The sequence below is a fragment of the Paenarthrobacter sp. NCHU4564 genome (assembly GCF_052156435.1).
In the GTDB taxonomy this organism is placed as follows: Bacteria; Actinomycetota; Actinomycetes; order Actinomycetales; family Micrococcaceae; genus Arthrobacter.
Map to the genome: position 1 here is coordinate 1 of NZ_JBQLIS010000015.1, position 93449 is coordinate 93449.

87 protein-coding genes are annotated in these 93449 nt (G+C 64.0%); 35 read left to right on the forward strand and 52 right to left on the reverse strand.

All coding sequences use genetic code 11. The features are described from left to right. The coding region (locus ACSVIE_RS14985; RefSeq protein WP_442424365.1) for a hypothetical protein at nt 1–413 on the reverse strand (413 nt) is incomplete at its 3' end. A 277-nt stretch (nt 414–690) separates the two neighbouring features. Next, a complete protein-coding gene (locus ACSVIE_RS14990; protein WP_442424366.1) occupies nt 691–1146 on the reverse strand; it encodes a hypothetical protein in 456 nt (151 codons plus the stop codon). A gap of 233 nt (nt 1147–1379) precedes the next feature. On the opposite strand from ACSVIE_RS14990, the gene ACSVIE_RS14995 reads away from it, so the two are divergent. Continuing rightward, nucleotides 1380–2453 (forward strand): DNA polymerase IV, encoded by a 1074-nt coding sequence (locus tag ACSVIE_RS14995; protein WP_442424367.1) that lies wholly within the window; start codon nt 1380–1382, stop codon nt 2451–2453. Nucleotides 2454–2542: 89 nt separating this feature from the next. Here the strand turns inward: ACSVIE_RS14995 and ACSVIE_RS15000 are convergent, their stop codons facing one another. The 3 genes from ACSVIE_RS15000 to ACSVIE_RS15010 form a co-directional block, all read right to left on the reverse strand. Continuing rightward, nucleotides 2543–3526: an aldo/keto reductase gene (locus ACSVIE_RS15000; RefSeq protein ID WP_442424368.1), complete on the reverse strand. Its 984-nt coding sequence runs from the start codon at nt 3524–3526 to the stop codon at nt 2543–2545. 68 nt (nt 3527–3594) lie between these two features. Further along, entirely contained in the window at nt 3595–4410 is an 816-nt protein-coding gene (locus ACSVIE_RS15005; protein WP_426004347.1) for a methyltransferase domain-containing protein, read from the reverse strand. A 69-nt stretch (nt 4411–4479) separates the two neighbouring features. Continuing rightward, complete coding sequence (locus ACSVIE_RS15010) at nt 4480–5016, reverse strand: MarR family winged helix-turn-helix transcriptional regulator (RefSeq protein ID WP_442424369.1); 537 nt, start codon at nt 5014–5016, stop codon at nt 4480–4482. Between the two features lie 157 nt (nt 5017–5173). Between ACSVIE_RS15010 and ACSVIE_RS15015 the strand changes: the two genes are divergently transcribed. Continuing rightward, the gene (locus tag ACSVIE_RS15015; protein WP_442424370.1) at nt 5174–7339 is read left to right on the forward strand and encodes an MMPL family transporter; all 2166 of its coding nucleotides are present in this window, start codon (nt 5174–5176) and stop codon (nt 7337–7339) included. Nucleotides 7340–7403: 64 nt separating this feature from the next. Further along, entirely contained in the window at nt 7404–8381 is a 978-nt protein-coding gene (trxB, locus tag ACSVIE_RS15020; RefSeq protein WP_442424371.1) for a thioredoxin-disulfide reductase, read from the forward strand. A 23-nt stretch (nt 8382–8404) separates the two neighbouring features. On the opposite strand, the gene ACSVIE_RS15025 is transcribed toward trxB, so the two are convergent. Together ACSVIE_RS15025 and ACSVIE_RS15030 are read right to left on the reverse strand one after the other, a co-directional pair. Further along, on the reverse strand, nt 8405–9352 hold the full coding sequence (locus ACSVIE_RS15025) for a prephenate dehydratase (RefSeq protein ID WP_442424372.1): 948 nt from the start codon (nt 9350–9352) through the stop codon (nt 8405–8407). Between the two features lie 144 nt (nt 9353–9496). Beyond that, a complete protein-coding gene (locus ACSVIE_RS15030; RefSeq protein ID WP_442424373.1) occupies nt 9497–10909 on the reverse strand; it encodes an aldehyde dehydrogenase family protein in 1413 nt (470 codons plus the stop codon). Between the two features lie 178 nt (nt 10910–11087). On the opposite strand from ACSVIE_RS15030, the gene ACSVIE_RS15035 reads away from it, so the two are divergent. Then, complete coding sequence (locus ACSVIE_RS15035; protein WP_442424374.1) at nt 11088–11729, forward strand: LysE family translocator; 642 nt, start codon at nt 11088–11090, stop codon at nt 11727–11729. 3 nt (nt 11730–11732) lie between these two features. Here ACSVIE_RS15035 and ACSVIE_RS15040 read toward each other — a convergent pair whose 3' ends face one another. From ACSVIE_RS15040 to ACSVIE_RS15050, 3 genes are all read right to left on the reverse strand, one after another. Then, on the reverse strand, nt 11733–12071 hold the full coding sequence (locus ACSVIE_RS15040) for a hypothetical protein (RefSeq protein WP_442424375.1): 339 nt from the start codon (nt 12069–12071) through the stop codon (nt 11733–11735). Nucleotides 12072–12436: 365 nt separating this feature from the next. Beyond that, complete coding sequence (locus ACSVIE_RS15045; RefSeq protein WP_442424376.1) at nt 12437–13123, reverse strand: helix-turn-helix domain-containing protein; 687 nt, start codon at nt 13121–13123, stop codon at nt 12437–12439. A 110-nt stretch (nt 13124–13233) separates the two neighbouring features. Next, a complete protein-coding gene (locus ACSVIE_RS15050; protein ID WP_442424377.1) occupies nt 13234–13824 on the reverse strand; it encodes a TetR/AcrR family transcriptional regulator in 591 nt (196 codons plus the stop codon). Nucleotides 13825–13945: 121 nt separating this feature from the next. Here ACSVIE_RS15050 and ACSVIE_RS15055 point away from each other — a divergent pair, with 121 nt between their 5' ends. The 4 genes from ACSVIE_RS15055 to ACSVIE_RS15070 all read left to right on the forward strand — a co-directional run bounded on the left by ACSVIE_RS15055 (nt 13946) and on the right by ACSVIE_RS15070 (nt 18606). Continuing rightward, nucleotides 13946–15910: a primary-amine oxidase gene (locus tag ACSVIE_RS15055; RefSeq protein ID WP_442424378.1), complete on the forward strand. Its 1965-nt coding sequence runs from the start codon at nt 13946–13948 to the stop codon at nt 15908–15910. Nucleotides 15911–15912: 2 nt separating this feature from the next. Continuing rightward, entirely contained in the window at nt 15913–16350 is a 438-nt protein-coding gene (locus tag ACSVIE_RS15060) for a hypothetical protein (protein WP_442424379.1), read from the forward strand. 173 nt (nt 16351–16523) lie between these two features. After that, nucleotides 16524–17819 (forward strand): APC family permease, encoded by a 1296-nt coding sequence (locus ACSVIE_RS15065; RefSeq protein WP_426004333.1) that lies wholly within the window; start codon nt 16524–16526, stop codon nt 17817–17819. Continuing rightward, nucleotides 17794–18606, forward strand: a complete 813-nt coding sequence (locus ACSVIE_RS15070; protein ID WP_442424380.1) for a hypothetical protein — start codon at nt 17794–17796, stop codon at nt 18604–18606. The genes ACSVIE_RS15065 and ACSVIE_RS15070 overlap by 26 nt, the downstream gene beginning before the upstream one ends. A gap of 97 nt (nt 18607–18703) precedes the next feature. On the opposite strand, the gene ACSVIE_RS15075 is transcribed toward ACSVIE_RS15070, so the two are convergent. The 5 genes from ACSVIE_RS15075 to ACSVIE_RS15095 all read right to left on the reverse strand — a co-directional run bounded on the left by ACSVIE_RS15075 (nt 18704) and on the right by ACSVIE_RS15095 (nt 23248). After that, nucleotides 18704–19588, reverse strand: a complete 885-nt coding sequence (locus ACSVIE_RS15075; RefSeq protein ID WP_426004331.1) for a sigma-70 family RNA polymerase sigma factor — start codon at nt 19586–19588, stop codon at nt 18704–18706. A 17-nt stretch (nt 19589–19605) separates the two neighbouring features. Then, the gene (locus ACSVIE_RS15080) at nt 19606–20064 is read right to left on the reverse strand and encodes a carboxymuconolactone decarboxylase family protein (protein ID WP_426004329.1); all 459 of its coding nucleotides are present in this window, start codon (nt 20062–20064) and stop codon (nt 19606–19608) included. A 125-nt stretch (nt 20065–20189) separates the two neighbouring features. Next, the gene (locus tag ACSVIE_RS15085; RefSeq protein ID WP_442424381.1) at nt 20190–21425 is read right to left on the reverse strand and encodes a pyridoxal phosphate-dependent aminotransferase; all 1236 of its coding nucleotides are present in this window, start codon (nt 21423–21425) and stop codon (nt 20190–20192) included. Between the two features lie 67 nt (nt 21426–21492). After that, entirely contained in the window at nt 21493–22155 is a 663-nt protein-coding gene (locus tag ACSVIE_RS15090; protein ID WP_426004327.1) for a hypothetical protein, read from the reverse strand. 115 nt (nt 22156–22270) lie between these two features. After that, complete coding sequence (locus tag ACSVIE_RS15095) at nt 22271–23248, reverse strand: helix-turn-helix domain-containing protein (RefSeq protein WP_442424382.1); 978 nt, start codon at nt 23246–23248, stop codon at nt 22271–22273. Nucleotides 23249–23445: 197 nt separating this feature from the next. Here ACSVIE_RS15095 and ACSVIE_RS15100 point away from each other — a divergent pair, with 197 nt between their 5' ends. Further along, a complete protein-coding gene (locus tag ACSVIE_RS15100) occupies nt 23446–24966 on the forward strand; it encodes a GMC family oxidoreductase (RefSeq protein WP_442424383.1) in 1521 nt (506 codons plus the stop codon). Nucleotides 24967–24969: 3 nt separating this feature from the next. Here ACSVIE_RS15100 and ACSVIE_RS15105 read toward each other — a convergent pair whose 3' ends face one another. After that, nucleotides 24970–26550 (reverse strand): alkaline phosphatase D family protein, encoded by a 1581-nt coding sequence (locus ACSVIE_RS15105; protein ID WP_442424384.1) that lies wholly within the window; start codon nt 26548–26550, stop codon nt 24970–24972. 226 nt (nt 26551–26776) lie between these two features. On the opposite strand from ACSVIE_RS15105, the gene ACSVIE_RS15110 reads away from it, so the two are divergent. Next, entirely contained in the window at nt 26777–27796 is a 1020-nt protein-coding gene (locus ACSVIE_RS15110) for an Abi family protein (RefSeq protein ID WP_442424385.1), read from the forward strand. 30 nt (nt 27797–27826) lie between these two features. On the opposite strand, the gene ACSVIE_RS15115 is transcribed toward ACSVIE_RS15110, so the two are convergent. Next, nucleotides 27827–28759: an NAD-dependent epimerase/dehydratase family protein gene (locus ACSVIE_RS15115; RefSeq protein ID WP_426004320.1), complete on the reverse strand. Its 933-nt coding sequence runs from the start codon at nt 28757–28759 to the stop codon at nt 27827–27829. A gap of 136 nt (nt 28760–28895) precedes the next feature. Between ACSVIE_RS15115 and ACSVIE_RS15120 the strand changes: the two genes are divergently transcribed. From ACSVIE_RS15120 to ACSVIE_RS15130, 3 genes are read left to right on the forward strand one after another with little or no spacing between them, the layout of a single operon-like run. Then, entirely contained in the window at nt 28896–29609 is a 714-nt protein-coding gene (locus ACSVIE_RS15120) for a TetR/AcrR family transcriptional regulator (RefSeq protein ID WP_426004319.1), read from the forward strand. A gap of 22 nt (nt 29610–29631) precedes the next feature. Further along, nucleotides 29632–30438 (forward strand): oxygenase MpaB family protein, encoded by an 807-nt coding sequence (locus ACSVIE_RS15125; protein ID WP_442424386.1) that lies wholly within the window; start codon nt 29632–29634, stop codon nt 30436–30438. Beyond that, nucleotides 30431–31342 (forward strand): DUF817 domain-containing protein, encoded by a 912-nt coding sequence (locus ACSVIE_RS15130; RefSeq protein ID WP_442424387.1) that lies wholly within the window; start codon nt 30431–30433, stop codon nt 31340–31342. Before ACSVIE_RS15125 ends, ACSVIE_RS15130 begins: the two co-directional genes overlap by 8 nt. Before the next feature lie 357 nt (nt 31343–31699). On the opposite strand, the gene ACSVIE_RS15135 is transcribed toward ACSVIE_RS15130, so the two are convergent. Then, nucleotides 31700–32263 carry a hypothetical protein gene (locus tag ACSVIE_RS15135; RefSeq protein WP_442424388.1) on the reverse strand — a complete coding sequence of 188 codons (564 nt, stop codon included), beginning with the start codon at nt 32261–32263 and terminating at the stop codon, nt 31700–31702. A 257-nt stretch (nt 32264–32520) separates the two neighbouring features. On the opposite strand from ACSVIE_RS15135, the gene dnaK reads away from it, so the two are divergent. The 5 genes from dnaK (at nt 32521) to ACSVIE_RS15160 (ending at nt 37258) form a co-directional block, all read left to right on the forward strand. Next, entirely contained in the window at nt 32521–34389 is a 1869-nt protein-coding gene (gene dnaK, locus ACSVIE_RS15140) for a molecular chaperone DnaK (protein ID WP_426004314.1), read from the forward strand. 2 nt (nt 34390–34391) lie between these two features. Continuing rightward, nucleotides 34392–35051: a nucleotide exchange factor GrpE gene (locus ACSVIE_RS15145; protein ID WP_426004313.1), complete on the forward strand. Its 660-nt coding sequence runs from the start codon at nt 34392–34394 to the stop codon at nt 35049–35051. An 89-nt stretch (nt 35052–35140) separates the two neighbouring features. Beyond that, nucleotides 35141–36109 carry a DnaJ C-terminal domain-containing protein gene (locus ACSVIE_RS15150; RefSeq protein WP_442424389.1) on the forward strand — a complete coding sequence of 323 codons (969 nt, stop codon included), beginning with the start codon at nt 35141–35143 and terminating at the stop codon, nt 36107–36109. Nucleotides 36110–36119: 10 nt separating this feature from the next. Beyond that, complete coding sequence (locus tag ACSVIE_RS15155; protein ID WP_426004311.1) at nt 36120–36551, forward strand: heat shock protein transcriptional repressor HspR; 432 nt, start codon at nt 36120–36122, stop codon at nt 36549–36551. Between the two features lie 14 nt (nt 36552–36565). Continuing rightward, nucleotides 36566–37258: an HAD family hydrolase gene (locus ACSVIE_RS15160; RefSeq protein ID WP_442424390.1), complete on the forward strand. Its 693-nt coding sequence runs from the start codon at nt 36566–36568 to the stop codon at nt 37256–37258. Between the two features lie 12 nt (nt 37259–37270). Here the strand turns inward: ACSVIE_RS15160 and ACSVIE_RS15165 are convergent, their stop codons facing one another. From ACSVIE_RS15165 to ACSVIE_RS15225, 13 genes are read right to left on the reverse strand one after another with little or no spacing between them, the layout of a single operon-like run. After that, a complete protein-coding gene (locus tag ACSVIE_RS15165) occupies nt 37271–38176 on the reverse strand; it encodes a MurR/RpiR family transcriptional regulator (protein ID WP_426004309.1) in 906 nt (301 codons plus the stop codon). Between the two features lie 15 nt (nt 38177–38191). Next, nucleotides 38192–39148, reverse strand: a complete 957-nt coding sequence (locus ACSVIE_RS15170) for a phosphoglycerate dehydrogenase (protein ID WP_442424391.1) — start codon at nt 39146–39148, stop codon at nt 38192–38194. Nucleotides 39149–39153: 5 nt separating this feature from the next. Further along, on the reverse strand, nt 39154–39762 hold the full coding sequence (locus tag ACSVIE_RS15175) for a glucose-6-phosphate isomerase (protein WP_442424392.1): 609 nt from the start codon (nt 39760–39762) through the stop codon (nt 39154–39156). Then, nucleotides 39759–40718 carry a shikimate dehydrogenase family protein gene (locus ACSVIE_RS15180; RefSeq protein ID WP_426004304.1) on the reverse strand — a complete coding sequence of 320 codons (960 nt, stop codon included), beginning with the start codon at nt 40716–40718 and terminating at the stop codon, nt 39759–39761. The genes ACSVIE_RS15175 and ACSVIE_RS15180 overlap by 4 nt, the downstream gene beginning before the upstream one ends. 35 nt (nt 40719–40753) lie before the next feature. After that, nucleotides 40754–42253 (reverse strand): glycerol kinase GlpK, encoded by a 1500-nt coding sequence (gene glpK / locus ACSVIE_RS15185; RefSeq protein WP_426004303.1) that lies wholly within the window; start codon nt 42251–42253, stop codon nt 40754–40756. Nucleotides 42254–42296: 43 nt separating this feature from the next. Next, nucleotides 42297–43346, reverse strand: coding sequence for a zinc-dependent dehydrogenase (locus tag ACSVIE_RS15190; RefSeq protein ID WP_426004302.1), 1050 nt, complete (start codon nt 43344–43346; stop codon nt 42297–42299). Then, entirely contained in the window at nt 43343–44410 is a 1068-nt protein-coding gene (locus ACSVIE_RS15195) for a galactitol-1-phosphate 5-dehydrogenase (protein WP_442424393.1), read from the reverse strand. Before ACSVIE_RS15195 ends, ACSVIE_RS15190 begins: the two co-directional genes overlap by 4 nt. Before the next feature lie 6 nt (nt 44411–44416). After that, entirely contained in the window at nt 44417–45256 is an 840-nt protein-coding gene (locus tag ACSVIE_RS15200; RefSeq protein WP_426004300.1) for an SDR family oxidoreductase, read from the reverse strand. A gap of 45 nt (nt 45257–45301) precedes the next feature. Continuing rightward, nucleotides 45302–45943, reverse strand: coding sequence for a bifunctional 4-hydroxy-2-oxoglutarate aldolase/2-dehydro-3-deoxy-phosphogluconate aldolase (gene eda, locus ACSVIE_RS15205; protein ID WP_426004299.1), 642 nt, complete (start codon nt 45941–45943; stop codon nt 45302–45304). Between the two features lies 1 nt (nt 45944). Next, complete coding sequence (locus ACSVIE_RS15210; RefSeq protein WP_426004297.1) at nt 45945–46841, reverse strand: MBL fold metallo-hydrolase; 897 nt, start codon at nt 46839–46841, stop codon at nt 45945–45947. After that, on the reverse strand, nt 46838–47665 hold the full coding sequence (locus ACSVIE_RS15215; RefSeq protein WP_426004296.1) for an ATP-binding cassette domain-containing protein: 828 nt from the start codon (nt 47663–47665) through the stop codon (nt 46838–46840). The genes ACSVIE_RS15210 and ACSVIE_RS15215 overlap by 4 nt, the downstream gene beginning before the upstream one ends. Then, nucleotides 47662–48741 carry an ABC transporter permease gene (locus ACSVIE_RS15220; RefSeq protein WP_442424394.1) on the reverse strand — a complete coding sequence of 360 codons (1080 nt, stop codon included), beginning with the start codon at nt 48739–48741 and terminating at the stop codon, nt 47662–47664. The genes ACSVIE_RS15215 and ACSVIE_RS15220 overlap by 4 nt, the downstream gene beginning before the upstream one ends. 48 nt (nt 48742–48789) lie before the next feature. Then, nucleotides 48790–49842, reverse strand: a complete 1053-nt coding sequence (locus tag ACSVIE_RS15225) for a substrate-binding domain-containing protein (protein ID WP_426004295.1) — start codon at nt 49840–49842, stop codon at nt 48790–48792. Between the two features lie 134 nt (nt 49843–49976). On the opposite strand from ACSVIE_RS15225, the gene glmS reads away from it, so the two are divergent. Next, nucleotides 49977–51887 (forward strand): glutamine--fructose-6-phosphate transaminase (isomerizing), encoded by a 1911-nt coding sequence (gene glmS / locus ACSVIE_RS15230; protein WP_442424395.1) that lies wholly within the window; start codon nt 49977–49979, stop codon nt 51885–51887. 58 nt (nt 51888–51945) lie between these two features. Here glmS and ACSVIE_RS15235 read toward each other — a convergent pair whose 3' ends face one another. Next, the gene (locus ACSVIE_RS15235; protein WP_442424396.1) at nt 51946–52722 is read right to left on the reverse strand and encodes an SDR family oxidoreductase; all 777 of its coding nucleotides are present in this window, start codon (nt 52720–52722) and stop codon (nt 51946–51948) included. Nucleotides 52723–52971: 249 nt separating this feature from the next. Between ACSVIE_RS15235 and ACSVIE_RS15240 the strand changes: the two genes are divergently transcribed. Further along, complete coding sequence (locus ACSVIE_RS15240) at nt 52972–54276, forward strand: MFS transporter (protein ID WP_442424397.1); 1305 nt, start codon at nt 52972–52974, stop codon at nt 54274–54276. 78 nt (nt 54277–54354) lie between these two features. Further along, the gene (locus ACSVIE_RS15245) at nt 54355–55359 is read left to right on the forward strand and encodes an alcohol dehydrogenase catalytic domain-containing protein (protein WP_426004291.1); all 1005 of its coding nucleotides are present in this window, start codon (nt 54355–54357) and stop codon (nt 55357–55359) included. A gap of 80 nt (nt 55360–55439) precedes the next feature. Here the strand turns inward: ACSVIE_RS15245 and ACSVIE_RS15250 are convergent, their stop codons facing one another. From ACSVIE_RS15250 to ACSVIE_RS15270, 5 genes are all read right to left on the reverse strand, one after another. Continuing rightward, nucleotides 55440–56204 (reverse strand): SDR family NAD(P)-dependent oxidoreductase, encoded by a 765-nt coding sequence (locus ACSVIE_RS15250; RefSeq protein ID WP_426004290.1) that lies wholly within the window; start codon nt 56202–56204, stop codon nt 55440–55442. A gap of 30 nt (nt 56205–56234) precedes the next feature. After that, the gene (locus ACSVIE_RS15255; protein WP_426004288.1) at nt 56235–57323 is read right to left on the reverse strand and encodes a 1-phosphofructokinase family hexose kinase; all 1089 of its coding nucleotides are present in this window, start codon (nt 57321–57323) and stop codon (nt 56235–56237) included. A 17-nt stretch (nt 57324–57340) separates the two neighbouring features. Next, nucleotides 57341–58273 (reverse strand): transketolase family protein, encoded by a 933-nt coding sequence (locus ACSVIE_RS15260; RefSeq protein WP_442424398.1) that lies wholly within the window; start codon nt 58271–58273, stop codon nt 57341–57343. Continuing rightward, nucleotides 58270–59163: a transketolase gene (locus ACSVIE_RS15265; protein WP_426004286.1), complete on the reverse strand. Its 894-nt coding sequence runs from the start codon at nt 59161–59163 to the stop codon at nt 58270–58272. The genes ACSVIE_RS15260 and ACSVIE_RS15265 overlap by 4 nt, the downstream gene beginning before the upstream one ends. A gap of 82 nt (nt 59164–59245) precedes the next feature. Next, nucleotides 59246–60277 carry a zinc-dependent alcohol dehydrogenase gene (locus ACSVIE_RS15270; protein ID WP_442424399.1) on the reverse strand — a complete coding sequence of 344 codons (1032 nt, stop codon included), beginning with the start codon at nt 60275–60277 and terminating at the stop codon, nt 59246–59248. Nucleotides 60278–60445: 168 nt separating this feature from the next. On the opposite strand from ACSVIE_RS15270, the gene ACSVIE_RS15275 reads away from it, so the two are divergent. Further along, nucleotides 60446–61255 carry an IclR family transcriptional regulator gene (locus ACSVIE_RS15275; protein ID WP_426004284.1) on the forward strand — a complete coding sequence of 270 codons (810 nt, stop codon included), beginning with the start codon at nt 60446–60448 and terminating at the stop codon, nt 61253–61255. Next, nucleotides 61255–61995 carry an IclR family transcriptional regulator gene (locus ACSVIE_RS15280; protein ID WP_442424400.1) on the forward strand — a complete coding sequence of 247 codons (741 nt, stop codon included), beginning with the start codon at nt 61255–61257 and terminating at the stop codon, nt 61993–61995. Before ACSVIE_RS15275 ends, ACSVIE_RS15280 begins: the two co-directional genes overlap by 1 nt. Here ACSVIE_RS15280 and ACSVIE_RS15285 read toward each other — a convergent pair. After that, nucleotides 61992–62450 carry a hypothetical protein gene (locus ACSVIE_RS15285; RefSeq protein ID WP_442424401.1) on the reverse strand — a complete coding sequence of 153 codons (459 nt, stop codon included), beginning with the start codon at nt 62448–62450 and terminating at the stop codon, nt 61992–61994. The two genes, ACSVIE_RS15280 and ACSVIE_RS15285, sit on opposite strands and share 4 nt — an antisense overlap. A gap of 238 nt (nt 62451–62688) precedes the next feature. Here ACSVIE_RS15285 and ACSVIE_RS15290 point away from each other — a divergent pair, with 238 nt between their 5' ends. Beyond that, complete coding sequence (locus tag ACSVIE_RS15290; protein ID WP_426004280.1) at nt 62689–63018, forward strand: DUF3040 domain-containing protein; 330 nt, start codon at nt 62689–62691, stop codon at nt 63016–63018. A 6-nt stretch (nt 63019–63024) separates the two neighbouring features. Here ACSVIE_RS15290 and ACSVIE_RS15295 read toward each other — a convergent pair whose 3' ends face one another. After that, nucleotides 63025–63498, reverse strand: coding sequence for a hypothetical protein (locus ACSVIE_RS15295; protein WP_426004279.1), 474 nt, complete (start codon nt 63496–63498; stop codon nt 63025–63027). 75 nt (nt 63499–63573) lie between these two features. Then, on the reverse strand, nt 63574–64230 hold the full coding sequence (locus tag ACSVIE_RS15300; protein ID WP_442424402.1) for a CG0192-related protein: 657 nt from the start codon (nt 64228–64230) through the stop codon (nt 63574–63576). Between the two features lie 104 nt (nt 64231–64334). On the opposite strand from ACSVIE_RS15300, the gene ACSVIE_RS15305 reads away from it, so the two are divergent. Continuing rightward, a complete protein-coding gene (locus ACSVIE_RS15305) occupies nt 64335–64679 on the forward strand; it encodes a hypothetical protein (protein ID WP_442424403.1) in 345 nt (114 codons plus the stop codon). 103 nt (nt 64680–64782) lie between these two features. On the opposite strand, the gene ACSVIE_RS15310 is transcribed toward ACSVIE_RS15305, so the two are convergent. The 6 genes from ACSVIE_RS15310 to ACSVIE_RS15335 form a co-directional block, all read right to left on the reverse strand. Beyond that, complete coding sequence (locus ACSVIE_RS15310) at nt 64783–66516, reverse strand: glycoside hydrolase family 35 protein (protein WP_426004275.1); 1734 nt, start codon at nt 66514–66516, stop codon at nt 64783–64785. A gap of 16 nt (nt 66517–66532) precedes the next feature. Continuing rightward, nucleotides 66533–67231, reverse strand: a complete 699-nt coding sequence (locus ACSVIE_RS15315; RefSeq protein WP_426004274.1) for a DUF624 domain-containing protein — start codon at nt 67229–67231, stop codon at nt 66533–66535. Next, nucleotides 67228–68163 (reverse strand): carbohydrate ABC transporter permease, encoded by a 936-nt coding sequence (locus tag ACSVIE_RS15320; RefSeq protein ID WP_426004273.1) that lies wholly within the window; start codon nt 68161–68163, stop codon nt 67228–67230. Before ACSVIE_RS15320 ends, ACSVIE_RS15315 begins: the two co-directional genes overlap by 4 nt. Then, nucleotides 68163–69092 carry a carbohydrate ABC transporter permease gene (locus ACSVIE_RS15325; protein WP_442424404.1) on the reverse strand — a complete coding sequence of 310 codons (930 nt, stop codon included), beginning with the start codon at nt 69090–69092 and terminating at the stop codon, nt 68163–68165. Before ACSVIE_RS15325 ends, ACSVIE_RS15320 begins: the two co-directional genes overlap by 1 nt. An 8-nt stretch (nt 69093–69100) precedes the next feature. Continuing rightward, on the reverse strand, nt 69101–70384 hold the full coding sequence (locus tag ACSVIE_RS15330; protein WP_426004271.1) for an ABC transporter substrate-binding protein: 1284 nt from the start codon (nt 70382–70384) through the stop codon (nt 69101–69103). 63 nt (nt 70385–70447) lie between these two features. Next, a complete protein-coding gene (locus ACSVIE_RS15335; protein ID WP_442424405.1) occupies nt 70448–71461 on the reverse strand; it encodes a hydroxyacid dehydrogenase in 1014 nt (337 codons plus the stop codon). Nucleotides 71462–71624: 163 nt separating this feature from the next. Between ACSVIE_RS15335 and ACSVIE_RS15340 the strand changes: the two genes are divergently transcribed. Genes ACSVIE_RS15340 through ACSVIE_RS15350 form a run of 3 tightly spaced genes read left to right on the forward strand, consistent with a single transcriptional unit; the run spans nt 71625 to nt 76604 of the window. Further along, nucleotides 71625–73583, forward strand: coding sequence for a heparinase (locus ACSVIE_RS15340; RefSeq protein WP_442424406.1), 1959 nt, complete (start codon nt 71625–71627; stop codon nt 73581–73583). Further along, nucleotides 73573–74709: a LacI family DNA-binding transcriptional regulator gene (locus tag ACSVIE_RS15345; RefSeq protein WP_442424407.1), complete on the forward strand. Its 1137-nt coding sequence runs from the start codon at nt 73573–73575 to the stop codon at nt 74707–74709. Before ACSVIE_RS15340 ends, ACSVIE_RS15345 begins: the two co-directional genes overlap by 11 nt. Beyond that, nucleotides 74709–76604: a DUF2264 domain-containing protein gene (locus ACSVIE_RS15350; RefSeq protein WP_442424408.1), complete on the forward strand. Its 1896-nt coding sequence runs from the start codon at nt 74709–74711 to the stop codon at nt 76602–76604. Before ACSVIE_RS15345 ends, ACSVIE_RS15350 begins: the two co-directional genes overlap by 1 nt. Before the next feature lie 300 nt (nt 76605–76904). Here the strand turns inward: ACSVIE_RS15350 and ACSVIE_RS15355 are convergent, their stop codons facing one another. Beyond that, a complete protein-coding gene (locus ACSVIE_RS15355) occupies nt 76905–80411 on the reverse strand; it encodes a discoidin domain-containing protein (RefSeq protein ID WP_442424409.1) in 3507 nt (1168 codons plus the stop codon). 269 nt (nt 80412–80680) lie between these two features. On the opposite strand from ACSVIE_RS15355, the gene ACSVIE_RS15360 reads away from it, so the two are divergent. Continuing rightward, nucleotides 80681–81346 carry a GntR family transcriptional regulator gene (locus ACSVIE_RS15360; RefSeq protein ID WP_426004264.1) on the forward strand — a complete coding sequence of 222 codons (666 nt, stop codon included), beginning with the start codon at nt 80681–80683 and terminating at the stop codon, nt 81344–81346. After that, complete coding sequence (locus tag ACSVIE_RS15365) at nt 81343–82521, forward strand: MFS transporter (RefSeq protein WP_442424410.1); 1179 nt, start codon at nt 81343–81345, stop codon at nt 82519–82521. Before ACSVIE_RS15360 ends, ACSVIE_RS15365 begins: the two co-directional genes overlap by 4 nt. A gap of 74 nt (nt 82522–82595) precedes the next feature. Here ACSVIE_RS15365 and ACSVIE_RS15370 read toward each other — a convergent pair whose 3' ends face one another. Continuing rightward, nucleotides 82596–86009: a DEAD/DEAH box helicase gene (locus ACSVIE_RS15370; protein WP_442424411.1), complete on the reverse strand. Its 3414-nt coding sequence runs from the start codon at nt 86007–86009 to the stop codon at nt 82596–82598. Between the two features lie 165 nt (nt 86010–86174). Between ACSVIE_RS15370 and ACSVIE_RS15375 the strand changes: the two genes are divergently transcribed. Together ACSVIE_RS15375 and ACSVIE_RS15380 are read left to right on the forward strand one after the other, a co-directional pair. Next, nucleotides 86175–87023, forward strand: a complete 849-nt coding sequence (locus ACSVIE_RS15375) for a DMP19 family protein (protein WP_442424412.1) — start codon at nt 86175–86177, stop codon at nt 87021–87023. Nucleotides 87024–87345: 322 nt separating this feature from the next. After that, complete coding sequence (locus ACSVIE_RS15380; protein ID WP_442424413.1) at nt 87346–88230, forward strand: type IV toxin-antitoxin system AbiEi family antitoxin domain-containing protein; 885 nt, start codon at nt 87346–87348, stop codon at nt 88228–88230. A gap of 136 nt (nt 88231–88366) precedes the next feature. On the opposite strand, the gene ACSVIE_RS15385 is transcribed toward ACSVIE_RS15380, so the two are convergent. After that, nucleotides 88367–88873 (reverse strand): COG4315 family predicted lipoprotein, encoded by a 507-nt coding sequence (locus ACSVIE_RS15385; RefSeq protein WP_442424414.1) that lies wholly within the window; start codon nt 88871–88873, stop codon nt 88367–88369. A gap of 139 nt (nt 88874–89012) precedes the next feature. Here ACSVIE_RS15385 and ACSVIE_RS15390 point away from each other — a divergent pair, with 139 nt between their 5' ends. Together ACSVIE_RS15390 and ACSVIE_RS15395 are read left to right on the forward strand one after the other, a co-directional pair. Continuing rightward, nucleotides 89013–89510, forward strand: a complete 498-nt coding sequence (locus tag ACSVIE_RS15390) for a sigma-70 family RNA polymerase sigma factor (RefSeq protein ID WP_426004258.1) — start codon at nt 89013–89015, stop codon at nt 89508–89510. After that, nucleotides 89507–90175: an anti-sigma factor family protein gene (locus ACSVIE_RS15395; protein ID WP_442424415.1), complete on the forward strand. Its 669-nt coding sequence runs from the start codon at nt 89507–89509 to the stop codon at nt 90173–90175. Before ACSVIE_RS15390 ends, ACSVIE_RS15395 begins: the two co-directional genes overlap by 4 nt. On the opposite strand, the gene ACSVIE_RS15400 is transcribed toward ACSVIE_RS15395, so the two are convergent. From ACSVIE_RS15400 to trmB, 3 genes are read right to left on the reverse strand one after another with little or no spacing between them, the layout of a single operon-like run. Then, nucleotides 90164–90646: an SRPBCC family protein gene (locus ACSVIE_RS15400; protein WP_426004256.1), complete on the reverse strand. Its 483-nt coding sequence runs from the start codon at nt 90644–90646 to the stop codon at nt 90164–90166. The genes ACSVIE_RS15395 and ACSVIE_RS15400 overlap by 12 nt on opposite strands. 1 nt (nt 90647) lies before the next feature. Beyond that, complete coding sequence (locus tag ACSVIE_RS15405; RefSeq protein WP_442424416.1) at nt 90648–91040, reverse strand: hypothetical protein; 393 nt, start codon at nt 91038–91040, stop codon at nt 90648–90650. Between the two features lie 21 nt (nt 91041–91061). Continuing rightward, nucleotides 91062–91967: a tRNA (guanosine(46)-N7)-methyltransferase TrmB gene (gene trmB / locus ACSVIE_RS15410; protein ID WP_426004253.1), complete on the reverse strand. Its 906-nt coding sequence runs from the start codon at nt 91965–91967 to the stop codon at nt 91062–91064. Nucleotides 91968–92065: 98 nt separating this feature from the next. On the opposite strand from trmB, the gene ACSVIE_RS15415 reads away from it, so the two are divergent. Further along, complete coding sequence (locus tag ACSVIE_RS15415; RefSeq protein WP_442424417.1) at nt 92066–93367, forward strand: CynX/NimT family MFS transporter; 1302 nt, start codon at nt 92066–92068, stop codon at nt 93365–93367. Nucleotides 93368–93449: the final 82 nt, after the last annotated feature.

Genomic DNA, 93449 nt, shown 5'->3' on the forward strand with positions numbered 1-93449 from the left:
GTGACCTTGACCGTTGCAGGTCCGGTGCTGAGGTTGAAGGTCTTGGGCGTGACAGTGGAGCTCACAAGCACCGGGGCGGATGTGTCGGTTGGTGTTCCGCTGAGGGTGATTGTGCTGAGGGTTTGGAATGATCCGGAGTTTCCGAGGCTGTCTCGGAGTGGGAAGAGTGTGACGTTCCATTGTCCGAGGGCTGAGCCTTGGGGGATGGTCATGGTTCGTTCCCAGGTTCCGTCTTTGGTGGTGCCTGAGATGAGTGTTGCGGTCCCGAAACCGTGGCTTTGGCTGGTTGTTGTGTGGCCGAGGGACAGGGTTGGTGCCGTGGTTCCGGTCGTGTCGGTTATGCGGACGGTGACCTTGACCGTTGCAGGTCCGGTGCTGAGGTTGAAGGTCTTGGGCGTGACAGTGGAGCTCACAAGCACCGGGGCCGAGACGTCAGACGCGGCAGTCGCAGCAGTCAGCGGCGAAAACGCGAAAGATAGACAGACTGCCAGTAGTAACCCGAGCATTCTCATTGGCCCGGTAGATTTGGTCAACGACACGCGTTATTCCCCATAATTCTCCGCCCCCATGGCGGTCAGCTATTGCCTGCAGGAGCGCGGGCAGAGTAACTCTAATGTCATTGACTTTCTCAAGATTTCACGTGACGGATTATGACCTGCCATTCGGCACCTAAACCACTCGCTGGCTATCTCAACAGCATTTTCCCAGCGGTGAGTGGCTCCAATGGACCTGGGTTTCCGGCAGGAGGTTGTAGTAGGTGTCGAAGTACGAATGAGGACCAGAGCACGTGTAGCCAATTTCGTCTATGCCGAAATGACAGATCATCTGCAAGTCAAGCTCGGCTTCAGCCAGTGCTTTGAGTATCGCTGCTTCGGCTAGGACTGGCTCAGAGCCATCACAATTCTCCGACCAGCGCCCGGAGTGCGCGATTGCGAAATACTTGGTGTCTTGGTGCCGTAACGCATCAAGAATTTCTTTAAAGTACGGCGTTAGGCATCCTGCGTAGTCATCCGTGATGACGGTGACGATATCCAAGCACATGTCGGCGTCCAGCCCAATGAGCACAATCCGCGGAAGTACGGTTCGGCCCTGAAGGATGTACGGACACGCGAGTATTTCAAAGTCGAAGCCAGCTTGAATGATCATGCCTCGACGCTATTGACCTAAAAGGATTCTTCGAAGTCCGCAAATAACCTGTGTGTACAGCCGAACCGGCGTGGCGCCGGCGTTCTCGGCTCGGGCCACGCACCGCCACCACCCACTTTGCCGCCGCCCGCCGTCGAACTCGCCCAAAATCAGATGGATTTTCGACGACGGGGAGCCCAAAGTCGGTGGCGAAGGTACAGACAGCGCCGCCCAAGACCGGGCAGACTGGTCCCGTGAGCGGAATCCCGTGGGTCCTGCACGTAGATCTCGACCAGTTCATCGCTGCCGTCGAGATCTTGCGGCGGCCTGAACTCGCTGGGAAGCCCCTCATTGTGGGCGGCCGAGGCGATCCCACGGAACGGGCGGTAGTGTCCACGGCGTCCTATGAGGCGAGGGCCTTCGGCGTTGGCTCAGGGATGCCCCTCCGCATTGCCGCACGGAAAGTGCCCGAGGCCATCATCCTCCCCGTCGACCAGGAGGCGTACCTCGCGGCATCGGAGGTTGTGATGGCCACGCTCAGGGAGCAACCGGGCGCCACAGTGCAGGTCCTTGGCTGGGACGAGGCCTTTGTTGGCGTCACAACGGATGACCCCGAGGCCTACGCCAAGCAGATCCAGGTTGCGGTGCTGGAAAGTACCCGATTGCATTGCAGCGTGGGCATCGGCGACAACTTGGTTCGTGCTAAGAACGCGACCGACTTCGGCAAGCCAGCGGGCATCTTCCGGCTCACCCAGGACAACTGGCTCGACGTCATGGGTGCACGGCCCACGAAGGATCTTTGGGGTGTTGGTCCCAAGATCTCCAAAAGACTCGCGGCCCACGGCATCACCATAGTCAATGAACTCGCAGCCATTGACCCAAACAGCCTGGTCCAGGAGTTCGGCCCCAAGATGGGTCCTTGGTACGCCCAGCTCGGTCGCGGCGAAGGAGCCAGGGAAGTAGACGATACGCCCTGGGTTGCCCGGGCCCACGGTCGCGAAACAACCTTCCAACAGGACCTGACCGAACCCGAACAAATCAGTGATGCCGTCAAGGAACTCACTGCCCGGGTCCTTGAGGACGTCGCAGCCGAAGGCCGCCCGGTGGTCGGGCTAACGCTGAAGGTCCGCTACAAACCGTTCTTCACCAAGACCTACGCCAGGAAGATTCCGGAGACCTTCGACCGGGACGAGGTCCTTGGCCAAGCACTCAACCTGACGGCCAAGATCGAACCCGACCGCCCGATCCGGCTGTTGGGACTCCGCGCCGAAATGGCCATGCCCGACGACGCACGCAAAGGCCACACGCCTACGCGCAGCGGCTGGTAAAGCGGCCGGGAAAGCACGACGCCGGCCTGCCGCCTGACGTGCCGGGTGGAGCACGACGCCGGCCTGCCGCCACGCGTGTTTGGCGACGCCTACCAGCGCGGGTGGATCGCCGCCCGGAAGTAACGGTCGTAAATGTCCCGGACGCCGGCAGCCAGCCCGGTTCCAACATCCTCCAAACCGCCAGCTTCGGCATTCGCCCGTGCCTGCGCCGCGGATCGGGCACCCGGAATGACCGAGGTGACGCCATCCTGGGCGATGACCCAGGCGAGGGCCGCCTGCGAGGTGGTAACGCCGTCGGGAACCAGCTCGCTGAACTCCCGGGCGGCCGTAACGCCGGTGGCGAAGTTGACGCCGGAGAAGGTCTCCCCGACGTCGAAGGCGGCGCCGGAGCGGTTGTAGTTCCTGTGGTCGTTCTCGGCGAACGTCGTCTCAGTGGTGTATTTGCCGGACAACAAGCCAGATGCCAAGGGAACCCGGGCGATGATGCCAACCCCGGCTTCCCTGGCCGCGGGCAGTACCTCGTCGAGGGGCTTCAGGCGGAAGGCGTTGAGAATGATCTGGATGGTCGATGTGTTGCCGCGCTTGATGGCCTCGAGGGCTTCATCGGTCCGTTCGACGCTGACGCCGTAGTTCCGGATGGTGCCTTCGCTGACCAGGGTGTCCAAGGCGTCGTAGACGTCGGTATTGCTGTAGACCGAGGTGGGCGGGCAGTGGAGCTGTACCAGGTCCAGGGTGTCCTGCTGGAGGTTCCGCCGCGAACGGTCGGTCCACTCGCGGAAATTTTTGAGCGTGTAGTGCTCCGGGAGTTGGTCTACGCGGCGCCCCATCTTGGTGGCCACCGTGACGTCCAGTTCCGGGTGTTTCCTCAGGAAGCGCCCGATGATCTGCTCGCTGCGGCCATCACCATAAACGTCGGCGGTGTCGAAGAAGTTGACGCCGGCTTCCACCGAGGCTTCCAGGACGGCTGACGCGTCCGCTTCACTCACGGCGCCCCAGTCGGCGCCAAGCTGCCAGGTGCCCAATCCTACGACCGACACCAAGCGGCCGGTCCTGCCAAGTAAGCGCTGTTCCATGGGTTCGACTATATGCCGCTTGTGAGCGCTATCACCAAGGACGTCCGGATTGAAAGACGGGACAGCGCTTATGCGCGGGCAATGACTTCGCCGTTGGGAATGAGGAAGTATCCGTCCTCCGTGGCGCCCCAGCGATGCCAGCCGGCAGCGATCCGGGCAAGGTCGGCCTCCTTGGCGAAGCCGTACTCGAGGGCTTGCTCCGCAAAGGCAGAGTGCAGGACGCGTTCGCTCCATACCCGCGACTGCCAGGCCCGCTGCTGTGCCGTGGCGTACAGCCAGTTGCTGCTGCTCGGTGCTACCTGTGCAAAACCTGCCTTTTGCGCCCATGACACCAGGCGGCGGCCCGCATCGGGCTCTGCCCCGTTGCGTCGGGCGATCTTTTGGTACAGCTGCATCCAGTCGTCCAGCTCCGGAACCTCCGGGTACCAGCTCATGCCATGGAAATCGGCATCCCGGACTGCCACAATCGCCCCGGGCTTGGCGACCCGGCGCATCTCGCGCAGAGCTGCCACCGGGTCCGTGAGGTGCTGAAGGACCTGGTGGGCGTGGACGAGGTCGAAGGTCTCGTCGTCGAACTCAAGGTCGTAGATGTTGCCGGTGCGGAACTCCACGTTCTCCACGCCCCTGTCCTTGGCCAGTTCGGTGGCCTGGGCGATGATGTCAGGGGCGCGGTCCAGCCCTACGACGTGGCCGGGCGCAACCAGCCCCGCGAAGTCGCACGTGATGCTGCCCGGTCCGCAGCCGACGTCGAGCACTGACGTCCCGGGGGTGAGATGGGGGAGGACGAACGCCGCCGAATTTTCGGCTGTCCGTGAGGCGTGGGCCCGGACAACCGACTCGTGGTGCCCGTGGGTGTAGACATCTTCAGGTTGCTCCGCGTTCATACGGAAACGCTACCCAACTAGGTCGCATTTGTGCGCGTTTTGAGTGCTCAAAACGCGCACAAATGCGACCTAGTTGGGTTTGGGTTGGGAGGCTTCCTGGCGGGCAGCAACAGTGGCGTCCACCATGTCCGACATGAATCGGCGCACGACCTCAAGCTCAGTGTCGCTGTAGGAGCTCATCGCTTGACCCATGCGCAGGGCGAGCGGCATGAACATGGCGCTGCCGTCGCTGTAGGCCTTGGGTGTCATGTGGAGCTGGACCTGCCGGCGGTCTGTCCCCAGACGTTCCCTGGTGACATGTCCCGACGCGTGCAGCCGGTCCACGAGTGCTGTGGTGGCCGGGGAGCTCAGGCGGAGTTCGCTGCGCAGGACTCCGGGCGTGACCACCCGCCCTGCTGCTGTATGCCGCATGATGACGGCGAGGGCGTTGAGGTCCGTCCGGTGCATATCGTTCTTGCCGCCCGCGGCGTCAACATAGTGGTTCGCTTCCAGGGTGAAGTCCTGGAGCAAGCGGATCAGGTCCTGCGGAGCGCCGGCCGGAGGTCCGCCAGGCATGCCGGCCGGAGCGGCGCCAGGCACGCCGGGTGCGTCCGCCGTTGAAGCCATCTCACCCTCCCGCACTGTCTCCGTGAATGCTGCCTTCCGGATATTACTCCCAGCGGCGGGGGAACCCGGCATTGGGAAACTCTTGGAATAGTTCCATGATAGAGATAATCTATGGTGGAAACAATCGCTCCGCCCCAAAACCCTGGAAGAAGGACCCATGAAATCCCAGAAGGTACCGTTCTGGCTCAGATGGCTGGTGCCCGTGGTGCTGATCATCGTCTGGTTCGGAATCGCCGGCGTCGGCGGCCCCACGTTCGGCAGGCTGGAGGAGGTCTCATCCAACGACCAGGCCTCCTTCCTGCCTGCCGGTGCTGAAGCGACGGAAGCCGGTGACTGGCAGGCCAAGTTCCGCGACTCCGAAGAGATCCCGGCCGTCGTGGTGATCGAGGGAGATGCCGCCTTCACGCCCGCCCAATTGGGCGAAGCAGGCCAGATCAAAGCGGACATTGAGGCACTCAAGCTGGGTAGCGCCGTCGTCGGACCCATTCCCTCGGAAGACGCCAAAGCGGTCCAGTACATTGTCCCGATCGCCGAATCGGACGAACTGCGCGACGTCGTCAAGGAACTGCGGGATACCGTCCAACCCGGCGCACCGGACGGCATGCGCGCCTACGTGACGGGACCGGCGGGACTCACCGCAGACCTCGTCAACGCTTTTGGCGGGATCGACGGCATCCTGCTGCTTGTGGCGCTCGGTGCCGTGTTCATCATCCTGTTGTTGGTGTACCGCTCGCTCGTGCTGCCGATTGCCGTGCTCCTGACGTCTGTGTTCGCTCTCTGCGCCGCGATCCTCCTGGTCTTCGGCATGGCAAAGCTCGGCTGGATCCAGTTGAACGGCCAAAGCCAGGGCATCCTCTCCATCCTGGTCATCGGTGCCGCTACCGACTACGCCTTGCTCTACGTGGCAAGGTTCCGTGAGGCGCTGACACACACTGCCAACCGCACCGAGGCCGTCCTCACCGCGTGGAAAGCATCATTCGAGCCGATCCTCGCCTCCGGTGCGACAGTCATCATCGCGTTGCTCTGCCTGCTCTTCTCCGACCTGAACTCCAACAAAGCGCTCGGCCCCGTGGCTGCGGCCGGTATCGTCTGCTCACTGTTCGCAGCGCTCACCCTGCTGCCGGCCTTCATGGGTCTGCTGGGCCGCGCAGCTTTCTGGCCCTTCCGCCCCAAGCTGGTGCCCGACGGCGAACGCGAACCTGAGTTGGTCACCGGCCTTGAGGGGCAAAAGGGCTTGTGGCGCGCCACCGGACGGCTGGTTTCCCGTCGGCCGCGGACAGTGTGGGTGGCCTCCGTGCTGCTCCTGCTCGTGGCGTCCACGGGCATCCTTCAACTCAAGGCAAACGGCGTCCCGCAGACCGATGTCATCCTGTCCCAGTCGGACGCCGTTGACGGCCAGGCCGCGCTGGCGCGCCATTTCGACGCCGGCAGCGGCAGCCCCGCCGTCGTGGTCGCCTCAGAGGACGCTGCAGAAAAGGTGCTGGATACCGTGAAAGCAGCCGACGGAGTGGGCGATGCGTACCTGCTGGCCGAAGGCAACGTCCCCATCACGGGTGCCCCCGGGGCTCCGGCTGATCCCGCGGTGCGTGACGGCAAGGTGCTCATCAACGCGACGTTGAACTCCGCGGCGGACTCGATCGAAGCTGAAGAAGCGGTGAAATCACTGCGGACAGCCGTGAAGGACGTGGACGCTGAAGCCCTGGTTGGTGGGGTGACCGCAACAGCCCTGGATACCAACACCACTGCGCAGCGGGACCTGGTGGTCATCATCCCGATTGTGCTGGTAGTCATTCTGTTCATCCTGATGCTTTTGCTCCGCTCCGTGGTGGCGCCGGTCCTGTTGATCCTGTCCGTGGTGCTGTCCTATGGGGCCGCGATGGGAGTCTCGGCGTGGGTGTTCAATGGGATCTTTGCCTTTTCAGGAGCCGACGCGACTGTTCCGCTGTTCGGGTTCGTGTTCCTGGTGGCGTTGGGCGTGGACTACAACATCTTCCTCATGAGCCGCGTCCGCGAAGAATCACTCAAGCACGGAACACGTCCGGGAATCCTGCGTGGGCTGGGCGTGACCGGTGGCGTGATCACCTCGGCCGGTATTGTCCTTGCCGCTACGTTTGCGGCCCTGGGTGTCATTCCCATCATGTTCCTGGTGCAGCTGGCGTTCATTGTGGCGTTCGGGGTGTTGCTTGATACCGTCCTGGTCCGGTCACTCCTGGTGCCCGCGCTCGCCTACGACATCGGAGACAAGATCTGGTGGCCCGGCAAGCTGGCACGCCGCAGGCAGAAGGGTCAGGTGCAGGAGCGGGAGGCATCAGTTGTGCCTTAGCCCTTGATTGCCCGGCGGGTACTTGTTGCACTTGATGGGTACCCGCCGAGCCAAGGGAGATGCTGTGAGCCAGGAACAACTGATCATCATCGGGTCCGGTCCGGCCGGGTATACGGCCGCGATTTACGCCGCCCGGGCCGGCCTCAGCCCACTGGTCCTGGCAGGTTCGGTCACTGCAGGCGGGGCGCTGATGAACACCACTGAGGTGGAGAACTTCCCTGGCTTTCCAGAGGGCATCCAAGGCCCCGAGCTCATGGATGGACTGCAGGCGCAAGCGGAAAAATTCGGCGCCCGGATAGTGTTCGACGACGTCACGTCAGTTTCGTTGGCGGGTCACGTTAAGTCCGTGGTCACCGGGGCGGGGGACACCCACCAGGCTACGGCCGTTATCCTCGCGACCGGCTCGGCGTACAAGGAGCTCGGGTTGCCGGAGGAGAAGAAGCTTAGCGGCCATGGAGTCTCCTGGTGCGCCACGTGCGACGGTTTCTTCTTCCGCGAGCAGGACATCGTCGTGGTGGGCGGCGGTGACTCCGCCATGGAGGAAGCGACCTTCCTGACACGGTTCGGAAAGTCCGTGACCGTCGTCGTCCGCAAGGGCGAACTGCGCGCCTCACGCATCATGGCCCAGCGCGCCAAGGACAACCCCAAGATCAGCTTTGCGTGGAACTCCGCCGTGACTGCCATCCATGGCGACACTAAAGTCACCGGTGTGACGCTCACTGACACCCGCACTGGTGAAACCCGCGAGCAGGCAGCCACGGGCATTTTTGTGGCCATTGGACACCTGCCGCGGACGGAGTTGGTGGCCGGGCAAGTGGACCTCGACGCGGAGGGCTACATCAAGGTGGACTCACCCACCACGTGTACCAACCTGTCCGGCGTCTTCGCCTGCGGGGATGCCGTGGACCACCGTTACCGCCAGGCCATCACAGCCGCAGGCACCGGGTGTGCTGCCGCCTTGGATGCCGAGCGCTACCTTGCAGCTTTGGAAGACGCTGACAGCATCGCAACGGCGTTGGTAGAGGAGCCGACGCACTTCTAAGGTGGACGAGTTGGACCGTGAGTTCAGAGCGGGGGAAGGCCGAACTCTCGCCGGAGGTCATCGCCGTTGACCGTGTTGCCTTCATCGATGTCCCTTTGGGCCTGTTCGAGGTCGTTTTTGAGTTCCTCGGCATGTTCCCGGTAGCCGTCGGCCGCGTACACGCCGAGGACGCGTACCTCAGTGGTGAAGAACTCCAGTTCCTCCAAAGCCCTGCGGAGGCGTGCGTCTTCGGGGTGGCCTTCGACGTCGGAAATGAACATGGTGGCGGCAAACTCGTTGCCCACCATGTAGCTTTCCAAACGGGTCATGTTCAGGCCGTTCGTCGCGAAACCGCCCAGTGCCTTGTAGAGGGCCGAGGGTACGTTGCGGACCCGGAACACGAATGTGGTGATGGCCGGGCCGGGTAACTCTTCTTTGGTTGGCAGTGCCCGTTCCCGCGCCAGGACCACGAAGCGCGTGGTGTTGGTGGGATCGTCTTCGACGCCGGACGCCAGCACCTCGAGTCCGTACAGTCCCGCTGCCAACGGGGGAGCCAGGGAGAGTTTCCGGGGATCGTTCCAGTCCCGGACCTCGCGGGCTGAACCGGCAGTGTCCCCGGCGATGACGGGCTTCAATCCGGCGTCGCGGATGATGCGCCGGCACTGGCCAAGGGCGTGGATGTGGCTGTGGACTTCCGTGGCACCCTCGATGGTGCTGCCCGGAATGCCCAGCAGGTCAAAGCGGATCGGCAGGAAGTATTCGCCAACGATCTGCAGGTTCGACTGCGGGAGCAGGACGTGGATGTCCGCCACACGGCCTGCGATGGAGTTCTCGATGGGGATCATCGCAAGGTCCACAGCCCCGGTGGAGACCAGTTCAAAGGCGTCCTCGAAGCTGGCGCAGGGCACGCTTTCGAGTTCCGGGAACATTTCCTTGCATGCGAGGTCCGAGTTGGCTCCGGGCTCGCCTTGGTACGCGATCTTTTGGGACATGCTGCTCATGGTTTCACGTGGGGCATATGGCCGCGCAAAAGCGTCCACCGTATGGCCAGCCCTACCCAACTGGGTCGCAGTTGTGCGCGTTTAGAGCCGTGAAAACGCGCACAAATGCGACCCAGTTGGGCCCGCACGCGGAGCTTAGCCGTTGATGATCTGGGGGACGCCGAGGTGCTTGAGGCCTTCGGCGCCGAACTCGAGGCCGTAGCCGGACTGCTTCGCGCCACCGAAGGGCACGCGGGGGTCCACGGCGCCGTGCTTGTTGATCCAGACCGTTCCGGCCTGGATGCGGGCGGCGACTTCGCGGGCGGCGGCCGGGTCGGAGGACCAGACCGAGGCGCCGAGTCCGACGTCGAGGGCGTTCGCTTTGGCGACGGCCTCATCAACGGTGCTGTACTTGATGATCGGAAGGGCCGGGCCGAACTGTTCTTCCGCGACGAGTGGGTTGTCGTTGTCGATGTCTGCCACCAGGGTGGTGGGGTAGAAGTTGCCGGGCTGGTCGGCGTCGGGGTTGCCGCCGAGCAGGATGCGGGCGCCGGAAGCCTTCGCGGCGTCCACCAGGCGGGCGACGATGTCGTACTGCTGGCGGTTCTGCAGTGGGCCCAGGACGTTGTTCTCGTCGAGCCCGTTACCCATGGGCATTGCCGCCGCCACAGCGGCCAGTTCGGTGCAGACGGCCTCGTACTGGGATTCATGGACGTACAGGCGCTTGAGTGCGGCGCAGGTCTGGCCGGTGTTGATGAACGCGCCCCAGAACAGGCCTTCGGCGATGGCCTTGGGGTCGGAATCGGGGAGGACGATGCCGGCGTCGTTGCCGCCGAGCTCCAGGGTGAGGCGCTTGACCGTGTCCGCGGAGGAACGGATGATCGCCTTTCCGGTGGCGGTGGAGCCGGTGAACATGACCTTGCCGATCGCCTCGTGTTCTGCCAGCCGGGCGCCGACGTCGCGTCCGCCGGAGACTACGGATACCAGGCCCTCGGGCAGTTCCTGGTTGATGATCGAGATCAGGGCCAGCACGGAGAGCGGCGTGTATTCGGAGGGCTTGACCACCACGGAGTTGCCCATGCGCAGGGCGGGGGCGATCTGCCAGACGGTGATCATCATGGGCCAGTTCCACGGGCCGATCGCGCCGACGACGCCGATGGGCCGGTAGTGCAGCTCGGCGCGGGTTTCGCCGTCGTCCACCACGACTTCGGGTTCCAGCGGGGTGCCGGCGGTGGCGCGGAGCCAGGCGGCGCAGGCGCCGACTTCGAAGCGGGCGTTCGGGCCGTTCAGCGGCTTGCCCTGCTCGCGGGAAAGAAGCTGGGCGAGTTCCTCGGCGGAGCGTTCGACGGCGTCGGCTGCTTTCAGGAGCGCGGCGGACCTGGCGTCGTGGCCCAGCGCAGCCCACGCCGGTTGCGCTGCAGCGGCAGCAGCGATGGCGGCTTCGAGGTCCTCGACGGTGTGGACCGGTGCCTCGCCAACGGTTTCGCCCGTGGCCGGATCGAAGATGGTGCGGCTGTTCTGGCCTGGTGCTGCGGTGATCGAGGCCAGCAGGGCGTCGTAAGTCTCCATTGGTACTCCGCTCAGGTAGTAAGTCGTGGCGGCCGGTAAGGGCGCGTTGCAATGTCTCCAGTGTGGTTGGCGTCACGTCCCGGTACCTTGTCTATGCACGAACGGCCCTTGACGGGAAGCGAACGCTTTAGGCTCACGTGGCTTTCGCTACCTGTCGGTATGCTCCACAATCGACTGTGTGACTCTCGCTTCCCTGGCTGCTTTCGCCGGTCTTTGCCTTGTCCTGTCCGTGACTCCCGGCCCCGACACGTTCCTGGTGCTGCGCATTGCGTTGAACAGGCCTTCAGCTGGAATTGCTGCCGCGGCGGGTTCGGCGGGTGCAGCGATTGTCTGGGCGGCGCTGGTGGGCGTAGGCCTCGCGGCGATCCTGGAGCAATCCGCCGAGCTCTTCCGGTGGATCAAGATCGCCGGTGGCTTGTACCTGCTGTACCTGGGCATCTCGTCGTTCATCAAATCACGCCGCGCTGCGAAGGCGGGCGCTGACGGGTCTGCCGCGGAAGCGGCACTGCCCTACAGCAGGCTTTCTGCGCTGGGTGCCGGCGCGCTCTCCACGCTGCTCAACCCCAAGGTGGGCCTCTTCTACCTTGCCGTGGTCCCGCAGTTCATCCCACACGGCGGCGACACCATGGGCACGTCCCTGGTCCTGGGTGTCGTGGTGGCTGTCATCGCCTTCGCGTACTTGTCGATGATCGCCGTGGTGGCGTTCAAGGCAATGAGGTGGCTCAAGAAGCCCAAGGTGAGCACCGTCGTCGAACGTGCCTCGAGCGGGATTATCGCGGGGCTTGGTGTCGGCGTGGTGGCGTCGGGAGCGACGAGCTAGCCGCTAGTTCAGCGAGATACGCAGACGTTCCACGCCCTCGGCACCCTCCGGCACTTGGTCCATCAGCGATGGTTCGTTGGCCAGGCGACCAAGCATGTTTGCCAAATGGTCCCGTTCGGCAGGCTTGTAAGTGACACCGCGAAGGTCCGAAGCCCGGACGACAGAGGCCAAGGTGAGGAAGTCGTCGATGTGTCGTCTACCCAAGGGATCGTTGATGATGGTCAGCGCTCCTGCTTTGCCGATGAGGCTGCCAAGTATCGTGGGTCGGATTACGCGGCCGGAGGCTGACCCGGCTTGAACGGCAACGGTCTCCGAACGGTCGAGCGCTTGCTGGTGCAGCAATTGTGGTTCCACCCGTAACGCCGCGTCGCTTCTCGGCGCGTTCTCCCAGATGGCGCGGGATCATGACGTCTATCACGGCTTCTCCGCGTGTCCATCTATGTTGATAGCCCTCCAGCGATTCCCCTGCTGACTCGAATCCGAGCCGCACGAGGAGCTCGGTGAAGTCGTGGAGCATCGTGGGGAACGCCCGGATATCGAGGGCCATATCCGCGTCCTTCGTTGCCCGCACGTACGGCGCTTCCCGCTCGACAGCGTGGAGGAAGACGGCTTGGCCTCCCACCAGAACCCAACCCTCCGGCATCGCTCTGTAGATTTCGAAGACCGCCTGCCATGCTTCCTGCTGTTCGGAGAGCATCGCGGGAAGTTCAATCGGCACGGACGCTCCTGACGATTTCGCGAGCCGCTTGCTGTTCCCGGACGCCGGGCCTTTCGGCCAAGTCTGCTGCGACGACCAGTGGTGGAAGGTCGTCTGGGACCTGCTCGGCGGCCCGCAGGACGACATTGGGCCTCTTGCCGGGCTGGGGCTCAACCAGGAACCAGTCCCTTACGACGTCCTTGAGTTCGTCGCGTCGCACGTAAGCCTCCACTTCTGAGTTGGCCAGTAGTCCGGACCGTGGGTGAGAGACTCCGGAGAGATGGAGGCGTTTGTCTTGGCGAAGTTCCGCTATATCTGCAGGGCTGGAAGAGAACTCGAACCTTTCGGCACGGTTGGCCAGCCAGGCTGCAAGAAGCTCCAGCGAGCCGGGGGAGTCCTCCAAGCGGCTGATGCGTGCCTTGAGGCGATGTCTCTCGACGGGCGACGGTTCCAAGTACCCAGGTCGGGATTGCCGCGGACTGTCGTCCCAGAAGGATGACATAAGCTGCCAGGCGCTTCGTTCGGAAAGCGGACGCCCGGCAGGCTTGCCGGGGCGATATTGGGCGGCGTCGGCTTCCTCAACGATCCAGCGTCCACCGATCCGCTGTCCGCGTATGCGACCGGAGTGGACGAGATGCCGTGCCCGGCTCTCGTTGACATGGAGGCGATTCGCCAACTCGGGGATACTCAGCGCCATTTCATAATCCTAGCGGTGTCGCCACGAATATGTAATGCCTCAGCCTTTTAGGGATTACACATTCGTGGCGATCCCGCTATGAATGTGTAATCGAAGGCAGCCGCAGCTGCCTAGGCAGCCAGTAGCGCCAGGTAGTTGTCCAACTGCCTCGCGAGGTCGATGGAGAAATGCTCGGCTGGCGACAGCGCTGCCACAATTTGGGCGCCCAGCATCATGTTGAGCAAGTGATCGGCGACGGCGGCATCGGCGATGGGGTTGGCGATCTCACCTGCGGCCCGGGCTGCCGCTGTGTGGGTGGTGATGGTGGTGTGCCACTGGCTCATGGATTCGCTGTGGAGTGCTGCCATGTCCGGGTCATTGAGGGCTTTCTGCCAGAACGGTATGACGATCCGGGCTTCATTCACCCGCTCCTCGTCCAAGGGGAGCACCTCGGCACAGAAGGCCCGGAGTGCGGGCAGTCCTGACAGCCCTTCGGTGACCAAGGTGATCCGCTGGTTGGTCCGGTTGAACACGTGTCCGAATGCGGACGTAAGCAGCAAGTCCTTGGTAGGGAAGTAGGGCTTCAAGGCCCCGTTGGCGAAGCCTGCCTCTTCGGCGATTTCCCGCATGGTGGCGCCTTCAATGCCCAGTCTGGCGATGATCCGCCAGGTGGCATCAACGAGTTCAAGGCGTCGTTGATCGTGGTCAACAATCTTTGGCACTGAGGGGGCTCCCGGGAAATTTTTAGCGGAAAGGTCTTGTGACCCATCTTACGTTTTGGTTATTCTCTACAACTATAGAAAATAAATCCCGACCTTCCAGGGTCCCGGACCAGAGGCAGCCATGACGCCCACAGCAACTGAAACTTCCACCCAATACGGCCTGGCCACCGGTGAAGAGATCACCACGGTGCGGGGCATCCTGCAGGCTGCCGGGCACCTGGGCGACGGTCACCGGATCGCCTATCTGGGGCTCGTGGATCCCTCGCGCGATGCTTCCCCGGAGGTGGACCGCCGGTTCCGCGTCTTCATCCACGACATCTCCGGCGGCGCTCCCACGGATGTTCTCGTTTCCGCCACCCGCGGAGAGATCCTGTCCGCGGTCGAGCTTGATACCAAAGTCTCCGGCGAACTTCCGGTCCTTGAAGAGGAGTTCGAGGTTGTCGAGACGCTCCTGGCCACCGATGAGCGTTGGCTCGCCGCGCTCGCAGCCCGCGACCTGGACGTGGAAAAGGTCCGCGTGGCTCCGCTGTCCGCCGGTGTCTTCGAATACGAAGAGGAGCGTGGCCGGCGCATCCTCCGTGGGCTGGCGTTCGTCCAGGACTTCCCCGAAGACAGCGCCTGGGCACACCCCGTCGACGGCCTGGTTGCCTACGTGGACGTGGTCAACAAGGAGGTCACCCAGGTGATCGACCTTGGCGTCATGCCGATCCCCGCTGAGCACGGAAACTACACCGACCCCGAGCTGACCGGGCCGCTCCGCGAGACGCAGAAGCCCATCAGCATCACCCAGCCGGAGGGCCCCAGCTTCACGGTCACGGGTGGCAACCACGTGGAGTGGGAAAAGTGGAGCGTGGACGTCGGTTTCGATGTCCGCGAAGGAGTTGTCCTCCACAACCTTGCCTTCCAGGACGGGGACCGCAAACGGCAAATCATCAACCGCGCCTCGATCGCCGAAATGGTGGTCCCTTACGGTGATCCTTCGCCCATCCGGTCCTGGCAAAACTACTTCGACACCGGCGAATACCTCGTGGGCCAGTACGCCAACTCCCTGGAACTGGGCTGCGACTGCCTGGGCGACATCACCTACCTCAGCCCCGTGATCAGCGACGCCTTCGGCAACCCCCGCGAGATCCGCAACGGCATCTGCATGCACGAGGAAGATTGGGGCATCCTCTCCAAGCACTCGGACCTGTGGACCGGCATCAACTACACCCGCCGCAACCGCCGGCTGGTGATCTCCTTCTTCACCACCATCGGCAATTACGACTACGGCTTCTACTGGTACCTCTACCTGGACGGCACCATCGAGTTCGAAGCCAAGGCCACCGGAATCGTGTTCACGTCTGCCTTCCCGGAGGGTGGCTCGGACAACATCTCCCAGCTCGCCCCCGGCTTGGGAGCACCGTTCCACCAGCATCTGTTCAGCGCCCGCCTGGACATGGCGATCGACGGTTTCACCAACAGGGTTGAAGAAGAGGACGTCGTCCGCCAGGCCATGGGCGAAGGGAACGAGCGCGGCAACGCCTTCTCCCGGAAGCGCACGCTCCTGACAAAGGAGTCCGAGGGCGTCCGCGAAGCCGACGCCCGCGCCGGACGGACCTGGATCATCTCCAACCCGGAGTCGAAGAACCGCCTGGGCGAACCCGTCGGCTACAAGCTCCACGCAGAGAACCAGCCCACGCTCCTGGCTGATCCGAGTTCCTCCATCGCGAAGCGCGCAGCCTTCGCCACCAAGGACCTCTGGGTCACCCGCTATGCCGACGAGGAACGCTACCCCACCGGCGACTTCGTGAACCAGCACGCCGGGGGCGCCGGCCTGCCCGCCTACGTGGCCCAGGACCGTGACATCGAGGGCCAGGACATCGTGGTGTGGCACACCTTCGGCCTGACCCACTTCCCGCGCGTGGAGGACTGGCCCATCATGCCTGTAGACACCGTCGGCTTCAAGCTGCGCCCCGAGGGGTTCTTCGACCGCAGCCCGGTCCTCGACGTCCCGGCCAACACCTCCGGATCGAGCTGCCACACGGCTCCCGGGGAGGCAAGCGCCAGCGAAGCACACGGCGAAGCCGCCGGGCACTGCCACTAGCCATGACCATCTTTGCTGGACGGGTCCGCACCAGCGGACCCGTCCTCCACCCCCGGATCTGCGCGGCACTGACGGCCATTTCCTGCGCCGTGCACCTCTGGCTCGCGGCCTCCGGGCACCACGAGGCGTGGGTCGGCGTCCTCATGATCGCCCTGGCAGCCGTGTGCGTTCCGTGCACCATCCACATCTGGCGCCACAGCCGCGTAGGAGCCCTCCACCAGGTCACGGGGTCAGCCCTTGCCATGGTTGCCCTGCACGCTGTGCTGCTGCTCGGCGCTGGCGGTGCCGGCCACGCACATGGCGGCAGGCCGTCGTCGGGCGCTATCGATACGAACGGGGCGGCGCAACTCTTGCTGGTGATCGGACTGGAAATCACGACGGCGTTGCTCGCCGCGACGCTGGTAGCCCGGCTACGGCGTCGGGCAGCTGTGCGGTATTGACCCACTTTGCCGCCGGAAGGGCATGAAGACACCCGAAATTGGTTGCAGAAACAGCCCGGGCGGTCGAAAGAAGGTCGTGGAGGTACGCCCACCCGGAAGTTCGGCAGGATATTGCTCCTGGCAGGCAGTTTCCCCGCTTGTTGGACACACCCCGAAGAGTGTTCAGTGGTTGGGTGAATAAAGCTGTCAGTAGTTCGGGCCTCGGCCTGTTCCGGGCAACCGGAATCTATGTAGGTGCCATCCTCGGCTCGGGTGTGCTGGTCCTTCCCGCTATCGCCGCCCAGGTGGCAGGTCCGGCGTCGTTGCTGGCGTGGGCGCTTTTGCTGGTTTTCTGCACGCCGGTAGCGTTCAGCTTCGCCGAAATGTCCAGGCAGCAGCCCGACGCCGGCGGGATCGCGACGTTCGTGACCCGCGCTTTCGGGCGGCGCGCCTCCGTGGTGGCCGGCTACCTCTTCTACTTCGCCATCCCGTTCGGCGCGCCTGCCACGGCGGTGATCGGAGGCGACTACATCGCGCATGCCGTGGGCGGCGGGAGGGAGACGGCCTTGATTGCCGCCGGCGTCATCCTCGCGGCCGGTTTCCTGAGCAACGCCGTGGGCATCCGGGTCTCAAGCAAGTTGCAACTTGGGTTGATGGCCTTGCTGGTGGCGCTCCTTGCCTTGGCCGTCGGGGTTGCGGCGCCCTATGTCAAGGCGGAGAACTTCGTGCCCTTCGCCCCGCACGGCTATTGGGCCGTGGGTGGTGCGGCAAGCCTGCTGTTTTTCTGCTTCGCGGGGTGGGAAGCAGTGACGCATTTGGCGGGCGAATTCCGCAACCCGGAGCGCGACCTGAAACGGGCAACCTGGCTGACCCTCGTCGTCGTGGGCGTAATCTACATCGGCCTGGTGGCGGCGTGCGTCGCTGTCCTTGGTTCGGGTCTGGGAGGCAGCAGCGTCCCTGTTGCGGAACTGCTCGCCAAAGGACTGGGGCCTGCCGCTGCCCCTGTAACTGCTGTGGCCGCCGCGGTGCTGACGTTCGGGCCGCTCAACACTTTTGTTGCCGGCGCCAGCAAACTGGGCGCCCGCCTGGCGTCCGACGGCGTGCTGCCGCGGGCATTGGCGCGTGGCGCTGGGCCGGGTGAGGTCCCCACGGCGAGCCTCGGCGCGCTCGCTGTCATGGCATCTATCTCCTTTGCGCTCGCCGCCGCCGGGTTGTTGAGCATGGAATTCCAGATCGGCGCTGCCTCGGCCTGTTTCACCGCGGTGACGGCGTTTGGATTGGCCGCCGGTGTGGTCCTCCTGCGCCGGGGAACCGCAGCTTGGTACGGGGTAATCGTTGCTGCCGTGGTGATGCTTGTGGTGCTGGTGTTCAGCGGGTGGGCACTCCTGGTCCCGGCCGGGCTGGGGGTGGCGGCGTTGCTCGCTGGGCGCTTGTATTTGAAACCCCCGGTGCCACAATTGACGCATGGCCGCAGCGTGGTCAATTCGTGAAGGGTTCCGCAGCGGGCCGGATCCCGATGCCCTGCGTCGTCCCTTCTTCGTAGCGGCGGTCGCCGCCTTCGCCCTGGTAGTCCTGGCCGAGGTGGGCATGTCGCTGCTCCTGGGCCAGACCGCCGTCGAGCCTGTGTCCGCCGGAGATGCCAACAAACTGGGCGTTCCGCTTGACGTATTCCTCAAGACGCAGAAAGCCGATGCCGATCCTCCGGGTGCGGGCATCGGCTTTCTGGCGTTCCTGGATGGATTGTTGCTGTTCACGGTGGTGATGCTGGGTCTCAGCCTCATGATGGACCTGCGGACGTACGGGCGGGTGCAAGGGATTGCGACGCTGATCGTGACCCTGTTGTGGGTGATCGCGGCGTTCCTGACGGCGATGCTCGCGTTGGCCAAACTCTTCCTGATGATCGGACTGTTCGTGGCCACGCCGTTCGGGACCATTGCGTATCTGGCTCTCTGGGGGAGCTTTCCGAAAGGGCAGGCTGCGGCGATCCTGGGGCTGTTGCTGCTGCTGAAAATCGTGTTCGCCGTGCTGTTGGTGTTGAGCCAGCCGAAGTTCCTGAAGGTCACGGGCTTGGTGGTGCTGCTGGTGATCTCAGTGCTTTTGCAGGTGATCCTCGGGCTGATTCAGGGGTTCCTGCCTGGTCCACTGGTGTCCATAGGGGACCAGTTTTGGGCGTTGGTGACCGTGGTGGTGGCGCTGGTGTGGGCTCTAATCATGCTGATCGGGTCCATTCCCGCGATCATCAATGCGCTGCGGGTCAGTGGGTCTGCGGGGGACTGATCTCCGGGGATTCGCGCGCCGGGTTCGCGGGAAGCCTGCCGGTTCGTGCGGAAGTTTCCTCACGAATGCGCAGCTTTCCCGCGGTTTCGCGGCAGAGCTAGAGCGAAACCCGGGTCAGCTTGTCCGGATTCGAGACCTGCCGCAACCCGCAGATGCTGCCGTCAGGGCCGTCGTCGAGCACTAAAACGTCGGCACGCCCCTGGTGCCTGAGCACCAGCGCCGGTTCGCCGTTGATGTCGATGACGTCCGCGGAAACCGGCCGCAAGGGGTCGACGGCGGCTGCCTTGCCTAGGATTCCGACGAAGAACCGTGCGATCCTTGCTGCACCAAACAGCGGGTTCATGGCACTCTTGACCTTGCCTCCGCCGTCTGCCCACAGCACAGCATCCCGGTCCAGCATGGCCACGACCGTTTCGATCTCGCCGTTCTCAATGGCAAGCACCAACTTCTCCAAGGCGGCGCGGTCCTTGGTCCTGGGGGCAGGCGCGTCGGGGTCGATGTCCAGGCGGCGTTCGGAGCGCGAAATCATCTGGCGCACCGCGGCTGGGGTCTTCTGGAGGATCTCCCCGATTTCCGGGGCGGACATCCCGAAAGCGCGGTGCAGCACCAGGGCCGCCCGCGCCTCGGGCGCTAATTGCTCGGCAAGGTGTAGCAAGGTCAAGGACAACAGCTCACGGTTGGCCAGTGCTTCCTCCGGAAGCGCCGCCGTGTCAACCGGTTCGGGCAGCCAGGGCCCGGTGTAGTCCTCCCGGATGGCAGCAAGTTGCCGCACCCGGTCCACGGAGCGCCGAACGCACACCGTGGTCAGCCAGGCCGGCCAGGAGTCAACGCTGGAACGCCGTTCCTGCCGGACAGCGTCCATCGCGACTTCCGACACCACATCTTCGGCATGCCCGAAATCGCCCAGCATCCGGTAAGCGATGCCCAGGAGGCGGTTCCGTTCGCTTTGCCACGCCGCCGTGGCCGAGACTGCAAGCGTCATGCTGCCCACGTTACCGTTCAGACCAGCGGGTTCTTCTCGTCCAGTGGTGGCTCCATCTGCGTGCTGATGGCGATCCGGTTCCACACATTGATGGTGGAGATGGCCAGGATCAGGGCGCCCATCTGGCCGTCGTCGAAGTGCGTGGCTGCGGCGTTCCAGATCTCGTCGGTGACGGTATCCGGACCGAGCTGGGTGACGGCGTCCGTGAGAGCCAGCACGGCTTGTTCCCGCGCGTCGAAGAACACTTTGGAGTGCTGCCAGGCTGCGACGGCATGCAGCTTCCGGGATGGGATTCCGCGTTTCCGGCCGTCCGTGGCGTGCATGTCCACGCAGAAACCGCAGCCGTTCAGGATGGACGCGCGGAGCTTGATGAGCTCGTACAGTTCGGGGTCAACCGACTTGCGGGCGTAGCCTTCCAGCCCAATGACGGCTGCGTAGCCGAGCTTGTTGCTGCGGCCCATGTTGATGCGTGGCATCGTGTCTCCTCTTCCGATGGTTCCTTACATCAGGGATGTCGGAACGGACGCGGGAAGTGTGACAGCCGCCCAACTGGGTCGCAGTTAAGCGCGTTTTGAGCCGCGAAAACGCGCACAAATGCGACCTAGTTGGGCAGGTCAGTGGGGCGGTTCCGGTACGCAGCGAGGAAATGCGAGATACGGCGCACGGCTTCCTCGATGTCCCGGACATTCGGCAGGATCACAAAGCGGAAATGGTCCGGGGTGGGCCAGTTGAAGGCCGTGCCGTGGGAGATGAGGATCTTCTGTTCCTGGAGGAGTTGAAGGACGAACTTCTCATCCGACTCGATGGGGTAGATCTCAGGATCCAGCCGCGGGAACAAGTACATGGCACCGGCAGCCGGTACACAGCTGACGCCGGGGATGTTGGTCAGCAGTTTCCACGCCAGATCCCTCTGCTCACGCAGCCGCCCGCCCGGGGCAATCAGTGCCTCGATGCTCTGGTAGCCACCCAGGCAAGTCTGGATCGCGTGCTGTGCCGGGACGTTGGAACACAGGCGCAGCGATGCCAGGAGCTCCAGCGATTCCCGGTATTCCGCAGTGGCAGCCAGCGGACCGGTCACGGCAACCCAGCCTGCACGGTAGCCGGGCATGCGGTAGGCCTTGGACAGCCCGCTGAAAGTCAACACGCAGATATCGTCCGCAACGGAGGCGGTGTGGATGTGCGGGGCGTCCACGTAGCGGATCTTCTCGTAGATCTCGTCGGAGAACAGCACGAGGTCGTGCTTGCGGGCGAGGTCGGCGAACTGCTCCAGGACGTGGCGCGGGTACACGGCACCGGTGGGATTGTTGGGGTTGATGATGACGATGCCGCGGGTACGTGGAGTGATTCTCGCTTCAACGTCGGCCATGTTCGGCCACCAGTTCTCGTCCTCGTCGCAGAGGTAGTGCACGGCCTTGCCGCCGGTCAGGGTGACGGCTGCGGTCCAGAGCGGATAATCCGGGGCGGGGACCAGGATCTCGTCGCCGTTCTCCATGAAGGCCTGCAAGGTCATGGAGATGAGCTCGCTGACGCCGTTCCCGATGAAAACGTCCTCGACGCCGATGTTCATGAGTCCGCGCGTCTGGTAGTACTGCGAAATGGCGGTCCGAGCCGAGAAGATCCCCTTGGAATCGCTGTACCCCTGTGCGCCGCGGATGTGGTGGATCATGTCCACCACCACGGACTCCGGCGCCTCCAGTCCGAACGGGGCGGTGTCCCCGAGGTTCATCTTGAGGATCCTATGCCCCTCGGCTTCCATGGCCTTGGCGGCCTGGAGGATGGGGCCACGGAGTTCGTAGCGGACGTTCTGGAGCTTGCTGGAGGACTGCATCGGACGCATGGTTGATCTTTTCATGAGTGATGCCGCTGCGGACACTGCCGGACGCAGTGCTACGCCGATTGGGAGGCTAGGTCCAGCGGATGATGACCGGCAAACTGCTGGTGCTGGCGGAAACTTCGCGCTCTGTTCCGCGCACAGCTACGGCGAAATGCTGGAGTTCATCAGGGGATGCCATCACCTCAAAGTGCCCTGTTGCGTCGCTCCGCACGGCCGTGGCCGAGGAGTGCGCGTGGATGTAGGCGTCCGGAATTCCCTTGTTGTGGCTGTCCACCAAGCGGCCGTGGATGCGGCGTGCGGCGCCATTGCTCGCCACCAGTGTCTCCAACGCCGGAGGACCGGACGGCTCGTCGAAGTGCAGGGACACCGGGATTCTCACCAGGAATCCCAGTCCGTCGCGGATGCTTTTCTCGTACTCACCCGGCCGGTATTCACCGCTGGACACGATCGAGTACTGGCTGTGCCGCTCCACAGACAGGAGGAGTTGCTCCATGTTGTCCAGTTGCTCGGGACCGTGGCATTCCACGGCCACCCGGAGTTCCAGGTCAAGGACGGGACCGTCCAACCGGGACCTTCCCACCCGGCTGAGCGTTACCGCGTGCACGGTGACCGGCGCCTCCGGTGGAGGAACGACGGCGGTGGGGGACCCGTCGTCGAACCTGACCCGCTGGGGAGCCACGGCGTCGGAAAGTATCCCCAAAAGGTCGGTCAACGACGAACGGACGAAGCTCACGGCAGAACCCCAGCTGGACAAAATCCACACTTGCAACTGGAAACAGACTACTCCCGGTTGTGCCGGTAGTCACTGGAAAACGTGGGTAACTCCAGTCGTTGGGATGACCACTGGCCTATCCTGGCCGGTACGAATAACGGTACTCGGACGGTGAGTATCCGAACGCTGATTTGAAGGCCCGGGAGAAGCTCGAGGCATCGGTGAAACCCCAGTGCATGCCCACGACGGACACCGGCCTGGTCTGCAATCGTGGATCCAGCAGGTCCGTGCGGCACTTCTCCAGGCGTTGGCGTCGCAGCCACGCGCTGACAGTGTCGTCCCGCTCTTCGAAAAGTTTCTGGAGGTACCGGACCGAGACGTTGTGGGCGGCAGCGATGTCGCGGACGGACAGCTCCGGGTCGCTGAGCCGGGAGGCGACGAATGCTTCGATCCGCTCCATCAGCGCGAGCCGCTCGTGCGACAACGGCGACGACGGCGGCACGCGCTCAGCGAAGACCGCCGAGATGAGGTTCAACAAGGCATCCGAAACCGAGGCCGCGTCAGTCACGGAACCCTCGTGGAGTTGCTTGGCCACTGCGCCCAGGAGCGCCGACGTTAACGAACCAAGGCCTTGGCGTCCCGAGACGCGGGATGCGGTCAGCGTTGCGATGCTCTTGCGGTTCAGGTGCAGAGCCTCAGGCGGAAACATCACCACCATCATGCGGAAAGCGTCGTCAAAGTAGAGGTCGTAAGGACGGGTGGTGTCGTAAATTGCGAAATCCCCGGGCGTCAGGGCAGCTTCGCGGCCATCCTGCGCCACCACCGAGTAGCCCCGCAGTTGGAGGCCGAGCTTCACCAGGCCGGGATCATTGGCGCTGATTTCGCGGGGTCCCCGGCTGACGTGGCTTGCCGTTCCGGATACTGCGCTGAGGAAGACCGGTCCGACTGTTTGGTTGATGAGGCCGCCGTCGAATTCCTTCACGTCTGCGGCGGCCACTGAAAGCGGGACGAATGCGTCATTGACGGCTTGGTTCCATGCCTCAAAGCGATCGGTCCTGGCGAGGGCCTTGGTGCTGAACTCTTCGCGGGTTTGTTTGGCGATGGCTCCGGACACGTCGAGTCTCCTTCGAATGACGCACGGGGGTCCGAACCAGTGTCCCACGGAATCGCCGGTAGGCGTGATCGGCATCACAAGTGTGCAGATGGTGTGCAGGGCTGTGCGTTCCCGGCCAAGGTCTTCCCGGGACGACAGCGAAAGACTCGTGGAGACGAACTCTCTTTCGCAAGCCAACCCTGTTCAAGGAGGAACCCATGGCTGAAACCCAAACCCATGACTACGTGGTGGTCGGCGCAGGCTCGGCCGGCAGCGTGATTGTCCGCCGTTTGCTGGACGCAGGACACAGCGTGCACGTTGTGGAAGCAGGATCAACCGATACCGACCCCAACATCCACAGCCCCCAGGGTTGGCCTGCACTGCTAACCGGCGCCAATGACTGGGCCGTCATGACCACCCCGCAGAAGCATGCCAACAACCGCAGCCTGTACTGGCCCCGCGGCAGGGTCCTGGGCGGCAGCAGCTCGCTCAACGGCATGATCTACATTCGCGGACACAAGAGCGATTACGACTCCTGGGCGGCCAACGGCGCCGAAGGCTGGTCCTGGAATGACGTCCTTCCGCTGTTCAAGAAGTCCGAGGACCACGCCGACGGTGCCAGTGAGTTACATGGCAAGGGCGGGCCGCTGCACGTGGAACGGATTGCTGAACGCCACCCCGCCGCCCAGGCCTTCGTGGAGGCCGCGAAGGCTGTTGGCCATACGGAAACCGACGACTTCAACGGTATGCAGATGACCGGCGTCGGGTTCAACCACACCACCACCAAGGAAGGGAAACGTGCCAGCGCCTGGCAGAGTTTCGTCGCTCCGGTGCTGGACCACCCGAACCTCAAGGTCACCACGGACGCCCTGGTCACCCGGGTGACGGTCGACGGCGGACGCGCGACCGGCGTCGAATACCGGCTTGGTGATGAGGTGCTTCGTGCTGAGGCCGGCGCGGAAGTGATCATCAGCGCAGGAGCCATCGGTTCGCCAAAGATCCTCCTGCTGTCCGGGATCGGGCCGTCCGCCCACCTGCGCGAGGTGGGCCTTGACGCCGTCGTGGATCTGCCCGGCGTTGGCGAAAACCTGCACGACCACCTGCTGGCGGGCAACATCTACGAGGCGAACGGTCCGCTGGTGGCCGGCCGGCACAACCTTCTGGAGAGCCAGCTGTACGCCCACAGTGACCAGACCGACGAGGAAGCGCCGGATCTTCAGCCGCTCTTCCTGCACTTGCCGTATCCCACCGATGGAGGGCCGGCACCCGAACACGGCTACACGATTGCGCCGGGCATCGTGCGCCCTAGGTCGCGGGGAACCCTGCGCCTCGCCTCAGCCGATCCTGCCGCCGCACCCTTGGTGGATCCCAATATCCTGGCCGAGGAGTACGACCTCGAAGCCCTCGTTGACGCCATCATCCTGTGCCGGGAAATCGGGCAGCAGGACGCTTTTGAGCCATTCCGCAAACGCGAGTTCACGCCGTCGGACGCTCTAGTTTCCCGGGATCAGGTTCGCGGGTTCGCCCGGCAGGCCGCAGGGACTTATCACCACCAGGTGGGCACCTGCAAAATGGGCATCGATGATCTGTCCGTCGTTGATCCGCAGCTGCGCGTTCGGGGTGTCGAGGGCTTGCGGGTGGCGGACGCGTCCATCATTCCGTTCGTTCCGAGCGGAAATACGAACGCGCCCGCCATCATGATCGGCGAGAAGGCAGCGGAGCTGATCCTCGGCTCTTAGCCGCTACGCCAGGCCGGGCACTCCGTCATTGATCACGAACGATTTCTTGGTGGAAACCGGGGCGCCCGGCCTGGTCACGTAGTCCAGAACACGGAAGTCCGCAGTCAGCTGGTCTTTGGTGATGCGGGTGTTCACGTACCCGCGGTTGTCGTTGTAGAACTTCAGGTGCGGGTTCCAGGCCATGACGGGATCCGTGGTGGAGCCCGAGCCGTCACCGTTGGACGTGATGGACGAGCACACCAGTTCCGAACCCACCACGGGAGAGGACGGGTCCTTGTAGTCCACCTTCAGGTCGGTGGCCCAGTGGCGGTGCACGTCGCCGGTCAGTACGACGGCGTTGCGCACCTTCGCGTCAATCCAGCCCTGGGTGATGCGGCGGCGGGAAGCGGCATAACCGTCCCAGCCGTCCATGGACACATCGTCGATCTCGGGGGCCTTGTCACGGTCACGCTCCGCGAAAAACACCTGCTGGCCCAGGATGTCCCAGCGCTGGGTGGAGTTCCGGAAACCATCCAGGAGCCACTTTTCCTGTTCGGCTCCGGTGATGGTGCGGTTCTCGTCCAGGCGTCCGGCCACGTTCTTCCGCCAGCCGTCTCCGGCGAGCTGGTCGTCGCGGTACTGCCGGGTGTCCATCATGTGGAAGTTGGCCAGCTGACCCCACTGGATGGTGCGGTAGATCTTCATGTCGAAGCCGGCCGGGAGGGACGATGGGCGCAGCGGCATGTTCTCGTAGTAGGCCTGGAAGGCCGCGGCGCGGCGTTGCCGGAAGCGTTCGGTGGTGTCGTTGAGCTGGGTTGGATCGTTGTTCTCCGGGATGTCGTCAGCCCAGTTATTGTCCACTTCGTGGTCATCCCAGACAACCAACCAGGGCGCGATTGCGTGTGCGGCCTGCAGGTCGGTATCAGCCTTGTACTGGGCGTGACGCTGGCGGTACCCCGCCAGGTTGGTGGTCTCGGGGCCTTCGTGGTCGCGGGGATTGCCGCCGCCGATCACATAGCTGTCCTTCTTGTACTCATAGACGTAGTCGCCCAAGTGGAGCACCAGGTCGGGGTGGTCCTCGGCAAGCCTTGAATACGCGGTGAAGTAGCCGTGTTCGTATTGGGCGCAGCTGGCGAAGGCCATGGCCAGAGCGGCGGGCGTTTCACCGGGGGCGGGGCTGGTGAGCGTACGGCCTACCGCACTGAAATGGCGGCCCGTGCGGAAGCGGTAGAAGTACTCGCGTCCGGGCTTGAGACCCTTGAGCTCCACGTGCACTGAGTGGGCGGATTCGATCCGGGCCGTCTCGACGCCGCGGGCTACTACCCGGCGCATGGCCTGGTCTTCGGCTACCTCCCAGGCGACGGCGACGTTGCGGGAGGGCATGCCGCCCAGACCATCTTCCGCCACTGGGTTCAGGGCCAAACGGGTCCAGATCACGAAGCCGTCGGGCCACGGCTCGCCGGAGGCGACACCGAGCGTGAAGGGATCGGTGCGGAGACCGGCGTCGTCCGCTGTTGAAACGGCCACGGCGCTGACGGGGACAGCGGCAACCAAACCGGCGCCGAGGCCAGCTGAGATGAGGGATCTGCGGGTGATGTTTTCCATGGAGCTGACGCTAAGGAACCTGTCTTGACACGGCGCGAGGGAGGTGTGAATGCTGGGTGAACTGTGTGACACAGGTTGTTAACTCGTGCCCGCACGGCAGGAGAATGTTGCCGCGCGCTGGCGGGTTACCCTACGTGCGGGCAAATGTGTTAGCTTCAAACCATCAGACATTGCCCCCCTCTGAGCCGCGGCTCAAGGGGGCAATTTTCGTTGTCAAGGACTTGTGGTGGGTTTGGAGTACACGAAGGAATTCAAAGAGCGCGAAGATCTACTTCAGCAGCTTGAAGACCGTGGTCTTGCGGTTCCTGATCGAGCGGCCGCGCATACTTTCCTCACTCGTGTTGGCTACTTTCGCTCCGGCGCGTACCGGTATGTCTTCCGAGAGTTCCTGCCACCACAGGAGGTCGATTCGAAGCTGCACCAGTACCGCTCGGATGACTATGTGAGTGGTGCGGGCATTGGTGATGTCATGGCTCTGGAGGCGTTCGACTCCCGGCTGATACGGGTCTGTCAGGACGGCCTTTTGGACTTCGAAGTCCGTCTGCGGGCGGCGATCGCCCATACTCTTGCTGCGAAGGATATCGCCGCCCATGCGTCGAGAGAGTTCTTGGACGAACATAGCTGCGATCAACCAAGAGGGCAGCACACGAAGTTCGATGCATGGACCATGACGTGGCAGGATGCGGTGCGGGCGGCTGCGGAAGACGAGGATTTCATCAAGCACCATGTGTTGAAGTACCCGCGTCAGCCTGTGCCGATCTGGGCCGTCACTGAGGTACTAAGCTTCGGAAGCTTGCCCTATCTTTTCGAGTTGATGCAGACGCCGGACGCCCGTGCCGTGGCTCGCATGTTTGGGTTTGCCCACCCCCGGCGGTTCGGAGCGGTGATCCGCACGATGGTCGATTTCCGAAACGTTTGTGCGCATGGTGCCAGGTTATTCAACCGTTCCTTCAAGAGAGCAATCTCCATCGGCGCTCACGACACTGACGGAGTCCTCTTGGCGCATCTCAATGAGCCGGGCTTTACGACTACACCCAAAGGGCACCAGAGACTCTATATCTACGCAGCCGTCCTGGCGTTCATGCTCCGATCCCACACAGCTGGGACCAATTGGCATCTAAGCTTCAAGACGCAAGTCAAGAAGTTCGATACCACCGTCCGAGCTCCGGATGGCTCCGCGCTCCTCTCTCCGGAGGCAAGCATGGGATTCCCTGGGGATTGGCTGAAGCTGGACCTATGGCAATAGTTGCATGGCGTGTGGCGGTCAGTATGTAATTCACGCCACGGTCGGGCGGGTGGAGCCCCACCACGCCATCGTTGCTTCGGCCGCCTCCGGAAGTGGCGTCGGTTTCAGGCCCAGCAACCGCTGGCTTTCCGATGAATCCATGACGAATGGCTTCTCGAACTGGTACAGCATTTCCGCGAGCTCACGCATGGCGGTGGAGAACAGTCCGGCGGACCGCAGGATCCACCCCGGCACTGCGCCCACTTTTGGTGCCTTCACGCCCGCCGCCGCGGCAAAAGCTGCTGCCAGTTCACGCTGGGTCAGGGCAGGTCCAGTGGGCGCGTGAAGCACGCGGTTCCACAGTCCAGGGTTTTGCGCCGCGGCGATCATGGCATCGGCCAGGTCGGGAACATAAGTGAAGGAGTGGAGCTGCCCTGCGCTCCCGATCACTTGGAGGGGCTTTCCTTCAAGAATGGGCGTTACCACCCGTTCACCGCCGTGGGCCATCTTTACCCGTGGCCCGAAGAAGTCGCCGGCAACCACGCTCACGGTGTCAGCCGGGTGCGCCTCACGGGCCTTGAGCAGTTGGGTCCGGACGCCGCGCTTGCCGCCCGTCGCCTCCCGGGGCCCGGCCTCGGTCATGGTGCGATCGGGCTCGCTGTACGAGTACAGGCTTTCAGGAAATACGACGACGGCGCCCGCGACCGCCGCTGCGTCCATCACCACTTGCTCGGCCTGGGGGAGTTCGGCCTGCCACTCCTTTGCCCGATATTTGGACCCGTGGATGCAGTGGAAGACTGCCTCGGCACCGCGCACTGCCTGGCGCAGTTGGGCCGAGTCGGAGGCGTCTGCCCGCATCCGCTCAACCCGCGGGTGCTCCGGTCCGCTGCCCGACCTCGTCAACACGCGAACCTCTCTGCCTTGCGCGGCGAGCTTCTCGGCAATGGTCCAGCCAACGGGTCCTGCTCCTGTGACGACGTACATAGGGTGCTCATTTCGTTTCCGGGAAGATATTCGAGAGCGGTGCTCTCTCAAATCCAGAATGACCCTCGAGTAACGCAAAGTCAAGAGCACTGCTCTCTTTTGTTGCTGTTGCTCTCAAATGTGGCAAGCTGTTCGTATGCCAGACAATCCCAAGCCGCAGACTCCCCGGGAACGCGCCCGCGCCCGGACCATCGCCGACATTGTGCGGTTGGGTCGTGAGCACTTGGCGATCCACGGAGCGGCAGCGCTCTCGCTCAGGGCCGTGGCGCGGGATCTCGGCGTCGTCTCCTCCGCCGTATACCGGTACGTCGAGAACCGCGATGAGCTCCTGACCCTCCTCCTTATCGACGCCTACAACGAGTTGGGGGACGAGGTGGATGAGGCGGTCGATGCCGTTGCGCCAAGCGACTTCGCAGCCCGGTTCCACGCCCTCGGCACGGCCGTCCGCTCCTGGGCTCTTCGCGAGCCGGCGAGTTACGCATTGCTTTTCGGCAGTCCCGTGCCCGGCTACCAGGCGCCAGGGGAGCGGACCACCATTCCCGGCACGCGCGTCATCGTCCGCCTCGTCGGGATTTTCGATGCCGCCTACCGTGCCGGTGCCCTGACCGCGGAGGTGGGTCCCGCCGTCGTGATTCCACCGGCGCTGGCAAAAGACCTGGCGGGTATACGCGCAGAGATGGGGCTTGCAGCACCCGATGCGTCGCTCGCGCGGGGCGTGCTGGCCTGGACCTCGCTGTTCGGGGCCGTGAGCTTCGAGGTGTTTGGGCAATACGGCCCGGACACCTTTGCCGCCCGCGATGACCTCTTTGCGCATCAGATGTCTGTGCTGCAGGCAGTCGCGGGCTTGTAAGGGGCGGAAGTAAAGTATTCGGATGGCTCGTGGACTGGCTGACATTGGCGCGGAGGGCGTTTTGCTCGCCGGAGCCGGACGCGCCATCCTCCTGCAAATCGCCGATCCCCGGGTGGGTCACGGGGTGGCCGAGCACAGTGACTTTGCTAAACGTCCACAAGACCGGTTGCGGGCCACTCTGACGTATGTCTACGCGATCGTGTACGGCACCGAGGAACAGATCGCGGCTGTCCGCCGCGCAGTCAACCGGGCGCACGCCCCGGTGCGCAGGACCGCCGGGGCAGGGTCAAGGGGATACAACGCTTTCGACGCCGGGTCGCAGCTTTGGGTGGTGGCCACCCTGTACGACACGGCCGTCACCGTTTGCGAACAAGTCCTGGGCCCGCTCGACGACGACACTGCCGAGCGTATGTACCAGGACTATGCGCGGATCGGGACTGCCCTCCAGCTACCGCCGGACATGTGGCCCGAGAACCGCGCTGCTTTTGCCGAATACTGGAACACACAGCTGGGGTGCCTGCGGCCGGACGACCAGGCCCGCAAGGTGGCCCGCGACCTGCTGTACCCCGCCGGAGGGCCGGCTCTCATGCGCCTCCTGATGCCCCTGGCCCGGTTCCTCACAGCCGGGCTCTTGCCGGACCATCTGCGTGAGGGATTCGGACTCGAGTGGGGGCCGGCGCATTCGCGCCGTTACGCACGGACCATGCAACTGCTTGGACGCCTGTACCCGCGTCTCCCTCGAAAGATAAGGCATTGGCCGAAAGACTATTGCCTCAGCACCCTCGCAGGGGTGCCTGTCCGGGCCCGGAGTGAGGTCCACCATGCGTAATTCGACATCGGTGGAAGAGTCCATTGACCGGCTGGCCCACCGTTTCCTGGACCGTTCGCCCGGCGGCCGCCTGCGGAGCCGGCTTACGGAATTTCTCGTCTTTGGACTCAAGCAGGCCTGGGCGTGTGTTTTCGGCGCGCTGTTGCTGGCCGTCATCATGGGGGCGCGGCTTTGGTACCCCTCGGACGCAGGGCTGGCCCGGAACGATTTCCTGACCCTCGCCGCCGTCCTGATTCAGGTACTCATGGTGGTGTTCCGGCTGGAAACCCTGAGGGAGCTCCGGGTGATCGTGCTGTTCCACGTGGTGGGTACGGTGATGGAACTGTTCAAGACGGACGTCGGTTCGTGGGCCTATGAAGCTGAGGGAGTTCTCCGGATCGGGGCGGTTCCGCTGTTCAGCGGTTTCATGTATGCGGCCGTGGGGTCTTACATGGTGCGCGTGTTCCGCCTGTTCGACCTCCGTTTCAACAGGTACCCGCGGCGCTGGGTCACCGCCCTGGTCGCTGCCGCAATCTACGTCAATTTCTTCTCGCACCACTACATCCTCGACTTCCGCTGGGTGCTGCTTGCCGCCGTCGTGATCGTGTACGGACGGTGCGTGATGCATTACCGCGTATTCCGCAAGCGGTTCCGGATGCCCATCCTGGTCGCGTTTCTGTTGGTGGCGCTGTTCATCTGGTTCGCGGAGAACATTGGCACCTGGTCCCGCGCATGGCTGTACCCGAATCAGCTGGATGGCTGGCAAGCGGTCTCGATCGACAAGCTGCTGGCGTGGTTCCTGCTGATGATCATTTCCGTGGTGCTCGTTGCGTGGGTGTACAAGCCGGAGGGGCCCGAAGACGAGGCGCAAGGCCGCCCCGGCCGCGCTGATCTGACCACCGTTAGTCCGTCCGAGGGGTCGTAAGCCGTTTCCGCAACGTCACGACGGTCACGCCAGCGACGAGCCCGGCCAGTGGGAAGGTTCCCAGGACTATCTGCGGATATCTGGGATGGAATGAGCGTTGGCTTGAACCGTCGATCATGGTGAAAGAGCAGTCGAGGCCCAAAGGGAAGAAGCTGTAATCGCCGGCAGGATTGGAACTCCCTACGTCGTGGATGGTCCCCTTCGGCAGGTATTCAGTATGGCAGGGCATCGAAATGGATGATCGCCAGACCAGCAATCCCCGATCAGCGGCCCCAACGAGGAAGTACCATGCGACGGCCAAGGCCACCGCAACTACGACGAATGGATGCTGCGACAGCAAGCCTTGCCGCCCTCGGCTCACGTCCCGCCCCGGATGGCTCGGAGGGCTGCCCCGCGGGCTTGAAGCAGGGGCTCGACGTCGGGCACCCGCCTCAGGTGGATGCCATCAGGTCCCGGACGCCCTCCTTGGCAGAGGATAACGACGCCGGGCTTGGTGAGCGCCGACCACGCGACCCAAAACGTCGGCCCTTCACAGACGTTGAAATTCGTGGGAACGCCATCGACGGTCGCGTCGTACTGCCGCGGATTAAGCGAATCGGACCTCTCAAATGGCCTCGCCGCCCACGACGGTGGTGGCCCGCTGACTTCCCGCCACTTGTGGAGGGCCGTCTCGGAGGCGGGCCGGGTCGTGGTGATCACCTCAAGGTGAAACGGAGCTTCACCTTCCTTGAGCGGGGGCCGGTGCCCGTGCAGCACGCTGCCTTCGCTCGCGTCCATTTGCCACGAGCCCAGCATGAGAGGCCCCTTCCAGTCCTCGACTTGATAGAGCGGAAGGCTCGCTGCGCGCTCCCGTACTTCCTGGTCGTGCCGGCTTTGCATGGCCCAGAACTCGTCCGGTGGCATGAATCCAGTGAGGTCCATCGCGCCAGTCTGCCAGTTCACGCTGAGCGAAACCAGCCCCGGATTACGCGCCATTCCGCGTCTCAGACCGCAAAAGAAAGCAGACTTGAGCGTACTTGACTCAACTTTGGATTGACATCTTTCCGAGGCTGAGTACAGTTGAGTGCAGAACGCTCAACTAGCCGATTGTTGAGTGGGCTCCCGACCAGCAGGACCGCTCCGGCGGAGAGTGTTGCCGGGTGCAATCTTCAACATCGGCCATTGAAAGGAAACAAGATATGTCACGTGCAGTAGGTATCGACCTCGGAACCACCAACTCCGTGGTCTCTGTTCTTGAAGGTGGCGAGCCCACCGTCATCGCCAACGCAGAAGGCGGCCGCACCACGCCGTCCGTCGTCGCGTTCTCCAAGTCCGGCGAAGTCCTGGTCGGCGAGATCGCCAAGCGCCAGGCCGTCAACAACATCGACCGCACCATCGCCTCCGTTAAGCGCCACATGGGCACTGACTGGACCGTCGCCATCGATGACAAGAAGTACACGCCGCAGGAAATCTCCGCGCGTATCCTCATGAAGCTTAAGAACGACGCCGAGAGCTACTTGGGCGAAAAGGTCACCGACGCTGTGATCACCGTTCCGGCCTACTTCAACGACGCCGAGCGCCAGTCCACCAAGGAAGCCGGCGAAATCGCAGGCCTCAACGTCCTCCGCATCGTCAACGAGCCCACCGCGGCCGCTCTGGCCTACGGCTTGGACAAGGGCAAGGAAGACGAACTCATCCTGGTCTTCGACCTCGGTGGCGGTACCTTCGACGTCTCCCTCCTCGAGGTCGGCAAGGACGAAGACAACTTCTCCACCATCCAGGTCCGCGCGACCGCCGGTGATAACCGCCTGGGCGGCGACGACTGGGACAACCGCGTTGTCGAGTGGCTCCTGGGCCAGCTCAAGGTCAAGGGCATCGACCTCTCCAAGGACAAGATCGCCCTCCAGCGCCTCCGTGAAGCTGCTGAGCAGGCCAAGAAGGAACTGTCCTCCTCCACCAGCACCAACATCTCCCTCCAGTACCTGTCCGTCACCCCCGACGGCCCGGTCCACCTGGACGAGCAGTTGACCCGTGCCAAGTTCCAGGACCTCACCAAGGACCTCCTGGACCGCACCAAGAAGCCGTTCCACGACGTCATTGCTGAGGCCGGAATCAAGGTCTCCGACATCGACCACATCGTCCTCGTCGGTGGTTCCACCCGTATGCCTGCCGTCTCCGAGCTCGTCAAGGAACTCGCCGGCGGCAAGGAACCCAACAAGGGCGTCAACCCGGATGAAGTTGTGGCCGTTGGTGCCGCACTCCAGGCCGGTGTCCTGAAGGGCGAGCGCAAGGACGTCCTGCTCATCGACGTCACGCCGCTGTCCCTCGGCATCGAAACCAAGGGTGGCGTCATGACCCACCTGATCGAGCGCAACACCGCCATCCCCACCAAGCGTTCGGAAACCTTCACCACCGCTGACGACAACCAGCCGTCCGTGGCCATCCAGGTCTTCCAGGGCGAGCGTGAATTCACCCGCGACAACAAGCCGCTGGGCACGTTCGAGTTGACCGGTATTGCTCCCGCCCCGCGTGGCGTGCCGCAGATCGAGGTCACCTTCGACATCGACGCCAACGGCATCGTCCACGTATCCGCCAAGGACAAGGGCACCGGCAAGGAACAGTCCATGACCATCACCGGTGGCACGGCACTGTCCAAGGAAGACATCGACCGCATGGTCCGCGAAGCCGAAGAGCACGCCGCCGAGGACAAGGCCCGCCGCGAAGCTACGGATACCCGCAACTCCGCAGAGCAGCTCGCCTACTCGGTGGAGAAGCTGATCTCCGAGAACGAGGACAAGCTGCCGGAAGAGGTCAAGACCGAGGTGAAGGCCGACGTCGACGCCCTCAAGTCCGCCCTGGAGGGCACCGACGACGCCGCCGTGAAGACTGCGTTTGAGAAGCTGCAGGCTTCCCAGACCAAGCTCGGCGAAGCCATCTACGCCCAGGCGTCCGCTGCGGACGCTCCGGGTGCCGGTGCTGAAGGCGCTCCCGCAGGTGGCGCTGGTGACAAGGCCGACGAGGACATCGTCGACGCCGAAATCATCGACGAAGACGAAGCGAAGAAGTAGCCATGCCTCATCACGGCAACGAAGAAGAGCACTCCGAAGGCAACGAGCAGCGCAAGCCCGTCATCCGGGACAACCGCAAGGTTGACCCGGAGACCGGGGCCGCGCGGCACCCTCATGGTGAATCCGCGGATGCAGCTGAAAGCGACGCCGCTCCCACCGAGGGCGACGCCCTTTCCCAGGCTGAGGAAATCCTCAACGGGGTGGAGGTTCCGGCTGAAGAGTCGGTAGCGTCCGGTGCAGCGGCCGAGGCCCAGGCAACGGAGCTCCGCAACGATCTCCTCCGCCTGCAGGCTGAGTACGTCAACTACCGCAAGCGCGTGGAACGGGACCGTGCCGTAGCAGGAGAAATGGCCGTCATCGGCGTCCTGAACTCGCTGCTCCCGGTGCTGGACGACGTCGACGCTGCACGCCAGCACGGTGACCTCGAGGACGGACCCTTCGCCGCCATCGCCACCAAGCTGGAGAACGCGCTGAAGACGTACGGACTCGAGCGCATCTCGGAAACGGGTGTCGAATTCGACCCCACCATTCACGAGGCACTCATCCAGCAGCCCGGCGAGGACATCGAGGTAGACACCGTCAGCCAGGTGCTGCGCTCCGGATACCGCTCAGGCGAGCGTGTCCTCCGTGCAGCCCAGGTGATTGTGGCTGTACCCGCGTAACAACTCATCGAGATGGCAGTTCGTGACAGTGTTTGAAGAGAACATTGGGACGAACTGCCATCTCGTTACCACAACGAAAGGAAACGCTCTTGGCCAGCCAGGACTGGGTTGAAAAGGATTTTTACGCGATCCTTGGTATCGCCAAGGACGCCTCCGACGCTGATATCAAAAAGGCTTACCGCAAGCTTGCCCGGCAGTACCACCCGGATACGAATGCCGGTGATGCTGCTGCGGAGAAGCGGTTCAAAGACATTTCCGAGGCCTACTCGGTGCTGTCGAGTCCTGAGGACCGGCAGCAGTACGACGCCATCCGCGCCATGGGTGGCGCCCGGTTCGCCCCTGGCGCGGGTGGACGCAGCGGTGCCGGCGCCAACGGAGGCTTCGAAGACCTGTTCGGTGGCTTGTTTGGCGGCGCGCGCCAGCCGGCCGGCGGCGGCGGTATCCCGCCCGAGTTCGCCGACCTGTTCGGCGGTGGCTTCGGAGGAGGGCCGGCCGGGTTCCAGCGTGCACCCCAGAAGGGCTCCGACCGGACCGCCACCACCTCCATCTCGTTCGCCGGTTCCATCAAGGGCACCACGGTCAGCCTGCGCGAGAGCAACGGCAATGTCATCGACGTCAAGATTCCGGCGGGCATCAAGGACGGCCAGAAGGTCCGCCAGCGCGGCAAGGGCAACGCCGGTCCCGCCGGAAACGGCGACCTCATCATCACGGTGAGCGTGAAGCCCCATGACTTCTTCCAGCGCGAAGGCGACAACATCCGCATCCATGTGCCGGTGACGTTTGCGGAGGCGGCGCTTGGCGCCACTATCGAGGCTCCAACGCTCGACGGCGACACCGTCAAGTTGCGTGTCCCGGCGGGCACACCCGCTGGCCGCACCCTGAGGGTCAAAGGCCGTGGCGTGAAGACATCGAAGGCGACCGGTGACCTTCTCGTGACGATCGACGTCGCCGTTCCCCAGAACCTGAGCAAGGAAGCGGAAGAGGCCGTCAAGGCGTTCGCTGCCGCCACCTCGGACGCGAACCCGCGTCAGGATCTGGCCGCGAAGGCCCGGCTGTAAGGAGGCGGTCATGGCAATCGACGTCAACCAGCCGATCTTTGTCATCTCCGTCGCCGCGGAGCTTGCCGACATGCATCCGCAGACGTTGCGCCAGTACGACCGCCTGGGCATCGTCTCGCCCAGCCGCGCCCCCGGCAAGTCCCGCCGCTATTCCCAGCATGACGTGGACAAACTGCGGGAGGTCCAGCGCCTCTCGCAGTCGGGGGTGTCCCTGGAGGGCATCAAACGCATTATGGAGCTCGAGAACCAAGTGGCGGCCCTGCAGTTCAAGGTTGCCGAACTGACTGAGGAGCTTTCACGGCGCAGGACCCCCTTGGATGCACGGATCTTCGCAGCTGGTGCTGCCGGTGACGTGGTCAGCCTTGCCCGCGGGCAGCGGCCGCGCCCCCGCTCGCAGGCCGTGGTGGTGTGGCGTCCGCGGTCGGGGGAGGGCCAACGATGAATCCCTATGCCGGGATGCCAACTCACCGTGACCAATTCTTTTCCACCTTCCTTGAGACATTCGGTTCCTGGCGTCCGGATGCCGTGATCTTCGATTGCGACGGCCTCCTGATGGACACCGAATCGCTGTGGACCCGCACACAGGAAATGGTGTGTGACCAACTCGGTATAGCCTTGGACAGGGAGCTGCGCCATCAATTGGTTGGTCTCCCTGCCAGCCGCATTGGGCCCCTCATGGCCCAGCGGGCGGGTGCCGAGCCGGCCTCTGTCATCAAGCAGCTGTTGGATGTCAATGAGCTCCTGGTGCTGGAATCGGGTCGCCCCATGCCCGGGGCCCGCGAAATCGTGGAGGCGATGGGGGCGAAGGTACCGCTGGCAGTCGCGAGCAACTCGGCCCGTCGCATCCTGGACGTGGCCATCTCCCGCAGTGGCTTCGAATCACAGTTCACGGCCACTGTTTCGGCTGAAGAGGTGGCGCAACCCAAGCCGGCCCCGGATGTCTACCTGGCCGCTGCGGAGGCGTTGGGTGCAGTCCCGGGGAAATGCGTCGCCTTCGAGGATTCCGAGGCCGGCGCCAAGGCCGCGGTGGCCGCAGGCATGAAAGTCATCGCCGTCCCACACATGGCAAGCCAGGAGCCGCTGGCCCATGCCTTTTGCGGATCCCTGGAATCGCGGGATCTGCTGGCTTGGGTAGCGGCTTGGAAGTAGGTGCCGAGGGAGCTACGAACTCCGGCGCGATTGCCGGATGCTGCTCTGGTAGGTGTCCTTAAGGTTCTTGACGGTCGCGTCATAGTGCCTTGTGGCGTAGGCGGCGTAGAGGATGTCGATGACCAGCAGCTGCCCCCATTTACTGGTGACCGACTCCCCGTAGAGTTCTCCGCCGCTCGGGGCCGTAGCCGTGAACAGTGCGATATCGGCGTGCTCCAACAGGGGAGAGCCTTCGGCGCCAGTGATGGCCAGGGTTGCCGCCCCACGTTGTTGGGCCAGATGGAGCGCTTCGATGATGGGCGTGCTTTGCCCCGAATCGCTGATACCAATCAAGAGATCACCCGGGGCAAGGATGGTCGCGAGCATGACCTGGATAGTGGTGTCCCGGTAGAGCATGCATTTCTTGCCTGCGCGGGTGAAGCGCATCACGGCCTCTTCGGCGGCGATGCTGGAGGACCCCATGCAGCAGAACACCAAGGTGTTGGCGGCGTCGATCATGTCTACGGCGCGCTGGATGGCTTCCACGTCCTGGCGCTGTCCCGTACGCCTCAGTGACTGGATGCTGCTGCGTTCAACCTTGCCGACGATGTCCTCGGGGGTGTCACCGCGGTTGACGCCCTCGTACACAACGTCCGACGCCGCAGGCTGCTCCTGGGTGGCAGCCTTGGATATGAAGGCCGCTTCGGCCAAACCCAGCAGCAGGGACTTGTAACCGTCCACGCCCAGCTCGCGCACGAAGCGCGAGACGGTCGATTCGCCAACGCCGGCGGCCAGCGCCAGTTCGGTGATGGTCATGGCCTGCGCGCGTTCGGGTGATTTCAGGACAGCTTCCGCCACAAGACGGAGCGACGGCGGAAGGTAAGGCAGCCGCGCCGAAATCCGGTGCAGCAGTCCGCCGTCGGTAAAGGTCTCCGTCATGTGGCAGTCTCCGGTCTAGTGCTGGTTGGCCAGGGCCTGAAGCAGGTTGTCCACGGCAGCCCAGGTGGCCCGGTCAACGCTTTCCCCAGTGTATCCACCGATGTGCGGGGTCGCGATGACATTCGGGTGCCCCACCAGGGGAGTGCGGCCGGGAGGCTCGGTTTCGAAAACATCGGTGGCGAGGAACGCCACGGCTCCCGATTCCAGGGCGGCCAGAACTGAATCATCATCCACCAGGGAAGCCCGGGCTGTGTTGATGATCCCTGCCCCGCGTTTGAGCAAGCCGATAGTGGCCTTCCCTATAACCGGCTCCGCCGACGGCGGCATGTGGAGGGAAACTACGTCGGAGGTTCGCAGGACGTCGTCCAGCGAACCCCAGGCGAAGTCCTCCGAAGGTCGGAAGGACTCCAACGGGTAGGCGTCGAAAGCCAGCACTTTCATTCCAAGCCCCAGCGCCATCAGGGCCACCCGCCGTCCGATCTGGCCGCAGCCGAGCAGGCCGAGCGTTTGCCCCGACACTTCCCGGCCAGGGCGTCGCGCCCACTGCCCGGACTTCAGTTGACCGTCATGCCACGGGATGCCTCGCACCGCAGACATCATGAGGGCGATGGTCAGTTCCGCGACACCCTGGGAATTGGCACCGGGCGCGGTGAGAACGCTGATGCCTTGCCGTTTGGCGGCGTCGACGTCGATCGAATCGATCCCCACTCCGTTGCGGGAGATTGCCTTCAGCTCAGGGAATTCGGACAGGAATGAGCCGCTCAGGCGTTCCGTCCCGGCGATATAGCCCACGCAACCGCGCAACGCGCTGCGCAGCTGCTGTTCGTTGGGGACGGCACCCGGGGCGGGATACACGACGTCGTATCCCGCCTTTTCGAGCTGCCGCAAGGCGGGGTGCCCCCCGTCCGAAATGGAACGGGGGGTCACCGCAATCCGGCGAGGGCCGCCGTCGTGCGTTACGTTCGGCGACATGGCACTCAGGCCTGCCAGCGCAGGTTGTCGATGAACTCAGGCTTGCCGTCCCGCTCGACGCACAATTTGCGGAAGCCTTTGGTCTCGATGGTCCCGTAGTCGTGGCCGGCGTGGCCCGGGAAGGCGAAGAAGGTCACCAGCGGCTCCGTGGCCGAAACGTTGATGCTCCGATGGGCGTAGCGGCGCGGAACGTAGACTGCCTGTCCTGGCGTGAATTCCGCGGCCTGCCAGTCGCCCTCGGGGTTCTCCATCAGCATGTAGCCATGGCCGCTCAGGCAGTAGTAGATCTCCGCGGTGTCCAAAACCTCGTGGAAGTGGCCCTTGGTCATGTAGTACTCATCACCCACCTTGCCCGGGTAGGTGATGCTGGTTCCGTAGGCCACGTCACCGGACGTGGACGGAACGCCCATGTCGAAGAATTCATAGACCAGGACGTCGTCCTCGGCCACCTGTGCGGCAGCGGCGGCTTGGTCCGCGTACATGTTGGCCATGGCTGAGAGCCGGCGTTGCAGCGGTGCCTTCGCGGCGGACAGCCCGGTCTTGACGTCGAAGTCTGTCAATACTGCCTGGACGGTCGTCTCAGCTGCAGTTGTCTTGGCGGCGGTGGTGCTCATGAGGAAATCTCCTTCTTGGAAACGTTCAGTGCGATGTCGGACAAGCGGTCGAAGACCGGTCCGCGGGTTGGAATGTCGATGGCGAAGACGTCGGCGATCACGCGCGTCCACCCGTGGAGGAAGTAGACCCAGCCGTCTTCTACCCGGACGTTCAGGCTGGGTTGTTGGGCGTTGGCCTGGTCCAGGAACACGAGCTCGCCCCGGTAGTTGAAGTCCCAGGCAACGGCGTCCTGGGGGAAGACCACTTTGTCCGTGAGCGGTGAGCCCGGCCGGTCTTTCCCCAAGCCAGTGGCATTGATGATCACTGAGCCGGGTGGAGCGGCGGAAACCACGGCGTCGTTCTCCGCAGCGTCTGCCACCTGGACGTAGCTGATGGGCAGGTTGCTGCCGAGCTTGGCATGCATCGACCGCATTTCCTCCAATCGGCTGGCCCGGCGGTTGGTCACCGTGATCTTGGCCGGTGCCGGGAATCCTGCGCCTGCGCGTTTGTGCAGGTAGTACGTCAGGGCCAGGGATGAACCACCGGCCCCCAGCAACACCAGCTCGGCCCCGCTGTCCTGCCAGTAGTCATCAGGAACAATCGCTTCCAGGGACAGCCCGCTGGTGACGGCGTCCATGGCGTTGCCCCACAGCTTCCCGTCCTTCTTGGAGATGCTGCTGATCTCGTGCAGCACCTGTGCATCCTCACCGAAGCCGTCGAAGTGTTCCTTTGCTGCGCTGACGATGTCCAGCTTGTGGGTGGTGACCAGCGCGCCGAGCGACAGGGGATCAGTTTTGAGGAACCGGACAACGTCCTGGTAGTCGGGCGCCGGTGCGCCCGGAGGGAGGTCGATTCCCTTCAGGACTGCGGACAGTCCCAGTTCCTCGGCCCATGCCGGGAAGACGCGCATGATGGATGATTGCTTGGTGGTGACCCCCACGAAGTACATGGTGGGTTCAGTGGCGGGCAACAACATAGTGGTGCTCTCCTCGATGTGCAGTGGTCAATGGTCTAGTGCTCTTCCCAGTCGGAGGCACGGGCTACGGCGCGCTGCCAGCCGGAGTACAACTTCTGCCGCTTCTCCTCCGCCATGTCCGGAATGAATTCCCGGTCCAGCGCAAAGGTCTCGCGGAGTTGGTCCTGGCTGTGCCATATTCCGCACGCCAACCCGGCCAGGAGGGCGGCGCCCCGCGCGGTGGATTCCACCTGCCGGGGGCGGAGCACACGGACGTTGAGCATGTCCGCCTGGAACTGCATCAGGAAGTTGTTGCGGACGGCCCCTCCGTCCACCCGGATTTCGGAGACCGGGATGCCCGCATCCGTCTCCATGCAGTTGATGACGTCCTTGATCTGGAACGCGATGGACTCCAGGGTTGCCCGGATGATGTGGTTCCGGCTGGATCCCCTCGTGAGGCCCAGGATCGCGCCGCGGGCATAGGGATCCCAATACGGCGCGGCCATTCCCGTGAACGCCGGAACAACGTAGACCCCGCCGGAGTCCTCCACGCGCATGGCGGCATACTCGCTGTCCGCCGAGTCATAGATGACGCGCAGCTCATCACGCAACCACTGGATGGAGGCAGCAGCCACAAAGATCAGGCCTTCCAGGGCGTACTCAACCTTCCCGTTCAAACCCCAGGCGATGGTGGTGAGCATCCCGTTGGTTGAGCTGACGGGCGCGTCCCCGGTGTGCATCACCAGGCTGGCTCCTGTCCCGTAGGTGGCTTTGACCATGCCACGGTCAAAGCAGGCCTGGCCGAACAGGGCTGCCTGCTGGTCCCCCACGGCCGAAGCCACGGGAATGCGGGCCCCCGCGAAGATCGCATCGCAGGTGTGGCCGTAGACTTCGCTGCTGGGCCGGACCTGGGGGAGCAGCATCCGTGGAACCCCCAGTTCGTCCAACAGTTTGTCGTCCCAGTCCAGGGTGTTGATGTTGAAGAGCATGGTCCGTGCGGCGTTGGAGTAGTCCGTCACGTGGGCCTTGCCCCCGGTGAGGTTCCAGATCAGCCAGCTGTCCACGGTGCCGAAGCACAGTTCTCCGGCCTCGGCGCGCGCCCGGGCGCCGGGAACGTTGTCCAGGATCCAGGCGATCTTGGTTCCGGAGAAGTAGGCGTCCACCACCAGGCCGGTGGTGGTCCGGACGTACTCTTCAAAGCCTTTCTCCTTCAGCTCATCGCACAGCCCAGCCGTGCGCCGGTCTTGCCACACGATGGCGTTCATGATGGGCTTGCCGGTGCTTCGGTCCCAGATCACGGTGGTTTCGCGTTGGTTGGTGACACCGATTGCGCCGATGTCCCGCGGATCGATGCCCGCTGCCTCCGTCGCCCGCCGGGCTACGGCCAATTGGGTGTTCCAGATCTCGATGGGATCGTGCTCCACCCAGCCGGGCTTGGGATAGATCTGGGTGAACTCCTGGCTGGCTTCACCCACGATTTCAAGGTCCTGGCTGTAGAGGATTGACCTGATTCCGGTGGTGCCGGAGTCCAGTGCCATGATGTACTTCGTCGTCATCAGATGTCCGTTTCTGCGTGCGCGGTAACTGTGGGCCCGCGCTTCACTTCGAGTCGAAAAGGATCATGGCTTTCATGCCCGCGCCCGATCCTGCGTAGTCCATGGCCTTCTCGATGTCATCCAGTGTGAAGGTCTCCGTGACCAGTGGCGAGAGGTTCAACCGGCCTTCTCCGACGAGCCGCAGCGAGGCGGCGTAATCGGAGTTGCTGGAGCCGGTGGTTCCCGTCAAAGTGAGGCCTTGGTAGTGGACGCGGTTGGTATCCACGGGAACCCGCTGGGCCTTGCCGAGGCCGGCGAAGAAGTTCACCCGCCCGTGCATGGCCAGCAGGTCCACCGCTTCAGCCTGGACTTCCGGTTTGGAAACGCACGTCAGTGCGACGTCCACGCCCCGGCCGGACGTTTCTTCCGCCACCACGGACGCCAGCTCGCGCTCGCCCAGGTTGACCAGGACGTCAGCCCCAACGGAGCCTGCGAAGTCGAGCCGTGCCTGGCGGTTGTTAGAGACGATGACCTTGGCGGCGCCGTAGAGCTTGGACAGCATCACGTGGCACGCCCCGATCGGCCCGGCTCCCATGACCAGCACGGTGGTTTCGGGTCCGACGTCCAGCTTGCTGATGGCGTTGTAGCAGCAGGACAGCGGTTCCACCAGGGCTGCCTCGGCATAATCCACGGTATCCGGAAGATGGAAGACGTTGCCGCGTTCAATGGCGAACCGCGGAATCAGGACGTATTCCTGGAAACCACCGTCCATGGTGATGCCGAATGCCTCGTAGGACGGGCACATGTTGTTGAGTCCCACCAGGCAGCTCGCGCAGCGTCCGCAACCTACGTTGGGGGTGACACTGACCCTGTCGCCCACGGCATAACCGGCAACTTCATCCCCGGCCGAGACGATGTCGCCGGCAAACTCGTGGCCGAGGACCCTCGGCGTTCCTTCCGGAAGCTTGAAGTGGCCGTTGGTGGCGATGCGGCGGTCCGTACCGCAAATGGATGCCGCGCGGACCTTGATGACAATGTCACCGGGTCCGGCCACCGGACGGTCAACCTCGTCCACAGTGATGGTGCCGGCGGAGTGGAGCCTTGCAGCCTTCACTGTGACCGCACCTCCTCCTGCGCTTCTTCGGAGACCGCGAACAGCACCTTGTTGTACCAAATGGAGCGGTCGGTGAGTTGCCGGAAAAGTCCCGGGGCCTCTTTCAAGGGACGGACGTGGCTGATGAGCTCCTCCACTTTCAGGTCTTTGCCCAGATGCGCGATAACCATGTCCCACTCACTGTGGCCCTTGGGGGTCACCTTGGCGTTCCACGTCCCGTAAAGGCGCAGTTCCCGGCGCAGCAGGGAGGATACCTCCGCCTTGGCCAAGTGGAGGTCCCCGCTCAAGTCACCGAGCAGCACTACCTGCCCCTGGACGGAAGCGGCGTCGATGGCCTGGACCAGTGCCTTCGGGTTCCCGGTGGCTTCCACGGTGATCTGCGGTCCCCAGCCGTCGGTGGCAGCCCGTGCGAGGTCGGCGGTGTCGCCGGTCCTCGCGTCGAGGACATCGAACCCCAGCCCGGACATGATCTCCAGTTTCCGGTCATCGATATCGGCCACAAGCACCCGTGAACACCCCAGGATCCTGAGCCACTGGGCCGTCAAGGCACCAATGGGACCTGCTCCGATCACCAAGGCCGTGGCGTGGGTAGGGATGTCCAGTTTGAGCATGGCGTGCAGGGCTACGCCTGCCGGCTCCACCATGGCTGCGTGCGTCAAGGGAGTATTTTCCGGGACACGGAAGATGCTCTTGGCCGGTACCCACATCCGTTCGGACATGGCACCGTGCCGTCGGGAGCCGAAGTAGTCGTACCCGGTGCCCAGGGCGTGTTCACCGATTTCGGACATCGGGTCCCCGTGCTGGTGCAGCAGGGGAAAGACTGCAGCGCGGTCACCGGGCCTGAGCCCGGAGTCCGTGGGGGCTTCCTCCACGATCGCGGAGAACTCGTGGCCGAGCACCAGCGGATAGTGGTACGCCTTGCCGTGGCCGTAGCGCAGCACGTCGGAACCACAAACCCCGACGGCGCCGACGCGCACCAGGACGGGGTCCTCGCCTACAGGCTCGGGCTCAGGGATGTCCTGGTACTCCAGGTCATTGAGTCCATTGAGAATGGCAGCCTTCATGACAGGCTAGACCTCCATGCCGTAGCGGTGTGCCTTGTGGGTGGGGTACAGGGCGATCTGCGGAATGGTGACGTCCGGTGTCCGGGTTGCCACGTAAAGGGTGATCTCGGCGACGTTGTCCACCTCGATGCAGCTGGCGTGGATGCCTTCCTCGATTTCCTTCTTGTCCAGCCAGCCGTCGATGTAGGCGGGAACATCGCCGTCGTAAAGGCCCTTGTCGATGATTTCGGTCATGGGGGTCTTCACATGGGACGGGTTGATGACCGTGACGCCGATCTTCTTGTCCTTGCCTTCCAGCAGGATGTTCTTGCTGAAACCCATGAGGCCGTGCTTGGACGCACGGTAGGGGCTGTGGCCCGGGCCGGAAGCGACGCGGGCCGACGAGGAACCCATGTTGATGATGCGTCCACCGTTCTCCTGCTTCTCCATGATGCGGAACGCTTCGCGGCACATCAGGAACACGGCGGTCAGGTTCGGGTTCAGGGTCTTGTTCCACTCGTCCAGGCTGACGTCCGTGACGGGCGGGGCGAGGGAGTCGCGGCCGGCGCTGTTCACCAGGAGGTCCACGCTGCCCCAGTTGGTTTTGGCCCAGGCGAAGAGGTCGATCACGGACTGCTCGTCGGTGACGTCGGCCAGGATGGAGTGGACTTCGCCGCGGCCGTAGCCGCGGATGCTGGCGGTGACCTTGTCCAGGCGTTCCTCGTCGATGTCCACCAACAGGACGTTGCTTTCGTTGGCGGCGAAGATGCGGGCCACGGCCTCGCCGATGCCGGATGCCGCGCCGCTGACGATTGCGACCTTGCCGCTCAGCGCCACGCCGTTCTGGGGGACGTATGTTTCACTCATTGTGGTTCTCCTTGTAATAGGTGGTTTTGATGGGATCGGTGGCCGTCAGGAGGACGCCACTGAAGGGGATGCCAGGCGCACGGCCTGGCTGGCTTTGCTGCGGATGTCGTCCCAGCGCCGGCCGGAGATGTCGGCCTTCGTGGCGATCCAGGAACCGCCGCAGGCGGCCACATTCGGGGCTTGCAGCCAGGCCTCCACGGTGGAGGCGGTGATGCCGCCGGTTGGCATGAACGCGACATCCGGATATGGCGCCGCAAACGCTTTGACGAGCGGCAGCCCGCCCACGGCTTCGGCAGGGAAAAGCTTGAGCAAACGGAGGCCGAGGGCCCGTGCGGCTTCAATTTCCGTGGGTGAGGTGACCCCGGGAATGATCGGCACACCTGCCGCCTGTGCCCTGCCAACCACCGCGGGATTCATCCCCGGCGAGACCAGGAAATGGGCACCGGCGTCGATGGCTGCGTCCACATCCGCTTCGGAAAGGACCGTGCCGGCACCTGCCAGCAATCCGGGCACGTCACGCACCATGCGTGCGATGGCCTCGGCCGCGGCCGGTGTCCTGAAGGTCACTTCAGCTACCGGCAGCCCGGCCTCCACCAGCGTGTGCCCCAAGGGCACAGCATCGTCGGCGTCGGCGATTTCGATGACGGGTACGATCCGAAGTCCACGGAGCGATTTTTCGAGGTCCATGTCAGCGTCCTTCCAGCTGTGCGGCGTGGTGGGCGGACTCGATGACGTGGCATAGGCCCACATCGGGGAGGGTCCATTGCAGGTCACCGGCCACCTCGCCAAGTTCGCGGGCGGCTTCCTCGCGGGACACCGTATTGAAGTCGAACAAGCCGAAGTGGTGGCCAACGACGGCGGGAATCGCCGCCTGCTTGCAGAGGGCCGCTGCTTCGTGAACTGTGAAATTGCCGGGAACGCCGTTCTGCAGCCTGTGCTTGTCGCGTCCGTTGATGGGCAGCAGGGCAAGGTCCACGGCGTGGCTACGGAGTAGTTCCGCTTGACCCTCATAAGGGACGCAGTCGCCGGAGTGGTAGATCCGCAGGCCGGCGATGTCCAGGATGTAGCCGAGGAAGACCGAATCGCCGTTGGCGTCGACTTCGAGCTCTTCATGGGCTGCCGGTACGGCCGTGACGGTCACGCCGTCGCCGAGGTCCACTACGTCCCCGGCGGTGACGGCACGCAGCCGGTCCTCGGGAACGTGCCGGGCCAAGGCCACCTCGCGCCGTGCCCTGGGCGCCACGAACACGGGGGAGTTGTGCGCCAGCAGGCCGGCGACCGTGTCCGGGTCCAAATGGTCCGTGTGGGCGTGGCTGTGCAGCACGGCTTCCACACCGCGCACCTCCGCCGGGTCCACGGGCACTGGCTGGAGCCGCGTGTGCGGGAACAGGGTTCCGGCGTACTTCTTTGCAAGGCTGTCCGAAAGGTACGGGTCCAGCAGGATTCGCCGCCCGGCATATTCAAAGGCGAAGCCTGCCTGGCCAAGCCACCAGAAGCGGAGGCGTCCGTCGTCGCCGGCTGCTTGGGTGAGATGCCCGACGTCGGGCCCGTCACTTTCGGCACGAACAGTGAAGTAAGCGTTCATCGGACGGCCAGCCGGGCTGGGAGTGCTTCGGGATCGTGCCCCTCGGGCGGTGTTTGCGCACCGGTCATCAGCGACACAGCGTCGTTCATGGTGATGTCCGTTTTCTGGACGCAGGCGATGCGGCGGCCCAGCCGTTGGACATGGATCCTGTCCGCTACTTCGAAGACGTGGGGCATGTCGTGGCTGATAAGGATGACGGGGATGCCGCGGTCCCGGATGCCCGCGATCAGGTCCAGAACTTTGCCTGATTCCTTGACGCCCAAGGCGGCTGTGGGCTCGTCCATAATGATCACGCGGCTGCCGAATGCTGCCGCGCGGGCAACGGCCACCCCTTGGCGTTGGCCTCCGGAGAGCGTCTCGACCGCTTGGCCGATGTTCTGGATGGTCAGCAGCCCCAGGTCGCCCATGATCCGGGCGGTTTCACTGCGCATTTTCTTGTGGTCCAGCATCCGCAGTCCCCATCCCAGCGGGCCGGGCTTCCGGATTTCGCGGCCAAGGAAGAGGTTCGCGGCGATGTCACGTGCCGGGGCCAGGGCGAGGTGTTGATAGACCGTTTCGATGCCAGCGCTGCGGGCGTCCAAGGGCGAACGGAACTTCTGCGTGGTGCCATCAACCTGGATTTCGCCTTCGTCCGGGATCAGCGCACCGGAGAGCGCCTTGATGAGGGAGGATTTACCGGCACCGTTATCGCCGATCACTGCCAGGACTTCGCCGGGGTAGAGGGTCAGGTCGGCGCCTGCCAGGGCGGTGACGTGACCGTACCGCTTCACGAGGTTCCGTGCCTGGAGGATAGGCTGCGTGGTGAGGGTTGGGTTCGAAGTCATCCTGCGACCTTTCGGGTCCACTGGTCCAGCCCGACGGCGACGATGACCAGCACTCCTGTAGTGAATACCTGCCAAAGGACGTCGACGCCTGCCAGGGTCAGGCCGTTACTGAAGACCCCGATGATGAGGGCGCCCAGGAGGGTGCCAAGGACGTTCCCGCGGCCACCGAAGAGGCTGGTTCCTCCGATGACCACCGCGGTGATGCTGGCGAGGTTGACGCCTTCTCCGGAGAACGGGCTGACGGATCCGACGCGGCCGATCAGCAACCAGCCTGCAATGGCGCAAATGATGCCCGCCACGACGTAGACGCTGAGCAGTACCCGGGTGGTGCGGATGCCGCTGAGCCGGGCTCCTTCGGCGTTGTCGCCTACTGCGTAGATGTGCTCGCCCCACGCGGTGCGCTTGAGGATGAACGCAACAGCGACGAAGCTCAGCAACACCAGGATGGACCCGTATGTGACCGGTGCTCCGAGGACCCGGAACGTTTCGCCCGGCCACAGCAGCAAGCCCGGCAGGACGTTGGCCTTGATGGTCTGGCTGCCTGAAGCCAGCAGGTTCAAGGCCGTGAAGATGCTGAGCGTTCCCAAGGTGGAGATGAACGGCGGGACACGGAAACGCGTCACCAGGATGCCGTTGAGGAAACCGCAGGCAGCACCCGTCGCCAACGCAATAACCAGCGCGACGACGGCGGGAAGCCCGGCTTCGGCGGCCAGCTTGCCGGAGATGACGGTGGTGAAGACCATAACGGCGGCGACGGAAAGGTCGATGCCGGCTGTCAGGATGATGAGCGTTTGTGCGATGCCCACCATGCCGATGATCTGGACCTGCTGGAGGATGAGCGAGACGTTGAGGGGATCGATGAACCGTGGGCCCACCATCGCGGTGAAGACGACGCAAGCGAGGATCAGGACGGCCGTCGGCCCCAGGAGGGGGTGGGCGTGCAGTTGGCGCTGGATCTTCCCGAGCAACGGGACGGGTGGCTGGTCATCAAGGCGCTCGCCGACCCTGCGTTGGGCCGGTGCCTCGGCGTTCTTGACAGGCGCCGGGCTGCCGGGGGTCGCGGATACTGACTTCATTGTTGTACCTTCGCTGTTCAATGAACGGTGTGGTCTGGCTGCCTGGCTTTAGCCCCAGCAGTTCTCCAGGCCCCAGGAAGTGGGTTCGGAAGTGACACCGGGTGCGGCTTTGTCCGTGATGAGCGTGACGCCCGTATTGGTGAAATCGAGGCCATCCGTGGTGGCGGGCTTGGTGCCGTCCTCCAGGTAACCGCTGATGGCTTGGAGCGCGTCGCTGGCCATCTTGATGGGGAACTGCATGGACGTGGCGCCGATTGCCCCGGCCTTGACGTCATTGACGCCCGGGCAGCCGCCGTCGATGGAAACCACCGTGACCTGCCCTTCCAAGCCGGCGGCCTTGATGGAGGAGTAGGCGCCTGCCGCGGCAGGCTCGTTGATGGTGTAGACGAGGTTGATGGTGCGGTCCCTTTGGAGGAGCTTCTCCATGGCAGCCCGGCCGCCGGCCTCGTTTGCGTTGGTGACTTCATGCCCCACGATCCGGGGGTCCTTTTCGTCGCCTATCTTGTTCTTGTCCGCGACATCCACGCCGAACCCCTGCAGGAATCCCTGGTTTCGCTGGACATCCACGGCAACCTGCGCCGGGCTGAGGTCCAGCATGGCGATCCTTGCGGGTTTGTTGGCAAACTGCGCTGCGGCCCATTGCCCGATCAATACGCCGGCCTGGAAATTGTCGGTCGCGAACGTCGCGTCGGCAGCATCTGTCGGGTTGGTGGGGGAGTCGAGGACTGCCACGAAGACTCCTGCGTCCCGGGCCTTCTTGATGGCGGGGAGGATCGCTTCAGAGTCTGAGGGGGCAATCATGATGCCCTTGGCGCCACGGGCTACAAGATTCTCGATCGCCTTGACCTGCGAGTCGTTGTCGCTCTGGCCCTGGCCGGAGAGGGACTGAAGGTCGAAGCCCAATTCCGCTGCCTTCTTCTCGGCACCCTCACGCATCTTCACGTAGTAGGGGTTGTCATCGGTCTTGGTGATGAGCCCTACGAGTGGCTTGGACTCGGCTGCGGAGGAGGAGCAAGCGGCCAGGCTTGCCGTGAGGCCGGCCGCGGCGATGAAGGCGGCTGCCTTGGCTGTCATTCCACGCCGTTGTGTACGAGCGGTCATTTCGAGGCCTTTCTGTCGAGAGAACTCTCTGCTGGGTGTTGGGGAGGGGGTGGTGTTGATCACAACCTTAGCAGGAATTTTCTACCAATCAATATAGCTTGGAAGAAATTTCCAAGCTCGGCTAGGCTGGGCCCATGTGTGGAATCGTTGGTTACGTCGGCAGGTCCGACTCAGTTCAAGCTCACCGGCAACGTGCCCTGGATGTGGTCATGGGCGGCTTGCGCCGCCTTGAGTACAGGGGGTACGACTCGTCGGGCATCGCCGTTCAATCGGCAGGCGGGGTCCATATCCGCAAGAAGGCCGGGAAGATCGGCAACCTCGCTGCGTTAATCGATGAATCGCCGGTTCCGGGCGGTGAGGTTGCAATTGGGCACACCCGTTGGGCGACCCATGGCGCCCCGACGGACGCCAATGCCCACCCCCACCTTGCTGATCGGGGACGGCTGGCAGTGATTCACAACGGGATCATCGAGAACGCTGCAGCCTTGAGGCTGTCGCTCTCCGGCGAGGGGCATGTCTTTTCCTCTGAGACGGATACCGAGGTGGCTGCCGCCCTGCTCGCGCAGGCGTACCGGTCCGCAGTCGATGACCGCGGGCCGGTCGCCGTCGATGACAGTGATGACCTGCTCGTTGGCGCCATGCGCAGCGCGTGCCGGCAGTTGGAAGGTTCCTTCACGCTCCTGGCAGTCCATGCGGGGCATCCCGGGCTGGTGGTGGCCGCACGGCGCAACTCGCCGCTCGTCGTCGGAATTGGGGACGGCGAAAACTTCCTGGGCTCCGACGTCGCGGCCTTTGGTGAATTTACCAGGCGTGCCGTTGAGCTGGGCCAGGACCAGGTTGTCGCCGTCACCGCGGACACCGTGGCGGCGACCGACTTCGACGGCGTACCGGTGCAGGTCACCGAAGTGGCAGTGGACTGGGACCCCGTGGCAGCATCCAAGGGCGGCCATGCTTCCTTTATGGCCAAGGAAATGCTGGAGCAGCCCGAAGCTGTCCGCCGGACCATCCAGGACCGCATCGGCATTGACGGATCTGTCCGACTGGATGGGTTGGGCATCGAGGAGTCCACGTTCGCCGGGATCAACAGGGTGGTGGTGGTTGCCTGCGGTACGGCATCCTACGGCGGGCAGATCGCCAAATACGCAATCGAGCGCTGGTGCCGGATACCGGTCGAAGTCGATCTCGCCCACGAATTCCGATACCGCACGCCCATGCTCGATGCGCGGACGCTGGTGGTGGCCATATCGCAGTCCGGAGAAACCATGGACACCTTGATGGCGGTCCGTTACGCCCGGGAGCAGGGCGCCGTGGTGCTGTCCATCTGCAACACGCAAGGATCGACGATTGCCCGTGAATCGAACGGCGTCCTCCATACGCTCGCCGGACCCGAAATTGCCGTTGCTTCCACCAAGGCCTTCCTTGCCCAGGTCACCGCCAACCTCCTCCTGGCGCTGTACCTGGCCCAACTTCGGGGCGGCGCATTGCGGGAGGAAACCTTTGCCGTGGCCAAGGAGTTGCGGAGAATCCCGGACCTGATCCAGCGCACGCTCGACCGTGCGGGCCGGATCAATGCCTTGGCCGCAGACTTGCGGGAGGCAACATCCGTACTCTTCATTGGGCGGCATGTTGGATTCCCGGTGGCTTTGGAGGGCGCCCTCAAGCTCAAGGAGCTCGCGTACATCCATGCCGAGGGGTTCGCGGCGGGCGAGCTGAAGCATGGCGCGATCGCCCTGATCGATGAGGGTCAGCCGGTCATCGTCATTGTTCCCTCGCTGAGGCACAGCAGCCTTCTTCACGCGAAGGTCATGTCCACCATCCAGGAGGTCAAAGCACGCGGTGGATGGGTGATTGCCGTGGCGGAGGAAGAGGACGGGGTTGTTGCGGAATGGGCGGACGAGGTAATTGCTGTGCCGGGGTCGTCACCGCTGCTGGCGCCCTTGCTGACCACGGTTCCGCTTCAGCTCTTTGCTGCAGGCCTTGCCGCTGAAAAGGGACTCGACGTTGACCAGCCACGCAACCTCGCCAAATCGGTCACGGTGGAGTAGTAGCGGCCTGCCGCCCGCTGGCCGCCCACCGGCCGGAGCGGCGGGCGGCCGTGGTCCTTCAGCTTCGCATGCCGGCCGGAAGTTCCGGGGTGGCTGCCTGGGTGTTGCTGAGCGACTGCAGCCTGGTGGCGACGACGCTGATTTCGGCGATGTTGGTCCGGGGTGGCAGGCTCACGGCGCAGTGGACGGCCTCGGCGATGTCGTCCGGGTGGATGGCCCAGTCCCGGACTTCCCGCGGCGGCGGGCTCGGACGGAGGTCAAGGATGGGGGTGTCCACGATGCCCGGCAGTATGCTGCACACGCGGATGCCATTGCCGTGTTCGTCCCTGGAAGCTCCTCGTGCCAGGCCCAGCAGCGCGGCTTTGGACGCGCCGTAAGCGGCGCCGCTGTGGTCCGGCCAGCTCGCGGCGATGCTGGAAATGATGACCACGTCCCCTTGACGTTCGCGCAACTGGTCAAGCGTTGCCGAGAGCAGCGTGAAGACACCATAGACGTTGGTTTTCATGATCTGGTCGAAGCTCTCATCCGTGAGCTCTGCTACCCGCCGGCGCGGAACGTTGGTCCCTGCGGCGCAGACAAGGATGTCGATGGGGTCGGATTCCGCCAAATGTGCTGCGAGGCTCCGGGCGCCAGCAGTGTCGGAGACGTCCAAGGCGTGTGCCACAAAGCGGCCGTCGGCGAGGTGTCCAGGACTGACTTCGTTGAGGGCTTCCTGTCGACGTGCCACCCCGTGCACCCGGGCGCCGGCCGTGAGGAGCCGGCGGACCACGCTGGCGCCGATACCGCTGCTTGCTCCGGTAACAAGGGCTACTCTGCCCTCAAGATTCGTGTCCATGGGTCCTCCTTGCGCCTGGTTTGGCGTTTTCTTGTTCGGGAATTGGGCTGGGAGGCGGGGCCTTCCTGCCATTTTTCTAAATTATCACTTGACAGACATTTTGTCCGCATGGTGATGTTGATTGCAGAAAGTGAGCCTTCCGGCCCACATCCCGGCCGATTCTGCCTCGCCCAGAGGGGCAGCACATCGTGGCCGGGTCACGTCCGAGTCCAAGCCACCTAACGTGGCTTCCCAACGCGGGAGCATTCAATGACGATTGTTGAGCAGAACGCAGCCCAGCAGGGGATCAGCCCCGAGCGGCTGCGTCTACAGCGCAAATCCTTGCTCGCCACCGGAGTAGGCAACCTGCTGGAATGGTTCGACTGGACCATCTACACCGTTGCCTCGGTCTACATCGCCGGCAGCCTCTTCGACTCCGGAAATCCCATGTCGGCGCTGCTGAGCACCCTGGCCGTTTTCGCCGTCGGCTTCCTCATGCGGCCCATTGGCGGGCTGGTCTTCGGCCCGTTGGCCGACAAATTGGGCAGGCGCAAGGTCCTGCTGACCACCATGTTCCTGATGGCAGGGGCCAGTCTCGGCATCGCCCTGATCCCGTCCTACGCCGCGATCGGGAGCTGGGCATCCCTGCTCCTTTTGCTGGCCCGTCTTATCCAAGGCTTTGCCCACGGTGGCGAGTCGACGACGTCCTATGCCTACATCGCGGAGATCGCGCCGCCGAAGCGGCGCGGCCTGTGGTCGAGCTCGGTCTTTATCGCCGTGGGGTCGGGTTCCCTGCTCGCCACCTTCTTCATGGCCATGCTGACGGGTGTGTTCAGCAAGCCGGAGATGATGGAGTGGGGATGGAGAATTCCGTTCGCAGCAGGCGCCCTGTTGGCTGTCGCAGCGCTATGGCTGCGCCGGGGCATGATGGAAAGCGAACACGTAGCGGGTGCTCCCGAAGCCGATGCAGCGCCAGCGTGGAGCAAGAAGCAAGTGGTTGCCGCCGGCGTTAAGCTGTTCCTGTATGAGGCCGGGGCAACCTTGACCTACTACACCTGGGTTACCTCGGCAGCCATTTACGCAATCGGAGTCAAGGGCATGGACCCAGGCCAGGCCTTTGTGATGAGTGCCGTCGCCCAGGTGGTCTACATCCTGTTCCTCCCTGTCTCGGGTTGGATTTCCGACCACTGGGGCCGCAAGGTCACTACGCTGATCTCGCTCGTGGGCATCGCGGCCACCGTTTTCCCGCTGTGGGGTTTGATGAGCAGCGAGCCGTGGACGTTGCTTGTCGCACAGACCGCAGGGCTCTTGTTGGTCGCCTTTATCACTGGTTCCAAGCCGGCTGCTATCTCGGAACAGATCCCCACCCGATACCGCACCCGCATCTTCGGAGTGTCCATCTCCCTGGGCGTCGCCATTTGCGGCGGCACCGCGTCCTACCTCAGCACCTGGCTCAACTCGATCGATATCGGCTGGGTCTTCAATCTCTACGTCATCGCCGTAGCAGCCATTTCCACCGTTGTGGTCCTGAAGTGGAAGAACAACTCCGGCAAGCCCTTGGACCAGATCCAATAACTCCGCTCATCAGATACACGGACAGTTCCCGGCGGTGCCCCAGGCCCCCGGGAACTGCCGCATTCCGGAAGGAAAACAGTGAACTTACCGGCATCAGCGCCTGCCGCCGTCCGATCATCGACAGCCCCTCACAGCGTCACCGTTGGCATGAAGGACCTGCTCGCGCCCGGTGCGGGCGAGGTTCTTGTCCGCACCCAATACTGCGGATTGTGCGGGTCCGATCTTCACATCTGGAATGGCGACGACGGCTATGACTGGGTGCCCTGCGGCACCACTTTGGGCCACGAGATTGTGGGAACCGTGGTCCGCGATGGGCAAGGTTTTGCGGCGGGGGACAGGGTCACCGCGATCGCCCAGTCGGGGTGTGGGGACTGCCCTTCGTGCTTGGAGGACTACGCGAACGGCTGCGACGGAAAGGTCACCTTGGGCTTAACGCGCGACGGCGGTGCCGCGGCCTACGTCCGGATCCCGGCTTCCCAGTTGCTGGCCGTGCCCCCAGGAGTCCCGTCCAAAACGGCAGTTCTCACCGAGCCACTGTCCGTTGCCGCTCGCGCCGTCGCCAGCAGAGGCAGGATCACCTCAGAAGACGCCGTGGTGGTCAGCGGGCCAGGAACGATCGGCATTCTGGCAGCTCTGGTGTGCGGATATCTTGGGGCCCGCGTCCTCCTGAAGGGTACGGCGCGTGACGTCGCTGATCGTGCGCGCCTCGCGGCCCGGCTCGGGTTGGACTTGGTGGAATCAGTGCCCGGAAGTTTCAGGCCCACGGTCTGGATTGAGGCCGCCGGCGCGTCTGCCGCCCTGGATGATGCCGTAAGGGAACTGCCTGTGCGAGGCCGCTTGGTGATGGTGGCCCTCTATGGAGAGCCGCCCGTGCTCGCAGCCAACGATGCCGTGCGGAAGGAACTGGACATCATCACGAGCTACAGCTCACACCGGCCTGACTATGAACTGGCGCTGGCAGTTCTGCAAGCGCACCCGGACTTAGGGGAGCTGATGGTTGAGACCGTCCCGCTCGCCGATATTGCTGGTGCCTTCGAAAAGGTGGGCAGGGGCGCCTCCCCCAAGGTCGCCGTCGTGCCTTGAAGTAGTCTGGACCGCGCCGCAAACGTAAAAGGCCGCAGCTCCCGGGAAGCCCGGTGGCTGCGGCCCTCTTGTATGGTCAGTCAGTCGAATGTCCCGTCGATGGTAAGCCCGCCGTCTACCTTGACCACTTCGCCGTGAATGAACGATGCGTCCGGGGACAGCAGGAAAGCAATCACGGAGGCGATTTCCGATGGTTCCGCCAACCGGCCCAGCGGCGTGCGTCCCAGGAGGGTCTGCTCGCTGAGTGTGCCGTTCCGTAAGCCGCTGCGGACCATTTCGGTGTTCACATAGCCTGGAGCCACCGCATTGACGCGGATTCCATGCTTACCCCATTCAACGGCGAGGGTCCGGGTCAGGCCCAGCATTCCGGTCTTCGCCGTGGAATAGGCAGAGCGGCCCGGGAGCCCGAACGAGGAGCCCACTGAGGCGATGTTCACGATCGAACCGCGGCTGGCTTTCAGCAGTGTAAAGCCGGTCTTCGCCATCAGCATGGAACCCGTCAGATGGATGTCCAAAAGACGCCGCCACTGGGCGATGTCCAGCTCTTCAGCGGGTTGCCGGAGGATGTTGCCGGCGCAGTTGACCAGGCCGTCCAAACCGGCGGTCTCCTGGGCCACAGAGGCAAAGAGGCCTTCCACGCTGGTCTCGTCCGCTACATCCACGCCGAAACCGAGATGGGGTGCGTACGTTGGTGCTATGCGGTTGAGTTCCTCGGCGAGATCTTTGGCGGCCCCCTCGTTGAGGTCGGCTAACAGTACGCGCCAGCCCCTTTCGGCCAGGGTATGCGCTGCACGGGCGCCTATTCCTTGGGCGCCACCGGTGATCAGGGCAGTACGTGGTTTCATAATGTGCTCCTTTGTGACATCGGTTGCGCCTTAGGCCACGCCAAGGCGGAAGTCTTCTTCAGGGTCTTGGACTGGCACCGCCGGCGCGCCGGAGAGGCTGCCGAGTGCCGTCGTTGTACGTGCCACGGCCAGGGCGCCCCAGGCAGCGGACCTGGCCAGCGCTTTCGAGAAAGACCACGCACGGTTGCGCGGCCCGTTCGGGCCTTCGGGTTCCGAGCAGGCCTCGCTCAGGAATCCGGCCAGGGCGGCGTCTCCGGCGCCTGTTGTATTGACCACCGGGGTCCTTGGCGCCCGGGCCCAGAGAACACCGTCGGGTCCAGATCCAATGAGCCCGTCCGCCCCCATGCTGGCCAGGACCGCCCCGACGCCGGCCCGCCGGAGCGCTTCGGCCGCACGGACTACGTCGCCGACTGTTGTCAGTTTCCTTCCGGAAAACGCTTCAAGCTCGGGAACGTTGGGTTTGACCAGATCAACGAGGCCTGTGGCGGCCCAGCGGCTCAGATCGGGGCCGTTGACGTCCAAACAAATCTTGGTGCCGACAGCCCGCGCCTCACGAAGGAGCCAATCAAGATCGGCCGGTTGGCCGTCCTCCGTGACCGGCAGGGCACCTGCAACCACAAGCCAGTCGGCTTCCAATGCCAGGACCTCCCGCAGCGTCGCTTCGCAGATGGACCGCCATTCCCCCAGGGGCAGCATTCCGGGGCGCTGGTTCGCATTGGTTGTGGTGCCTCGGGAGTCCACCAGCACCGTGTTGACCCGGAAGGACGTGGAAACGGGAACGGTTGAAACCGGCGCCGACACCGACTGCAGAAGTGCAGCCTTGGTCCTGTCCGCTTCGCTGGCAGGGATCACGGCTATGGTGGGGTTGCCTGCCAGATTGAGGGTGCGCGCAACGTTGATGCCGTTGCCGCCCAAGCCCTCCTCGACGGCGGTCGCACGGTTGACCTTACCGGGAACCAGGTCCCTGAAAAAGTACACGCGGTCAACAACGGGCGACGGCGTCAGCGTCACCACCCGCTGCTGGCGCAACCTGGGTGGGGCGGTCGTGACGGGGTGGTCGCCACCACGGGACCGGTAGACCAGACCGCCGCGGGTGGTTCTGTGCGTGAGGCTGCTCATGCTGTTTGCACCTGCGGCTAGTCGTCAGCCAAGGCGTGCCGGACCTGCTCGGCCACCCTCTGGGCTGATAGGCCGTACTTGTCCAGCAGGTAGGCATTGGGGGCCGACTCGGACCAGGAATCCGCCAAACCCAATCGGGTGACGGTTTTTCCCAAGGTGGTGCTGGTTACCAACTCGCTTACCAAGCCACCAAGGCCTCCTATGATGCTGTGCTCTTCGATCGTGAAGATCGGTGCCGGTCCGGAGAGTGCGGACAGGAGAGCGGCTTCGTCGACGGGTTTTAGACAGGGAACGTGGACGACGCGGACTTCGAGTCCTTGTTCGGTCAAGAGCCCTGCGGCATCCATCACCCGCGAAGTCTGAACACCCGTGGACACCAGAATGGCGTCGCTTCCTTCGCGCAGTACATGAACTTCTCCGGGGGTAAAGGCGTGGCCGGGATCGAAGACGTCGGCCACCGCGTCGCGGGCGAGACGGAGATAGACCGGACCGTCGTAGTCCGCCGCCCACCGGATCGCTGCCTCCGCTTCCGCCGCGTCGGCAGGGGCGATGACCGTCATGCCGGGCATGGCCCGCATGATCGCGAGATCTTCGATGTCCTGGTGCGTTTTGCCGCTGCTGCCGTTGAGGAGGCCCGCATAGGAAGCCGCAATCTTCACGGGTGCACCGGTTTGGGACACGAGCATACGGATAGGGTCCAGGGCGCGGTGGGTCAGGAAGACTCCGAAAGTGGACAGCCAGGGCCTGTAACCAAGCGTTGATAGGCCAAAGGCCACACCTACCATGTTCTGCTCGGCGATGCCGATCTCAAAAAAGCGGTCCGGGAATGCGTCTGCGAACAGGTCGGCCTTGGTGGAGGTGGCCAGGTCGCCGTCAACCAGGGCCACCCGGTTGTCGCTGCGGGCAAGGTCCACCAGGGTCTGGCCCCAGACATCGCGTTGTGCTTTCACTTTGCTTCTCCTTCGAATGACTGGCCGAGTTCTGCAGCGGCAATGGCCAGCTGTTCCGGGGTGGCAACCCCGTTGTGCCACTTGTAGGTTCCCTCCGTAAAGGAGATGCCCTTGCCCTTGATGGTCTTTGCAAGGATCACGGTCGGCTTGCCCGAACCACGGGCCGCGCGGACCTGGTCGAAGGCTCCCTGGATCTCATTGAAATCGTGTCCGTTGATGCTGACCACATTCCACCCGAAACCATTGAAGACGCCCTCAAGGTCCACCCCTGCCCACGGGTTTGAGCGGTCGAAGCGGTCGCCGTCTTCGGTCACCGGCCACCCGTATTGTTGGAGGCCGTTCAAGTCGATGATTGCGGTGAGGTTATCCAGCTTGAAGCGCCGGGCTGTGTGGACTGCCTCCCATACCATTCCCTCTTCCAGCTCTCCGTCGCCCAGCATCACCCAAGTGTGGAATCCGGCCCCGAGCTGCTTGGCCGCCATAGCCATCCCTGCCCCCGCCGAAAGGCCCTGGCCCAGCGACCCGCTGGACGAGTCGACCCCCGGTGTGAGTTTCATGTCCGGGTGCCCTTGGAGTCGGGAACCGCCCTGATCGAATGTAGCCAGTTCCTCGAGGGGAAAGTAGCCGCGGAGTGCCAGCACGGCGTAGAGCCCGATCGCGCAGTGACCTTTGGACAGGATGAAACGGTCCCTCGTTGGATCGTCTGGTTGTTGGGGGTCGATGGCGAGCTCATTGAAGTAGAGCGACACCAGCAGGTCCATGGCCGAGAGCGGGCCGCCGATGTGACCCGCCTTGGCTTTGGCGACGGTTTCGACAACGTGCCAGCGGCCGGCGGCCGCCAGTTGCTGGAGTTCGGCCGTGCTGGTCCGGGTTGCGTTCGTATTCGACATGACTTGTCCTCGTTGATCGTGTCAGCAATCTGTACCCAATTATTATCGTAGAACGGACTTTAAGTCCATCCCACGATAAAAGCTAATTGCTCCTGATGAGGACTTTGACGGCACCAGTGCCGGAACGAGCCTCCGCGAAAGCTTTCGCTACGTCGGCAAGCGCATACTCCGAGACGGGAATGTCGGCCAAGGGCAGGACGCCGCGGCTGATCAGCTGGACGGCTCCGGCGAAATCGTCGGGCTCATAGACGCGCACCCCGATGATTTCGTGCTCGGCGAAAGCCAGTTCCCGGAGGTCCACCCCCGTCGGGCCGTGATGGACGGCCACAATGACTATCCGACCCCGGACGGGTGCCACTTCGGTGAGGCGCGGGGTGACGCTGTGGTGGCCCGCGCAGTCAAAAACGACGTCGGCGCTTCCGTCGTGATGCAGGCGGGCCACGGGCGCTTGGTCGGGGGTGAGGGCGGTGAGCCCGAGAGACTCGACCACCTGCCGGCGTCGTTCGCTCGGTTCGACTATGCCAACCACCACGGCGCCCGCGTGCCGCGCGACCAGCGCGACCAGAATCCCGATCGGTCCCGCGCCGAAGATGAGTACGCGATCCTGGGTGGCAACCCGTGCCCGATGCACGGCGTGCACGGCCACCGCGAGCGGCTCCGCGAGGGCGGCCTCCCCGGCGGGAACCGGGCCCGCAAAGGGGGTAATGTTCGAGATCGGCACTGCCATGAGTTCTGTCATCGATCCCGGAGCGTCAATGCCGAGTAGCCTCAGGTTTCGGCATACGTGGGGAAGTTCCATTGCGCAGGCTCCGCAGTTGCCGCATGGCAGGAGGGGGTTGACTGCCACCATGGTGCCTGTCGGCAGGCCGCTACGGCCCGGCCGCTCGATGATCCCGGTCATCTCGTGTCCCATGACCAAGGGAAGTACAGCGCGGGGGTGCGCGCCATCGACAATGGGAAAGTCCGATCCGCAGATGCCTGTGTAGGTGATGCGGATCAAGGCCTCATCGGGTCCTGGTTCAGGTGGCGATACAGGCTGAATGGCAAACTGACCCGGTCCTGTGAGAACTGCCGCGCGGCTCTTTGTGGCTGCGGGACTGGTGATGGTGGACATTGCGACTCCTTTGCTTCGGGTGTTTAGGGCGGTTGATGACTAAAATTATCAATGAGCAGACATTTGGTCCACAATGCGAGAGGATGAGCAGGTCGCCATGCTTGCGTCTCGGGGCGCGCCTTCCGTATCGTGAGTCATGGTCTTTGTCCGCTACGTGAGAGGTTTCCAATGTCGGAAGCAACAGACCCAACCGGCGGAATGAACCTCGTCACCAAGTCGGCCGCTGTGCTCCAAGCAGTCGCCGACGCCGGTGAACTTACGGTGGGCGAGTTAGCGGAACGCACCGGCGAACCGGCGAGTTCGTTGTACAGGCTGCTATCGACGCTCCAAGGAATCGGTTGGGTGGAGGATGGTTCGCGTCGCGGAAAAACGCGGCTGGGCATCGATTTCATTCGCCTGGGGGCCAAACTCGAAGCCCAACTGGATTTGCGGGAGTTGGCACGTCCCGAGCTGGAAAGGCTGCACACGGCGACGGGCCAGACGGCATTCCTCTGCATACGCCGGGATCTTCGGGCAGTGTGCATCGACAGGATCGACGGCCTTGACGTGCAGATCCACAATCTCAGGTTGGGTGAGTCCATGCCCCTGGGGCAGGGCGCCGCGCCCAGGGCCATCTTGGCGTTTGAATCGGATGAAGTGGTGGAGCGTTACCTGCATGAGCTTCCCGAAGACGAATTCTTCGGACCCGTGGCGAAGAACGCCGATGATCTCCGCCGTCGTCTTAAAGAAACAGCGGCCGACGGCGTCGCCGTTGCCCACAGCGACTGGGGCCAGGGAATCGGCGGCGTTGGAGCTCCGATCTTCAACCACGCCGATGTGGTTGTCGGGGCCTTATCCATCAGCGGCCAGACCCACAGGCTCTTTCACAGCGGATATGACCCGGTGGAAATGGTCATGTCAGCCGCCGCGGCGGTCAGCCGCGCACTGGGAGCTACGAGCACGGCACTCGTCCCCGCCAAAGAAAGCGTGCGCCTCTGATGTCTCCCAAGCCTATTAAAGTCATGGCCAACAGTGCCGATCTGCTGAACGCACTGGCAGATCAAGGACCCCTGGGCGTCGCGGACATTGCCGATGCCATCTCCATGCCGCGGCCCAGCGTCTACCGTCTGCTGGACGCGCTGGCCCACGTAGGCCTGGTCACGGTGCGGGAAGACGGGCGCGCCCAGCTTGGCACCGGGATCCTTCACCTCGCCTCTGCGGCCCTCAACGGAATTCCGGAGGTCGGGGCGGCGCGCACCGTGATGCAACGGCTCAACGACCTGACCGGCCAAACCGTTTACCTCTGTGCCCTCCGGGACAGGCGAATAGTCTGCCTGGACTGGGTCGAGGGCACCAAGGTCACGCTGATGTTGCTCAAACCCGGAGGAAGCCTCCCGCCCCACGCCGGCGCGACTTCCAGGGTGATTTTGGCTTACGACGATTCCTTGAGGAGCCAGGTCCTGGACACGGTGCCCCTTCAGGAGTTCACGCCCCTAACGCTCACCAGCGCCGAACAGTTGGAGGCCGATGCTGCCCTGATCCGCGAACGTGGCTACAGTCTGTCTGACGAAGACGTAACCATTGGTGTTGCGGCGCTTGGGGTTCCGTTGTTCGACTCCAAAGGCCTCCTGCGGGGAGCCCTTTCCGTCGCTGGGCTGCGGGACGACGTCCTGCCGCACCAGGCGGAGTACGCGGACGTGCTGCGCAAAGCTGCCGACGAAGTCGCGCCAAAGCTCTAGGAGCCTGTGTTTCTGGCCCAGCTGACCGCGACCTTGGCCGCCCCTTCTTCCGTCCGTTCAACGTCTACCACGATCTCGGACTCGGCAGCCCCCATATCCCGGATCTGCTGCTTGTAGTCCTCGATATGGGCTTGCAGCGACTCTTCGGTCCATTCACCCGGACGCATCCTCGTGGAGATTTCCACTGGCTCGGCCTGGGGCACAAGAAGCTCTTCGGGCTGTTCGGCTGTGGTTCCTGTACTCTCCGGTTGGTGTGCCGTTGATCCGTGGGGTGCACGGCGTTTTAGAGGCTCAGGGTCTCCGCCGGGGGCCATCATGCGCCATGCGAAAAAACCGCCGGCAACCCCGGCGAGCAACCCGGTGGTGATCAACCACAGGGCGCGGCTGGTGCGTCGGCGGGGTCCAGAAACAAAAGTGCCGGGTTGGTTGGAATCGGTACTGAAGCGTCGTGTCACGGTACCCAGCTTTCGGTTGGCGAGGTCACTGTCCTTTCGCTAAGCATACTTAGGGTGAGCTGTCGCCCAAACCCCCCCGCCGCCTTCGCACCGCGACCACAAGTTCCTTCAGGACCTGTGGATAGTGTCCGGAATTCGACCGATAATGAAGTCAAGGCACGGCAAGCAGCCGCACGTGCCGCTGGCTGGAGCGTTGGCGCCGCAGGCGTGGAGTGCTCGTGTAGTGAGGATGATTCCGATGTCGTTATCGGATGAGGAGCGCAGGAGGCTGGAAGCGCTTGAGCGGGATCTCGCTGCAACGGATCCCGATCTGGACCTCCAACTGAAATCCGGTCGTCTCCGGGGGACAGCCGTCCGCAACGCCCTGGGCGCGGGGTCGATGCTGGCCGGCTTTGCCTTGGTCATCACCGGAATCATTACCCAACTGGTCATTGTGGGAGTGGTCGGTTTCCTGCTGGCCGGCACCGGCGCCTATGTGATTCTCAGCCGCCTCGTGTTCCGGCGGAGAGTCCGCATGAGCGATGAGGGCCAAAGCGAGCAAGGCCTCAATGGCAGGTCCGGCCAGTAAAGTCCTTCAGTACGTCTCGGGTGGGACCTCGCCACCCGACGCCTGCTCGGTGGGCTTCACCGGGGCAGGTTCCCCCGGCGGCATCAACATCCGCCAGAAAACCACCGCAGCCGCACCGATACCTGCGGCTGAAAGGAAGATCAGCCAGCGCGCAGGCCGCGACGGGCGGGCCGGTGCAGCGCCAAACCGGGCTGCGCTTCTGCTCAATGCCTGTGTCCTCCCGGCCTGCGAGCGCAGCGCCCGGCTTGCCTTGACCACGGCCTTCGCAGCAGTTCGTCGGGCTTTCCTGGCGGATTTGCGGTTACCGGTGAGCGTAAGCACCACACCATGGACCACGCCGGGAACGTCGGCATGGTTGATGCGGCCCAAGGCCCACCTCACCACGGCATCTGTTTGTGATGACGTTCCCTCCGCCGCGTGCCTTACCCACTCGCCTGCAACGTCCTGGACTGCGGGAATGATGTCTTGCGCTTTATACACGTGAACCCCTCACGTCGGTTGATGGCCCCGTTGCCAGCCTACGCTGCCCTTTCGGCGGCGAACAGGCGGCGTTCCTCAGTTGCGGACTACGGCGGCCAGTTCGACTGGTCCTTCCAGGCCTTCCCACGTGCCCTGCAGCGTGAGCTCGTGGTGGAGTTCAGGTGCTGCCGCGGAGGCGGAAGACAGCTCAGCGGGGACGTCCACTACCCGGGCGATCTTCAGTCGGAGTCCTCCTGCATCGATGACGGTCACTCCGCTGCCTGAAACCGGCGCCGAGGCGCTGACGGTGGGGACACCGCCGTCGAGCGTGCCGCTGCCTTTCACCGAAACCGTGCTGGGCCGCGGTTCCAAGGTGCCGTTGTTGTCCACGAATTGCTCCGCCTGTTCCTGGCCGGTGAGGATGGCTGTTGCCAGGGCTTTGACATAAACGGGATCTGCACAGGCGTCGTACACCCAGCGTTTGCCCAGCACGGAGTGCTCCATGGTGCCGACGAGCCATTCCTCGGCGCCGGCCAGTTCGTAGCCCCGGTAACTGAGCGGAACCTGGTAGATGCGGTCGCCTGCGGCAACCACATGCGTCTCAAGTCCTACCTCCCCGGCGGGATCGTCAAAGCGGTACGCACCCACGAGTTCCGGGGTGCCGTCCTGGATGAACCACGGCTGCTTGGGCAGGTAGCCTGCGATGAGTTCGAGCTTGGTGGGGGACAGGGTTGCTTTGTGAAGGATCGCCATGGCACCCAGCCTAGGGCAGCCCGGCGGGGCATCCGAAGTCAAAGCGGCACACGCGGCTCAACACTCTGACTACAATCAAAGGGACGTCGACCACTGAGGGAAACATGAAGAAACTCACCACTGTCCTGATCGCTGCCGGGCTGCTTGCCACGGCCTCCGCCTGCTCTTCGCCGCAGCTGACCACCGCTGAAACCTGTGACCGGGTGGGTGTCGCCGTCGCCAGCCTCCCGAGCAACGCCAGCAAGACCGCAACCATCCGTGTTGCCAATGCAATCCGTCCCATCGAGCCCGTAGCCTCCGAGGACATGAAGCCCGTGGTCAAGGCAATCCTTGAATACTCGGACGAGTTGGTGAAGGACGAGGACCACCGCGACGAAGCGAAGATGGGCGAACTGTCCGCTGCCTACCAGGAAGCCGGCACCAAGTACGGCGAACTCTGCCGCGGCTAGCACCACCCCCAACGCTCTCTCACATCACCACCCTTAAACCCGAACGCTCTCTCATCCGGTGAGAGAGCGATCGTCAACAGGGGACGTTATGTGAGAGAGCGTTTTACTTTTCGTCGGGGCCCAGGTCAGGCGCGACGGCGAAACGCACCTCGCGCGTCGCGCTTCCGTGCAGTTCCAGGACAGCGAGCTCGTTGGTGCCTTTGCGGATCAGCGGCCCGGGTACGTAGAGGGTGCGTTGTGGTCCGCGGCTCCAGTAGCGGCCCAGATTGAAACCGTTGATGAACGCGTTGCCCTTGGTCCAGCCGTCGAGCCGGAGGAAGCGGTCACCCGGTCCGTCCGCCTCAAAGGTGCCGAAGGCCATGGACGGGCCCGCAACCGCCGGCCCGTCCAAGGGTTCAGCGGCAGTACGGAACCCATCCAAGTTCGCCAGGTCAACAGCGCCGAGCTCCCAATCCAGCACCTCGGAACCGTCCAGCAACGCCGGCCCGATCAGGCCCTTCGCCTCGCCGATTCGCTGACCATAATTGACGCGTCCCTGGTCCTCCAACAGGACACGAAGCCGGCCGCCGCCGGGAATCACCAGGGAGCGCTCGCCCAGTTCGCGGCTCAATACACCAATGGGGACGTTATTGAGGAAGAACTGCGCACGGTCACGCACTTCGGTGAATGACAAAACTCCGCCGCGGTTCAGGGATGTCTCGTAGAGATGGAATCCGCGGTACTGGCCGGTGACTTCGACCGGCGGAACGGGGCCTGCCACAGGAGCCAAAGGGACAAAGGACAACGGTGCCGCACGGTCCACCGTCACCACGCCTGCAGCGGCCGGGGTACGCCCGGCAGGTACTTCCGCCGGCACCGGGAAATGCTTCGCAATGACATCCCGGAACGCAAAATACTTCTCCGTCGTATGACCGTCTTCGGACAGCGGAGCATCGTAATCGTACGACGTGATGGTCGGCTCGTAGATGCCCTTGTCATTGGCTCCGTTGGTGAAACCGAAGTTGGTGCCACCGTGGAACATGTAGATATTCACCGAAGCTCCCGCAGACAGCAGCGCGTCCAGTTCGGCGGCGGCAGCACCGGCGTCGGTGGTGTGGTGGTGCGTTCCCCAGTTGTCGAACCAGCCGTTCCAGAACTCGGCACACATCAGGGGCCCAGTGGGTTGGCGTTCCCGCAGGATGGCGAGCCGCTCCTCTGCACGCGAACCGAACGTTCCTGTCTTGTGCAGCTCCGGCAGTGATCCGTCCTCGATCATGGTCCCAACCGGCTGATCACAGGTGAACAGCGGAACGTCCACGCCCGAACGCTCCGCCACATCAACCAAGTGCTGGAGGTAGGCCTTGTCCGTCCCGTAGGCTCCGTACTCGTTCTCGATCTGGAGGAGGATCACTGGTCCGCCGTGGGAGATCTGCCGAGGCACCACCAGTTCCAGCACGGACTCCATGTACGCAGTGACCGCGGCGAGGTAGGCCGGCTCGCTGCTCCGGACGCCCACGGAAGGATCGGTAAAGAGCCACGCAGGCAAGCCTCCGTTGTCCCACTCGGCGCAGATGTACGGACCCGGACGCACGATCGCCCGCATCCCCTCAGCCGCCACCAGGTCGAGGAACCGGCCCAGGTCCAGCCCGCCGTGGGTGCGGAAAGAACCAGGAGCCGGAGAGTGCTCGTTCCAGGGCACGTACGTCTCAATGGTGTTGAGCCCCATGAGCCGTGCTTTGTGGATGCGGTCAGCCCAAAGGTCCGGGTGGACGCGGAAGTAGTGGATGGCACCGGACAGGATGCGGAAGGGCTGATGGTTCAGGAGGAAATCCTGATCGCCGATTGCGAAGGTGTCCAAAAGAGTCCTCGGGAAGCTAGGGAGTGCGGAGCACGGCGTGGAAAGCGAACGAGGCGTTGCTCCAGATCACGAACAGCAGCGGGGCCGGTGCCAGCGCAATGCCCAGCACGGGCTGCAGTACGGCTGCGGAGATGATGATGCCCAGGAGCACCAGCATGGCCAGGCTCAGGTACCAGCGCTGCACCACCAGGTAGAGGGAGGCCTTCAGGATGCTTTTCAACCTCGCCTCGGGCAGGAGTACGACGCCGGCGATCGCCGTCACTGCCAGGCTCACCGTCATGGCGGCTGCTACGACAATGAGCGGCAGCAACAGCGAGGCACCCGGAACCGTTTGCACGGCTATCAGGTCCATGCCGAGGAACAACAACAGGGCAACCGCGCCGAGTCCCACCGGTGCGACCTTCGTGAAACTGCGCTTGTATCCGGAAAGGAACGCCGCTACCGGCTTGACCGCGCCGCCGTCGTCGTTCAGCGAGCGGAAGGCCGCGAAGAGACCGGCGAGGGAAGGGGCGATGGTGATCGAGAGGGCCAGGAAGAACGGCCACGCGGCCGCCGGGTCTGCCACCAGGGAGAGGCAGAGCACCAGCGGCGCGTTGGCGACGGCCAGCAGTACGTTGCCGGCCAGGAACGTGTAGACGAAACCGAAGATGCTGCCGAAGGCTTCGAATCCCGGCCCTGACCAGCGGCGCTTGCGGGAAGCACGCAAGGTGCTCATCCCTTCATGCCGCTCGTGGCGATGCCTTGGATGAAGTAGCGCTGGCCGATCAGGAAGATGATGAGGATCGGGATCACGGAGATCACCGAGCCGGTCATGATCATGGCGTACTCGGCGTCGAACTGGCCCACGAATGAGCGCAGGCCGAGCTGGACGGTCCAGAGGCGGTTGGATGTGAGGTAGATGAACGGGCCCATGTAGTCGTTCCAGGTGTTCACGAAGGTCAGCAGCGCCAGGCTGGCCAGGGCAGGCTTGGACAGGGGCAGGATCACGCGGGCCCAGATGCCGTACTCACTGAGTCCATCGATCCGGGCGGCTTCGCAGAGTTCGTCCGGGATGGTCATGTAGTACTGGCGCATCAGGAACACCCCGAACGCGCCGAAGGCCTGGAGCAGGATCAGGGCGTTGAAGCTGTTCGTCAAACCGAGCTGCTGCATCATGATGTACTGCGGAACCATGTAGGCCTGCCATGGAACGGCGATGGTGCCGATGTAGGCCAGGAACAGCACGTCCCTGCCGGGGAAGCGGACCTTGGAGAAACCGTAGGCGGCCAGCGAGCCCGTCAGCACCTGCAGGCAGGTGATGATCACCGACAGGTAGAGGGAGTTCTGCAGGTAGCCCATCATGGGGATGCGGGTCCAGATGTCCGTGTAGTTGCTCCACACGAATTCGGTGGGGATCCACTGGATGGGGACGGTGAGGACCTGGTTGTTCTCCTTCAGCGAGGAGGAGACCATCCAGATGAACGGCACCATGAGCGCCACCACCAGGACCACCAGCACGCCGTAGATGATGATGTTGGCGGTCCGTTTCTTCTGCTCGCGCGGGGAGCGCTTGCGGACCGTACGACGGCGGTCTTCCGCGGCGGCAGGTGGCAGGCCCGACCCGGCGAAGCGGGCCTCGGCCTTGAGGTCTTCGGCCATGTTGGTCATCAGCGTTCCCTCCGCTGTTGGATCTTGAATTGCAGGACGGTGACCGTCAGGACGATGAGGAACAGGACCAGCGAGATTGCCGAGGAGTAGCCGAACTTACCCTCGCCGATGCCCTCCTGGTAGATGAGCTGTGAAAGGACCGTGGTGGACCGGCCGGGGCCACCGTTGGTCATGACCACGATCAGGTCGAAGACCTTGAAGCTGGAGACCGTCAGCATGACCACCACGAAGAACGTGGTGGGCCGCAGGGACGGGATGGTGACGTTCCAGAAGCGCTGCCAGGCGCTGGCGCCGTCCACTTCGGCCGCCTCGTAGAGTTCCGTTGGGATGGCCTGGAGTCCGGCCAGGTACAGGACCATGTAGTAGCCCATGTCCCGCCACACGCTGGTGATGATGACTGCCGGCAGTGCCCAGTCCGAGCTGGAAGTCCAGCCCGGTGCGTTGGCTATGCCGACTGCGTGGAGGAACTGGTTGATGGGTCCGTTGTCCGGGCTGAACAGCATGTTCCACACAACAGCTACCGCAACCAGTGAGGTGATGTAAGGGAAGAAGATCGCGACACGGAAAAAGCCGATGCCCTTGAGCTTGCGGTTCAGCAGCATTGCCAGGATCAGGGCCAGGGCCATGGTCAGCGGAACGTGGCCGATAGCGTAAACCACCGTGTTGCGCAGCGCGATCCAGAAGGAGTCGGAGGCGAACATGCGTTGGAAGTTCGCCAGGCCCACCCACTTGGGGGCGCTGAAGGACGTCCACTCCATGAAGGAAAGAGCGAACGCCGCGAGGACCGGAACCAGGGTGAAAGCCAGGAAGCCAACGAAGTTCGGGAGGATGAACGTCCAGCCGATCAGGGTGTTGCGCCTGGCCTGCTTCCTGTTGCCCCGGCCGGCAACAGCCGGGGCAACGGGCTTGGAGATTGTTTCTGTACTCATAACGGGCCTTACTGGCCGAGGACTTCGCTCTTGACGCGCTTGCCCATCTCAGCGATGCCGTCGGTGACGGAGCGCTCACCCACCATGATCAGATCGTGCTCCTGGTTGAGGATCTTGTCCGTTGCTGCGGACTTGTCACTGACCGGCATTTCGAGGGCGGTGGTGTCAGGGGTGAACGCCTTCTTGGAGAGCTCATCCGTGGGCATACCGTCCAGCGCGAAGTAGGCGTCCTTCACGGCATCGTTCTGCAGGGCCGGGACAACACCGATCTTGGAGATCGCCTTGGCGCCCTCTTCACCGGCAGCCCATTCGATGAACTTCTTCGCTTCCTCGGTGTGGACCGCGTTCTTGTTCACGGCGAAGGCCGTGGGCGAACCGAACGTGGTGACCTTGCCGTCGTCGTTCTTCTGCGGCATGGGGGCCAAGCCCCAGTTGACGTTCGACTTGCCGTCCTTCTTGGCCTGCAGGATACCGGCGATGTACCAGGTGCCCATGGGCATCATGGCTGCCTGGCCGGTTTCAAACATGGTGCGGTAGCTGGTCTTCTGGCTCTTGGCAGTGCCGTAGTCCAGGGTGGCGCCGGACTTCTGCAGGTCCAGGGCAGTGTTGTACTGGTCCTCGAAGTAGCCGTAATCGCCGCTGTTCTGGTCCTGGCCGTTCTGGGCAGCGGAAATTGCTTCAACCACCGAGCGCCAGATGTGGTGGTACGTTCCGTAGACCTTCTTGCCGTCCGCGCCGGTAGTGGTGAGTTTCTTGGCCAGGGCGGTGTACTCGTCCCAGGTCAGGTCCTGGGGATCCTCCACGCCGGCGGCCTTGAGCAGGTCCTTGTTGTAGTACAGGAGCCAGAAGTCCTGGCGGTAGGGGGCTGCGTAGTATTTGCCGTTCATGTCGAAGGCATCCAGGCCAGCGAGGTTGTCCTTGCCCACCTTGTCCACCACGCTGTTGATCTCCTGCAGCTGGCCGTTGTTGGCATAGCGGGAGTAGTCGATGACGTTCTTCATGGTGAGGACGTCCGTGGTGTCCCCGCCGGCCAGCATGGTGGTGACCTTCTGCGGGTAGTCGTCAGCCAGGATGTCCACCGGTTCGATGTCGACGTTCGGGTTGGCAGCCTCATAACTGTCGAACAGCGCCTTGAACTCCGGGGTTCCTTCGTAGTTCCAGACGGACACGGTCAGCTTGGTTTTGCCGTTGGCGGCCGGCTGGTCTGCGGGGCCGGCGGCGCCTGCACAGCCGGTGAGTCCAAGTCCGGCAGTCACCGCAAGGGCGATTGCGGCGAGGGTGGTGCGCTTCATTGCGTTCTCCTTTGGTACTGGTTTTAAGTCTGCCGCACCTGCGGCGGTCTGGTTCTTGCGGACCTAGGCGCTGAGGCCCAGGTCCGCGTGTACTACTTGGGCCAGGAGGTCCTTTCCGGCGAGGTACCGTTCAAGGTCATCCAGGGCGGCGTCGGACATCCGCCGGGTTTCCGTGCCGAGCGAGCCGGCGATGTGTGGCGTGATGACCACGTTGGGCAGGTCATACAGGACCGAGCCCGCCGGGAGTGGTTCCGGTTCGGTGACGTCCAGCAGGGCGGTGATGCGGCCCTTTTGGCATTCGACCTCCAGCGCTGCCGTGTCCACCAAGGAGCCGCGGGCGGTGTTGATCAGTGTTGCGTGATCCTTCATGGCCTGCAGTTCCGCGGTGCTGATCATGTTCCGGGTTTCCGGCAAGGCAGGCGCGTGGATACTGACGACGTCGGACTTCCGGAGCAGTTCCTCCAGCGTCACCAACCTGCCACCAGCGGCAGCGACCTCAACCGGGTTGGCATGTGGATCGCTGACCAGGCATGTGGCGTCCTGCAGTTGTTGGACGAGGTTCACTACGCGGCGGCCAATGCGGGAGAATCCTACGATGCCCACCACGCGACCGATGTTGCCCAGTTCGCCCCGGGCCGACACATAGTCCCAGTCATCGCGGAACGTGCGGGCGTCATTGGCCAGGACGTGTGCCTTTTTCCCGGCGAGCACGATCGAGGCGAACGTGAACTCCGCAACCGGGATGGCATTGGCGTCCGCGCCGTTGGTCACGGTGATGCCGCGGTCCCACAATTCCTCGCTGACAAAGCTGCGGACCGTTCCTGCACAGTGGAACACTGCCCTGAGCTTGGGCATGCGTTCCAGGCGTTCGGCTGTCAGCCGGGGAACTCCCCAGCTGGTGAGGAGGATTTCCACCTCTTCAAGCCGGCCCGCGAGTTCGGCTGCGTCGAGGGTATCCGTCCACGCCTGATCGCCAAGTTCCACCATTCCTGCCAGCCGCTCCAGTCGTGTGGAATCGAACTGGTCAGCAAAGGTTCCGCTATTCATGACCAGCAGTGCCTGGGGCTTGAGCGACATTCAGGGACCCTCCCTTCGGATTCTCGTCCGGTCTGTTCGACCGGTTATTTATGTGTTGCATCACATCTAATAATCAGTACATACTCATGAACAAGACAGTTCATTCAACTCAATCGAGCTTGATCTAATACGTTCAGATTCGAACACATGAGAGAAGAAAGCCATGGCAAAACCTCCCGGCGCCGTCACCGTCGACCCGCCGCCGCTGCGTACCGCATGGGGCCCCGAGGCGTCCGTTCCGGCTCTGGTCTCCTCGCTTCGCGGCACCCGCTCACGGCTCACCGTGCGTCCAGCGCGCGACGGCGGGTGGCGCCTCATCGCTCCGGATCGCATTTCGGCGCTGGCTGGGCAGGCGAAGGCCGAGAAGGGCACCCCTTGGCCACAACCGCTGGTTTCGCACTACGCGCGCTACTTCCGCGACGGAAACCGCACGGCGTATGAAGGACTCGTGGCGGCCCGGCAGCAGCGGCTGACGCGCGCCGTCGTGATGGCGGCCATCCAAGGGGCCGATTCAGGTGAGGGCTGGCTGGACGAGGTGATCGATGGCGCCTACCTCCTGTGCGAGCAGAGCTCCTGGAGTTGGGCGGCGCACGACGACGTGTACACCCATACCGGCGAGGTTGTCCCGGACCGTTCCCGCCCGTACCTTGATCTGGGCGCCGGAGAAGTGGTGGCGCAGCTTGCCTGGCTGGACCACATCCTGGGCGATGATCTGGATCATCGGGCACCTGGCCTGCGGAAACGACTCCGGCTGGAAGCACACGAGCGAGTAATCCGGCCCTTCCTGGATCGCCTCGACTGGCACTGGCTTGGCCTCAACGGGGACGTCCACAACTGGAACCCCTGGATCCATTCGAACATCATCACGGCCGCGTTGCTTTTGGTTGATGACGCCGGGCTGCAGGCCACGGTCATTGCCCGCTGCATCGAGGGCCTGGACCGGTTCCTCGCTTCCATCCCGGCTGACGGGGCCATTGATGAGGGCTTCGCCTACTGGTGGAACGGGGCCGGTCGCGCCTTGGAGGGTCTTGCCCTGCTTGACGAGGCCGCCGGGCTCGATCCTGATCTCCCGGTGGTTCGTGCGCTCGTTGCATTCCCCGGCAGCATGCACTTGGGTGATTCGTGGTTCCTTAATGTTGCCGATGGTCCTGCCCGCGCGGCCGGCTCGCTCCCGTGGGACATGCTTCAGACCTGGGCCGGGCGCTTTGGGGATCCGGAAACCGCTACCCTCGCTGCCGCCTTGACCCGGGCTGAGCCGGACCCCGCTTCAGGACTGGGCCGCGTCCTCACCTCCCTCACCCAACTGGGTCGCACTTGTGCGCGTTTTGAGGGCTCAGAACGCGCACAAATGCGACCCAGTTGGGTGACGTGGCTGCCGTCCGTGCAGATCATGTTGGCCCGGCAAACTCCCGGCTCCACGAAGGGGTTCACCCTCGCGGCCAAGGGTGGGCACAACGGCGAACACCACAACCACCGCGACGTCGGTTCTGTGGTGGTTGCCATGGACGGAATTCCCTTGCTGGTCGACGCCGGCCAGCCCACCTACACTGCGCAAACGTTCGGGCCGGACCGCTACAGGATCAGGGCCATGCAGAGCGGTTGGCACAACGTCCCGGCGCCTTTCGGGCTCGAGCAGGGAACAGGCAGGGAGTTCGCCGCTTCCGTCCTCCAGGAGCCAACTCCGGGAGAACCCACGCTGGCCCTCGGGCTCGGCCTTGCCTACGGACTGGGTCACGCCGAGCAATGGATCCGCACGTCCTTGCTGAACCGCGAGGCCGGGACAGTCGTCATCGATGACCGCTGGAACCTGCCGTCGCCCCCACCTGATGGAACGCACGACGTCGACATCACCTACCTCGTAGCCGGCACCGCCCGCTTGGGCCAGGACGCGACGGCGACCATCACCCCTGAAGGCATCCCCACTGTGGCGGGTGGCCGCGGAGTCCAGCTGCGCTGGAAGCCCGCAACCGCCGTCGTACTTGTGGACGAATGGCATCTGGACGATCCGCTGCTGGGCGAGATCTGGGGAGAAAAACTGACCCGGCTGCGGTTCCGCATGCCCTCCGACAACCGCGCATCGGGCGCATTCACCCTCACTTTGGAGGCAACACATGAGCACTGAATCGAGTCCGGAATCCGGCGGGAAGTCGCTGTTTTCGCTGCAGCGTCGCGAACGGCTGATGGAGGAACTGCGCGCGCACGGGGCCATCACAGTCCGCGACATCGCCGCCAAACTGGGCGTGAGCGAGTTGACCATCCGGCGCGACGTGAACATCCTGGCTGACGAAGGGCTCGTGTCCCGCGTGCACGGCGGCGCGACGTTGCCCAGCCCGCTGGACCGATCCACTGCGGGGCGGACCACATCCCACAGCTACTCCATCGGCATGGTGGTTCCATCGTTGGACTACTACTGGCCACAGGTCATCAGCGGTGCCCGCGGCGAGGCCGAAGTTCAGAACCTCAGGATCGTGGTCCGCGGCTCGGCCTACGACGCCGCCGACAACCGTCGGCAAGTGCAGGCGTTGCTCGATACCCAGAACATCGACGGGCTGATCGTGGCTCCGGACATGGGCGGGGAACACGGCAAGGAACTGCTCCGCTGGCTCAACGCCCTGCCCATTCCGGTGATCCTTGCCGAGCGTCGGGCGCCGTTGGAGATCCCTGCGCATAAGCTCGAATGGGTGGCCACAGACCACGCGTTCGGTGCGGGCATGGCCGTGCGGCATCTGTGGCAGGAAGGGCACCGAATGATCGGATGCCTCACCGATTCCACCAGCCCCACCAGCCCGCACGTGGTCCGCGGCTGGACGCAGGCCATGAACGCTTTGAAGATTCCGTTGGAGAAGTCCATTCATGAGGACTCGGCCAAGCTTGATAATGGCGACCGCGCCAAGCACTTCGACCGCGTGCTGGAACTGTGCCGTGCATCGGGGACCACGGCCATGCTGGTGCATTCTGACACCCAGGCCGTCGCGTTTGTCCAGCACTGCGTGGACCGCGGCGTGGACGTGCCGGGTTCAATGGCAATCGTTGGTTATGACGACGAGGTCGCCTACCTCGCCGAGCCCGCTATCTCGGCAGTGCGGCCTCCCAAGAGCTACGTGGGAAAGGTCGCGGTACAGCTCATGGCAGCGCGGTTGGCTGAAGGAAGGATGCGGCCGGTGCACCGGGTCGACCTGAACCCTGAGCTGATTGTCCGGGAGTCGTCCGTCGGGGCTCCGCGCGTTGTCATGGAGGAAGCACTGTAATGGCCCTTGAACTGCCTCCTTTGGACCACCGGCTTTCCCCGTACACGGGCTTGACCCGTGCGCACTGGAATGCCTCCGCGGACTACCTTTTGCGCTCCGCCCACCGCTTCGGTTCCGACGATCACGCCAATATCTACCTGCCCGGACCGAACAGCCGGTATGGACGGGGAAGTGACTCGCTCGAAGCCTTCGCCCGGACGTTCCTCCTGGCCTCGTTCCGGATCGCCGGAGACCCCGGGAACACCGGCTGGATCGCCGAGTGGTACGCGGCCGGGCTCGATGCCGGGACTAACCCCGCAAATCCCGACCGGTGGCCTACGCCAGGCGAGTTGGGGCAGGCGAAGGTGGAGGCGGCGTCGTTGGCCGTTGGTTTGGCGCTGACCCGCGACGTGCTGTGGGACAAGCTGTCGCAGCGCGTACAGGAGCAACTCATCGCCTGGTTCGAAACCGTGATCGGCGAGGAGTATCCGCCCATCAACTGGGTGTGGTTCCAGATTGTGGTGGAGACATTCCTGGCTTCCGTGGGCGGCCGGTACTCCGAGGAGGATATCGACGCCGGGCTCGCCATCCACGACTCCCTCTATCGCGGCGGCGGCTGGTTCGCCGACGGTCCCGAGCGCGCCTACGACCATTACGTGGGCTGGGCCTTCCAGGTGTACCCGCAGCTCTGGGCGTTGATGGCGCCTGACGATCCGCGCGTCACCGCCCGCAAGAAGCTCGACGGCGACCGGCTGGCTGATTTCCTGGACGACTTCTCCTACCTTGTGGGTTCCAACGGTGCTCCGTTGATCCAGGGCCGCAGCCTGATCTACCGGTTCGCAGCGGCGGCGTCGTTCTGGGTGGGGGAGTTGTCCGGGCACACGCGACTGGCTCCCGGCTTGGCACGGCGGGCGTCCTCGGGGATGCTCGACTACTTCGTCCGGCACGGCTCCATCACCTCCGACGGGCTGCTGTCCATCGGCTTCCACGGGGAGTTCCCGGGCATGAAGCAGGCGTACTCCGGGTTCGGATCGCCATACTGGGCAGCCAAGGGGATGCTCGGCTTGGCACTGCCCGCCGACCACCCGGCCTGGACGTCGGTGGAAGCCCCATTGCCCGTTGAAACCGGGGACACCCAGCGGATCATTGCCGCTCCCGCTTGGCAGGTGGACGGGACTGTTGCCGACGGCGTGGTGCGGATCCGGAACCATGGAACGGACCATGCCATACCCGGGGCTGCTCTGGCGGATTCTCCCCTGTATGCCCGGATTGGCTACTCGACGCACACATTTCCGGATCTCACGCCCGAGTCCGTGGACAATGCAGTGGTGTTTGTTGGGCCGGATGGCGCACTGACCCATCGGACCGGATTTGAGCACCTCGGAACTTTCTCCGCAGATGGCCTCTCCGTGGGGGCATCCCGGTTCACAGCCCACTGGATCACTCCCGATCCCGACGCCGGTCCGGATCACGGCAGCGGCGTCTCCGGCACGGCAACTGCCGGGCCTTCCGTGAGGCTGGTGTCGGTGACCCGCGGTGCCGTTGAGTTGAGGCTGGTGCGGGTTTCCGGGGCTTCCGGCTCTGAGTCGCGCGCCCGGCTGCAGATCGGTGGATGGCCCGTGGATGCGGCATCGTCGGTGGTGAGCTCGGTCCAGGCTGTGTCCGGTTTCGGCAATGTCCTGGATGACTCCGGGACATTCGTCCGCTCCGGCGCGCACCCGATGGGTTCGGAACTCACCATCCCCTGGGTGGGAACCGCCGGGCCCGCGTACGACGGCGACTACGCCGCCGTCGTACTTCTCGCCGGTGCGGGAGGTACTTCGGTGGACGCGGGCGTTCGGTACGAGGACGGTGATTTCGTGTTCCCCGACGGGACGCGAATCGGGCTGGAAACGCTTCGCCGATTCGATGCCTAGCTGCGTGTTGGACGTTGCCCGCCATCGAGTGTGCAGCTAGCCATCGAACCGGGCGCGGCCCTCGCTTCAGATGTCGCGACCTGCCAGCCGGCGGTTGAGGCGATCCACTTCATCCAAGACTTCCGTGGCTGCCCAAGCGCGGTTCCGTTGTGACTGGGTGATCTGGGTGAGGACCCCGGCATCTGTCCATAAGCAGGCCATGAGCCCAAGATGCACCTCAAACTTGATAACTACGGGGCCCTTATTGCGCAGACGGGCCTCCCGGAACGTGTCCCGGGAGGCCCGCCGTGCAACTCGAGCCTACTTGCGCGCCGCGAAGCTGCTCACGCATTGCCCCTGGGTCTTGAATACCGGGGACGGGCTCGTCTTCCATCCGTCGTCCATGCATGCTTCCTTGCCCGTGGAGATGTCTACCCGGTACTCCTTGACCGTCCCGTCGGGGGCCGTGACGGTGACTATCGCCGTCGGGCTTTCCGCAGTAGCCTGCCGGACGCTCACCTTCGCATTCGTGTCCAGCGGGTAGCCGACGACGGCGGGAGTCGCCGAGGCGGTCAAGGCGCGGTACCCCGTGGTTCCGGGAGCGAATCCGACCACGGACGCTTGGTTGACGAGGAGCCGGCCGAGGTCGGCGAGCCCTGCATCAGCCAAGCGGGTTCCGGCGATGGCGACCTCGGCCACCTTGGTGTAGGAACCGGTGGTCACAAAGGAAACCCGGATCCCGCGGGTCGTGACGGGGTCGAAGCGAACGGTGGTCGGCTGGGTGACCGAGAGTCCGGTAATGACCCCGGCCGAGGTGTCTTTCCACGTGCCCGCAGCGTCCTGGTACTGGACCTTGAGGCTCGCGGCAGCCTTCTCGGCGGACGTCACCGTGACCGACGAAACCGTGTAATCCCGGCCGAAACCATAGGACAACGAGTCACCGGCCCGGCCCCCGCTCACCCAGTTGGACCAGCGGGTGGAGGCGTTGGTGTCGCACGTGTTCCTGGCGACGTATGAACCCTCGGTGTAGCTGGCCGTGACGGTGGTGGCGGGATCGTCCTTGCAGATGTTGCCTACCGGGACGCGGTCCACCACGATGACGGTCAGGGTGGCCTCAAGTGAGCCCGCCTTGCCTGGCACCGTCAGTGTTCCTGCTTTTTCCAGGGAAGCGGTGTCCAAGGAAGACCAGTCCCACGCCACAGACAGGGGATTGCGGGCCGGTCCATCGGAAATCTGGCCGGGCACAGTGGCTGGAGCAGCCGCCTGCACTGCGGCCAAGGAAGACCCAACGCCAACCGTGACGGATGCAGGATCTGTCGCGATGTAATCGCCCACAGTCACCGTGAGGACCGCCTCAAACCTTTGACCGTACGGATCGACGCCGGCACCGTACAACGTCACCTTTCCGGCGCTGCCCCACACAGCGGGATCGACAGGCGCCCATGTGACAGAAAGGGGCCTGCCCGGACCGGCCTCGTAGACAGGTGTGACGGTAGTTGGCAGGACAGGAGCCACGCCAACGGGTGTGCTCACGTCCAGCGGAGCAACCCCCAGCAGCTTCAGATCCGCGATGTCCGTGAAGGCCCAGGCCTGGTGCGGACTGGCCAGCGCGGTTGACGTGCTGCCCGTGGAGGAAGCCAGCGCAACTGAGGTCCCGGCCGCCGTCTGGTTCCCCGAAACCTGAAGGGAAATCGCCGCAGCAGCGTTGACCAAAGTCCACTGCTTGCCGTTTTCCGTGGTGACTATCCACTGTGCGGAAGGAGTGGATTTGGCCTGCTCAAGCGAAAGCGATGCCAAGGAAAGGGTGCCGCTCTGGGACCCATTCAGCACGCCGCCGTTCCCTGCCAGGACGCGGCCATCAGAGGAGGTGACAACCCAGCGGCGGTCGTTGGCGAACACATCGTCCGGGTGGACAGCGTTGAACGTCCAGATCTGCGGCGCAACCCCTGCAGCGTCGGTTCCAAGGTCCTGGATGGACGCCGCTGCGGAACCAGCTGTCAGGTACTTCCCGCTCGCCTCCCCGCTGAGGTGGTACTTGTGGCCGTCCTGCACCGGTGCGGCGTCGTCCGAAACTCCGCTGACGCCGTCGACGACGAACGTCACCACTGATGCGGCAGGAACCTCCAGCGTCGCGGACTTCGAAGCGGCGTCGACGGCGACCGGCTGGCCCTTCACCAGCGCATTCTTCTCGATGTCATCCAAGGGCGACTTGGTGGTGACCACAGGCGTGACCTTCGCGCCGGTGGCGATGCTGCCGAAGCGGCTGAGGTCGATGGTGACCTTTTCCGGCGTCGGGGTGTCATTGAAGTGGACCAGCGTGGCGCCGCTGCCGTCCGCGCGGAGGGCGCTGGCGGTCTTGGGGTCGTTGTTCTGGATGAGGAAATCACCCGGGCGGATGTAGTGGGTGAAGTTCCGCGTGGTGTTGTACTTCTGGTTGGTCAGGACCTTGCACTTGGCGGCGTCCAGGGCGGCGCCGTCGTTGAGCCTGCGGTTGGAGTAGCCCTCACGGCCGGCGTAGTTGCAGTCGAAGTCGACGTAGATGGAACCCCAGCCCTTGTCGCCTTTCTCCTGCTTGTACGTGTCCTCTACGGGCTGCCAGAACACCCACGCGTCGGGCTCGAGCTCCCGGAGGTCGTTGACCATGCGGCTCGCGATGCCCAGGCCGTTGGTGATGTTGGAGCGGTCCCAGCCACTGGTCGAGTCGCCGAGCGCGGGATTGCCGGTCCAGAATCCGCCCACTTCGCTCATCCACAGCGGTTTGTCCGTGGAGTTGGCAAGGTCCCGGACCCGGCGACGGTCGTTGGTGCCGTACGTGTGCACGTTCAGCTGCGAGACGGCCTCCTTGGCTTCCTGGCTGTAACCGTTCCAGTTGGTCATGAACTTGGAGGGGTCGGTCTCGTCCATTGCTGAAATCACGGCATCGGTGCTGCCTTTGGCGAGTTCGGCGGCCAGGAGTTTGGTCACGCGGTCCTGGGCGGCCGGATAGATCAGGGCGCCCTCCTGCTTCTGTGTGTATGTTGTGGGCGGTTTGCCCGTGGCCGCGTTGATGTCCGTTCCCCAATAGCCGGAGTTGGGCTCGTTGAACGGATCGATGGTGTCCACCGTGATGCCGCTGCCGGCTTCCAGGAGTTCGACGGCCTGCCGCATATACGCGGCGAACTTGGCTTCCGCCTCAGGCAGCAGGTTTTCGCCCTTGCTGGTGTTGACCTGACCGGAGACGTAGCCGCTCTTGGTCATGAACCATGGAGGCGAGTTGCTGAAGGCTTCCCAGTGCGTGATCTGCTGGTCTTCGGCGAGGCGTTCCACCCACCACCGCTGGTTCTGGTCGGCGTCAGGGTTGTAGGAGGCGGGGTCGTCAGGGTTCCACGCGTTCAGGAACGCGAGCTTGTTGGCTTGTGTCTTGTCGACGCTTCCGTCAGGGTTGTAGAGGTTCGACGCCGGCTGGCCGGGTTGCGCTTCCGGCACCGGCCTCCACCATCCCTCCACAGCGCTGCCATCGTTGAGGTAGTCCGCCACATCCGAGGCGTTGCCTCCGCCGACGTTGTAGCGGGCGATGTTGAGGTTCAGCCCATCTTCTCCGAAGACCTTTTGGTAAAGCTCCTCGCGCAGTTCCGGTGAGTATCCCGCCGTCGCGTTCGCGAACCAGACCAGGCTGGTGCCCCAGCCTTCGAACGCTTCGCTGCGGCTGGCCGGGTTAGGGGTGATCGTGACTGGGGTGGCATCGACTGCCTGGGCCGCTGGGCCTATGGGCAGGAGCGCCATGCTGGTGGCTGCTGTGACGGCCGCCGCCAGGGCAGCGACCGGCCTTCGGAATCGTGGAATCGGCATAGGGGCACCTCATCATCGGGGTTTGCGAGTGGAACCGGCTGCTCTGGCGAAGCCGGTGCTGCCGAGACTATGAGGTGCCTTAGGGTGCCACAAGGGAGTCGAACAAGGTCGATCGTGCTTGGTCCGAAGTGTTCTTACTCAAAGCAACGCGGGGTCATGGAGGGCCCAAGACTGCCGCCAACAGCGGCGCGGGCCACCCCGCGTTGCTGCGGAGGGCTGATGACCTGTATAGATGTATACAAGTACACTCTTTGAACTTTGGCGGCAGCATGGCAGAATCACGACCCCGGAATACGGGCGCACACTTGGTTTACACGGAACTGAAACGGCAGATCCTGGACCTGGAACTCAAACCCGGGACGCGGATCTACGAGCCCGCGATGGCCACCTCGCTGCAGGTCAGCCGGACTCCGTTGCGCGAAGCGATCAGGCGCCTGATTTCCGAGAACCTCCTGGAGCAACAACCTACCGGGGGAGTTGTTGTGCCGTTGCTCGATGAAGGGGCAGTCCGCGAGCTCTACGACGTGCGCGCGGCCTTGGAATCCCTCATGGCCCGTGAAGCGTGCGCCCGCGCACAGGATGCCGACATCGACAAGCTGCAAGGAGTCCTTGAGCGGAACGCCGCCATGGTCGGGTTCGCGGACGAGGCCATGAGGTACGGCGTCACCCTGCACGCCACCATTGCCTCGATCGCGGGCAACTCTTGGGCCCGGCGCTTTCATGAACAAATAGCCAGCCAGGTGGAGCGCTACCGGTACTTCACCAACAACTCCCGGGAGCGGCGCGAGGAAGCATTGGCGGATCACCGGCTGCTGGTGGCTGCCCTGGCCGCCAAGGATGCCGATACTGCCGCGAAGATTGCCTTCGACCACGTCATCGGAGCCCGGGACGAGACGCTGCGCATGATCTCGGACAAAGGACTCGGCGTCGAATGATCGGCGAACTCGGGCGGCGCTCCTCCACGGCGCTCCTCATCCATTCTGCATTGATCCAGGCAGTGACTTTCCTAGTCCGGCCAGCCGCCACGTACCGGGCCCTGGAACTTGATGTGCCGGCCTTCGCGCTCGGTGTTCTCGCTGCCAGTTATGCGGTCTTTCCGTTGCTGCTGGCCCTGCCCATTGGCAACCTGGTGGACCGCTTGGGTGAGCGTCGGCTCATGGCCGCAGGGTCCGCCGTCGTCCTTCTTTGCTCAACGTTCCTGCTCCTTTGGGGGACGTCCGTTGCGGCGCTGATCGCCGGAACGGCGCTTCTGGGCGCTGGACAGTTGGCCTGTGTTGTGGGGCAGCAGGCAGTGGTGGCGAACAACGCGGCGTCTTCGCGTCTCGACTCGGCTTTTGGCTACCTGACCTTTGCGGCGTCGTTGGGGCAGGCGCTGGGACCGCTCGCGATTTCGATTGTTGGCGGTGCTTCAGTCAGGCCCAATACGCAGGCGATCTTCATCCTGGCTGTTGCGATGGGGCTGGTGCTGTTCGGGACGACGTTCCTCGTATCATCGCGGGTGAGCAGCGGTCGCCGCGCCTCAAGGTCCGCCGAAGCCCCGCGGGGGAGCGCCTTCTCCTTGCTTCGGGCGCCCGGCGTGGCGCGTGCCCTTGCAACCAGTGCGACGGTGTTGGCAGTAGTGGACCTGACCGTTGTTTACCTGCCTGCTCTAGGTGCCGAGCGTGGAATCACCGCTGCAACAGTGGGCCTGATGTTGACGGTCCGGGCAGTATTTTCCATGGTGTCCAGGCTCGGGTTGGGCCGCGTCTCCCGCAGGATGGGCAGGCTCAGGCTGCTGGTCCTCAGCCTGGCCGTATCCACGGGGGCACTTGCTGTGGCAGCGATTCCGATGCCCGAGTGGTTGTTGTTTGTTGTCATGGCTTTCCTCGGCCTCGGCTTGGGGATCGGGCAGCCGCTCACCATGTCCTGGCTGTCCGCGCAGGCACCTGCCGGGCAACGCGGGCGCGCCCTGGCCCTCCGGCTCGCCGGAAACCGTGTGGGCCAGGTGGTTCTACCCAGCGCCATCGGCGTGGTTGCTGTGGGCCTCGGGGCGGCGGGCGTTTTCCTGGCCTCCGCCGTTGCCGTTGGCGGGACAATGCTGATGCTGCGGGGCGTGCGGCTGGACGACTGATCGGCCCAACTGACTGGCATTTGTGGTTGTTCCCAGCGCTGGGAACAACCACAAATGCGAGCTAGTGGGGACCCCTACTCCGCGAACAGCGCCGCCAGGTCCTCCGCCGTCAACGAGCCACCGGCCAGGGCATCGCCTTCCATCACGTCCGCGAACAGCTGCGACTTCTTGGCTTTCAACGCCATGACCTTTTCCTCGATGGTGTCCTTCGCCACCAGCCGGTACACCATGACGTTCCGCGCCTGCCCAATCCGGTGTGTTCGGTCCACGGCCTGGGCCTCGGACGCGGGGTTCCACCAGGGGTCCAGCAGGAACACATAATCGGCCTCGGTCAGGTTCAGCCCGAAGCCGCCGGCCTTCAAGGAGATGAGGAAAACCGGCGCGGTGCCGTTCTTGAATTCGCTGACTACGTCGCCACGGTTCCGGGTGCTGCCGTCGAGGTAGCAGTACTCGATCCCCTCGGCGTCCATCCGCTCGCGGACCTTGCCCAGGAACCCGGTGAACTGGCTGAAGATCAGCGTCCTGTGGCCCTCGGAGATGATGTCCTCAAGCTGCTCAAAGAGGACGTCCAGCTTGGACGAGCGCACGGCAGCAAGCGAGGAATCCACCAGCGAGACGTCCAGGCTCAGCTGCCGCAGCAACGTCAAAGACTGGAAGATCGTAAAGCGGTTTTTGTTGACGTCGTCGATCAGCCCCAGGATCTTCTGCCGCTCGCGCTGGAGATGCGTCTGATAGACCTTTTGGTGCCGCGGGTTGAGAACCACCTCGAGCACCTGTTCCTGCTTGGGTGGCAGGTCCTGGATGACCTGTTCCTTGGTGCGGCGCATCATGAGCGGACGCACACGACGCCGGAGCTTGGCCAGCTGCGCCGAGTCACCGTTCTTCTCCACCGGCTTTTGGTAGTTCTCGGCGAACCTCTTGGGGCTCGGGAACAGCCCCGGTGCCACGATCGACGTCAGCGACCAGAACTCCATGAGGTTGTTCTCCAGCGGAGTGCCGGTGATGGCCAGCTTGAAGCGGGCAGGCAGCTTGCGCGCGCACTGGTACGCCTTGGACTGGTGGTTCTTGACGAACTGCGCCTCATCCAGCATGAGCCCGGCCCACGGGAGCGAAGCGTAGGCCTCGTAGTCGATGCGGAACAGCGCATACGAGGTAATCACGACGTCGGCACCACTCAGGGCTTCCGACGGCACCAACCCGCTCTTGGCAAACGTCTCGGAGACGGTACGTACATCAAGGCCCGGGGCAAACCTCTGCGCTTCCGAGGCCCAGTTGCTCACGACGCTCGTGGGAGCAACCACCAGGAACGGAGCCCTCTCATTCCCGCTGGAGCGGGCCAACTCCTGCGCCGCGCACATCAACGCAATGGCCTGCACGGTTTTGCCCAGGCCCATGTCGTCCGCCAGGACCCCGCCCAGGCTGTGCTTGTACAGGAAGCTCAGCCAGTTGAATCCCTCCAGCTGGTACGGACGCAGCTCAGCGTTAAGTCCGGCCGGCAGCGGCAGCCCGGTCACGCCGTCGTCGAGCAGTCCACCCACCGACTCCCGCCACGCGGCGGCTTGCTCGTCCACGATCCCCAGCTGCGCAAACTCGTCCCACAGCCCGGCCTGGAAGCGGCTGATCTGCAGGGTTCCGTCCTTGTTGTCCGGATTGTCCTGCAGCGAGCGGGCTTCATCGATGAGTGCCCGGAGTTGGTGCAGCTCGGGGAGGTCCAGGGAGAAGTGGGCGCCGCTGGGCAGGAGCATGCGGGTTTGCCCGGCGGCGAGGGCCGAGAAGACGGCGGCGAAAGATACCGGTTCGCCCTCCAGCGTGATCACGATGCCAAGATCGAACCAGTCACCGCTTGCCGTCTCCTTGGTGGAAATGGACACGACGGGCGCTTCTTCGGCTTCGCGGTAGTCGGCGATATCGCCGGACGTTTCGACCACGACGTCGGGCAAATCCCGCAAACGCGGCAGCACCTCTTCGGTGAAAGCCAGGGTGTCCAGGCCGCTCAGTTCAGCCGTGGCCGTCAGCCGGGGAGCACCCCAGCCGCCGGTGGACGATTCCGCGAGGGCAGGGACGATTTCCCAAGGATGCCCGAGTGATTCAAGGATGCGGGCCTCGGCTGCGTCGTCCCGGTATCCGCGGTCTTCGGGGTGCCGCCACAGGGGCTGCGCCGTGACCAGGGTGCCCGAGGTGTAGTGCCACTCCCAGTGCAGCCGGACCTTGTGATCGTTTCCGTAGTTGGCCAGAAGTGACAGTGAAGGCACGGCCAGGGTGGGCAGTTCCACCGACTCATCCGCGGCCTGGACTGGCGTGGACTGCCGCAGCTTGGGGTAGAAGGACGTCAGGAAGCGGCCCTCGTCTTCCGCAGGAATTTGCAGCGTGGACCCGTCGGTGACAAATTCCAGCAGTTCGTCGCTGATGCTCCCCTCAATCGGGGCGAGGGTGATGAGGTTCTTCTGCTGCGTGACGCCTGGCAGCGTTTCCGGCCCGGAATGCGTGAAAAAGACGCCGTTCGCGGGCTTGCCCAGGAACCCCACGGACCCCGCATCAACCTGCTCCCCACCCACGGTCACCGACGGCGAAAGCTCCAGTCCGCCGTCGGGCTTTCCGTTGTGCCTTGCGTCAGCGCCCTGGCGCGCCAGGGTCAAACCCACGACGGCGGGTTGCGGCTCCACGCGCACAGGCTCGCTCCCAGCGGCGTGGATCAGCGGGATGCCCGCCTTCCTGGCGTCCTCGAGTAGGGTCCAAAGGTTCCTGCCGGCGAAGTCGTTCAGGCTCAGCCACATGGCACCGGATGGTTGCTGCCGGCCGTTGGGGGAACCATGGGCGGCCAGGAACGTTTGCAGCCACTCAACGTGGGCCTCGTTAAACTCGCGGCGGAAGCTGATGTAACTGAGGTTGTTCCATGACACGTCGCCCCTGATCCACTTGCCTTTGGCGCCCATCATGACCGGACGGGCCTTCAGCTGCCGGACGCTACGCATGGGATCCCGACGCCCTGTGTAGGTGAAGTGGGCGGCCGGTTCCTCAACCTCGAACTGGAGGGCCAGGGGGATGCCGGCCGCGTGGGGAACCGTCCCGGGCTTGGCGATGAGCCTGTTGAGGGCCAGTTCCCAGGCCGGCCTGGACGCCGGTGGGCTGTGCGGGGCAGCGGTCTGCATGCCCGGGGCCTGGGCCAGGAGTTGGGCCCGGATGGTGGGATGGTCCTCGGCGGTGAAGAGGAGGGCGGCGACGTGCTTGCAGTCCTTCCGGACGGGGCAGCTGCAGATTCCCACGGTGCAGCTCCACCCGCTGGGTTTGCGCACCAGCTTGGCCGAGGTGGAGTACGGCTGCGGACCGGTACCGCGGACTTTGCCGAGCAGGAGGCCCGTGCCGGAATCGAAGGTTATTCCCGTCACCCGGCTGCCCATGGCGTACGCCAAGCCTGCCGCCAACGAACGATCAGTGATGGCAGGTGTTTGTATGGCCAGTTCCCAATTGTCATCGGGGTGGGACGGCATGCAGGCGGCTACTTTCGACAGGAGGCTATCTGTTCAATCTTAGTCAGGCAGGACCTGCCCCCAAACTTCGCCCACCGTTAACCTCAACCTCGATTCCTGCGCTGATGGCGCACCTACGTTGAAAGTGTCCGGAGCACCACCCGCTTTCAGCAGTGAGGATTTCCCATGACTACCAACGAGTACCCCGTCGTCCTGAACAAGAGCGCCGTCGAAGCCGGCAGCGCGGACGTTGTGGATTCAAACTTCAATGTGGTGAATGAGATGTACGCAGAACTCCTCAACAGCGATGAGATCGCCCCGGCTGCGCTCAACAGCTACTTTGTCGACTTCTACCTGACGCAGGCCCTGGCTGGAGGCTTTGCCCAGTACGTGTTTACGGCACCCGAGCGCGAAGAAGTGGACGGGTTCGTCCGCGCAGGCCTGGAAGCCATCGGCGCCCACCGGCACGCGGACCTTTTCGACCGCACGGCCGCGGCCTTCGATGCCCTGACCGAAGATGAAGCCGAGGCCTACCTCGACGGGGAACTTGATGACACCGAGGGGGTCACCGCGCCGGTGGCATTGCTGGACGAGCTCGACGGCGAGTTCGAGGCGCTGCTCGAGGAAGAAGACCTGGTGGAGCTCAACGGAGAATACCTGCGCCGCCAGCCGGACCTGCTGGCCCTGTCCGACGAGGACCTGGAAGCCCACATCGCCGAGCGGGTTTCCCGCATCCCCGACCTTGCCGGGCGTCAGGCCGAGGCGGAGGAAGAAGCGCTGGCCAGCGCGCCCGATTTTGAGATCATCATCCGCGAATTGTGCGACGTGGCGGGCTACCAGCTGGAGAGGATCACCATGGGCGATCCCAACTACGAGCACGACGGCGGGAACATCCTCGCCTGGCACTTCTCCACGGACCATGGCGACTACGTCATGATCGAGGAAGAGGATGAAGCCTTCATGATCCATCCGGAGACGAAGGAGATCATCGCCGCGGTGGAGTTTGAGGAGTCCGACGAGTTCGTGGAGGCCTGAGTTTCCCCCGCCCCGGCCACCGGCCCCGGCCGCCCCGGCCCGGCCCACGCCGAGATCGCTGGAACGCTGTGGGATCGCCGGAGTTTTCCAGCGATCCCTGCAGCTTCCGGCGACCTGGACGAGCTCTTGGCATTGAGGCCGATGGGATACAGGGCAGCGTGTCGTTCGATCCGCGCAGTGTTTCCGCTATTTCGTCCCTCGCTTTCCACATAGCAAGGCCGAGCCCTTCTCCGGCAGGATCGGGCCCGGTGATGCTGGTCCTATGGAAATATCGTCAGCAACTCAGGTCACGCCTGTCTTGGCATTACCGTCGAGCGGCTACATGTGGAGAACCGATGAACTGCTCCGCTTCGGGCTGAATGCCCGAAAAATCAAGGCGTTGGTCAACTCGGGGGAACTCCACCGCTTGAGGTACGGCTGCTACATCAGGTCCAGCAAGTGGAACGCCCTGGGTCCGAGGCGGAAGGCGATGGAGCGCATCGTGGCGCACGCCCATGGCACACTGACAACCTCCTCGGGCGGTTTCGTTTACAGCCACCTTTCCGCGGCGCGGCTCCACGGATTGTTCGTGTGGGGGGTCGATGACAAGGTCCATGTGCTTTCTCAAGTCAGGCCTTCTTCGGACCGCTGGGGCAAGGATGTCACGGGACACACAGAGAGCTTCACCGAGGACGACGTCGTGATTGTTCGGGGCCTGCGGGCAACCTCGCTGGAACGCACCATGTTCGACTGCGCAAGAATGCTTAGCTATCCGAAGGCGTTGGTGATTATGGACCATGGGCTGCGACTGGGCGCTAGCATCCAATCGCTTACCCGGATGCTGGCAGCCTCCAGCGGCAAACGGGGTATCCGCACCCTGCGCAAGGCACTGGAGAACGCAGATCCGCGCTCCGAGTCTGCTGGGGAGACGCTCACCCGGGACCTGATGCAGAGATTGCGCATCAGGCCCCCTCAGCCGCAATTCAAGGTCCAAACCCGCATGGGCCGGCATCGCATGGACTTTGCGTGGGAAGAAGAAAAGCTGGGTTTGGAGTTTGACGGGCGAACCAAGTATTTCGACTACAAACCCACGGATGAGGTCATTTTCCAGGAACGCCGGCGTGAGAAGGCGCTCATGGAAGACGGCTGGCGCTTCATCCGGATCGAGTGGAAGGACTTGTTCCAGGAACGGGCCTTCAAGGAACGCATCCTTCGGGCGCTCAGGTGATGGCGGCTGCACCCAATCCGCTGGAACCCTGCGGGCTCGCCGCAAATTTGCGGGGGTATATGCAGGCTTCCCGCGAACTCGGCGTGGCAGGGGCGGGGGCAGGCGCAGGGGCGGGCGCAGGCTTCCCGAACAGCCCTCAGTATCCTGACGTCGCAGCCCCCTTGACCATCTCTCCGCTCGGGCTCACCAGATACCAAACATCGTTGACGCCCTGGCCCAGCACGTCCCCGGGTTTCTTGTCCTGTGCGAAGTAGTACAAGGGCAGCCCGTTGAGTGTGACCTGCTTCTTTCCGTCAGGCGTTGCAATGGTTCCCAGGGTGCCGGTGACGCCGTCCGCGGTGGGGGTGTCCGCCGTCGTCGTGAAAACCGGCCAGGCGGCCAGGCAGGCGGCGGTGCACGCGCTGGTTCCCGAGTCCTTGCTGTCCTTGGTGAAGAAGTAGAGGCTCATGCCTTTGCTGTCCACCACGATCTGGCCGGCACTGGACGAGGCTGTCTTCAGGTCGGCGGCCACGGCAGGGCTTGAAGCCGACGCCGAGGTGGCCGTCGGTGCGGGGGTTGCCGTGGTTCCAGGGCTTCCACCACACCCTGCAAGAAGGGCGGCCAAAGCCACAACTGCCACTCCGAGGCCCACTTTTCTGTTCATGTCCAGCTCCTTCGACGGACCGGCCGGTGGGACCGGCGCCAACCCTTACGACGCTGTCCGACCCGGAACGGTTCATGACAGTGAACCTTTCCCGCCTGCCGCTCGTCGTACATGATGAACAAAGCGCAAGGAGGTGGCCATGCCGTTGGACGAAGACGTCGTCGCAGCGATCTACCGCGACCACGGTACGGCCCTGAAACGCTTCGTCCTCAGTTGCACGCCGGATGCCCATCAAGCGGACGACGTAGTCCAGGAGACCATCCTCAAGGTGTGGCAGCACGCCCCGCAGATCACCGGGAGCCTGCGCAGCTACCTGTTCAGGACGGCCCGCAACGTCATCATCGACAACTACCGGAAAGCGCAGCGGCGCCCACCGGAGGCGGGTGAACACGAACTGCCGGACCATGCGGCGACCGAACGGGTTGATGAGTTACTGAACCGGGTCCTCATGGAGGAGGCGCTCCTGAGGCTCAGCCACGAACACCGCGAGGTGGTGGTGGCCCTGCATTACCAGCGGTACACGGTCAGCGAAGCAGCCCTGCACCTGAACATACCTGCCGGAACCGTGAAGTCCCGGGCCTTCTACGCCGTGAAGGCCCTCCGAACGATCCTTGATGAAATGGGGGTGGAACGATGAACGGCAACTCCGTCCACCACTTGCTGGGCGCATACCTGCTGGGCGGTCTGACCCCTGACGAGGCGCGCGGCTTCGAAGAACACCTCGCCCGCTGCCCCGACTGCCGCACCGAACTCGAAGCCCTGGAAAGCCTCCCGGCGTTGCTCGATGCCGTGCCCAGGTCCGACGCCGTGGCGCTGACCGTGGCTGGCACCGCTGGTTTGCCGGCTGATCCGGCCCCCGACTCGGTGCCGCAAAAGGCGCTGGTTGAGCTTTCCCACCGTCAGCGGACATCACGACGGCGGTGGGCGGCTTGTGTGGGGGCGGTCGCCGCGGCTTGCCTGGCAGTCGGCTTCCTGGCCGGACCACTGGTGAACCAACCACCTCAGCCGGATGCCACCTATTCCGTCCAGTCCGGTGATGGCCTGCAACTCAAGGTGGGCATGGTCAAGAAGAATTGGGGCACCGAACTGGCAGTCGAAGGCCAGAGCATGCCCAGGGAAGGCACCCTGTACCTGTGGGTGAAGGGCCGTGACGGTGCCGAGGAACGAACCTGCGGGTGGACAGCTACGTCCAGCGGCCGGATCAGGATCACGGGCGCTACACCGGTGCAGCTGGCCGGGATCGCGGGAGTGGAGCTAAGGGACGCGTCGGAGAAGACGGTGGCCTCGATTTCAGTTCCCTGAGCTTGCTTGAAGTTCAGCTACCAGTGCCGGGTCTTCGCAGGCCCGGGCAAAGGCCTCAATCCTTTTCTCGATTTCGCGGCCCAGAAGCCACCTGCCCGCCCTGTCGGCGAAGGGCTTCAACCACGCCGGGCGGCAGGAGAAGGTGTACTTCCAGACCGCGCGGGTGCCGCCGTCGTCGGGGGTGAAACGCCAGCCACCGCCAAAGTTGGCGAAGAACCACGGGCCGGCCACCATGGTCATGCCCACGTTGCGCGGCGGCGCATAGGAGACGTATTCGGTGACCATGGTCAGGCCCATCCGGGACACGGTCCTGGTTCGAACGCCCTTGGCGGCTGACGTGGCGCCGTCCACGAAGCTTTGGGCGGAAATGAATGGATCCCATCTGAGCCGGAAGGCACCGGTTGTTTGGGACAGGGCGAAAACGGTGTCCGGGTCCAGCCGGATCAGGCGCTCGGCGCGTACCTGGGGCATGTCATGCACCTCCAAGGGCGCCGAGTACCAGGAAGACCAGGAATGCCACCACAAAGATGTTCACTGCCATCAGCGCCAGGCCAATGATTCCCGTGATCCGCCCGGCGTTCATGCGACCGGCCCGGACAACCGCGATCAGCCCCGCGACGATGGCCCCCACCGACAGGGCGCCTGATGCCGCGGCCAGCAGAACGGTGCCAATCCACCAGGACTGGTTGTCGCCGCTGTAATTACCGAGTTGCGAGGCCATGGCAGCAATACCCAGCGGGATGCTCACCACCGCCGGCACGGGGGACATCACCGCACACACGATGCTGGTGATCCCGGCACCGAGGCCCCTGTTGCGGGTCACCTGGCGCGTCTTGTAGTAGTCCAGCGGCGGTTGATAGGTCATGATTCCCCCGAATCGTGCAGCTCAGATCTTCCGGTAGGTGAGGTCGAAGATCATGCGCCCGGCCTCGTGGGCTTTGTTCTCGAAACTCGTCCGGATCCGGCCCTCGAAGCGGGGAGCCCACCCACCTTGGTGGTCGATTCCCTGGTTGGGACCCGTGTGCTCCGTGCTGACCGGTGCACGGCCTTCCTTGACGGGGGCGCCCCCCACCACGGATTCGACGCCGGACTGCCACACGTGGGTGAGCGGGCTTTCCTCGCCGGCCCGCTCGCCGTCGTGCATGTTCTCAAACTCGGTGGACCCGGCCAGGACTTCCCGGACGTGGATGGCGTAGTTGGACCAGTCGGTGGCGATGCGCCAGTACCCGCCCTTTGCCAGGGCCTTGGCCGCCACGGATGCGAACGCCGGCTGGATCAGGCGGCGTTTGTGGTGCCGTGCCTTGTGCCACGGGTCCGGGAAGAAGACCCAGAGTTCGCTGACGGAACCGGCGGGCAGCATGGATTCCAGGACTTCCGGGGCGTTCGCTTCCACCACGCGAACGTTCGTGAGCCCGCGGCTGTTGATTTTCATGATGGTGTTGGCCAAACCCGGCGTGTAGACCTCCACCGCCAGGAAGTCCTTGTCCGGGTTCTGCTCTGCGGCGTGGACCACGGCATCGCCCAGCCCGGAGCCGACCTCCACGATCAAGGGAGCCTTGCGGCCAAAGACTGCCTCGGCGTCGAAGACGTAGTCGGGGTGCACGGACGTGTTGGCCACGTGGCGGGGGACCTGGATGGCCCAGCGCTCGGCGTGCTCTTCCCACGCGGCCTGCCTCCTGCCCTGGAGGCGGGTGCCGCGGCGCACAAAACTGACTGGCCTGCCACCGTAGGTTCCATGGGACGCCTGGGTACCGGGGGTGATGGGGCGCGGGGAATCTGGGGTTTCACTCATGACCCTTCCAGAATACTTGGCCCCTGCCCACGCGGCTGTTCGGGGTCACATCCCGCCCCAACGGGCCCTGGTCATACTCGACTGACAGAATAGGACGTGTGACCTCCTCCCAGAAGCCCGTTTATTCAGAGAAAGACACGGACAAGTCCGCGCGCAACCAGCCGCTGCCCGAGATCGCCGTCGACGCTGAGATCAACGAAGAACCCGCGGCCGCTCCCACCGCGCTGCGGGGTAAACGCGCCCTGGTCTACCTGGCGGTGTGCCTGATCCTCATCGGCTTGAACTTGAGGACGGTCTTCTCCAGTTTGGGTGCCATCCTGCCGGAAATAACGTCCGACGCCGGCCTGCCGGGTTGGTCCGTTGTGGTCCTGACGACCGTGCCGGTGACGTTACTGGGGGTCTTCGCGCCCCTTGCCCCGGTCCTGGCCCGGAGGTTCGGAGCAGAACGGGTACTGCTGGGAGCCATGCTGGTCCTCACCGCGGGCCTCCTGATCCGACCCGGCGAACTCCCGGGGGCGGGGCATGTGCCGGCACTGCTCGTGGGGACAGCTGCCTGCGGTGCGGCGATAGCCCTGTGCAATGTGCTGCTTCCCGGGGTGGTCAAACGGGACTTCCCGCACCGGCTGGGGCTCATGGGCGGGCTCTACACCACGGCTATCTGTGCTTCGGCTGCCCTCGGTGCCGGGTTTACGTACCCGGTCTTTACGGCAACCGGCCACTGGACTTCGGCGCTGTGGTTCTGGGCGGTGCCTGCCGCCGTCGTGCTTTTGCTTTTCCTGCCGCTGGCCGTCAGGCAGCACCCCGTCCGTCACCAGGCCACCACCGGCGGCGTCAACGTGTGGCGCTCCGCGGTGGCGTGGCAGGTGACCGCATTCATGGTGCTGCAGTCGATGATGTCGTTCAGTGTCTTTGCCTGGTTGGCGCCGATCCTGCGGGACCGGGGAGTGGATGGCGGGACGGCGGGGCTGATCGTGTCCGTGTCGATTGTGCTGCAGATGCTCGGCTCGCTCTTTGCGCCGGCGCTCGCCACGCGCTTCAAGGACCAGCGGGCGATCAATACCGTGGTGGCACTGATGACCGGCGGCGGGTTTGCGTTGAGCATTTTTGGGCCGGGTGAGCTGATCTGGGTTTGGACGGGGTTGCTTGGGCTCGGCCAGGGTTCGCTCACTGCCGTGGCCTTGACGATGATCATGGTCCGGACGCGCGACGCCCACACTGCCGCGCACCTGTCCGGGATGATGCAGGGCGTTGGCTACGGAGTGGGCTCCACCGGAACGCTTCTGGTGGGGCAGCTTCACCAGGCAACGGGTGGGTTTGCCGCCGCGGGGATCCTGTTCCTGGTGGTCGGATCCCTGGCGGCGTTCTTGGGGTACCGCGCCGGCCGCAACCGCTTCGTTTAACCCATCTAGTACGAAAGTAGTGGTGGGTTAGGCTGCGGTGGCCGGGGTGATGGTGACGTTGTAGCCGAGGTTGTTGAGTTGT

What these genes read in the sequence shown, in the direction of transcription:
- ACSVIE_RS15160 (WP_442424390.1), top strand. Translation starts at nt 36,566, where the DNA reads ATGCCAACTCACCGTGACCAATTCTTTTCCACCTTCCTTGAGACATTC.
- ACSVIE_RS15240 (WP_442424397.1), top strand. Translation starts at nt 52,972, where the DNA reads ATGACGATTGTTGAGCAGAACGCAGCCCAGCAGGGGATCAGCCCCGAG.
- ACSVIE_RS15400 (WP_426004256.1), bottom strand. Translation starts at nt 90,646, where the DNA reads ATGCCCCAGGTACGCGCCGAGCGCCTGATCCGGCTGGACCCGGACACC.
- dnaK (WP_426004314.1), top strand. Translation starts at nt 32,521, where the DNA reads ATGTCACGTGCAGTAGGTATCGACCTCGGAACCACCAACTCCGTGGTC.
- ACSVIE_RS15105 (WP_442424384.1), bottom strand. Translation starts at nt 26,550, where the DNA reads ATGGAAAACATCACCCGCAGATCCCTCATCTCAGCTGGCCTCGGCGCC.
- ACSVIE_RS15015 (WP_442424370.1), top strand. Translation starts at nt 5,174, where the DNA reads ATGAAATCCCAGAAGGTACCGTTCTGGCTCAGATGGCTGGTGCCCGTG.
- glmS (WP_442424395.1), top strand. Translation starts at nt 49,977, where the DNA reads ATGTGTGGAATCGTTGGTTACGTCGGCAGGTCCGACTCAGTTCAAGCT.
- ACSVIE_RS15300 (WP_442424402.1), bottom strand. Translation starts at nt 64,230, where the DNA reads ATGGCGATCCTTCACAAAGCAACCCTGTCCCCCACCAAGCTCGAACTC.
- ACSVIE_RS15180 (WP_426004304.1), bottom strand. Translation starts at nt 40,718, where the DNA reads ATGTTGTTGCCCGCCACTGAACCCACCATGTACTTCGTGGGGGTCACC.
- ACSVIE_RS15375 (WP_442424412.1), top strand. Translation starts at nt 86,175, where the DNA reads ATGACTACCAACGAGTACCCCGTCGTCCTGAACAAGAGCGCCGTCGAA.
- ACSVIE_RS15125 (WP_442424386.1), top strand. Translation starts at nt 29,632, where the DNA reads ATGGCTCGTGGACTGGCTGACATTGGCGCGGAGGGCGTTTTGCTCGCC.
- ACSVIE_RS15085 (WP_442424381.1), bottom strand. Translation starts at nt 21,425, where the DNA reads ATGCGTCCGATGCAGTCCTCCAGCAAGCTCCAGAACGTCCGCTACGAA.
- eda (WP_426004299.1), bottom strand. Translation starts at nt 45,943, where the DNA reads ATGGACCTCGAAAAATCGCTCCGTGGACTTCGGATCGTACCCGTCATC.
- ACSVIE_RS14990 (WP_442424366.1), bottom strand. Translation starts at nt 1,146, where the DNA reads ATGATCATTCAAGCTGGCTTCGACTTTGAAATACTCGCGTGTCCGTAC.
- ACSVIE_RS15075 (WP_426004331.1), bottom strand. Translation starts at nt 19,588, where the DNA reads ATGACGCTTGCAGTCTCGGCCACGGCGGCGTGGCAAAGCGAACGGAAC.
- ACSVIE_RS15080 (WP_426004329.1), bottom strand. Translation starts at nt 20,064, where the DNA reads ATGCCACGCATCAACATGGGCCGCAGCAACAAGCTCGGCTACGCAGCC.
- ACSVIE_RS15255 (WP_426004288.1), bottom strand. Translation starts at nt 57,323, where the DNA reads ATGAGCAGCCTCACGCACAGAACCACCCGCGGCGGTCTGGTCTACCGG.
- ACSVIE_RS15060 (WP_442424379.1), top strand. Translation starts at nt 15,913, where the DNA reads ATGACCATCTTTGCTGGACGGGTCCGCACCAGCGGACCCGTCCTCCAC.
- trmB (WP_426004253.1), bottom strand. Translation starts at nt 91,967, where the DNA reads ATGAGTGAAACCCCAGATTCCCCGCGCCCCATCACCCCCGGTACCCAG.
- glpK (WP_426004303.1), bottom strand. Translation starts at nt 42,253, where the DNA reads ATGACGACGAAGTACATCATGGCACTGGACTCCGGCACCACCGGAATC.
- ACSVIE_RS15250 (WP_426004290.1), bottom strand. Translation starts at nt 56,204, where the DNA reads ATGAAACCACGTACTGCCCTGATCACCGGTGGCGCCCAAGGAATAGGC.
- ACSVIE_RS15405 (WP_442424416.1), bottom strand. Translation starts at nt 91,040, where the DNA reads ATGACCTATCAACCGCCGCTGGACTACTACAAGACGCGCCAGGTGACC.
- ACSVIE_RS15045 (WP_442424376.1), bottom strand. Translation starts at nt 13,123, where the DNA reads ATGGCGCTGAGTATCCCCGAGTTGGCGAATCGCCTCCATGTCAACGAG.
- ACSVIE_RS15055 (WP_442424378.1), top strand. Translation starts at nt 13,946, where the DNA reads ATGACGCCCACAGCAACTGAAACTTCCACCCAATACGGCCTGGCCACC.
- ACSVIE_RS15130 (WP_442424387.1), top strand. Translation starts at nt 30,431, where the DNA reads ATGCGTAATTCGACATCGGTGGAAGAGTCCATTGACCGGCTGGCCCAC.
- ACSVIE_RS15225 (WP_426004295.1), bottom strand. Translation starts at nt 49,842, where the DNA reads ATGACCGCTCGTACACAACGGCGTGGAATGACAGCCAAGGCAGCCGCC.
- ACSVIE_RS15120 (WP_426004319.1), top strand. Translation starts at nt 28,896, where the DNA reads ATGCCAGACAATCCCAAGCCGCAGACTCCCCGGGAACGCGCCCGCGCC.
- ACSVIE_RS15220 (WP_442424394.1), bottom strand. Translation starts at nt 48,741, where the DNA reads ATGAAGTCAGTATCCGCGACCCCCGGCAGCCCGGCGCCTGTCAAGAAC.
- ACSVIE_RS15030 (WP_442424373.1), bottom strand. Translation starts at nt 10,909, where the DNA reads ATGGAGACTTACGACGCCCTGCTGGCCTCGATCACCGCAGCACCAGGC.
- ACSVIE_RS15265 (WP_426004286.1), bottom strand. Translation starts at nt 59,163, where the DNA reads ATGTCGAATACGAACGCAACCCGGACCAGCACGGCCGAACTCCAGCAA.
- ACSVIE_RS15005 (WP_426004347.1), bottom strand. Translation starts at nt 4,410, where the DNA reads ATGAACGCGGAGCAACCTGAAGATGTCTACACCCACGGGCACCACGAG.
- ACSVIE_RS15290 (WP_426004280.1), top strand. Translation starts at nt 62,689, where the DNA reads ATGTCGTTATCGGATGAGGAGCGCAGGAGGCTGGAAGCGCTTGAGCGG.
- ACSVIE_RS15350 (WP_442424408.1), top strand. Translation starts at nt 74,709, where the DNA reads ATGGCCCTTGAACTGCCTCCTTTGGACCACCGGCTTTCCCCGTACACG.
- ACSVIE_RS15175 (WP_442424392.1), bottom strand. Translation starts at nt 39,762, where the DNA reads ATGAGCACCACCGCCGCCAAGACAACTGCAGCTGAGACGACCGTCCAG.
- ACSVIE_RS15305 (WP_442424403.1), top strand. Translation starts at nt 64,335, where the DNA reads ATGAAGAAACTCACCACTGTCCTGATCGCTGCCGGGCTGCTTGCCACG.
- ACSVIE_RS15340 (WP_442424406.1), top strand. Translation starts at nt 71,625, where the DNA reads ATGGCAAAACCTCCCGGCGCCGTCACCGTCGACCCGCCGCCGCTGCGT.
- ACSVIE_RS15385 (WP_442424414.1), bottom strand. Translation starts at nt 88,873, where the DNA reads ATGAACAGAAAAGTGGGCCTCGGAGTGGCAGTTGTGGCTTTGGCCGCC.
- ACSVIE_RS15010 (WP_442424369.1), bottom strand. Translation starts at nt 5,016, where the DNA reads ATGGCTTCAACGGCGGACGCACCCGGCGTGCCTGGCGCCGCTCCGGCC.
- ACSVIE_RS15335 (WP_442424405.1), bottom strand. Translation starts at nt 71,461, where the DNA reads ATGTCGCTCAAGCCCCAGGCACTGCTGGTCATGAATAGCGGAACCTTT.
- ACSVIE_RS15000 (WP_442424368.1), bottom strand. Translation starts at nt 3,526, where the DNA reads ATGGAACAGCGCTTACTTGGCAGGACCGGCCGCTTGGTGTCGGTCGTA.
- ACSVIE_RS15235 (WP_442424396.1), bottom strand. Translation starts at nt 52,722, where the DNA reads ATGGACACGAATCTTGAGGGCAGAGTAGCCCTTGTTACCGGAGCAAGC.
- ACSVIE_RS15365 (WP_442424410.1), top strand. Translation starts at nt 81,343, where the DNA reads ATGATCGGCGAACTCGGGCGGCGCTCCTCCACGGCGCTCCTCATCCAT.
- ACSVIE_RS15070 (WP_442424380.1), top strand. Translation starts at nt 17,794, where the DNA reads ATGGCCGCAGCGTGGTCAATTCGTGAAGGGTTCCGCAGCGGGCCGGAT.
- ACSVIE_RS15135 (WP_442424388.1), bottom strand. Translation starts at nt 32,263, where the DNA reads ATGGACCTCACTGGATTCATGCCACCGGACGAGTTCTGGGCCATGCAA.
- ACSVIE_RS15145 (WP_426004313.1), top strand. Translation starts at nt 34,392, where the DNA reads ATGCCTCATCACGGCAACGAAGAAGAGCACTCCGAAGGCAACGAGCAG.
- ACSVIE_RS15380 (WP_442424413.1), top strand. Translation starts at nt 87,346, where the DNA reads ATGTGGAGAACCGATGAACTGCTCCGCTTCGGGCTGAATGCCCGAAAA.
- ACSVIE_RS15200 (WP_426004300.1), bottom strand. Translation starts at nt 45,256, where the DNA reads ATGAGTGAAACATACGTCCCCCAGAACGGCGTGGCGCTGAGCGGCAAG.
- ACSVIE_RS15330 (WP_426004271.1), bottom strand. Translation starts at nt 70,384, where the DNA reads ATGAAGCGCACCACCCTCGCCGCAATCGCCCTTGCGGTGACTGCCGGA.
- ACSVIE_RS15320 (WP_426004273.1), bottom strand. Translation starts at nt 68,163, where the DNA reads ATGACCAACATGGCCGAAGACCTCAAGGCCGAGGCCCGCTTCGCCGGG.
- ACSVIE_RS15270 (WP_442424399.1), bottom strand. Translation starts at nt 60,277, where the DNA reads ATGTCCACCATCACCAGTCCCGCAGCCACAAAGAGCCGCGCGGCAGTT.
- ACSVIE_RS15115 (WP_426004320.1), bottom strand. Translation starts at nt 28,759, where the DNA reads ATGTACGTCGTCACAGGAGCAGGACCCGTTGGCTGGACCATTGCCGAG.
- ACSVIE_RS15155 (WP_426004311.1), top strand. Translation starts at nt 36,120, where the DNA reads ATGGCAATCGACGTCAACCAGCCGATCTTTGTCATCTCCGTCGCCGCG.
- ACSVIE_RS15210 (WP_426004297.1), bottom strand. Translation starts at nt 46,841, where the DNA reads ATGAACGCTTACTTCACTGTTCGTGCCGAAAGTGACGGGCCCGACGTC.
- ACSVIE_RS15370 (WP_442424411.1), bottom strand. Translation starts at nt 86,009, where the DNA reads ATGCCGTCCCACCCCGATGACAATTGGGAACTGGCCATACAAACACCT.
- ACSVIE_RS15345 (WP_442424407.1), top strand. Translation starts at nt 73,573, where the DNA reads ATGAGCACTGAATCGAGTCCGGAATCCGGCGGGAAGTCGCTGTTTTCG.
- ACSVIE_RS15360 (WP_426004264.1), top strand. Translation starts at nt 80,681, where the DNA reads ATGGCAGAATCACGACCCCGGAATACGGGCGCACACTTGGTTTACACG.
- ACSVIE_RS15195 (WP_442424393.1), bottom strand. Translation starts at nt 44,410, where the DNA reads ATGAAGGCTGCCATTCTCAATGGACTCAATGACCTGGAGTACCAGGAC.
- ACSVIE_RS15275 (WP_426004284.1), top strand. Translation starts at nt 60,446, where the DNA reads ATGTCGGAAGCAACAGACCCAACCGGCGGAATGAACCTCGTCACCAAG.
- ACSVIE_RS15355 (WP_442424409.1), bottom strand. Translation starts at nt 80,411, where the DNA reads ATGCCGATTCCACGATTCCGAAGGCCGGTCGCTGCCCTGGCGGCGGCC.
- ACSVIE_RS15280 (WP_442424400.1), top strand. Translation starts at nt 61,255, where the DNA reads ATGTCTCCCAAGCCTATTAAAGTCATGGCCAACAGTGCCGATCTGCTG.
- ACSVIE_RS15025 (WP_442424372.1), bottom strand. Translation starts at nt 9,352, where the DNA reads ATGTCCCAAAAGATCGCGTACCAAGGCGAGCCCGGAGCCAACTCGGAC.
- ACSVIE_RS15165 (WP_426004309.1), bottom strand. Translation starts at nt 38,176, where the DNA reads ATGACGGAGACCTTTACCGACGGCGGACTGCTGCACCGGATTTCGGCG.
- ACSVIE_RS15315 (WP_426004274.1), bottom strand. Translation starts at nt 67,231, where the DNA reads ATGAGCACCTTGCGTGCTTCCCGCAAGCGCCGCTGGTCAGGGCCGGGA.
- ACSVIE_RS15325 (WP_442424404.1), bottom strand. Translation starts at nt 69,092, where the DNA reads ATGAGTACAGAAACAATCTCCAAGCCCGTTGCCCCGGCTGTTGCCGGC.
- ACSVIE_RS15170 (WP_442424391.1), bottom strand. Translation starts at nt 39,148, where the DNA reads ATGTCGCCGAACGTAACGCACGACGGCGGCCCTCGCCGGATTGCGGTG.
- ACSVIE_RS15215 (WP_426004296.1), bottom strand. Translation starts at nt 47,665, where the DNA reads ATGACTTCGAACCCAACCCTCACCACGCAGCCTATCCTCCAGGCACGG.
- ACSVIE_RS15390 (WP_426004258.1), top strand. Translation starts at nt 89,013, where the DNA reads ATGCCGTTGGACGAAGACGTCGTCGCAGCGATCTACCGCGACCACGGT.
- ACSVIE_RS15100 (WP_442424383.1), top strand. Translation starts at nt 23,446, where the DNA reads ATGGCTGAAACCCAAACCCATGACTACGTGGTGGTCGGCGCAGGCTCG.
- ACSVIE_RS15395 (WP_442424415.1), top strand. Translation starts at nt 89,507, where the DNA reads ATGAACGGCAACTCCGTCCACCACTTGCTGGGCGCATACCTGCTGGGC.